General features: G+C 41.4%; 99 protein-coding genes, 9 tRNA genes, 3 rRNA genes and 3 riboswitches (1 of these 114 cut by a window edge). Of the genes, 91 read left to right on the top strand and 20 right to left on the bottom strand.

The window, feature by feature from the left end; all coding sequences use genetic code 11:
* On the top strand, positions 1 to 452 hold the 3' portion of the coding sequence (locus AA0Y26_RS20825; RefSeq protein ID WP_413363918.1) for a MurR/RpiR family transcriptional regulator. It extends 394 nt beyond the left edge of the window; the window shows 452 of its 846 coding nt (coding positions 395-846); its start codon lies beyond the left edge, outside the window; the stop codon is at positions 450 to 452.
* Positions 453 to 501: 49 nt separating this feature from the next.
* Here the strand turns inward: AA0Y26_RS20825 and AA0Y26_RS20820 are convergent, their stop codons facing one another.
* On the bottom strand, positions 502 to 1299 hold the full coding sequence (locus AA0Y26_RS20820; protein WP_413363917.1) for an N-acetyltransferase family protein: 798 nt from the start codon (positions 1297 to 1299) through the stop codon (positions 502 to 504).
* A 290-nt stretch (positions 1300 to 1589) separates the two neighbouring features.
* Between AA0Y26_RS20820 and AA0Y26_RS20815 the strand changes: the two genes are divergently transcribed.
* Positions 1590 to 2516: a manganese-dependent inorganic pyrophosphatase gene (locus AA0Y26_RS20815; RefSeq protein ID WP_413363916.1), complete on the top strand. Its 927-nt coding sequence runs from the start codon at positions 1590 to 1592 to the stop codon at positions 2514 to 2516.
* A gap of 106 nt (positions 2517 to 2622) precedes the next feature.
* On the opposite strand, the gene AA0Y26_RS20810 is transcribed toward AA0Y26_RS20815, so the two are convergent.
* A complete protein-coding gene (locus AA0Y26_RS20810; protein WP_413363915.1) occupies positions 2623 to 3993 on the bottom strand; it encodes an FAD-dependent oxidoreductase in 1371 nt (456 codons plus the stop codon).
* Positions 3994 to 4121: 128 nt separating this feature from the next.
* Here AA0Y26_RS20810 and AA0Y26_RS20805 point away from each other — a divergent pair, with 128 nt between their 5' ends.
* The 3 genes from AA0Y26_RS20805 to AA0Y26_RS20795 all read left to right on the top strand — a co-directional run bounded on the left by AA0Y26_RS20805 (position 4122) and on the right by AA0Y26_RS20795 (position 8239).
* Complete coding sequence (locus AA0Y26_RS20805; protein ID WP_413363913.1) at positions 4122 to 4826, top strand: DsbA family protein; 705 nt, start codon at positions 4122 to 4124, stop codon at positions 4824 to 4826.
* A gap of 117 nt (positions 4827 to 4943) precedes the next feature.
* Complete coding sequence (locus tag AA0Y26_RS20800) at positions 4944 to 5585, top strand: FMN-dependent NADH-azoreductase (protein ID WP_413363912.1); 642 nt, start codon at positions 4944 to 4946, stop codon at positions 5583 to 5585.
* A gap of 284 nt (positions 5586 to 5869) precedes the next feature.
* The gene (locus tag AA0Y26_RS20795; protein WP_413363911.1) at positions 5870 to 8239 is read left to right on the top strand and encodes a bifunctional 2',3'-cyclic-nucleotide 2'-phosphodiesterase/3'-nucleotidase; all 2370 of its coding nucleotides are present in this window, start codon (positions 5870 to 5872) and stop codon (positions 8237 to 8239) included.
* A gap of 233 nt (positions 8240 to 8472) precedes the next feature.
* Here the strand turns inward: AA0Y26_RS20795 and AA0Y26_RS20790 are convergent, their stop codons facing one another.
* A complete protein-coding gene (locus tag AA0Y26_RS20790; protein ID WP_413363910.1) occupies positions 8473 to 8997 on the bottom strand; it encodes a YceI family protein in 525 nt (174 codons plus the stop codon).
* Between the two features lie 223 nt (positions 8998 to 9220).
* Between AA0Y26_RS20790 and AA0Y26_RS20785 the strand changes: the two genes are divergently transcribed.
* The 12 genes from AA0Y26_RS20785 to AA0Y26_RS20730 all read left to right on the top strand — a co-directional run bounded on the left by AA0Y26_RS20785 (position 9221) and on the right by AA0Y26_RS20730 (position 20606).
* Positions 9221 to 9526, top strand: coding sequence for a winged helix-turn-helix transcriptional regulator (locus AA0Y26_RS20785; RefSeq protein ID WP_413363909.1), 306 nt, complete (start codon positions 9221 to 9223; stop codon positions 9524 to 9526).
* 18 nt (positions 9527 to 9544) lie between these two features.
* Positions 9545 to 10465, top strand: a complete 921-nt coding sequence (murB, locus tag AA0Y26_RS20780; protein ID WP_413363908.1) for a UDP-N-acetylmuramate dehydrogenase — start codon at positions 9545 to 9547, stop codon at positions 10463 to 10465.
* 101 nt (positions 10466 to 10566) lie between these two features.
* A complete protein-coding gene (locus AA0Y26_RS20775; RefSeq protein WP_413363907.1) occupies positions 10567 to 11331 on the top strand; it encodes an exodeoxyribonuclease III in 765 nt (254 codons plus the stop codon).
* 75 nt (positions 11332 to 11406) lie between these two features.
* Positions 11407 to 13764 carry a penicillin acylase family protein gene (locus tag AA0Y26_RS20770; RefSeq protein WP_413363906.1) on the top strand — a complete coding sequence of 786 codons (2358 nt, stop codon included), beginning with the start codon at positions 11407 to 11409 and terminating at the stop codon, positions 13762 to 13764.
* 196 nt (positions 13765 to 13960) lie between these two features.
* The gene (locus AA0Y26_RS20765; protein ID WP_413363905.1) at positions 13961 to 14344 is read left to right on the top strand and encodes an ArsR/SmtB family transcription factor; all 384 of its coding nucleotides are present in this window, start codon (positions 13961 to 13963) and stop codon (positions 14342 to 14344) included.
* Positions 14313 to 16436: a heavy metal translocating P-type ATPase gene (locus AA0Y26_RS20760; protein WP_413363904.1), complete on the top strand. Its 2124-nt coding sequence runs from the start codon at positions 14313 to 14315 to the stop codon at positions 16434 to 16436. Before AA0Y26_RS20765 ends, AA0Y26_RS20760 begins: the two co-directional genes overlap by 32 nt.
* Before the next feature lie 218 nt (positions 16437 to 16654).
* A complete protein-coding gene (locus AA0Y26_RS20755) occupies positions 16655 to 16939 on the top strand; it encodes a late competence development ComFB family protein (protein WP_413363903.1) in 285 nt (94 codons plus the stop codon).
* A gap of 100 nt (positions 16940 to 17039) precedes the next feature.
* A complete protein-coding gene (mntR, locus tag AA0Y26_RS20750; protein WP_413363902.1) occupies positions 17040 to 17459 on the top strand; it encodes a transcriptional regulator MntR in 420 nt (139 codons plus the stop codon).
* Positions 17460 to 17479: 20 nt separating this feature from the next.
* Positions 17480 to 18334, top strand: coding sequence for a S1 RNA-binding domain-containing protein (locus AA0Y26_RS20745; protein ID WP_413363901.1), 855 nt, complete (start codon positions 17480 to 17482; stop codon positions 18332 to 18334).
* Positions 18335 to 18426: 92 nt separating this feature from the next.
* Positions 18427 to 19371 carry a DUF1002 domain-containing protein gene (locus tag AA0Y26_RS20740; RefSeq protein ID WP_413363900.1) on the top strand — a complete coding sequence of 315 codons (945 nt, stop codon included), beginning with the start codon at positions 18427 to 18429 and terminating at the stop codon, positions 19369 to 19371.
* A 78-nt stretch (positions 19372 to 19449) separates the two neighbouring features.
* Positions 19450 to 19728 carry a GNAT family N-acetyltransferase gene (locus AA0Y26_RS20735; protein WP_413363899.1) on the top strand — a complete coding sequence of 93 codons (279 nt, stop codon included), beginning with the start codon at positions 19450 to 19452 and terminating at the stop codon, positions 19726 to 19728.
* Positions 19729 to 20141: 413 nt separating this feature from the next.
* Positions 20142 to 20606, top strand: coding sequence for a 3-oxoacyl-ACP reductase (locus AA0Y26_RS20730; RefSeq protein ID WP_413363898.1), 465 nt, complete (start codon positions 20142 to 20144; stop codon positions 20604 to 20606).
* Positions 20607 to 20734: 128 nt separating this feature from the next.
* Here AA0Y26_RS20730 and AA0Y26_RS20725 read toward each other — a convergent pair whose 3' ends face one another.
* Entirely contained in the window at positions 20735 to 22255 is a 1521-nt protein-coding gene (locus tag AA0Y26_RS20725; protein ID WP_413363897.1) for a succinate CoA transferase, read from the bottom strand.
* Between the two features lie 310 nt (positions 22256 to 22565).
* Positions 22566 to 23216 carry a LytTR family DNA-binding domain-containing protein gene (locus tag AA0Y26_RS20720; RefSeq protein ID WP_413363896.1) on the bottom strand — a complete coding sequence of 217 codons (651 nt, stop codon included), beginning with the start codon at positions 23214 to 23216 and terminating at the stop codon, positions 22566 to 22568.
* 516 nt (positions 23217 to 23732) lie between these two features.
* On the opposite strand from AA0Y26_RS20720, the gene AA0Y26_RS20715 reads away from it, so the two are divergent.
* The 4 genes from AA0Y26_RS20715 to AA0Y26_RS20700 all read left to right on the top strand — a co-directional run bounded on the left by AA0Y26_RS20715 (position 23733) and on the right by AA0Y26_RS20700 (position 26880).
* Positions 23733 to 24527: a helix-turn-helix transcriptional regulator gene (locus tag AA0Y26_RS20715; protein WP_413363895.1), complete on the top strand. Its 795-nt coding sequence runs from the start codon at positions 23733 to 23735 to the stop codon at positions 24525 to 24527.
* A gap of 265 nt (positions 24528 to 24792) precedes the next feature.
* Positions 24793 to 25548 (top strand): membrane protein insertase YidC, encoded by a 756-nt coding sequence (yidC, locus tag AA0Y26_RS20710; RefSeq protein ID WP_413363894.1) that lies wholly within the window; start codon positions 24793 to 24795, stop codon positions 25546 to 25548.
* 11 nt (positions 25549 to 25559) lie between these two features.
* A complete protein-coding gene (locus AA0Y26_RS20705; protein ID WP_413363893.1) occupies positions 25560 to 25808 on the top strand; it encodes a hypothetical protein in 249 nt (82 codons plus the stop codon).
* Positions 25809 to 26067: 259 nt separating this feature from the next.
* The gene (locus tag AA0Y26_RS20700) at positions 26068 to 26880 is read left to right on the top strand and encodes a D-alanyl-D-alanine carboxypeptidase family protein (RefSeq protein ID WP_413363892.1); all 813 of its coding nucleotides are present in this window, start codon (positions 26068 to 26070) and stop codon (positions 26878 to 26880) included.
* A gap of 237 nt (positions 26881 to 27117) precedes the next feature.
* Here the strand turns inward: AA0Y26_RS20700 and cls are convergent, their stop codons facing one another.
* Both cls and AA0Y26_RS20690 read right to left on the bottom strand, forming a co-directional pair.
* Positions 27118 to 28575 carry a cardiolipin synthase gene (gene cls, locus AA0Y26_RS20695; RefSeq protein ID WP_413363891.1) on the bottom strand — a complete coding sequence of 486 codons (1458 nt, stop codon included), beginning with the start codon at positions 28573 to 28575 and terminating at the stop codon, positions 27118 to 27120.
* A gap of 132 nt (positions 28576 to 28707) precedes the next feature.
* Positions 28708 to 29526 (bottom strand): YwqG family protein, encoded by an 819-nt coding sequence (locus AA0Y26_RS20690; protein WP_413363890.1) that lies wholly within the window; start codon positions 29524 to 29526, stop codon positions 28708 to 28710.
* A 1194-nt stretch (positions 29527 to 30720) separates the two neighbouring features.
* Here AA0Y26_RS20690 and AA0Y26_RS20685 point away from each other — a divergent pair.
* On the top strand, positions 30721 to 30861 hold the full coding sequence (locus AA0Y26_RS20685) for an Lmo0850 family protein (protein WP_413363889.1): 141 nt from the start codon (positions 30721 to 30723) through the stop codon (positions 30859 to 30861).
* 215 nt (positions 30862 to 31076) lie between these two features.
* Here AA0Y26_RS20685 and AA0Y26_RS20680 read toward each other — a convergent pair whose 3' ends face one another.
* Complete coding sequence (locus tag AA0Y26_RS20680) at positions 31077 to 32261, bottom strand: FtsW/RodA/SpoVE family cell cycle protein (protein WP_413363888.1); 1185 nt, start codon at positions 32259 to 32261, stop codon at positions 31077 to 31079.
* Between the two features lie 196 nt (positions 32262 to 32457).
* On the opposite strand from AA0Y26_RS20680, the gene AA0Y26_RS20675 reads away from it, so the two are divergent.
* The 7 genes from AA0Y26_RS20675 to AA0Y26_RS20645 all read left to right on the top strand — a co-directional run bounded on the left by AA0Y26_RS20675 (position 32458) and on the right by AA0Y26_RS20645 (position 40735).
* A complete protein-coding gene (locus tag AA0Y26_RS20675; protein ID WP_413363887.1) occupies positions 32458 to 33204 on the top strand; it encodes a hypothetical protein in 747 nt (248 codons plus the stop codon).
* A 109-nt stretch (positions 33205 to 33313) separates the two neighbouring features.
* Positions 33314 to 34378: a D-alanine--D-alanine ligase gene (locus AA0Y26_RS20670; protein ID WP_413363886.1), complete on the top strand. Its 1065-nt coding sequence runs from the start codon at positions 33314 to 33316 to the stop codon at positions 34376 to 34378.
* A gap of 7 nt (positions 34379 to 34385) precedes the next feature.
* Positions 34386 to 35750 (top strand): UDP-N-acetylmuramoyl-tripeptide--D-alanyl-D-alanine ligase, encoded by a 1365-nt coding sequence (locus AA0Y26_RS20665; RefSeq protein ID WP_413363885.1) that lies wholly within the window; start codon positions 34386 to 34388, stop codon positions 35748 to 35750.
* A gap of 241 nt (positions 35751 to 35991) precedes the next feature.
* Entirely contained in the window at positions 35992 to 36690 is a 699-nt protein-coding gene (locus AA0Y26_RS20660; protein WP_413363884.1) for an alpha/beta hydrolase, read from the top strand.
* Positions 36691 to 37056: 366 nt separating this feature from the next.
* Entirely contained in the window at positions 37057 to 38574 is a 1518-nt protein-coding gene (locus AA0Y26_RS20655) for a DEAD/DEAH box helicase (protein ID WP_413363883.1), read from the top strand.
* A 210-nt stretch (positions 38575 to 38784) separates the two neighbouring features.
* Positions 38785 to 39264: a PH domain-containing protein gene (locus AA0Y26_RS20650; protein WP_413363882.1), complete on the top strand. Its 480-nt coding sequence runs from the start codon at positions 38785 to 38787 to the stop codon at positions 39262 to 39264.
* Positions 39257 to 40735, top strand: a complete 1479-nt coding sequence (locus AA0Y26_RS20645) for a PH domain-containing protein (RefSeq protein ID WP_413363881.1) — start codon at positions 39257 to 39259, stop codon at positions 40733 to 40735. The genes AA0Y26_RS20650 and AA0Y26_RS20645 overlap by 8 nt, the downstream gene beginning before the upstream one ends.
* 19 nt (positions 40736 to 40754) lie before the next feature.
* On the opposite strand, the gene AA0Y26_RS20640 is transcribed toward AA0Y26_RS20645, so the two are convergent.
* Positions 40755 to 41360, bottom strand: coding sequence for a rhomboid family intramembrane serine protease (locus AA0Y26_RS20640; RefSeq protein ID WP_413363880.1), 606 nt, complete (start codon positions 41358 to 41360; stop codon positions 40755 to 40757).
* Between the two features lie 66 nt (positions 41361 to 41426).
* Between AA0Y26_RS20640 and acpS the strand changes: the two genes are divergently transcribed.
* The 30 genes from acpS (at position 41427) to tsaD (ending at position 62212) form a co-directional block, all read left to right on the top strand.
* Positions 41427 to 41780 (top strand): holo-ACP synthase, encoded by a 354-nt coding sequence (gene acpS / locus AA0Y26_RS20635; protein WP_413363879.1) that lies wholly within the window; start codon positions 41427 to 41429, stop codon positions 41778 to 41780.
* 62 nt (positions 41781 to 41842) lie between these two features.
* Entirely contained in the window at positions 41843 to 42844 is a 1002-nt protein-coding gene (locus AA0Y26_RS20630) for a LolA family protein (protein ID WP_413363878.1), read from the top strand.
* 83 nt (positions 42845 to 42927) lie between these two features.
* Positions 42928 to 44052, top strand: coding sequence for an alanine racemase (gene alr, locus AA0Y26_RS20625; RefSeq protein ID WP_413363877.1), 1125 nt, complete (start codon positions 42928 to 42930; stop codon positions 44050 to 44052).
* 145 nt (positions 44053 to 44197) lie between these two features.
* On the top strand, positions 44198 to 44482 hold the full coding sequence (locus AA0Y26_RS20620) for a hypothetical protein (RefSeq protein WP_036152603.1): 285 nt from the start codon (positions 44198 to 44200) through the stop codon (positions 44480 to 44482).
* A gap of 4 nt (positions 44483 to 44486) precedes the next feature.
* A complete protein-coding gene (locus tag AA0Y26_RS20615; protein ID WP_036152602.1) occupies positions 44487 to 44837 on the top strand; it encodes a type II toxin-antitoxin system PemK/MazF family toxin in 351 nt (116 codons plus the stop codon).
* Between the two features lie 364 nt (positions 44838 to 45201).
* A complete protein-coding gene (locus AA0Y26_RS20610; protein ID WP_413363876.1) occupies positions 45202 to 45600 on the top strand; it encodes an anti-sigma regulatory factor in 399 nt (132 codons plus the stop codon).
* A gap of 16 nt (positions 45601 to 45616) precedes the next feature.
* Positions 45617 to 46612 (top strand): PP2C family protein-serine/threonine phosphatase, encoded by a 996-nt coding sequence (locus tag AA0Y26_RS20605; protein ID WP_413363875.1) that lies wholly within the window; start codon positions 45617 to 45619, stop codon positions 46610 to 46612.
* A gap of 65 nt (positions 46613 to 46677) precedes the next feature.
* Entirely contained in the window at positions 46678 to 47022 is a 345-nt protein-coding gene (locus AA0Y26_RS20600) for an STAS domain-containing protein (RefSeq protein ID WP_413363874.1), read from the top strand.
* A complete protein-coding gene (rsbW, locus tag AA0Y26_RS20595) occupies positions 47009 to 47476 on the top strand; it encodes an anti-sigma B factor RsbW (RefSeq protein WP_413363873.1) in 468 nt (155 codons plus the stop codon). Before AA0Y26_RS20600 ends, rsbW begins: the two co-directional genes overlap by 14 nt.
* Entirely contained in the window at positions 47454 to 48239 is a 786-nt protein-coding gene (sigB, locus tag AA0Y26_RS20590; RefSeq protein WP_413363872.1) for an RNA polymerase sigma factor SigB, read from the top strand. Before rsbW ends, sigB begins: the two co-directional genes overlap by 23 nt.
* Before the next feature lie 204 nt (positions 48240 to 48443).
* Complete coding sequence (locus AA0Y26_RS20585; protein ID WP_413363871.1) at positions 48444 to 50615, top strand: Tex family protein; 2172 nt, start codon at positions 48444 to 48446, stop codon at positions 50613 to 50615.
* A gap of 55 nt (positions 50616 to 50670) precedes the next feature.
* Positions 50671 to 51150 (top strand): SprT family protein, encoded by a 480-nt coding sequence (locus AA0Y26_RS20580; RefSeq protein ID WP_413363870.1) that lies wholly within the window; start codon positions 50671 to 50673, stop codon positions 51148 to 51150.
* A gap of 179 nt (positions 51151 to 51329) precedes the next feature.
* Positions 51330 to 51404 (top strand) — tRNA-Asn (locus tag AA0Y26_RS20575).
* A gap of 1 nt (position 51405) precedes the next feature.
* A tRNA-Glu gene (locus tag AA0Y26_RS20570) sits at positions 51406 to 51480 on the top strand.
* Positions 51481 to 51515: 35 nt separating this feature from the next.
* Positions 51516 to 51591, top strand: a tRNA-Asp gene (locus AA0Y26_RS20565).
* Between the two features lie 5 nt (positions 51592 to 51596).
* Positions 51597 to 51671 (top strand) — tRNA-Gln (locus AA0Y26_RS20560).
* 7 nt (positions 51672 to 51678) lie between these two features.
* Positions 51679 to 51754: transfer RNA gene (locus AA0Y26_RS20555), tRNA-Lys, on the top strand.
* Between the two features lie 63 nt (positions 51755 to 51817).
* Positions 51818 to 51903: transfer RNA gene (locus AA0Y26_RS20550), tRNA-Leu, on the top strand.
* A gap of 28 nt (positions 51904 to 51931) precedes the next feature.
* Positions 51932 to 52008, top strand: a tRNA-Arg gene (locus tag AA0Y26_RS20545).
* A 13-nt stretch (positions 52009 to 52021) separates the two neighbouring features.
* Positions 52022 to 52095 (top strand) — tRNA-Gly (locus tag AA0Y26_RS20540).
* Between the two features lie 114 nt (positions 52096 to 52209).
* A 16S ribosomal RNA gene (locus AA0Y26_RS20535) occupies positions 52210 to 53765 on the top strand.
* A gap of 277 nt (positions 53766 to 54042) precedes the next feature.
* Positions 54043 to 56971: ribosomal RNA gene (locus tag AA0Y26_RS20530) — 23S ribosomal RNA — on the top strand.
* Between the two features lie 131 nt (positions 56972 to 57102).
* Positions 57103 to 57218: ribosomal RNA gene (gene rrf / locus AA0Y26_RS20525) — 5S ribosomal RNA — on the top strand.
* The 16S, 23S and 5S rRNA genes sit together here with 8 tRNA genes alongside, the layout of an rRNA operon.
* A 661-nt stretch (positions 57219 to 57879) precedes the next feature.
* Positions 57880 to 57969: riboswitch (TPP riboswitch) on the top strand.
* 50 nt (positions 57970 to 58019) lie between these two features.
* A complete protein-coding gene (thiW, locus tag AA0Y26_RS20520; protein ID WP_413363869.1) occupies positions 58020 to 58520 on the top strand; it encodes an energy coupling factor transporter S component ThiW in 501 nt (166 codons plus the stop codon).
* Between the two features lie 88 nt (positions 58521 to 58608).
* Positions 58609 to 58684: transfer RNA gene (locus tag AA0Y26_RS20515), tRNA-Asp, on the top strand.
* Between the two features lie 377 nt (positions 58685 to 59061).
* A complete protein-coding gene (locus AA0Y26_RS20510) occupies positions 59062 to 59442 on the top strand; it encodes a hypothetical protein (protein WP_413363868.1) in 381 nt (126 codons plus the stop codon).
* Between the two features lie 164 nt (positions 59443 to 59606).
* Positions 59607 to 60059 (top strand): tRNA (adenosine(37)-N6)-threonylcarbamoyltransferase complex ATPase subunit type 1 TsaE, encoded by a 453-nt coding sequence (gene tsaE / locus AA0Y26_RS20505; protein WP_413363867.1) that lies wholly within the window; start codon positions 59607 to 59609, stop codon positions 60057 to 60059.
* Entirely contained in the window at positions 60056 to 60760 is a 705-nt protein-coding gene (tsaB, locus tag AA0Y26_RS20500; RefSeq protein ID WP_413363866.1) for a tRNA (adenosine(37)-N6)-threonylcarbamoyltransferase complex dimerization subunit type 1 TsaB, read from the top strand. The genes tsaE and tsaB overlap by 4 nt, the downstream gene beginning before the upstream one ends.
* A gap of 14 nt (positions 60761 to 60774) precedes the next feature.
* Positions 60775 to 61203, top strand: a complete 429-nt coding sequence (rimI, locus tag AA0Y26_RS20495) for a ribosomal protein S18-alanine N-acetyltransferase (protein ID WP_413368334.1) — start codon at positions 60775 to 60777, stop codon at positions 61201 to 61203.
* Positions 61196 to 62212 carry a tRNA (adenosine(37)-N6)-threonylcarbamoyltransferase complex transferase subunit TsaD gene (tsaD, locus tag AA0Y26_RS20490; RefSeq protein ID WP_413363865.1) on the top strand — a complete coding sequence of 339 codons (1017 nt, stop codon included), beginning with the start codon at positions 61196 to 61198 and terminating at the stop codon, positions 62210 to 62212. The genes rimI and tsaD overlap by 8 nt, the downstream gene beginning before the upstream one ends.
* A gap of 706 nt (positions 62213 to 62918) precedes the next feature.
* Here tsaD and AA0Y26_RS20485 read toward each other — a convergent pair.
* Positions 62919 to 64862, bottom strand: coding sequence for an ABC-F family ATP-binding cassette domain-containing protein (locus AA0Y26_RS20485; RefSeq protein ID WP_413363864.1), 1944 nt, complete (start codon positions 64860 to 64862; stop codon positions 62919 to 62921).
* 128 nt (positions 64863 to 64990) lie between these two features.
* Between AA0Y26_RS20485 and AA0Y26_RS20480 the strand changes: the two genes are divergently transcribed.
* From AA0Y26_RS20480 to tatC, 3 genes are all read left to right on the top strand, one after another.
* On the top strand, positions 64991 to 65626 hold the full coding sequence (locus tag AA0Y26_RS20480; RefSeq protein WP_413363863.1) for a redox-sensing transcriptional repressor Rex: 636 nt from the start codon (positions 64991 to 64993) through the stop codon (positions 65624 to 65626).
* Between the two features lie 82 nt (positions 65627 to 65708).
* A complete protein-coding gene (locus AA0Y26_RS20475; protein ID WP_413363862.1) occupies positions 65709 to 65924 on the top strand; it encodes a twin-arginine translocase TatA/TatE family subunit in 216 nt (71 codons plus the stop codon).
* A gap of 18 nt (positions 65925 to 65942) precedes the next feature.
* Positions 65943 to 66764 carry a twin-arginine translocase subunit TatC gene (gene tatC, locus AA0Y26_RS20470; protein WP_413363860.1) on the top strand — a complete coding sequence of 274 codons (822 nt, stop codon included), beginning with the start codon at positions 65943 to 65945 and terminating at the stop codon, positions 66762 to 66764.
* Positions 66765 to 66923: 159 nt separating this feature from the next.
* On the opposite strand, the gene AA0Y26_RS20465 is transcribed toward tatC, so the two are convergent.
* From AA0Y26_RS20465 to AA0Y26_RS20455, 3 genes are all read right to left on the bottom strand, one after another.
* Positions 66924 to 68594: an acyl-CoA dehydrogenase family protein gene (locus AA0Y26_RS20465; RefSeq protein ID WP_413363859.1), complete on the bottom strand. Its 1671-nt coding sequence runs from the start codon at positions 68592 to 68594 to the stop codon at positions 66924 to 66926.
* Positions 68578 to 70092, bottom strand: a complete 1515-nt coding sequence (locus tag AA0Y26_RS20460) for a class I adenylate-forming enzyme family protein (protein ID WP_413363858.1) — start codon at positions 70090 to 70092, stop codon at positions 68578 to 68580. The genes AA0Y26_RS20465 and AA0Y26_RS20460 overlap by 17 nt, the downstream gene beginning before the upstream one ends.
* 118 nt (positions 70093 to 70210) lie before the next feature.
* On the bottom strand, positions 70211 to 70957 hold the full coding sequence (locus AA0Y26_RS20455) for a CPBP family intramembrane glutamic endopeptidase (protein WP_413363857.1): 747 nt from the start codon (positions 70955 to 70957) through the stop codon (positions 70211 to 70213).
* 204 nt (positions 70958 to 71161) lie between these two features.
* On the opposite strand from AA0Y26_RS20455, the gene groES reads away from it, so the two are divergent.
* Positions 71162 to 71446, top strand: a complete 285-nt coding sequence (groES, locus tag AA0Y26_RS20450) for a co-chaperone GroES (RefSeq protein WP_413363856.1) — start codon at positions 71162 to 71164, stop codon at positions 71444 to 71446.
* A gap of 107 nt (positions 71447 to 71553) precedes the next feature.
* Positions 71554 to 73188: a chaperonin GroEL gene (gene groL / locus AA0Y26_RS20445; protein WP_413363855.1), complete on the top strand. Its 1635-nt coding sequence runs from the start codon at positions 71554 to 71556 to the stop codon at positions 73186 to 73188.
* A gap of 509 nt (positions 73189 to 73697) precedes the next feature.
* Here groL and AA0Y26_RS20440 read toward each other — a convergent pair.
* On the bottom strand, positions 73698 to 74387 hold the full coding sequence (locus tag AA0Y26_RS20440; RefSeq protein ID WP_413363854.1) for a hypothetical protein: 690 nt from the start codon (positions 74385 to 74387) through the stop codon (positions 73698 to 73700).
* 421 nt (positions 74388 to 74808) lie between these two features.
* On the opposite strand from AA0Y26_RS20440, the gene AA0Y26_RS20435 reads away from it, so the two are divergent.
* The 7 genes from AA0Y26_RS20435 to AA0Y26_RS20405 all read left to right on the top strand — a co-directional run bounded on the left by AA0Y26_RS20435 (position 74809) and on the right by AA0Y26_RS20405 (position 82336).
* Positions 74809 to 75579 (top strand): DUF2935 domain-containing protein, encoded by a 771-nt coding sequence (locus AA0Y26_RS20435; protein ID WP_413368332.1) that lies wholly within the window; start codon positions 74809 to 74811, stop codon positions 75577 to 75579.
* A gap of 179 nt (positions 75580 to 75758) precedes the next feature.
* Positions 75759 to 77099: an AAA family ATPase gene (locus AA0Y26_RS20430; protein ID WP_413363853.1), complete on the top strand. Its 1341-nt coding sequence runs from the start codon at positions 75759 to 75761 to the stop codon at positions 77097 to 77099.
* Entirely contained in the window at positions 77092 to 77814 is a 723-nt protein-coding gene (locus AA0Y26_RS20425) for a hypothetical protein (protein WP_413363851.1), read from the top strand. The genes AA0Y26_RS20430 and AA0Y26_RS20425 overlap by 8 nt, the downstream gene beginning before the upstream one ends.
* 392 nt (positions 77815 to 78206) lie before the next feature.
* Positions 78207 to 78650, top strand: coding sequence for a DUF2243 domain-containing protein (locus AA0Y26_RS20420; protein WP_413363850.1), 444 nt, complete (start codon positions 78207 to 78209; stop codon positions 78648 to 78650).
* Complete coding sequence (locus tag AA0Y26_RS20415; RefSeq protein ID WP_413368330.1) at positions 78650 to 79399, top strand: cytochrome c oxidase assembly protein; 750 nt, start codon at positions 78650 to 78652, stop codon at positions 79397 to 79399. The genes AA0Y26_RS20420 and AA0Y26_RS20415 overlap by 1 nt, the downstream gene beginning before the upstream one ends.
* Positions 79400 to 79569: 170 nt before the next feature.
* Positions 79570 to 80868 (top strand): LysM peptidoglycan-binding domain-containing protein, encoded by a 1299-nt coding sequence (locus AA0Y26_RS20410; protein WP_413363849.1) that lies wholly within the window; start codon positions 79570 to 79572, stop codon positions 80866 to 80868.
* 118 nt (positions 80869 to 80986) lie between these two features.
* Positions 80987 to 82336: an S-layer homology domain-containing protein gene (locus AA0Y26_RS20405; protein WP_413363848.1), complete on the top strand. Its 1350-nt coding sequence runs from the start codon at positions 80987 to 80989 to the stop codon at positions 82334 to 82336.
* Positions 82337 to 82455: 119 nt separating this feature from the next.
* Here AA0Y26_RS20405 and AA0Y26_RS20400 read toward each other — a convergent pair whose 3' ends face one another.
* The gene (locus tag AA0Y26_RS20400) at positions 82456 to 83202 is read right to left on the bottom strand and encodes an alpha/beta hydrolase (RefSeq protein WP_413363847.1); all 747 of its coding nucleotides are present in this window, start codon (positions 83200 to 83202) and stop codon (positions 82456 to 82458) included.
* Between the two features lie 224 nt (positions 83203 to 83426).
* On the opposite strand from AA0Y26_RS20400, the gene AA0Y26_RS20395 reads away from it, so the two are divergent.
* The 11 genes from AA0Y26_RS20395 to AA0Y26_RS20345 all read left to right on the top strand — a co-directional run bounded on the left by AA0Y26_RS20395 (position 83427) and on the right by AA0Y26_RS20345 (position 98709).
* Complete coding sequence (locus tag AA0Y26_RS20395) at positions 83427 to 84314, top strand: LysR family transcriptional regulator (protein ID WP_413363846.1); 888 nt, start codon at positions 83427 to 83429, stop codon at positions 84312 to 84314.
* A complete protein-coding gene (locus tag AA0Y26_RS20390) occupies positions 84314 to 85156 on the top strand; it encodes a tetratricopeptide repeat protein (protein WP_413363845.1) in 843 nt (280 codons plus the stop codon). The genes AA0Y26_RS20395 and AA0Y26_RS20390 overlap by 1 nt, the downstream gene beginning before the upstream one ends.
* 134 nt (positions 85157 to 85290) lie before the next feature.
* The gene (locus AA0Y26_RS20385; protein WP_413363844.1) at positions 85291 to 85791 is read left to right on the top strand and encodes a chemotaxis protein; all 501 of its coding nucleotides are present in this window, start codon (positions 85291 to 85293) and stop codon (positions 85789 to 85791) included.
* A 277-nt stretch (positions 85792 to 86068) separates the two neighbouring features.
* On the top strand, positions 86069 to 87361 hold the full coding sequence (locus AA0Y26_RS20380; protein ID WP_413363843.1) for a protoglobin domain-containing protein: 1293 nt from the start codon (positions 86069 to 86071) through the stop codon (positions 87359 to 87361).
* 398 nt (positions 87362 to 87759) lie between these two features.
* The gene (hemG, locus tag AA0Y26_RS20375) at positions 87760 to 89145 is read left to right on the top strand and encodes a protoporphyrinogen oxidase (protein ID WP_413363842.1); all 1386 of its coding nucleotides are present in this window, start codon (positions 87760 to 87762) and stop codon (positions 89143 to 89145) included.
* Between the two features lie 188 nt (positions 89146 to 89333).
* Positions 89334 to 89433, top strand: a riboswitch (SAM riboswitch).
* Between the two features lie 101 nt (positions 89434 to 89534).
* Positions 89535 to 91376 (top strand): bifunctional homocysteine S-methyltransferase/methylenetetrahydrofolate reductase, encoded by a 1842-nt coding sequence (locus tag AA0Y26_RS20370; RefSeq protein ID WP_413363841.1) that lies wholly within the window; start codon positions 89535 to 89537, stop codon positions 91374 to 91376.
* Complete coding sequence (metH, locus tag AA0Y26_RS20365; RefSeq protein ID WP_413363840.1) at positions 91369 to 94794, top strand: methionine synthase; 3426 nt, start codon at positions 91369 to 91371, stop codon at positions 94792 to 94794. Before AA0Y26_RS20370 ends, metH begins: the two co-directional genes overlap by 8 nt.
* Positions 94795 to 94851: 57 nt before the next feature.
* Positions 94852 to 95337 (top strand): N-acetyltransferase family protein, encoded by a 486-nt coding sequence (locus AA0Y26_RS20360; protein WP_413363839.1) that lies wholly within the window; start codon positions 94852 to 94854, stop codon positions 95335 to 95337.
* Positions 95338 to 95744: 407 nt separating this feature from the next.
* Complete coding sequence (locus tag AA0Y26_RS20355) at positions 95745 to 96788, top strand: fatty acid desaturase (protein ID WP_413363838.1); 1044 nt, start codon at positions 95745 to 95747, stop codon at positions 96786 to 96788.
* 185 nt (positions 96789 to 96973) lie between these two features.
* Positions 96974 to 98107 (top strand): histidine kinase, encoded by a 1134-nt coding sequence (locus AA0Y26_RS20350; RefSeq protein WP_413363837.1) that lies wholly within the window; start codon positions 96974 to 96976, stop codon positions 98105 to 98107.
* Positions 98104 to 98709 (top strand): response regulator, encoded by a 606-nt coding sequence (locus tag AA0Y26_RS20345; RefSeq protein WP_413363836.1) that lies wholly within the window; start codon positions 98104 to 98106, stop codon positions 98707 to 98709. Before AA0Y26_RS20350 ends, AA0Y26_RS20345 begins: the two co-directional genes overlap by 4 nt.
* 96 nt (positions 98710 to 98805) lie before the next feature.
* On the opposite strand, the gene AA0Y26_RS20340 is transcribed toward AA0Y26_RS20345, so the two are convergent.
* The 5 genes from AA0Y26_RS20340 to AA0Y26_RS20320 all read right to left on the bottom strand — a co-directional run bounded on the left by AA0Y26_RS20340 (position 98806) and on the right by AA0Y26_RS20320 (position 103222).
* Complete coding sequence (locus tag AA0Y26_RS20340; RefSeq protein ID WP_413363835.1) at positions 98806 to 99774, bottom strand: proline dehydrogenase family protein; 969 nt, start codon at positions 99772 to 99774, stop codon at positions 98806 to 98808.
* Positions 99775 to 99843: 69 nt separating this feature from the next.
* Positions 99844 to 100602 (bottom strand): ABC transporter permease, encoded by a 759-nt coding sequence (locus AA0Y26_RS20335; RefSeq protein WP_413363834.1) that lies wholly within the window; start codon positions 100600 to 100602, stop codon positions 99844 to 99846.
* Entirely contained in the window at positions 100599 to 101327 is a 729-nt protein-coding gene (locus tag AA0Y26_RS20330) for a phosphate ABC transporter ATP-binding protein (RefSeq protein WP_413368328.1), read from the bottom strand. Before AA0Y26_RS20330 ends, AA0Y26_RS20335 begins: the two co-directional genes overlap by 4 nt.
* Before the next feature lie 230 nt (positions 101328 to 101557).
* A complete protein-coding gene (locus tag AA0Y26_RS20325) occupies positions 101558 to 102865 on the bottom strand; it encodes an ammonium transporter (protein WP_413363833.1) in 1308 nt (435 codons plus the stop codon).
* 15 nt (positions 102866 to 102880) lie between these two features.
* Complete coding sequence (locus AA0Y26_RS20320; RefSeq protein WP_413363832.1) at positions 102881 to 103222, bottom strand: P-II family nitrogen regulator; 342 nt, start codon at positions 103220 to 103222, stop codon at positions 102881 to 102883.
* A gap of 279 nt (positions 103223 to 103501) precedes the next feature.
* On the opposite strand from AA0Y26_RS20320, the gene AA0Y26_RS20315 reads away from it, so the two are divergent.
* From AA0Y26_RS20315 to AA0Y26_RS20275, 9 genes are all read left to right on the top strand, one after another.
* Positions 103502 to 104971, top strand: coding sequence for a nicotinate phosphoribosyltransferase (locus tag AA0Y26_RS20315; protein ID WP_413363831.1), 1470 nt, complete (start codon positions 103502 to 103504; stop codon positions 104969 to 104971).
* 13 nt (positions 104972 to 104984) lie between these two features.
* Complete coding sequence (nadE, locus tag AA0Y26_RS20310) at positions 104985 to 105812, top strand: ammonia-dependent NAD(+) synthetase (protein WP_413363830.1); 828 nt, start codon at positions 104985 to 104987, stop codon at positions 105810 to 105812.
* A 144-nt stretch (positions 105813 to 105956) separates the two neighbouring features.
* Positions 105957 to 106286: a hypothetical protein gene (locus AA0Y26_RS20305; RefSeq protein WP_413363829.1), complete on the top strand. Its 330-nt coding sequence runs from the start codon at positions 105957 to 105959 to the stop codon at positions 106284 to 106286.
* A 260-nt stretch (positions 106287 to 106546) separates the two neighbouring features.
* The gene (locus AA0Y26_RS20300; protein ID WP_413363828.1) at positions 106547 to 107491 is read left to right on the top strand and encodes an AAA family ATPase; all 945 of its coding nucleotides are present in this window, start codon (positions 106547 to 106549) and stop codon (positions 107489 to 107491) included.
* Positions 107488 to 108693, top strand: a complete 1206-nt coding sequence (locus AA0Y26_RS20295) for a DUF58 domain-containing protein (protein ID WP_413363827.1) — start codon at positions 107488 to 107490, stop codon at positions 108691 to 108693. Before AA0Y26_RS20300 ends, AA0Y26_RS20295 begins: the two co-directional genes overlap by 4 nt.
* Complete coding sequence (locus tag AA0Y26_RS20290) at positions 108690 to 110870, top strand: transglutaminase domain-containing protein (protein ID WP_413363826.1); 2181 nt, start codon at positions 108690 to 108692, stop codon at positions 110868 to 110870. The genes AA0Y26_RS20295 and AA0Y26_RS20290 overlap by 4 nt, the downstream gene beginning before the upstream one ends.
* Positions 110871 to 110902: 32 nt before the next feature.
* Positions 110903 to 111004: riboswitch (purine riboswitch) on the top strand.
* A gap of 115 nt (positions 111005 to 111119) precedes the next feature.
* Positions 111120 to 112673 (top strand): glutamine-hydrolyzing GMP synthase, encoded by a 1554-nt coding sequence (gene guaA, locus AA0Y26_RS20285; protein WP_413368326.1) that lies wholly within the window; start codon positions 111120 to 111122, stop codon positions 112671 to 112673.
* 157 nt (positions 112674 to 112830) lie between these two features.
* Positions 112831 to 113769, top strand: a complete 939-nt coding sequence (locus AA0Y26_RS20280) for a tyrosine-type recombinase/integrase (protein WP_413363825.1) — start codon at positions 112831 to 112833, stop codon at positions 113767 to 113769.
* Positions 113770 to 114525: 756 nt separating this feature from the next.
* Positions 114526 to 115050 (top strand): hypothetical protein, encoded by a 525-nt coding sequence (locus AA0Y26_RS20275; RefSeq protein ID WP_413363824.1) that lies wholly within the window; start codon positions 114526 to 114528, stop codon positions 115048 to 115050.
* Positions 115051 to 115343 lie beyond the last annotated feature (293 nt).

The following is a 115343-nucleotide window of genomic DNA, read 5'->3' as shown; positions in this document are numbered from 1 at the left end:
GTGTTTTTATATTAGGTGTTAGAGGGTCCGCTCCTGCAGCCTTGTTCTTTTATAACAGCTTGGCGTCTTATCGAAATGAAGTATATTTAATGAGTTACAAGTCGGAGAAAATGGCAATTGATCTAACGCAGATGAATGAAAAATCCGTCCTTTTTGTAGTAGAAACTGATGATCATCAAGAAGATGTCAGGTCGGTAGTGGAGTTGGCTAAACGGAAAAGCAGCAAGGTGATAGCTATTACAGAAGATGCACCTTGCCTTCTGCAGGAACAGGCGGATTTATTGTTTACAATGGCCAAACAAAGCCAAAGGGCTGTGCCGTGTGAGATGGCTATGTTTTCACTTTTACATGCGATCGTTGAATGTATGGTAATACAGAATAAAGAGTATTACCAGTCAGAAGGAACAAAAAATACAAAAAATATAATCGATTCATTAATGGAAATGGTCTAAAAAATGGAGTTGTCCAATAAGCAAAGCTTATCGGGCAACTCCATTATCTTTATAGGAATTTACTAAAGTATAATTCGTCTTGAACTTCATTTTCACGCTTGAATGAGCCTTTTCGTACCCCTTCACATGCATAGCCATTTTTTTCGAATAAAGTCTTTGCTCTCTCATTGGCTTCTACAATTTGTGCTTCTAAACGTTCAATTTGATGTTCTTTACACCAAGCTTCAGCTTGAGTGAGTAAAGATGTTCCAATACCAATGTTTTGATATTCTTCGATAACGCCAATGCGTAAAGATGCGACATGTTTCGTACGAGAAGAAACATTTCCTTTAATCAGTGCATAGCCGGCAAACTCACCGTTTACAATACAAAGCAAAATATTGCTTGTTTTTGTTTTTCGCCATTCAGCTAAGATTTTTCTTACCTGCTGTACTGTAAGGTTCTGTTCATTGCAATCGAAATATTCAAAATTGCACTCATTAAAGACAGACTCCTGCAAGTTAATGAACGCTCGTGCATCATCACTTTCAATCGGGCGGATGATATATGTATGGCTGTTACTCCCTTGAGCTTCACCATCATTCTCATTATTTGTAAGTCGAGAGAATGTCACTGATCTTCCTAACTTTACATCAATCACATTGTAATTGGCATTAACCCATGATAAATAATGTGAAAGCGGCGGCTTTGTTTTCTTCCACCAGCTTAAATTTAAATAAGCGGCATTTGGCAATTCCTGGCCCATAATATTTTCGATTGCTTCATAAGTAAGCGTCATTTCAGGTTGAGTGGAATTTTGGAAGAATTCAGCTAATGGAATGTATTTCTTCTCCATTTTCTTCGTCATAAGAATCCTCGTTTCTTTGTCTAGTAAGAGTTTAATTACCCTATAATTTTATCATAAAAGGCATTTTTTTAATAATGATAATAGAAAAAATATATAATAACTTTCATAGTCTGCCACTTTAACGTAATAATATACTATAAAATAGCAATTTCATAGTATTCAGATGATAATTTTTATGAAATGAAGCTGAAAGTAAAGGAATATAAAGTTATATTTTTCTTCCCCTATTGAGGTATGTTAAAATAAGTTCGATAAATACAAGTAGATTTCTTAATATAGGAGGAAATAAGATGAGCAACGTATTAGTGTTCGGCCACAAAAACCCAGATACAGATACTATTACATCTGCAATTGTCTATGCATATTTAAAGCAGCAGTTAGGGGTAGATGCAGAGGCAGTGAGACTGGGAGAAGTAAATAACGAAACGAAATTTGCGTTAGAGAAGTTCGGTTTCGAGGCACCGCGTTTTATTTCAAATGCAAAAGAAGAAGCGGGAAGAGTCATTCTGGTTGACCATAATGAATTCCAACAATCTGCTGATGGAATAGAAGAAGTGCAAATTTTGGAGGTAATCGACCATCACCGTATTGCAAACTTCCAAACAGCTGATCCTCTTTACTTCCGTGCAGAGCCTGTTGGATGTACAGCAACAATTTTAAATAAAATTTTTAAAGAAAATAATATTGAAATCCCGGCAAATATTGCAGGGCTTATGCTGTCCGCTATCGTTTCAGATACATTGCTGTTCAAATCACCAACATGTACAGAACAAGATGTACAAGCTGGTAAGGAATTAGCAGCTATTGCTGGCATAGATGCTGCAGAGTATGGATTAGCTATGTTAAAAGCGGGTGCGGACCTTTCTGACAAGTCATTAGAAGACCTGCTTTCCTTAGATGCAAAAGGCTTTGAATTCGGGGAATATAAAGCTGTTGTTGCACAGGTGAACGCAGTTGATATCGAGGATGTTCTAGGCCGTCAGGAAGAACTGACAAACCTGTTGAATAAAAATGCAGCCGATAATGGATTGGATTTATTCTTCTTCGTTGTAACGGACATTTTAAATAACGATTCGACAGCTGTAGCGGTCGGACAAGTAGCAGAAGCAGCAGCAAAAGCGTTTGGTGCTGAAATCGTAAATGGGCGCATCAGCTTGCCAGGTGTTGTATCACGTAAAAAGCAAATCGTCCCTGTGTTAACAGAGTCGCTTAAATAATCCTATCAAAAAAGGATGCCGTTTTAGGCATCCTTTCAGAATAAAGACAAAGTCATTTTTTGACTTTGTCTTTATATTTTTTTAGGTAATTTTATAACATAATGTTTTACGCATCCTTTTTATCTAACTCCAATGGATAAACAGCAGGACCCTCAATTACCTGTCCTTTTGCGTTAAAGCGGGATCCATGGCAAGGGCAATCCCATGTTTTATCCCCTTCATTCCATCTTGTCTTGCATCCTAGGTGGGTACATGTCGGTGCTTCATTTCGGGCAACATGCCCCTTAACGAACTCAGCTCCCATGAAACCAGTATTCTTTAGGCCTTCCTGTAATCCCTCCAGCCCTTGGTGACGAGTCGGTTTATAAATGGCGCTTGCAGGGTGTTCCTGTTTGTCCATATAACTTGCTAAAATTTCTCCGGCTACCAGGGAGTTAGACAGTCCCCACTGATCATAACCAGTTGCAATGTAAATTTTATCGCTGCTATTCACAAAAGGGCCTGCATAAGGGACGTCATCTGGAGTCTGCATATCCTGATTACTCCATAAATATTCAGGTGCTGGAAGATTAAAAATTGTTTGAAGCTCCTGTGTAAATGTATCATAGTAGTTATCTGTCTCAGTTACAGTTCCAGCTGGATGCTCTCCACCTCCGTAAACGAAATAGAGTTTTCCGGCAACCTCGGCTGTTCTAAGAGTACGGGTTGGATCATCTACGCTGATGTACTGCCCCTTAAGCGGTTCAGACGTTGGAGAAGCCGTTAAATAGGAACGTTTGATAGCAAGCTTAGCTGTGTACATTCTAGGAAGAGATGAAATTGGGTAGTGTGTGCAAAGAATCAGCTTTTGGAAATGAACACGAGCATCATTTGCTAGTTGTACATAATCTTCATTTACCGTTGTCACACGTGAATTCGTATGAATTCTAACACCTTCTTTAATCGCAAGGTTAGCTAAATGTGTCACTAATTCAGTCGGATCAACTTGTACTTCATTTTCAATACCAAGTGCCAGCATGACATCAAACGGCAATTCTGTCTCGTTTGTCGCATGGGAAGGAATGCCAATTTCTTGATAAGCGTCATATTCTTTTTGTAAATCCATCTTCCCTTGTTCTGTTGTTGCATATATATAGGATGTAGAACGATTGTAAAGGGAAGGCGGCAAATGCTCTAGAAGCCTTTCAATTGCCTGATGGTTCGCCTCATAATAGATTTTTGCATCTTCTAATGGGAGCTTGGAATACTTGAGTCCATGCTGAACTGTGAGCTTTCCTGTTGAAAAAGAAGTTGCACCAGCGCCAATTGATTCTTTGCCTTCGAGTAAAAGGACGTCATGGCCATTCTTTGCTAAGAGGTAAGCTGTATAAATTCCTGATAGCCCCCCGCCTGCCACACAAATTTCGCATCTGCTATCCTGCGTTAATTCTGTAGTCGAGACTAGCTTTTTTGCTTCCAGCCAAAGTGATTTTTTCATAATTATCCAACCTACTTTTTTTAGTTTTTATCAAGTATTGGGTAAATGTCCATGCAATATTCACTGAGCGTATTAATTGTAGGAGCGAATAACTCCTCGTTACAATAAAGAAAAAGGAGGCGCACTACATGAAAATAGAAGTATGGTCAGATTATGTATGCCCGTTTTGCTATATTGGTAAACGGCAATTAGAAAAAGCAATTAAGGAATCGGGCTATGAAAAACAAATTGAAGTAGAATATAAAAGCTTTTTATTAGATCCGTCTACACCTATAGATGCGGAAGAATCAATCTACGAGGCACTGTCAAAGAAGTATAATTTATCAATCGAAGAAACAAAAAAAATGACAGCCAATGTTGCCGCAAGAGCTGAGGAGGTCGGCCTAGACTATAATTTTGATGAAATGAAGACAGCTAACACAACGGCGGCACATCGATTAGCCAAACTAGCGAATGAACAAGGAAAAGCCCCTGCTTACAATGAGCGTCTTATGAAAGCTTATTTTCTAGAAGGAGAGGCAATTGGTCGTCCAGAAGTATTAAAACGGCTTGCAGAAGAGGTAGGGCTTGATATAAAGAAGGTAGAGAATGTTCTTTCCAGCCATCAATTTGAAGATGCAGTAGAGGCAGATATTTATGAAGCACAACAAATTGGTGTACGTGGCGTACCTTTTTTCGTGTTTAATAATAAATACGGAATCTCAGGAGCCCAACCGCAGTCTTTATTTACACAGACGATTGAACAGGCGGCAGCAGAAGCAGGCTTGAAAAAGTCTATTCAGCTTGTAGGGGATGAGGGGGCAACATGCTCCGACGGTGAGTGTGAAATATAAATTCAGCCTAAAGTATTATAGTAATTTAGTTGAAAAAAGTAAGCTCCTCTATTATTATATAACTATATCTTGAATTCGAGATAAAAACATTCGTAATAATTAAGGAGACTATACTAAATGACAAATGTATTAGTAGTAAAAGCGAACAATCGCCCAGATGGCGTTTCAACAAAAATGTACGAAGCTTTCATGGCGGAAGCTGCTAAAGTGGAAGGTCTAAATGTAACAACATTTGATGTATTCGAAGAAAACCTGCCTTACTTTGGTCAAGAGTTATTCAACGCTTTCGGTAAAGCACAAGCAGGCGAAGAACTATCAGAAATTCAAGCAGCTTCTTTAGCGGCTTTCAACAAATCTCGTGAAGCGTTAACTCCGGCTGATGTAGTAGTATTTGCCTTCCCGCTTTGGAATTTGACAATTCCAGCTGCATTACAATCATTTATCGATTACACATATGGTGCCGGTTATTCATTTAAATATGATGAGAACGGGAACTTAGTAAGTTTAATGACTGACAAAAAATACATCGTATTATCAGCACGTGGCGGCATCTATTCTACACCGGAAACTGCTCCGATGGAAATGTCAGCAACATACATCAACAATGTTATCGGCGGAGTTTATGGCATGACAAAAGTAGACGAAGTAGTAATTGAAGGCCATAACGCTGATCCAGCAAATGCGGAAGCAATTATTGCAGCAGGTTTAGAAAAAGTACAAGCAGCAGCTCAAAAATTGGCTTCAGTAGCAGCAAAATAAAAAAATTGAGACACTCCGGATGGAGTGTCTTTTTATTTTCCATTTTTTGTCGTACGGTTGGACATTAGACGTCTGAATAGAAGAAGGACAACCTATTGAAGGATTATATAGTATGTCATATTAGCGGGTTGTATGGTGAATAAATGTCTATTTTTCCTTCTTTGATATCATTAATGTGTTATAACTTTGTAGTAATATTGTATCTAAATAGGTAAAGAGAATCAGTTATTTTTTAGAAAAATGATTTACAATTATTTCTGACAAAGGATATCAGGAGGTTGAAAATGCGTAAATCTATTATGACAGGAACACTGGCAGCAGCGTTTTTAGCAACAGGATTTGGACAGGTTCATATTGCTGAGGCAGCAGAAAATCCAAAGGCGCCCGTTACAAGAGGAGAATATGTAGTAGAGCTGATTAAGCATCTAGGAGTAGAAGTTGGTGATGGAAAATCGATTACCTTCAAAGATGTTCCTAAAGAATTGGCTCCATATGTAGAAAAGGCAGTAGAGCTAAAATTAATTACAGGAATTAATAAGGATACGTTTGCACCAGACCAACAACTAACAAGGCTTCATGCTTTCGTTATTGCTGGACGCAGCTTGCAAATGGAGAATGCACCGCTATCTACATTAGACAAATTTAAAGATAATAAAAACATCGATACTATGCATAAGCAGGCAATGGCAAATGCAGCAGCAGCGAATATTTTACAAGGCTTTATGGATGGCACAATCCGTTCTACTAAAATTGTGACAGCAGGGCAAATGGCAAATATATTAGACCGCCTGGTGGAAAAACTGCAACCTACACCAGGAACAGAAGATGAAGAGAAAGTAACATTACGTGTATTAGGTACCTCAGATATCCATACAAACTTGGCAAACTATAACTATTATTCGGATAAAGAAGATAATACGATCGGGTTGGCAAATACAGCGGCCCTTATTAAAGAAGCACGGTCCGAGAATGCAAACAGTATTCTTGTTGACAATGGTGACCTGATCCAAGGGACACCGCTTGGGTCCTACTCCGCTCTTAAAAAACCATTACAACAGGGAGAGGTGCATCCGGCTGTAGCAGCCTTAAATATTTTAGGCTACGATGCAGCGACTCTTGGTAACCATGAATTTAACTACGGACTGGACTTCTTAGATGAAGTAATGGATGATGCAGAGTTCGATTGGGTAAACGCAAATGTGCGAAATGCGGCTACCGGAGAAAATTACTTTAAGCCATATACTATTTTAGAGCAGGAAGTCGTAGATGAAGATGGCGATAAGCATGTGATTAATGTAGGAATTACAGGTATTGTTCCACAACAGATTTTAGGCTGGGATGCTATCCATTTGACAGGCAAAGTAACGGTTGATGATCCAATTGAAGCATTAGAATCGACTATCCCTCAAATGGAAGAGGCTGGCGCTGACGTTATTGTTGTGTTATCTCACTCAGGTATTGGGTCTGACACATATGTAAAAGGAACAGAAAATGTAGGTTACCAAATTACGGCCCTAGAAGGTGTGGATGCAGTCATCACAGGACACTCGCATGCGAAATTCCCAGGTGATTATGCAGATTTGACAAACGTTGATTCTGAAAAGGGCACAATCAATGGAACACCGACAATCATGCCAGGTTCTTATGGGTCTTACCTAGGGGTAATTGATTTAGATCTTGAACTAGTAGATGGTGAATGGGTTGTAAACGATGGTACAGGAGAGATTCGTTCAATCGAAGGCGTACAGGCAGATCAAGAGGTGCTTGCAACAGTAAAAGAAGCGCATGAGGGGACAATTGATTATATCCGCCAACCAGTCGGTGAAACAGCAACACCAATCAATAGCTATTTTGGCTTAGTACAAGACACTGCCTCTATTGAAATCATTACTGCAGCTCAAACTGCCTATATCAAGAAGCAAGTAGCAGGTACGGAGGATGAAAACCTGCCGATTCTATCTGCTGGTGCTCCATTCAAGGCAGGCTCACGTGAAAATGCAGCGGATTTTACAAATATTGCTGCCGGTCCATTAGCAATTAAAAATATGGCAGATATTTACCACTTTGACAATACAGTAGCTACTGTGAAGGTAACAGGTGCAGAAGTTATCGAATGGCTAGAGATGGCAGCAGGCGTATTTGCGACAATTGATCCTGCTTCGACTGAAGAGCAAAATATTATCGATGCAGAGGCCCGTTCTTACAATTTTGACGTATTAGATGGCATCACATATGAAATTGATGTGACTTCTCCGTCAAAATATGACCGTCGGGGTGCTGTAGTAGATGAAAAGGCTAACCGTATTAAAAATGTTCAATATAATGGAAAACCAATTGATCTAACGCAGGAATTTTTAGTTGTAGCGAACAACTACCGAGTAGGTGGATCATACGGGGCTACATTTGTGAAGGAAGATAGCTCAAACTTGACGGTCTATGCATATGAAAACCGAGAGGCAATTGTGGACTATATTATTGAAAAGGGTACGATTAACGTAACAGCGGATAACAACTGGAAATTTACAGCGTTCCCTGCTAATACAAACATTATCTTCCGTACTGCGGATGTAGCCAAAAACTATATTCCGGAAGGCAGCAATATCGAATATGTTGGAGAAGATCAAAATGGATTTGGTAAGTTCCGACTAAAATAAACAAAGCTACCCACCTATCGCAGGTGGGTAGTTTTTTTATAATTGAAATAGCATCAATTTTTGAGTTGAAGAAATATATATGCATATGTCCTGCTCTAAAGCTTGCTGCGTCAGGAAGCAGGATATTAGTGGTAAAGGCATTGCCGATCAGCTTTTATTCTTTTATTAACACGGATAAAAAGTGAGTTGCGTATTTGGTACAGGAAAGAGGGTACAAATACACTTTTCTTACATTAATTATGTATATCGATATAAACCGTGATTTGAATATGTTCATCAATAATTGTACCACCCGCTTCGATGAGCGTACTATAGATTAGGCCGAAATCTTTACGGTTAATTACCGTTGAACATGTAAAGCGATGGGTTTCTGATCCCCAATCATTAGGCTCGTTTCCTATGTATAATACATCAAAAAGTACATTTTTTGTGACATTTTTAATCGTTAGATCACCTGTTAGTTGGAGCAGTCCTTCTTCGCCTTGTGTTAGGCTTGTCTTACTGAAATAAATTTTAGGGAATCGATCAGCATCAAAAAAGTCTGCGGATATTAGGTGCTGATCACGTGCTATATCCATTGTTGAAATGCTTGCTACGTCAATTTCAATGTCGATTACACTCCGATGAAGATCTGCTATAGTTGGCGCCTCAATTTTGGCGTTATACGAGGCAAAAGTGCCTTTTACTTTCGAAATCCTCATATGCCGAACGGTAAAGCAGATTTCTGAACGTGCTTTGTCCACAGTAAAAATGGCCATAAAGAATCCTCCTTCATGTCATTATGTAATAAATGATAAATTAAATGGAAAAAACCATCAATATAATAAAAGTATGTATTTATTACAATATAAAGTATTTTTGTATAAAAACGACTTACTTTTTATAACTAAGTGGAAAAAGGGAAATTAGTATAAGAAAGGTGAAGGAAAATTTACTTTCAATTGAAATATCGTTAAAATAAACGAGGTAGAGGTGACCAAAATGAAAGAGACAGCATTATGTCCTCGGCTAGCCAAGGCGATGGAGCTAATCGGCAAAAGGTGGACGGCTTTGATTATTTATCAGTTATTAAGTGGGCCACAACGTTTTAACGCTATTGAGTCTGCTTTGCCAATCAGTGGGCGATTACTTTCGGAACGTTTAAAGGAATTGGAAAAAGAAGGCGTTGTCGAGCGTAAGGTATATTCAGAGGTGCCGGTCCGTGTCGAATATTCTTTAACACAAAAGGGCCGAGCTTTAGAAGGTGCTGTTCGCGAAATTGAAAAGTGGGCACAAAATTGGACGTAAGGAAAGGGAATGGCTTGCATGACAATAGAGAAATGGGTATCGGATTTAGCTCATATTGTAAATCCACAAAGTATTAAGTGTAATGAGTCATTGAAGCAATATACAATGACTAAATTAGGAGGCAATGCGGACATTTTTGTCATGCCCCAAACGGAAGAGGAAGCGCAAAAGGTCGTTCAGTATGCGCATAAGCATCAAGTGCCGTTACTGATGCTTGGTAATGGATCGAATATGGTTGTACGAGACGGAGGTGTCCGTGGGATCGTTCTGCATTTCGCCAAATTGGATCATATTCTCATTGATGGCGAAATAGTTATTGCACAAGCAGGAGCACTTATTAAAGAAGTGTCCAGACAGGTAGCAGCCGAAAGCTTGACAGGCTTTGAGTTTGCTTGCGGTATTCCTGGATCTATTGGTGGAGCAATGGCGATGAATGCCGGCGCTTACGGCGGCGAAATCAAGGATGTTATCATCGATTGCACAGTACTGACACAAGAGGGAGAGCGCCTTGTATTATCGAAGGAAGAACTGGAGTTAGCTTATCGAAAAAGCATTATTACGAAAAATGGTTATTATGTACTGAGCGCAAAATTCCAGTTAGCTAAAGGTGACCAACAAGAAATTGATGCAAAGATTGCGGACTTGACGTACCAGCGTGAATCCAAACAGCCCCTTGAATACCCATCTGCAGGGAGTGTGTTCAAACGCCCGCCTGGTTACTTTGCGGGCAAACTGATCCAAGACAGCGGTCTGCAGGGAAAAGGTGTTGGTGGAGCGGAAGTCTCTACCAAACATGCTGGTTTTATTGTAAATAAGAATAACGCTACAGCGACCGATTATATTGAGACCATTAAAATGGTGCAATATACAGTAAAGGAAAAGTTCAATATTGATTTGGAAATGGAAGTAAAAATCGTAGGCGAGGATGAAACTTTATAAAGTGAAGGTCCGCCACTTGGTGGCGGGCCTTTTTAAAGTGTATGAATAATTGTTCTTTTAAGGGAACAACTGCAACTTTCTTTATAGTAAAAGGAGAAAAAATGAAATTTATTTCGTGGAATGTGAATGGTATTCGTGCTTGTGTGACAAAGGGCTTTCTGGATTACTTTAAAGCGATGGACGCTGACTTCTTTTGTATACAAGAATCAAAATGTCAGGCCGGACAAGTAGAATTGGCTTTGGAAGGGTATCATCAATATTGGAATTACGCTCAAAAGAAGGGGTATTCAGGTACCGCCATTTTTACAAAACATGAGCCGCTAAGTGTTTGGTATGGCGTGGGAGAAGAGGAAACAGAGGCGGAAGGCCGTATTATTACGCTGGAATATAAAGAGTTTTATTTAGTGAATGTCTATACGCCAAACGCCCAGCGAGACCTTGCGCGGCTGCCGTACCGCCTGCAATGGGAAGACCGGCTCGCGCTTTATTTAAAGCAGCTTGATGCAACAAAGCCGGTCATTTATTGTGGAGACTTAAACGTCGCCTATCAAGACATCGACCTTAAAAATGCAAAAGCAAATCTAGGAAACTCAGGGGTCACAATTGAGGAGAGAGGAAGAATGCAAGCGCTGTTGGAAGCTGGCTTCACAGATTCTTTCCGCCACTTCTATCCGGACCGTACCGATATTTATACTTGGTGGAGCTATATGGCAAAGGTACGTGAGCGAAATATTGGCTGGCGTATTGATTATTTTATCGTGTCCAACCGTCTTGTGCCGCAATTGAAAAAGGCCGATATTCATCCTCATGTACTTGGCAGTGATCATTGCCCGATTGAACTTGAAGTAGAAAATTTATGCATGTAAGCAGTAGAATCCTTCGTATATTAGAGGGATTCTACTTTTTTATGGAGAAATTACCTAGTGAGGGGGGATGGTTTCATGAGAAAAAGTAATAAGCTGATACGTGTGGCTATATGGGTATTTGGCGTCATTGCAGGGCTGATCATAATAGCGCTTATTGCATTTAATTTTTACATAGGAAGCTCAAAGCCGATTATTGAAGGAGAACTCACTGTACCGATTTTAGAGAAAGACGTAGAGGTAGTAAGGGACGGAGACGGAGTGCCCCATATTGAGGCGCAGTCAGATGCAGATCTTTATCGTGCACAAGGCTATGTGCAGGCACAGGATCGTCTGTTTCAAATGGATCTGGCAAGAAGGCAGGCAAGTGGGCGGCTAGCAGAGGTGGTAGGAGCAGCTGCTGTTGAAAACGATAAGTTTTTCCGGACGTTTAGCCTGCGGGATGCGGCTGAAAAGTCGTGGGACGGCTATGATGCAGATTCCAAGCAAGTACTGGAATGGTTTGCGGAAGGGGTAAATGCCTTTATTGAGGAGAAGCGGTTGTCTTATGAATTCAAGCTATTAGGGTATGAACCTGAGCCATGGACACCTATTGATTCTTTGACGATTGGAAAATATATGGCCTATGATCTTGGAGGGAACTGGAGTTTACTTGCCTTCCGCCATTGGGCATTAAATAACCTGCCGGAAGCACAAGCAGCGGAGCTGATTGTCGATTATCCAGAAGAGGCTCGCTCTATCATAGAAGCGAATAGAGAAACAGAACTAAAGGTCGCCGATGCATTCCCTATAGAAGCAATTCCCAATGAATTTAATGGCAGTAATAACTGGGTAGTTTCAGGAGGGAAGTCGGAAACAGGTATGCCGCTGCTTGCTGATGATCCGCATCTAGGACTCAGCACACCATCCATTTGGTACCAGATGCATCTGCAATCACCTGAACAGAATGTGAGCGGTGTCATCTTTGCCGGGGTACCAGGGATTATTTTAGGTCACAATGACAATGTTGCATGGGGGGTAACAAATGTTAACCCGCAGGTACAAGATTTATATATAGAAAAGCAAAATCCTGATAATCCACACGAGTTTTTATACGATGGCGAATATTATAAAGCGGATGTACGAGATGAGCCGATTCGTGTGAAAGGTGGAGAGGTTGTAGATTTTGAAGTTGTGGTGACAAAGCATGGGCCTGTCATCTCTGAACTTGTATTTGAGGAAGAACCGGTAGGGGAAGTATTTTCGATGCAATGGACTGCCCTTGAGCCGACCCGGGAGCTGCAGGCAGTATTAGGCTTTAATAAATCACAAAACTGGGAGGACTTTGACCTGGCATTACGTGATTTTATGGCACCTGCCCAGAACTTCGTTTTTGCCGATACAACGGGCACAATTGCTTACCGGGCAAATGGTAACATTCCAATTCGGAAAATAGGGGAAGGAAAGCTGCCGGTACCGGGCGATTCATCAGATTATGGATGGGAAGGATATATTCCGTATGAAGAACTGCCGACAGTCATTAATCCGGAAGAAGGCTATATTGCAACTGCAAATAATGAAATCGTTGGAGAGGAATATCCCTACTATATTACAGATTTTTGGGCGCAGCCGTACCGCTTCGAACGTATCGTCGATCTGCTGGAGTCCAAAGAGAAGCTATCGGTTCAGGATATGAAAGATATTCAAATGGATACCGTCAATTTATATGCGGCTGAGTTCTTACCTCACCTTCTTAAAACAATTAAAGAAATGGATATGGAAGGCAAATATACTGACATCATTGCTTCTTTAGAGTCATGGGATTATAACGAAGTAATTGATGCACCACAGCCGCTTGTCTTTAACTTCTTACTCGAAGAGTTAAAGGAGGCATTGTTCGCTGAGGCAATGCCGGAAGATGTATATATGATGATGCCTGGAAAATATCAAATCATGGATAATATGCTCCGTTCTGCTTACAAAGGAAATGAAGGTGTATGGGTAGAAGAAGCAGGAGGCCTGGAAACGCTTGTATATGGGGCGTTTGAGCAGTCGATAGAAGATCTGAAAGATGCATATGGAGACAACTACGAAAAGTGGGCATGGGGTGATTTCCATCAACTTACATTCAATCACTCAATCTCTTCAGCAAATGACCTAATTGCTTGGTATTTAAACCCTGAGCCACAGCCTGTTGGCGGTTCAAGGACAACAGTTCAGGCAGCAGGAAACCGCATAAATGGTGAAGTTAATCACGGGGCATCATGGCGCTTTGTAGTAGATGTGGGAGACTTATCGAAAGCAGATCATATTGTAGGGCCGGGACAGAGCGGCCATAAAAAATCGGAATGGTACCACGACCAGGTAGATGACTGGGCGGAAGGAATCTATCATACGACAAGAACGGACGGCACCTATGAAAATGCAAATGAGCTTTTATTAAAAGCAAAAAAATAAAAGGTAGCTATGAATGCTTCTTTCGAGTTAATGGGAAGCTGGTCAATCACTAGAGTATATGTAATAAGAACGGGAAGGTTTCATTGGCTAATGCCTTTGAAACCTTCTTTTTTATGTTCAAATAAATGTTTGAATGTTTAGAAAGTATCGCATATACTAATAACAATCAAATCTGCATTTGAATGAGGGGATGAACTTGACTAAAGAAGTGTGTGCAGTAACAGAAATTCATGCGGAAGTAGTAGGACGCGTACAACGGCAGTTGCCTGATTTGTCGAAAGTAGCAGGCTTTCTAAAAGCGCTCGCAGATGAGACAAGGCTGAAAATTACCTATGCATTAACGCTTGAGCCTGCGCTATGTGTATGTGATGTAGCAGAAATTATCGGATCTTCGGTAGCGACTGCTTCCCATCATTTGCGTTATTTAAAAGAACATGGGCTAGCAAAGTCTCATCGCGAAGGTAAGATGATTTATTATTCGCTTGCAGATGAGCATGTATTTCAAATCGTTACAATAGCTTATGAACATTCAAAGGAAGTGGATGAAGATGGCTGTAATAAAGGCGAAACAACAATATAGACTGCAAAATTTATCATGTGCCAATTGTGCGGCAAAATTTGAGAAAAATGTAAAGGGAATTCCGACAGTAGAGGATTGTCAATTGAATTTTGGAGCTGCAAAGCTAACGGTTGTGGGTGAAGTGACGATTGAACAGCTTGAAGCAGCAGGTGCTTTTGATGGAATCAGAGTAACAAAGGCACAAGAACGAGCGAAAAAAGCCATGCCGTTTTATAAACGGAAAGAAAATATATTAGCAGGAGTCTCGCTCTTATTCATTTTTATTGCATTTTCCTTCAGTATTAGCCGGGGAGAAGGGAATCTCGTATCGAATATTCTTTACTTTATTGCCATCATGGCAGGTGGAGTAAGTATTTTTAAAACAGGCCTGCGTAACCTTATACGATTTGAATTTGATATGAAGACACTGATGACTATTGCCATTATAGGGGCTGCGATCATTGGCGAGTGGCAGGAGGCCGCTATTGTCGTATTTTTATTTGCAGTAAGTGAGGCGCTTGAAGCATACTCCATGAACAAGGCGAGGCAGTCTATTGAGCGGCTGATGGAAATTGCTCCCCCGGTAGCAATGATTAAAAGGGGCCACGGCAGCCATTATCATGAAGTAGAAGTACCGACGGAGGAAATTGTAATCGGAGATCTTTTAATTGTGAAACCAGGGCAGAAGATTGCCATGGATGGAGTAGTTATTGGTGGATCTTCAACAGTCAATCAAGCAGCGATTACAGGAGAATCTATTCCGGTAAAAAAAGAGATTGGAAATGAGGTTTTTGCAGGTACCCTTAATGAGGAAGGCGCTTTAGAAGTAGAAGTGACAAAGCTTGCGGCAGATACGACGATTGCAAAAATTATTCACCTTGTAGAGGAAGCGCAGGCGGAAAAGGCGCCGTCCCAAAAGTTTGTTGATCAATTTGCAAAATATTATACACCTCTTATTATGCTAGTGGCGCTGCTTGTTGCTGTTCTTCCGCCGTTTTTCACTGGCGAATGGCAGCATTGGATCTATCAGGGGCTGGCTGTTCTGGTAGTAGGGTGCCCATGTGCCCTTGTTATTTCCACACCAGTAGCGATTGTAACGGCGATAGGAAATGCGGCAAAACAAGGTGTATTGATTAAAGGCGGAGTTTATCTAGAGGAGCTTGCACGTACACAGGCTATTGCCTTTGATAAGACAGGTACTCTCACTAAAGGAAAGCCCGAGGTAACAGATATTAAGGGAGTAAAAAATAGGACTACAGATCAGTTCTTGCGGATGGTTGGTACAGTGGAAAAAAACTCACAGCATCCCTTGGCTGGCGCGATTTTAGAAAAGGTACAAGAATTACAGATTTCATTGGCAGTACCCGCTGATTTCCAATCTGTAACCGGGAAAGGCGCCTACGCTACAGTCGATGGAGTAAAAGTGAAAGTAGGAAGTATTGAGTGGATCCAATCACAAGTTATCCTAGAAGCAGACGTTCAGCGATATGCCGAACAGCTTGCAAGAGAAGGGAAATCGGTTATTGCAGCAGCGACAGAACATGAGTTTCTTGGCATCATAGCAATTGCTGACCAACTGCGTGCTGATAGCAAAAAGGTAATCAATGAATTAACGCAGAGTGATGTGAAAACAATAATGCTGACAGGTGATGCAGAGCTGACAGCAGCAGCTATTGCCAGACAATTAGACTTGACGGAGGTAAGGGCTGCATTACTGCCGGCTGATAAACTTGGAGCAGTGAAGGAATTTCAGCAAGGGTACGGCTCCGTTGCCATGGTAGGAGACGGAGTAAATGATGCACCAGCATTGGCAGCAGCTTCTATCGGTATTGCTATGGGAGGAGCCGGAACAGATGCAGCCCTTGAAACGGCGGATATTGTATTAATGGGAGATAATCTGGAAAAAATACCGGCCATTATCCGTTTGAGCAAAAAAACATTATCTATTATCAAACAAAATATCGCATTTGCACTAGGCTTAAAGGCAATTGCTCTTCTTCTTGTCATACCTGGTTGGCTAACGCTGTGGATTGCTATCTTTGCCGATATGGGAGCAACATTGCTTGTTGTATTAAATTCATTGCGTCTTATGAAAAAGGAGAGTGGAAAATAGTCTGTATAAGTAAATTTATTATTTATTAAAGCAAAGGTCTTTTGAATCTGCTCATGTCACGCCGTACAGTCAGAGAATGGTGTGAAAAACGTACAGAGTTTAAATTGTTCCCTTGAAATTTTTAAAAAAAGGCATTGTGTGGTTGAGTTCTTGTTTTGATAGTTATATGATGAAGTGAACACACTTTAACATAAAGAAAAATGAGGCGAAGGAAATATATGGAGCAACCGTTACTAGTCAATGTTACCGAGGAAATCGTTCGGGGATTGGTAAATTTTTTGCTATATGGTAATGACTATCAGACGTTTTGTCATTGTGAACAATGTATGCTGGATGTGACAGCAATTGCGTTGAACGCGCTCCCTCCTAGATATGTGACATCTCCTCAGTGGCGGGATGTTGTATTTAATGAGATGAACACACCGGAGCATCTAGAGGAAATTAATAAACAAATAATCCATGCGATTCATATAGTAGGGCGCAAACCTAAACATTCTAAATGAGCCGAATTAAGTGCATTCGGCTCGTTTTTGTTTTCAGTTAACTTTTTGCGGGAGATTGTAGTAAACTTATACTAGCATTAGGAAAGTGAGGAGACAGGGTATGCCGACACCTAGTATGGAGGACCACATCGAACAAATTTACTTATTAATTGAGAATAAAGGGTATGCGCGTGTGTCCGACATTGCAGAAGCATTATCTGTTCTACCTTCCTCAGTTACAAAAATGGTCCAAAAATTAGATAAAGACGGATATTTGGTATACGAAAAGTATAGAGGCTTAACACTAACACCTAAAGGGGTAAAATTAGGCAAGCGGCTTGTTCAGCGTCATGAGCTGCTAGAGCAGTTTTTACGCCTCATCGGTGTTGATGAAGACCGGATTTATCAGGATGTCGAGGGAATTGAACATCACTTAAGCTGGAATTCGATCGACCGGATTGCGGATTTAGTTCAATTGATGGAGGAACAACCGGATTTTATGCAAAAACTTGAAAAGATGAAAACACAGCAAAATGTGTAATGAAGGGAACGAACAAATGAATGAATGAATTAAAATCAGGACAAACTGTATCGTTAACTGTATTAGAAGAGCAGGGATCACGCTATATATTAACAAACGGTGATGTTGAGATACCTTTAAACAGCTCTGATGTTACAGAGCCCTTGTCTATTGGTGATCGTGTAGAGGTTTTCTTATTTGCAGACCGCCGGGGCGAGCTGCAGGCAACAACGGTATTACCTGCTGTCCGGCAAGGAGAGTATGGTTGGGCTCGTGTTCTGAAAGTGACACGTGAAGGTGCATATACAGATATCGGTACATCGCGTGAAGTGTTAGTAAAAGCTGAGGATCTTCCTGTTCTTCAGGAGCTTTGGCCGCAGCCAGGGGACCATTTATACATGACATTGCGTGTAGATAGAAACGGGGACTTGTTCGGGCGCCTAGCGACGGAAGAAAAAGTGAATGAGCTATATGAAGGGGCTCTTGAGGATCTGCACAATAAAAACATTACTGCACGTCCATACCGTCTGCTGCCTGTAGGATCATTCTTACTTGGTGTAGACAACCCTTACCGCATTTTCGTTCACGAATCAGAAATGAAGGGTGAGCCAAGGCTGGGACAGGACGTGACAGTACGAATCATCGATGTTAAAGAGGATGGTTCATTAAATGGCTCTCTTTTACCGCGTAAGCATGAGCGTCTTGGAGAAGATGCAGAGAAAATTTTTGCTTACCTCGAAAGTGTAGGCGGAAAAATGCCATTTGGTGATAAATCTTCACCAGAAGAAATCCAGGAAATGTTCGAGATGAGCAAAGGGGCATTCAAGCGGGCGCTTGGTACATTGATGAAAGCCAAGAAAGTCAAACAGCAGGACGGATGGACTGAAATTTTATAAGCAAGAAAAGCAAAAGGCAGATAGGATAAAATGAATCGCAACCTTTTGCTTTTTTTTACGTATGTATTATCTGAAAGGGGAGGTTTCTTATTATGAAACAAAAATATGTATCGCTTATGCTGGCATTCGTACTGGCGGTATTCGCTGTCATACCGATGCAGGCATTGGCGTCAGTCAGTGAAACAAAGGCTGTTAATGAAAAACTTGGTGTACCGATTGTCGTATATGGAGCAAATCTTTCAGAAACAGAGAGGGAAATGGTAAAAACAGCCCTTCGTATAAATGAGGAACCAGAATTTGATGAAATTACGGTCTCAGGGGAAGACCTCATAAAATATATTAAAGATAGTAATGCAAGCTCTCGTATGTATTCTTCTGCAAAAATAACACGCCAGGATGAGGGAAAAGGGCTTGTTATCAGCATTGTGACACCAGAGAATATTACGCAGGTTACGGCTGAAATGTATGCAAGTGCTATGTTGACAGCCGGTATTGAGGATGCGATTGTCGAGGTAGCTGCGCCAAAGCCAGTAACAGGTCATTCAGCACTCGTAGGAATTTATAAGGCATATGAAGCTAAAACAGGTGAAACATTAGATATTGAACGTACGGATGTAGCTAACGAGGAGCTTTCTGTAGCGACAACTATTGCAGACAGCGGTAATGTTTCAGAAGAGAGAGTGGCCGAGCTATTGACTGAAATCAAGAAGGAAATTGCCGAAAAAGCTCCGGCAACAAAAGAAGAGGTTCAGCAAATCGTAGATGATCAGCTTTCTAGATTTGAAATCAATTTAAGCGAGCAGGATCGACAACTATTAGTAGACTTAATGGATCAAATTCGTAATTTGGATATCGATTTTTCAAAGTGGTCTGATCAATTATCTGATTTAAGTCAAACAATCGAGGAGAAGTTCGGAAGTATTAGTGATTTAGTACAGGACGAAGGTTTCTGGCAAAATGTAAAGAACTTCTTTACAAATTTGATTGATACAGTTTCCTCTTGGTTTAGTTCAGAGAATGATACACAAACAGAATAATAGAGTAATGCTCACTAGTATTTATTAGTAGTGGGCATTTTTTCATTATGATATATTTAAAAAAAGGAGGGATAGGTAATGGAATTCACTTTAAATAAGTCGGGTACTCATAACGCCTTCGAGCATGTGAAGGATGGACAACGGTTGGCAGAAATCACATGGGTGGAAACTGGCGGCATCATGACGATGGATCACACGTATGTGTCTCCTGATTTGCGCGGCCAAGGGGTAGCCAAAAAACTGTTGGACCAAGCCGCTAGTTATGCGCGGGAAAACAATCTTAAAATGAATGCAACTTGTTCATATGTTGTAGTAGCGTTAGAAAATAGTGATGAATACAATGATATAAAAGCATAAGTACGATAGACATAAATAAAGGGCAAAGCGTTTTAACGCTTTGCCCTTTATTTGCTGATCTAGAATATTACTGTATAGATGAACATCGTTAAAATACCTGCAGCACCGACGAAGCTAGTAACTTCCTTCCAATCATATGTGATATCTTTACTTTTAAACATGTTCATCTCTCCTTTTCGTTTCGTATCAAGATATTAATATATGCCCTTTCGATTATTCCTTTAAACAGTCTATAGGCAATTACACCGCAAAAACTTGATAAACAATGAATAAAAGGCAGCGGTATATACAAGTTTTGGACCTAAATAAATGCGTTCCAGAGTATTTCATTATTACTTAGGGTCACGAAATAATGTTTAAAAAAAGGGAGTGAGGGTAAATATTCCACATAATAAAGATGTGGAGGGATTGGCATGGCAAAGTTAAAAGGTAAAGGCGTCGTAATTGCAGGATTAGTAGCGGGTGCTGCTTCATATTTAAGCAAAAAAGAGAATCGTGACAAGGCGATGGATTATTTTAATCAGCTAAAAGGAAAGGCAAACCAATTCCAACAGGATAACGGAGGCATCCAAGGGTTGGTAAGTAAAATGACAAATCCAGCAGATGCAACACATACACAAAACGTGCCAAATAAATCTGTAGAAGAAACAATGGCGACAGACCATACGAATAAAAAGGTTTCACCGTCGGAAATGGCTGCGACAGGTAATGACGGGCATGTGGATGAGTCATTAACAGACATTGCGACAACAGCAGCCGAACCAGTAGACCTTGTACTTGAGGGTAACCATATGGTCGATGAAGGAGCGCAAACAACTGTTCATCATTTTAATGAAGAACAGGATCCTAAAGACTCTAAAAATAAGAAGCATCATTAACAACAAAAAAGAAATGGGTATTCCGATGAGGAATGCCTTTTTTGTGTCTTTAGCAGAATAGGTGATAAAAGTATAGTTAAACAAAAGGAAAGCCCAACAAACTTTAGTTTGTTGGGCTTTAAAAAGAATTACGCTTTTGTAGATTCTTTTTTCATTGTTTTGTTGTTAGCAAGATTTACATGCCAAGAAAGAGCTTCCTCTAGGAGGTGAGGAGTTTGTGCATTACCAGTTGCTTCAACAGCACGGTTATAGTAATCCCATAATTGTTCTTTAAAGTCTGGGTGAGCACAGTTTTCGATGATTAGAGGTACACGCTCTTTTGGAGCAAGACCACGTAAGTCAGCGATTCCTTGTTCAGTTACGATTACATCTACATCATGCTCAGTGTGGTCTACGTGAGAAACCATTGGTACGATTGAAGAAATCGCGCCGCCTTTAGCGTATGATTTCGTTACAAAGATACCAAGACGAGCGTTACGAGCGAAGTCACCAGAACCACCGATACCGTTCATCATTTTTGTACCTGAAACGTGTGTAGAGTTTACGTTGCCATAGATGTCCAACTCAAGTGCAGTATTGATAGAAATTAAGCCTAAACGACGGATTACCTCTGGGTGGTTAGAAATCTCTTGTGGACGTAGGCAAATTTTATCAGCATACTTTTCAAGGTTGCCATATACTTTTTTCTGTAACTCTTCAGTAAGTGTAATAGAAGTAGCAGCAGCAAATTTAACTTTACCAGCATCGATCAGGTTGAATACAGCATCCTGAAGTACTTCAGAAGCGACAACCAGGTTCTCGAATTCTGAATCAGCAAAGCCATCAAGTACAGCATTGGCTACAGAACCTACACCAGATTGCAATGGCATTAATTCATTTGTTAGGCGACCAGCTTTGATTTCATCACGGAAGAAATCAAGAAGGATGTTTGCCATGTCCTGTGTTTCCTCATCTGGAGGAACAATTAATGAAGGCGCATCTGGCTCTTCAGAAATAACGATTGCTTGGATTTTAGCTGGATCTACGCGAATACCGATTTCACCAATACGGTCGATTGCATTCGTCATTGGAATAGGCTCACGTGAACCTTGTTCACCAGGAATATAGATATCATGGATACCAACTAATGATTCTGGATGTGAGATGTTCAATTCAATAATGATATTCTCAGCATATTCAGCGAAAATTGGCGAGTTACCAACAGAGTTTGTTGGAATGATTAAGCCATCTTCAGTAATTGCTACTGCTTCAAGAATTAAATGTTTGATCGGTCCGATAATACCTTGACGAACTAGTTCAGCGTTATGTGAAAGGTGAGCGTCTACATAAGTTACATCACCTTTGTTGATTAAACCACGGATTACAGCATCGCCTTGGAAAGGCCCACGCTTATTAATTGCACCAGCAGCAGCTAGGTAGTTATCTACTTCTGGTCCTAAAGAAGCGCCTGTGTAAACATCGATTTTAACTTGCTCGTTTTTTGCACGTTCTGCCAATGCCATTGGAACTACTTTTGCATCTCCAGCACGAGTAAATCCAGACATCCCTACAACTGTGCCATCTTGGATTAATGCAGCAGCCTCTTCTGCAGAAACGATTTTATCTGCTAATTGTTTTAAACCTAAGCGTTTCTCAACTCTTGGATCCATACTGAAATCCTCCCCTAAATTAAGTTTAATAAAGTTAAATTATTTTCGGAAAATTGTGTAAGAATTTTCTGTTTATTTGATAGATTGATTGTTCAACCGTTCAGCATGATAATATCACTAAATTGTCACATTTTCTTTATGTTGTGCATGAAAGTGCTTAAAAAGCGTTTTAAAGAGAAAAAAAATGAATTTTCGATTTCTGAAGGAATTTGAAGCAGAAAAAAGAAGATAGAGGTATGACAGAAATATACAAAAAGCCTTTTGTACACAGTACAAAAGACTTTTTGTGAGAAAAGTAAAATATTATTAATTAGAAACCAAGTGAACGGCGGAAATAACTAGCATAACGCTGTGAAACTGGGATTCGTGTCCCATCTTTCATAATTAATAAGAAAGTGGAGTGTGAATCCGGCTGAATTTCATCAATGTAATCAATATTCACAATGTAAGATCGGTGGCAACGAATAAATGAATCAGGAGCCAAGAATAATTCGAGGTCACTTAAGTTTAGGCGGTGATAACCTTCACGGCTCATTGTCTTGACGAATGTTTTACGAAGCTGCGTTTCTAGATAAATTACTTGATTATGTTTGATTGGATACCAGCAATCATCAATTTTCACAGTAATGTAGTTTGTTAAGAATGGTGATGGCTTTTGAGGGAAAATGGCTGTAATAGCACCTTTTGCTTCGCCTTCATCAATTAAAGGGATACTCATGCCGAAATATGGTACGCCAAATACATCAGGCTCGATATATGTGCTGATCTTTTGACCATATGTTAAGGCTTTATGGGCAGCTGAGCCTTCCTTTACAGGGTCACCCGGTTTGATTTTTAAGTCTACTTTTTTGCTTGGCTGATAGTATAAATATTCATTTGTATCTGAGATGGCAATAGACGTGTTCTCAGGGAAGAATTCTTTAATGACTTCCATAATTTCTTCAATTTGTTTCGGATCCAATTTATAACACCTCTTTTAAGGATTTTAAATCATTTATCTTTTATTTTACTACATATTCATAGAAATTAAATAGATAAGATTTAGGATTAATGGACACAAATTTATTGTTAATTCATTTCAAATAAAAATGTATGAAAATTTCGGTGAAAAGGAATTTACTTATTTATTTCCTTTTTATTCATTAGTTATTCAATATCTGTAACATACTTTTTAGGTATAAACAGTATTCCAGCAGTCTTACTACCTAGTTGTGAGATTTTTGTACTATATAGCTGGTAAAATAAAGTTGAAAAAAAATCGCAAAATATGGTAATATTCACTGTAGTTAGTAAGAGACATCCTAAATGGGAAATTTTAGTTATACAAAGTATTTAACATCTTATAAGCCAAAAATATCGAAATAATAGTAATTAAGTATTTTCGTATCTTATTTTTCGGTATATATTATTAACATGAGAATGTTATATTTTGTAAAAAAATATGCGGCGAGCATTTATAAGAAAGATGGGGTAATCTATGCAACTACATCAACATTCAATATCTGAAACGATTTCAAAAAGATACTTCCAGGAAATCGATAACATTAACCAATATCAAGGGATTGAAGATTTTTTTAATATTGAATCGAAGCTGTTGTTCGAGATTTATCATTTAGAAGCGGCAAAAGCAAAAAAATCTCTACATGAAATCATCGATATTTTATCCATCCGTTTTGGAAAACAGGTAATTAAAGTCGTACGGCATTATTTTATTATTTTATCTTCTATTGTAGCGCGAAAGCTTTTGGATAACCAAGTTCCCTCCAAAAAAGCATTTGCCTTCAATCTAGCCTGTGCAGATATGATTGAGAATAGAATGAAGGATGCAGAGTTTTTACAATTTGCAGATGATCTAATTGATTTCTACGTATACTTCATTGCGGACAGGAAGCAACCTACATTCCGTCATCAAACAGTAAACAAAGTGATTATGTATATAAATGATGAACTGGAAAACGATCTGACAGTTGAGAGCATTGCTGCAAACTTCCATATCAGTACAAGCCATTTATCAAGGATTTTTCGTGAACATGTAGGGATTACGCTAGTAGAATATTTGAATGTTCGCCGGGTAGAAGAATCTCAGTATTACTTACGTCATACTAATAAGAGCATCACTTCCATTTCTGATCAGTTCCATTTTTGTAACCAAAGCTATTTTACACGTATTTTTAAAAAATATACAGGCGTGACACCTAAACATTTCCGTGACGAATTACATCATGAGTTTTATCGTTTTGAAATTGGTGAACCAGAGTACCAAAAAGTATAAATTACAAAGGTCCTGCTTTAACCGGTAGGGCTTTTTAATTGTTACGGAAACCCGGTATTTCTGGTTTTAAATCATTTCCAGGTTACAGCGTCTGTTCTGGAAGATCCAGCCTGCTCCGTACCGCTTCGTAACAACATGCTTGCCAGAAATCTCTATTGATTGTTTATGCTAAGCAAGGGCTTTGGCGTTTTTGTTCTTTTCAAGTTGGCGTAGAGGGCTCCATTCCTGTATACTTCAACTGTAAAAACAATGAGAAGGTGACAAAATGAAACATCTTAAATTAGGTGGAATGTTAATTGGTGTTCTTTTAGTATTAACGGGCTGCCAATCTGTTGAGAATGAGGAAGGTTTCTTCTATAGCCTATTTGTAAGGCCAATGGACTTCCTGCTAGATTTCCTAGGGAATACGGTATTTAACGGAAGCTATGGACTAGCAATCATCGCCATTACAGTAGTGATACGCCTGATTCTAATGCCGTTTATGCTGAAGAATTATCGTAATCAGGCAATTATGAAATCCAAAATGGATCTTGTGAAGCCAAAGATGGAAGAGATTCAGGCTAAGATGAAGGCTGCGGAAAAGAAAGAAGACCAAATGGCTCTTCAGCAAGAGATGCTTAACTTGTATCGTGACCACGGCATTAATCCATTAAATATGGGATGTTTGCCGATTTTAATTCAGATGCCGATTATTATGGGATTATATTTTGCGATTCTTTACTCAGCAGATGTAAAAACACATGAATTTTTATGGTTTAATTTAGGTTCTCCTGATATTATCATGACGATTGTGGCAGGTATTATTTATATGGTACAGGCACAAGTTTCGCTATGGACAGTGCCGGAAACTCAAAAGCAGCAGATGAAGTGGATGATCTACATTTCACCGATTATGATTGTCATCATTTCATTTACTTCGATGGCGGCATTGCCGCTTTACTGGTCAGTCGGTGGATTTATTCTAATCGTTCAGACATATATTGGCCGCAAATTCTTCTCAGATGCACCTGAAGCGAAGTAAGGAGTTTTAAAATGAATGAAAAAATAATTTCCGTAGTACTAGTAACCATCTCAAGCTTGCTTGCCTTATATTTTGTCATTGTGGGAAACTTTGAGCTGGCTGTTCTATTTTTAACGATTATGTTCATCTTCACAAACTTTTTTCGTTATCGGAGCTTCAAGCAAAAGGGAATGGAAAGAGAAGCAAAATGGATGCGGAACACCTCATTCTTTTTTGCGTTGTTAGCTTTGATAGTGCTTTATACTGTTGTAGCAGGTTAATTAGAAGGAACGTTGTAATACACTAAAGACAAGAGTAGCAACCCGCTTTCTCTGCCGGAGAAGGGGAAAGAGTTTATCTCCGCTTATCTTTATTTATAAAGGAATCTCTTATGGTCTTTAAGAGGTTCCTTTTTTAACGGATAAGTGTATGAAAATAGACATGATCCTGAATTTTTTGTGTAGGGATTTAATTTTTCTAAAGGTAAATGGAACGTAAAGGTGTTAGAATAAGAGTATTGTTTAAGAAAGTAGGCGCAATATGAGAAAATCAAGAACGAATCGACAAAAGAGTAATAAGCCGATTGTAATAGGCAGCATAATAGTAGCGATTTTGATACTAATTTCAGTAGGCGTTTATATATATAGAGATACACTTTTTACAGGGGAAGATAAGAAAGAGACGGAGACATCTGCGGGAGTGGAGCAATCAGATAAACCTAAAAGTAATAATGAGTCTTCCGCTGTCCAAACACCTGATGAAAAGAAAGAGGAAAAACCGACCTTTGAAATTGGAGAGGGAGGTTATCCCGTAGATGTAAAGGAAGCTGAGGAACCTACTTATATTGATGGCGTATTAATTGCAAATAAAAAATATCCGCTTCCGAAGGATTTTGATCCAGGAGAAAACCCGGAAGCTAGAGCAGCGCTAGATCAAATGGCGGCTGATGCTAAAAAGGCTGGTTTTGAGCTTGTTGCCTTTAGTGGTTATCGATCCTATGAATATCAAACGCAGCTCTATACAAACTATGCGAATCGGGACGGTAAGGAAGCGGCAGACCGCTACAGTGCGCGCCCAGGTCATTCTGAACACCAAACGGGACTGGCTTTTGATATTGGAGAAAAAGGACAGGAAGATTTATGGCTGACAGAAGAGTTCGGCGAGACACCTGCTGGCAAATGGCTAGTAGAGAATGCACATAATTATGGCTTCATTTTACGTTTTCCTGAAGGGAAGGAAGACGTGACGGGTTTCATGTATGAATCTTGGCATTTCCGTTATTTAGGGGAAGATGTGGCTGAGAAAGTACATCAGACAGGTTTGACGTTAGAAGAATATCTAGGAATAGAATAATGAAAGGCCGCTTTATAAGCTGAACTGCTTATCAAAGCGGCCTTTTTAATGATCATTACTAAAATAGTACCCTGTAAATTATAAAAATAAGAGCTTTGACATTCAGATAACATCAAAGTTCATTGTGTGCTGAAATCCTCTCCGATAGAGAGTAATTTTTTTGTGCTCAGCAGCGTATAAGATTTTATATAAAGCTGTGTGTGGACCTGCTTTTAATGTTTATCTAGCTCTGCACTTTTATAAAATAGGAGATAAAAGGCGAGAAATTGATTCTTTAAATTTTACGAGAGGTGAGCGATTTTGGTAGGTTTCCATTGTTAGCTCCTTACAGTCCAAAATATCTTTCTCAAAAACTTCCGCTAAGTTATGAGAAATATCAAGGTCATAAATAAATGCGTTCACTTCAAAATTTAAACTAAAGCTTCTTACATCGATATTGGCCGTACCAACTGTGGAAACCTCATCATCTACTACAATCATTTTGGCATGTATAAAGCCTTTATCATAATGATAAATTTTAGCCCCTGCTTCCAGTAACTGTCCTACATAAGAGTATGTCGCCCAGTAGACGAAAGGATGGTCCGGCTTGTTAGGAATCATAATTCGTACATCAATACCCGATAAAGCTGCAATTTGAAGGGCATCTAAAAACGTATAATCTGGGATGAAGTATGGAGATTGAATGTAAATGTACTTTTTAGCATTCATGATCATTTTTACGTAAGCATTTTTAATGCCTGCATACGCAGTATCCGGTCCACTTGATACAATCTGTAGAGCCACATCCCCTTTTTGCGGTATGGCAGGGAAATAGCGTTCTGAATAGCTAATTCGATGACGCAGGCTGGCCTGATTCCAATCTAATAGGAAACGGGTTTGTAACGGATGAACAGCACTGCCCTCAATCCGTAAATGTGTATCTCTCCAGTAACCGAACTTTTTCTTTAACCCTAAATATTCATCACCTACATTAAAGCCTCCCGTATAACCGATACGCCCATCAATAACGGCGATTTTCCGATGGTTGCGGAAATTTAAACGAGGGTTGATTAGAGGAAGGATAGAGGGAAAGAAAATTTCCACTTCGCCACCGACTTCTAGCAGCTCTTTAAAGTGCCGCTTTTTCACACCCCTGGAGCCCATTTCATCATATAAAATCCTTACCTTCACACCCTGTTTTGCCTTTTTTATTAGTGCATGTAAAATGCGCTGTCCTAAATTGTCGAGCTTGAAAATATAATACTGAATGTGAATGTGGTCCTTTGCAGTTAGAATATCCTCGATCAATGCTTCAAATTTCTCATTACCATCATCGTATATAGCAATAGCATTATCCTGTGTAAGTACTGCATAGTTAGTCGTTAAATTCATATAGATAAGATCCTGGAAATTTTCAACATGATGGTCACGAAACTCAAGTTTACCCTCTTTAAGTGCATCAATCTGATAACTAATTAGCTTCTCGATACCGATATCTTTTCTGCCTTCCCACCGGAACAAATGCTTTTTCCTAAGTTTACGCCCAAGAAGTAAGTATAAAACGAATCCGGCCACAGGAAGGAAAAACAGGACGAGAATCCACGCCCAGGTAGATGAGGCGTCTTTTCGTTCTAAAAAAATAATTGTCATGGCAAATAAGATATTTAGTGTAATAATTAATAAGGTAAGTGCACTATTATCAAATGAAAATGTCATTTGATCACCTTCTTTCTTCTATCCTCAATCCTTATCTTATCTTATTTCTTGGGTAAATACATGGATTTCTAATAGAGTCAATAAATAAAACCTTTTGGCGCTGCTCATGTCCTACGCAAAAAGGTTAGAGGGTTAGTAGTCTTCTAAGTAAAATAAAATATCCGTAAAATTACAGGTTTCAAGATGCTTATGGCTGATGAAAAATTTGACTACACCGGAATCTCCCCACATGATTCCCTTTGCATCATCAGACACGATTTGCAGAAGGAGGGTATCATACTTTTGCATGGAGGGTCTTTCGGCTCTAGGGTCTTCTGCTATAAAATAGGGGTAGCCGCCAATTTTATGTTCGGCGCTTGAAAAGTGCTGTAAATAAACCTCATTAAAAGGTTGCTGTTCAATATCGGTAAACTGTTCTGCAAGCTCTATAGAAATAAAATGATGCAGCCTATAATCTGTTGCAGAAATGGGCTCTACTTCCTTAGAAAATTCCAGGGATAATTCATGATCAATCGGACATTGAGGTACAATCGAATAATTTTGAAAAGAAGAGTTTTGTAAATAGGAAAAGTCCGTTATTAAATCATCTGTGGTGATGACAGGGAAGTATCGGACTTTAAAAAAGCTTGGAGGTACACAACCATTCGCTCCCAAGGCTTGTTGATAAATGAAGGGCGATATGAAAATTTGCAGTAGCCCGTCTTTAGGAAAAGGAGCAGGAAAGGCCGCTTCTGAAAAATTGATTTGAGCAAGTAGTATCATATATTTGCCTGTATCGTCTCTAGGGTGACTGGCTCCCCTTGGCAAATAAGGATAGCCGCCGAGTTTACTGTTTGTAATATAAGGAGCTTCCCTCTGGGCATGAACTTTCATGTATTCCACAGCAGATTGTTCTAAAATATGCCGAAAGCCTTCAAACTGCGTGGGTAGCGAAAGTGTTTTTTGTATCATAAAAATTCCTCCAACTGATGGTTATTCATTTGAAAAGACTTTAGCAGGGAAGGTAAAGAGGTGTATGCTCCTATACATTCCACCATTTATTGTAAGTAAACATCCTTAAGTTAGGTACAAAACGCCTTGGCAATCAGCGAGGAGACCTAAAAGTGAAAGTAACTTAGGAGGTAAAGGTCTTATCATGAAAGCTTTTAAAATAATATTTATGTTAGTAAAATAGGCATTTCTAAAAAGATATAAATTAAAAAGGCATGCATCATAAACCGCAATGCTTTTAACCCTTACTATACACTGTTTTGCACTATTTTATACATTTATCTAATGATAGAAGAGAGTATTTAGTAAGGTAGCTGCTCAGCCCCATGAACTGTGGCAAACCTTCGATCAGTAGTAGGTTTTGCCGCACAATGTGTACTGATAATAATGGTGTTATGTGAATATAATCACGTCAGGTCTCATCTCTAGTAAGACGTATCGATTCTTTAATTTCCAGGGAAATCCTGATGTTTAGTAAGCCCGAATAAATAGAGATTAAGAGAGTGTGAGTGACTCAAAATATATAGCTTTTGTTTTAAAGGAGAGAGCTGAAATGATAAATCGTTATGTATCTTTTTGGGTTTTTATGATGGCAGAAGAATCATCATGCTAGTTAATCTCCAATCTCTATGTGTCTTGCTTTAAAAAATGAAATAGTAGAAAAAGGCATGCAATCATGAAAAGTAAACAGAAATAAGCAAGTATTTTACAGAACTTGTTTCCCGTTATAATAGCAATGAACAATTCCTTATAAAAAAGGAAAATAGAGTTTGTTTTCTTAAGAATGGCGGATATAAATTTGATTCCTATCCATTTCTCTAGATGTTGTTTAGACAAAAATTTGGTAAGACATATAGCTATATATAGCTTCTTTTAGCGAAAGGCTTTACTTTAGGGCTTTATCAAAATAAAGTTAGCATATAATATTTTAAAAAGTAAATAAAAATATGTTTGGAAATTATTACATAAGGAAAGAAATAGCACACATGGAGAATTTACTTGACTTTTAGAAGTTGTAACATAATTGAAAAACATTTTTGCATATAATAGTGATATGATAGCGTTAACTGTAAAAGTCAGACTTCTAATGAAGAAATGAAACTTTTTACAAATAGGAACGTTAAAAGTATAGCAGGAAAGGTTGAGGTGGATTAAATGACGAAGGAAATCGAATTGAAAGAAATCGTTAAAAACTTATCTACACTAGGCGTGAAAGCAACGGTGACAAAATCGCGACTAGAAATTTTAAAAGTTTTAGCACCACCAACGCAAACTCCCCAAACACAAAATGTGTAAAAGATAAGCTGCCTAAAACATGCGGAGGCAGCTTGTTTTGTTTTTAAAATGAGAAAATGAAAGTTGGGATCCTGCTCCGAGAGTGTATACCTTCAAATGCTCCTTGAAAGGGAGGTTTACATTATATCCTCAAGCATTTTTTGTTTTTAGGAGAGAAAAATGTAAAGATAAACTAGAAAAACCGGCTGGGATTATTTATAATCCCAGCCGGTTTTCTAATCTTCGTCATCATGTGTAGAAAACATGTAAGTGCGATAATGGAACCGCATACTAAATACAAGCCCAATTGCAAGGGCGTTACCCATTAAGGAGCTTCCCCCGTAACTTAAAAAAGGAAGAGGGATACCGGTAATAGGCAGGAGTTGAATCGTCATTCCAATATTTTCGAAAACGTGGAACGTAATCATCGCAATAATTCCAGCACATACATATGTGCTGAAAGGATCTTTTAATAGTAACGTCGTCTTCGTTAAGTGATAGATTAATAAGAAATAGAGACAAATCACCATACTTGCCCCAACAAAGCCCCATTCTTCCCCAATCACAGTAAAGATGAAGTCAGTGTGATTTTCCGCTACATACACTTCGCGACCAAACATACCTTTTCCGAAAATTTCTCCGGAACCAATCGCATTTAATGAAGTGATCAAATGATAGCCCTCATTTGAAGAGTAAGAGTATGGATCAAGCCAGGAATAAATACGCGCGAATTGGTACGGATTAAATCCGAGCTTTTGCAGGAAATCCTGCATGTATAGAGCCATCCATAAAAGGGAGCCCCCTATGAATACTGTTCCCCCTAATATCGGCAGAATGATTTTCCAGGATATTCCTGCCACAATTACGAGAGCAGCAGTAATAGCCAGGAAGACAAGTGCAGAACCAAGGTCAGGCTGCGTCATAATGAAGCCAAGCGGCACAAATAGCGTAACCGCTATTTTTCCTAGCAAAATGAAATCCGTTTTAATTGTTTTTAGCTGATATTTCTCGTGATGCTTGCTAATTAAATAGGCAAGCGCCAAAATATAGAAGGTTTTCATGAATTCCGAGGGCTGGATACTGCCGACGGGTGTTTCAAACCAGCTTTTTGCGCCGTTTACTTCCTTTGTAAGGCCGGTGCTTTCAGGAATAAGAAATAGCATTATTAATAAAAATATACCGAAACCATAGAGAGGCCAGGCCATTTTCTTATACTGGTCAGGTTCAAAATACATAACAAATGCTACAATGACGGCGCCGATAACATACCAGCGGATTTGCAGCGGTACGAAATTAATACCATATTGCCCGGAAGTCTGTGCCGAAGAGATGGCGAGCAGGCTGACGGCGAGAAACGTAAGAAGTATTAGGGCAAGCGTCCAGTCAAAACGCTTAGCGAACTGTCGATTATTATTGTTCATGCATGCCACCTTATTTATAGATCTTTGCGCTGGAATTAGCGTAAACTGTACTAACGACTTAGTTTAACATATTTTTTATGAAAATACCTGTTTCTGATAGAAGCAAAAGATATGACGATATAAAATTTAAATTGTTTCAAAAAACGTTAAAGCGTCATATAATAATCATATTATTTGTTTAGGGAGTGGACGTGGGATGGCAAGGAAAATGAAAAGTGCAGATGACTTTATTCATCATTTATATGTACATATGAACGATGTGGATCAGTTTGTCATCTATAGTGGACTTTCATATAAGCAATTTTTCTCGTCTGTGGAGCCGATGAAAAATTTGCTGCTGCTAAAACACGCCTACGAGGATGGCTCCTTCAATATGCATACGCAGTTTGATTTTATCTCAGCGGAGGATATGATTCCCTTTATTAAGCACCTTCCTGATATGAAGGGAGATTTATGCTGGGTCGATTTTTCTGGCGAAAAAAGTGTAAACCAATTATCACCGATGGAACAAGCTGAACTATTGTACTTTGGCCATAAACGCGAGCCGCTTGCCTCACCGTTTTTTAGCAAGCTTCAAAACCGTTATGCGTTTTATGGTTCGCCTAGCGATAAGATGACGAAAATATATTTTCGTTTCCTCGGAGATAGCGAGTTATTAGTCGCTAACTTATTTAACAAAATGATTTATGAAAAAGAGGGGACTGGCGGCTTCTGGCGTCGAAAGTCAAAGCAATCCATTCCTGCGATTAATCCCATGACTTTGCGAGCGTGCAGGCAATTTGTAAAAGAAGGGGCATTGCTCTCGCTGTTTCGTATGGAAAAATCCTCTCAATATGGTATTGAGATTAGAACACTATCTGACTATAATTATCCGGATGAAGTATGGGTCGACTTAGATGATATAATAAAGCAAAATTATGATGAACTAATACAAATCAGCTAGGGTTGTCTCGAATTTTTCGCGGCAGCCCTTTTTCAAGGAAACAAGGGAATTAGTTTATTGGAAATTTTATTTCGTGATAAACTAAGGATATTTTAAGGAGGTCAACAAAATGAAAAAAAGAATTGGTTTATTATACGGGGGAAAGTCTGCGGAGCATGAAGTATCGCTTTCGACTGCTAAGGCGGTGACGCAAGCTTTAAATTTTGAAGAATATGAAGTGCATCCGATTTTTATTACATTGGATGGCGAATGGCTAATAGGACCTCAATTAACAGCGCCCGTTGAGACGATTGACCAATTACAATTTGATTCTAATAAAGCACCGAATAATATAATAAATTTCATCAATGCACATAGCGAGAAACAATTCGATGTCATTTTCCCGCTTCTGCATGGTACGAACGGTGAAGATGGCACGGTACAAGGATTGCTAGAAGTAATGAACGTACCGTATGTTGGAAACGGCGTGCTGGCATCTTCAGCAGGAATGGATAAGGTAATTATGAAACAGCTGTTTGAAATGGCTGGTCTTGCACAGACACCTTATACTTATTTTATCCGCGGTGAATGGGAAAAGAATCAGGAGGAGATTTTAGAAAGATGTGAAAAGCTCCAGGCTCCATTGTTCATTAAACCCGCAAATCTCGGCTCAAGTGTAGGTATTAGCAAAGCGGTAACTCGAGATGAAATTATTGCTGCCATCAATTTGGCCCTTCAATACGACCGCAAGATTGTCGTGGAGCAGGGAATCGCAGGTCGAGAAATTGAAATGGGTGTGCTTGGGAATGATGAACCGAAGACATCGGTTCCTGGTGAAATTAAACCTGTGACTGAGTTTTATGATTATGATTCTAAATATAAGGATGGCTCTACTGCATTAATTATTCCCGCTGAAATTCCTGATGCGGTGATGGATAAGATGAGTGAGATGGCGAAGGCTGCATTTAAGGTGCTTGACTGTTCAGGTATCGTAAGAGCTGATTTCTTCGTCACAGTGGATAATCAAGTATTAATCAATGAAGTTAATACGATGCCGGGCTTTACGCCATTTAGTATGTATCCACTTTTATGGCAGCATACGGGCGTGAATTACCCGGAACTGATTGACCAATTAATCGAATTGGCTTTAGAGCGTTATGCGGAAAAGCAAAAGCTCCAATACAACAAGGACTGATGACAAGATGAAAAAAACATTAGCACAACTTGCAGCATGGTTGAAAATCCGCGAACAAAATAATGAAGATACAGTCGTGACAGGTATCTCGATTGATACACGTACAATTAAACCCGGAGATCTGTTTGTACCTTTCAGAGGAGAAGCAGTGAATGGACATCGGTTTGTTGAGCAGGCATTCGAGAAGGGCGCTGCGGCTTCGCTGTGGCTAAAGGATGAACCCAATCCTCCTCAAGGCCGCCCGCTTATCTTTGTAAAGGATGCGGAAGCTGCTCTCCAACAGATGGCGATTGCTTATCGAAGCGAACATAAGGCGACTTTTATAGGAATTACAGGATCAAATGGAAAAACTTCTACAAAGGACATTTTAGCAGGCACCCTATCGCCATATTTCAAGGTACAGAAGACAATCGGCAATTTTAATAATCAATTGGGATTGCCAATTACGATTTTGCAGCTTGATGAAGATACGGAAATTTCGGTACTGGAAATGGGAATGAGCGGGTTTGGAGAAATCGAACTATTGACACGTATTGCTCGCCCGCACTTAGCCATTATCACGAATATCGGTGAGGCGCATATGCAGGAACTTGGTTCTCGTGAAGGTATTGCTCAAGCGAAATATGAGATTACAAAAGGCCTTCTAGAAGAGGGATACTTGTTTTATGATGGTGATGAACCGCTCCTTCGTAAGCTGGTAGCAGAAGATCCGTATACCGAAACGATGTCTTTTGGTTTCGGAAAAGAAAATACCCTCGCTGCTTCACAGATTGAAACAACTGAAATAGGGAGCCGTTTTACTGTAAACGGAATTATTGAGGGAACATTCGATATTTCAGTGCTAGGCGAACATCAGGTAAAAAATACACTAAGTGCGATGCTTGTGGGGAAAGCACTAGGCTTAACAGATGACCAAATTCGCACTTCCTTAAAGCAGGTTGCCTTAACGGATATGCGCATGCAGCTTGTATCGGTAGAAGACGGCCCGTTGTTTATTAATGATGCATATAATGCTGCCCCTACTTCAATGCGCGCAGCTATCCAATTTGTTAAATCCACAACGATGAGATCGAAAAAGTGGCTGGTACTTGGCGACATGCTGGAGCTTGGCCCTGATGAAAAGGATTTCCACGAACAAATGGCTGAAGAAATTGATAAGTCTGTAGAGCGGGTTTGTCTCTATGGCCCACGTATGAAATGGTTGTATGAGCGGTTGCAGCCCGTTTTTGACGGGTCACATCTTGTTTATACAGAAACAGACTATGAACCGATTATTGATGCAATTCGCCGTGATGCAAACGAGGAAACACTGATTTTGTTAAAAGGCTCTCGTGGGATGAAACTCGAAACAATTGTAAATGCTTTTAAATAAACCATTTGAGGGGCGTCTGAAAAGTAATTTTGAGACGCCCCTTTTGCGCCTAAAGTTTTGATAGGTTGATGAAGCCGCCTCAAAACACAAGGTGAGTAGATAGTCAGCAGGCATAAAAGAGGTTTTCTGGTAATTTTGTTTCTCTAAGCAATCTTTTTTACAGAAAGCAAGGAACGTAAGAATTGGTTACTAAAAGTGCAAAATGGCCAAGCTATGTTTTGTGATAGGTGAGGTGTAGGAAATGACGGTGGGCATACTGGTTTTACATGGCTTTTCTGGTGGACCATACGAGGTGCAGCCTTTTGTGGATTGTGTGAAGAAACATACAGGCTGGATTGTGGAAACGCCTACTTTTTCGGGACATGGTGATGCGGAATCTCTGGACATGAAAGGTTATAAAGCGGAACACTGGTTAATGGATGCAGAGCTGGCTTACCGGAGTCTTGCGAAAAAGGTGGATGAGGTCATCATCACAGGCTTTTCAATGGGAGGAGTTATTGCTATGTATTTGGCAAAACGCTACCCCGTGAAAAAATTGCTCCTTTTAAGTGCGGCGGCGAAATATGTAAGTCCGCTGCAGCTTGCTAAGGACATTCGTTCGATGGCGGATGACGCATTTCATCGTAAACTTCGTGAAAACGAGCTCTTTCAGCGCTATCAGCATAAATTACGTAATGTACCTCCTTCTGCAACTGTGCAATTCATGAAAATTGTCCGAAAAACGGAACCGTATATCGGACATATTACTTGCCCGGTGTTCATTGCACAAGGGGCGCTTGACGGAATTGTACCAGTGGCTACAGCTCAGTATCTTTATGATCAAATTCCTGCTACTCAAAAACAGTTGTATATTTCAGAGTGCGGGAAGCATCATATATGTTATAGCGAAGATTGTGATGAATGGTTTTTAAAAGCAGTTACATTTTTAACAGAAGAGTAAAAGTCAGATTATTATGATTCGAGCATAATCGTTGCAACGAGTAGAACGGCATGTTAGACTATGAAAAGCAATGGATACATTTTGTGCGAAGACTCTTCATGATTATTGTTGAAGAGTACTTTTTTTTGAATTTAACGGTTTCATTCTATTTTTACTATCCTTATCAGGAACGAAACAATTGAACTATAGAATTGAACCGCTCGGCAAAGACCGGGCTTTCCTTTTCATATAAGAGAGCTCTGCAGCAAGCGGAGAGAATTTTTTAAGTAACGGAAACGTTCCACATAAAGGCTCGATTTTGCCGACATACTTCATCTGAAAATGTAACCATTTGTCAACTTAAAGGAAAAAAGGAGATTGAAGAGTTTGACAAATTTTTCAGAATTAAACATTAGCGAATCTACATTACGTTCAGTAAAACGTATGGGATTTGAAGAAGCAACACCTATCCAAGAAGGTACAATTACATTTGCGATGGAAGGCCGAGATGTACTAGGTCAAGCGCAAACTGGTACTGGTAAAACTGCCGCTTTTGGTATTCCTCTAATTGAAAAAATTGACCCTAAAAACCCAAATATTCAAGCTTTAGTTATTGCGCCGACTCGTGAGCTGGCGATTCAAGTTTCTGAAGAGCTATATAAAATTGGTTATGATAAACGCGTGAAATTATTATCGGTGTATGGAGGCCAGGAAATCGGGCGTCAAATCCGTGCGCTTAAAAATAGACCGCAAATTATCGTAGGTACACCAGGACGTATTATTGACCATATTAACCGTCGTACATTGAAGCTGGAAGGAGTCCAAACATTAGTATTGGACGAAGCAGATGAAATGTTGAACATGGGCTTCATCGATGATATTAACGCGATTTTAGAAAATGTACCATCTGAACGTCAAACATTATTGTTCTCTGCAACAATGCCTCCAGCAATCCGCAAAATTGCAGAGACATTCATGCGCGATCCTGAAATCGTAAAAATTAAAGCAAAAGAATTAACGATGGAAAATATCGAGCAGTTCTTTGTAAAGGCGCAAGAGCGTGAAAAATTTGATGTACTGACTCGCTTATTGGATGTACAAAAACCGGAGCTTGCTATCATCTTTGGACGTACAAAACGTCGTGTTGATGAATTATCACAAGCCTTAACATTACGTGGCTATCTTGCTGAAGGCATCCACGGAGATTTAAGCCAGGCAAAACGTATTTCAGTGCTTCGCCAGTTCAAAGAAAATAAAATCGACATTTTGATTGCAACTGATGTAGCAGCACGTGGTCTTGATATTTCTGGTGTATCACACGTTTATAACTTTGATATTCCTCAAGATCCAGAATCCTACGTTCACCGTATCGGACGTACAGGACGTGCCGGTAAATCAGGTATCGCTGTGACGTTCGTAACGCCACGTGAAATGGGTTATCTGCGCATCGTAGAAGAAACAACGAAAAAACGTATGACACCTCTTCGTCCGCCAAGCACAGAAGAAGCGCTTGCAGGACAGCAAGAAGTATCGATGCAAACTTTAGTGGAGCTTGTGCAAAACAATGATTTAGGAAGCTACCGTGATATGGCTGCTCAGTTGTTAGAAAACAACGAGGCAATCGACTTAGTAGCGGCAGCGCTTAAATCGATGACAAAAGAGCCAGATGCAACGCCTGTAACGATTACAGAAGAACGTCCATTACCAATGCGCCGTGAACGCTCACAAGGCGGAGGCCGTGGCCGTGGTGGAGACCGTGGCCGCAGCGGCGGAGGAGACCGTGGTCGTGGAGGCCGTGATCGCCGTGACCGTGGTGGAGACCGTGGACGTAGTGGCGGAGGAGATCGCCGTCGTAACGAACGTAATGACCGTGACCGCCGCCCTCGCCGTCGTGACGAAAAATAAAATACTGATAGTAAAGCCGTCCTGTAAAGGGCGGCTTTTTATTTTGGGAGGAATAGTAAAATACCGGTATGCCGGTCCTGAGAAAGTATGATCAAAATTATTTTAGGGATCGAAGTTGTATCCACAGGGAAATACTTGTAAGCAGGATCTAAAAAGTGAAACATTTCCCATCTTGACTCGTATACAATAAGATAGAGAAGAGGTGGCGAAATGAGAGAACAACCGAAACATAAAATTCCTCAAAAAGGAATAACAGTATGGCGTATTTATGGGATATTACAAACTTTCTTTTTAGCTGTAGCAGCTGGAGTAACGTCCTTTTTAACTTATTATTTTGAAGGGCCGTTCTATCTTCATCTGGTTGCCTGGGGAGTTGTGGTGATAGCGTTTGTCCTCCTTATATGGATGTTTCCGAATATACGCTACCGGATTTGGCGCTATGAAGTACGGGAGCAGGAAATTGAAATTCAAAGTGGTCTATTTGTCGTAACACGTACGTTAATACCCATGGTCCGTGTGCAGCACGTCGACACAGAACAAGGCCCGATTTTAAAGCGATACGGACTTTCAAACATTTCTATTTCGTCTGCTGCAACGACACATACAATTCCGTTTCTTGAAACAGATGAAGCAGACCGTCTCCGTGCACGCATTTCAGAATTAGCAAGGGTGGCTGAGGAAGATGTCTAAATATAAACTGCATCCTATATCGGCACTGATCAATTTAGTAAAAGCAATAAAGGACATGGCAGTTCCTATTATTATCATCGTTGTAGCGAATGGATTTAATTTTACGGTTGATTTTCGAGATGAAAACTTTTTCAGCCAAATGATACCGTTACTTATATTGCTTGTGGTAGTGGGATTTACATTTGTAGGCGGTATTTTAAAGTGGTGGACGTTCCGTTATTGGTTTGAGGATAGCGAGCTGCGGGTGGAATATGGCCTGTTTGTGAAGAAAAAACGCTATATTCCTTTTGAACGAATTCAAAGCTTGAATTACCGGGAAGGGATTTTTCATCGTATTTTTGGGCTTGTTCAGGTTCAGGTAGAAACAGCTGGAAGTAAGACGGGAAAGCCAGAAGCAGAGTTAACAGCCATTACCCGAATTGCTGCTGATCAAATTGAACAGGAAATGAATCAAGCAAAACTTGGACAGCAGCCGGTAGAGGAACATAAAGTTCAACTGCCAGCTGGGCGTATCATTCATAAAATGTCTCCAAAAGACCTCATTGTTTTAGCAACAACTTCCAGCGGGATTGGGGTTGTGATTTTTGGGGTATTCGCTGCGTTGTCACAGTTTGCTGAATATATCCCATTTGATTGGATTTATGATGAATTCACTCATTTGATTCAATATGGTATAGCACTTGTTGCATCCCTCATTTTCTTTGCTTTATTAGGTGCCTGGATTATTTCTGTCGCTATTACATTGCTAAATTATTATGATTTTACTGTAACGGAGGAAAACGACCGGTTAATCATTACACGGGGACTTTTGGAGAAAAAGCGTATTACAATTCCGCTTAATCGTATACAGGCCATCAAAATAGTAGAGAATCCTCTGCGGCAGCCTTTTGGCTTGGCAACTGTCCAAGTGGAGAGTGCAGGTGGAGGTTTCACATCGGCAGAAGACAAAAAGATTACCTTATTCCCTCTAATTTCAAAGAAGGAGGCAATGGTAAGGCTTTCCGTGCTTTTCCCGCATTTCCAGTTGAATATGGAAGACGTGGACATGATTAAGCCTCCTAAGCGGGCTCGATCTTATTTTTATCGTATCGACTTTTTATGGTTGCTTCCCCTGATTGCGGTACCGACCTATTTCTTTTTCCCGTACGGTTTACTTACCGCTTTACTTGTCTTTCCTATTATCCTGCTTGGTATATGGCAGCATAAAACAGCACGTTTTTTCTTGTTTGATTCCCAATTGACGATCGTTTACCGGCATATTAGCCGCATTACATTTTTGGTGGAAAAGCGGCGTATTCAGGTAGCGGAGCAACGGCAAAGTTATTTCCAAAAACGCAGACAGCTGGCTACCGGGCGTATAGTCGTCATGTCGGGGATGACAGGAGCAGAGGCTAGGGCTTATCATATGGAACAGGCAGACATTGAAAATATGATGGATTGGTTTGAACATAAAAAAACTTCCGCGGAATAAGTCCGCGGAAGTTTTTTGCTTACCGTCCTCTCCAAGTGGCGGTAGGCTTAGGTTTAAAGAAGAATAAGCCGATGACAAACCCCGTAGCGAGTCCACCTATATGACTTGTGACATTCACACCGGTCTGCAAGAACGTCATGATGACACTGATAACGATAATAGGGAGGATAATTTGACGAAGCTGTGGCAAAGAGTTACGGTAACGGACTAGGATTGCTCCGAATGCGCCGAAGATTCCAAAGATAGCACCACTTGCCCCGACACTTGCATAGACGGCATCCTGAGTTGCAAGGGTTGCAAGACCTCCTCCGATGCCCGATAAGAAGTAGATAGCCAAGAAGCGTATCTTTCCGGCAATTTGCTCGAGCTCAGGTCCAAACAAAAACAGTGAGAACATGTTAAATAAAATATGCATCCAACCGCCATGCAGGAACATTGCTGTGATGATGCGCCACCATTCTCCTTGTGCAATCAATCCATTAACGCTTACGCCGAAATAGAAGATTTCTTCCCCTAGATTTGGGATTAATGTCATAATGAAAATGGCAAGGTTAATCGTAATAAGCGCAGCTACAACAGGATAAGCATTGATATACTGTTTAAAATTTTCATTGCGAATAAACATAATTCCACCTCGATTTACCCGTATTATACATTCATTGATCAATAGAATGAAAGGAAGAGGCCCTACATGATTTTAGGAATTGGATTAGACTTAGTTGAATTAGATAGAATTGAAATGGCGTATAACCGTTCACGGAAATTTGCGGAACGCATTTTAACAGATAGAGAGCTTGCCATTTTCGATACCCTTTCTGCATCCCGGCAAATTGAATTTTTGGCAGGGAGATTTGCAGCAAAGGAGGCATATTCGAAGGCGGTAGGTACTGGAATTGGAAAAGGCTGCGAGCTGCACCAGATAGAAGTCTTAAAAGATGAATCTGGAAAGCCGGTTCTCTACTTCGAAAATGAGGCGGTAAATGGCTTTATTAGCATCACTCATACAAGACAAGTAGCGGCTGCACAAGTTGTCCTGATGAAATAGGACATAAATTGCCGAAACGCGCCATACACTTACGGTAAGGAACAAGGAGAAAGGGTGGAGCAGTGCGATTTCGATTATTCGGTCTGCTGGTGATGCTGGGTTTATTGTTAACAGCTTGTGGAAGTGCATCGCAGGAGAAGGTTGTGAAAAAGCTAGATGAGCAGTGGGGTGACGGAAAAGGGTACGAGCTAACAGCTACGATGGAGATGAAAACTGGAGGAGAACCTCGTACATACGATGTGAATGTGTGGCATACAAAGCCTGATTTCTATCGTGTGACTGTGACAGAGCAAAATGATAATGTAACGCAGATGATTGTGCGCAATGAAGAAGGTGTATTTGTAGTGACACCAGCACTCAGAAAAACATATAAATTCCAAAGTGAGTGGCCGAAACAAAATAGCCAAGCATACTTAATTGGAGCATTAGCAGAAGACCTTGTACAGGATAAAAAAGCTGTAATGAAGGAAGAGGACGGGTCTTATGTATTTGAAACGGCGACTCGTAATGCAGATAAAACCGGACTTCCGATGCAGAAAATTGTAGTTGACAAGGATTCAATGCTTCCAAAAACGGTTACAATTATGGATGAAACACAAGAAGAGAAAATCGTCATTAAGTTTAAAGATATCGATTTGTCAGTGGCACATAAAAAAGAGGAATACGCAGTTGAAAAATTCTCGGAAAATGAGGAAAATGAAGTAGCAGCTGCTGATATTGAAGAGAAAGAGTTCCGTACTCAATATCCGACTGTAGAATGGGATAACACAAAATTTGTTGATGAGAAAGCAGTGGAAGAAGCGGGAGCAGAGCGTGTCATTCTGACATATGAAGGAGACAAGGCCTTCACGCTTATGCAGCAGCCTGCCACAACTGGTAATTCAGTGCTGCCTGTATTTGCGCCGGGGGATTTAGCTGATTTAGGCTTTACGATTGGAGCAATTACAGATACATCAATTAGTTGGGAAAAGGATGGAGTTTCATTTTTCCTTGCCTCTACGAAATTGACACGTGAAGAAATGATGGAAGTGGCGTCCTCTATGACTGCCGGAGGTGTGAAATAGAGGAAGGGCCAAGCTTTGTTGGGCGGCTTTACACGTACAACAATCATCGAGTTTATAAATTATAGAAGAGGGTATAACAGACAATGGAACATACACAACAGTACCGTCCGACAAAGGCGATTATTGATTTACAGGCAATTCGCGACAATGTGCACAATTTGCATAGCTACCTGCAGGAAGGTGTGCAGATAATAGCCGTTGTAAAGGCGAATGCATATGGGCATGGGGATGTAGCGGTGGCAAGGGCCGCATTACAGGCTGGAGCAAATATTTTAGCAGTTGCAACACCTGATGAGGCTGTACGAATGCGGCAGCACTTCCCTGATGTCGAACTTTTAGTTTTAGGTGCTGCACCAGTATCATTTGTGCAATACGCAAGCGATCATCAAATTATGTTAACGGTATTTTCACCCGAATGGGTCGAACAGGCAAAATTAGTACAAGGGCTTTCAAAGCCGCTGCTATTACATATAAAGATCGATTCAGGCATGGGAAGAATCGGCGTAACATCCAGAGAGCAGTTGCTTGAGCTATATAAAGAAATTCAAGCGACAGAGAATTTTGTGGTGGATGGCATTTTCACTCACTTTGCCACGGCTGATGAGGAAGATGCGGAGTATTTTGATAATCAAGTTTCTTTATTTAAGGAACTGTTAAATGCACTGCCAAATAAACCAAGGCTTGTTCATGCAGCTAATACAGCTACGGCATTAGCAAAAGATGCCGCACTTCAGTTTGATGCTGTCCGATATGGTATTTCCTTATACGGATTAGCGCCCTCTGGCTATGTAGCCAATCTACTACCATTCCCAATAAGGCAGGCATTTTCTTTACAGACGGAAATTGTTCATGTGAAAAAATTGAAGGCAGGTCAATCGGTCGGCTATGGAGCTACCTTTACAGCAAAGGAAGATTGCTACATTGGAACTTTGCCGATTGGATACGCAGACGGGATGATCCGGAAGCTTGGTGGCCAGACAGTCCTTGTAGCAGGAGAGCGTTGCCCGATTGTCGGTAGAATTTGCATGGATCAATGTATGATTTTATTGCCTCGTGCATATAATATTGGTGAACTAGTAACATTGCTGGGTGCACAAGGAAACGATTTTATTTCGATCGATGAATGGGCGACAAAATGCGACACGATTAATTATGAAGTACCATGCATTATTACTTCTCGCGTTCCAAGAACATACAATAATGAGTAAACATATAGTATTCCCTAAAAGCCATAAGTTAAATACAAGAATTGTCAAAGTTTTTATATTCTTGTCTTTTCATGCCGGGTTATCGGTGTTAAAATAAACTTGTAATTGAGAAGTGCACGTATGGTTTTTGGTGGAGGTGCTTTTTGTGTACGCGAAAAAATTAGAAATGCAGGACGTAATTGTGAAGCAACCAAATGATTTTATTATTCAGTTCAACCAAACGTTTGAACTTAGTTATTTTGGCGAAAATGAGGTCACGTACATGTCGACTGAAAGGTTTTCGAAGCATAAGCAACCAAATCAAATACGGGAAGCTTTAATGAAAGGCTATGTGGAAATGTCGCACATAAATCTGACTATTTGTAGTGAATGCCTACATGCAGAATATGAAGCGGAGCATATGGTGGAGCGTCTCGTTAGCGGGGGATGACAAGTTGATTGTAAAACGTGGGGACGTTTTTTTCGCAGATCTTTCACCTGTGGTCGGTTCTGAGCAAGGTGGTACAAGACCTGTCTTAATTATCCAAAACGATATCGGTAATCGATTTAGCCCGACGGTAATCATCGCTGCAATTACTGCGCAAATTCAAAAAGCAAAATTACCTACTCATGTAGAAATTGATGCAAAGAAGTATGGTTTCGAACGCGATTCGGTAATTTTGCTTGAGCAATTGCGTACTATTGATAAATCACGGTTGACAGACCGGATTACACAGCTGGATGATGCACTGATGGAAAAAGTTGATGTCGCATTAGCGATTAGCTTAGGGCTAGTTAAATTTTAAATACATAAAATGAAAAGCATCGAGACAGAACCTTGTGTCGATGCTTTTCTTTTTTATTCTGCTCTTTTGGGGAGAATAGAATCTTGTTTATATTTGGCATATAGGTTAATTTAAAGGTAAGAAAGGGAAATCATTATCCCGGTAATTTGCTTTTTGAAAGATTGAACAAAAAGAGCAGAGTTTGCTGTGAAGGATAACAAATAAAAAAGAATATAATTTCTTACAAATAAAATAGATAATTTTGAAAAGGAGTTCCTACCAAATCATCTTAGTCATCTAGGGAAGCTATAAAATGGCAGGTAGCGACAAGGTTGTATTAAAATAATTTGTGCGGGGATCTCCCGATGGAATTGGGGGCTCGGAGATGAATGAAAAATCTACAATCGATATTATAACAGAATGGGATATTGTGGCTGCACGGCAAATTGGTCGCAACATAGCGAAGGAAATTGGTTTTGGTACGGTTGATCAAGCCCGGATTACAACAGCAATCAGTGAATTGGCGAGGAATATTTATTTATATGCTCGGGCCGGAGAAATTGTCATTGAGCAAATAGAAGAGGAAGAGAAAAAAGGGATTTCTATTACAGCTACTGATAAAGGACCAGGAATTGATGATGTCCGGAAGGTAATGGAAGATGGTTACTCTACTTCAGGAGGACTCGGCGCAGGCCTGCCAGGGGTGAAACGCCTGATGGACCATATCGAGATTCAATCTTTAATGGGTAAGGGTACCATAGTAAAAGTTGAAAAATGGTTGTGACAGGATGTGATAAAGAGTGAAGGAGCTACAGGCCCAGTACAAAAGGATTTTAGCTGATTATATAGAAAGTCAGACAGAACGTAATTTATATATCGGACAAAACTTTATCCGACAGCTCATTCAAAAAAATGTGACGCCAGAAGAAGTAATTAGCATCCATAAAGCCTCAATGGAGGAGATTTATCCAGACTTACCGGCAGCTGTTTCGCATGGGTATGATTTTCTTATAGAAATCATGGTACACTTTGGGCTTACACTTCGAGAGCACCAAAGCCTTCTTGAACAACAAGAAGAGCTGCGCATTGAAATGAATGTGGCAACGAAAATTCAAAATATGCTTTTGCGAACAACCGTGCCACAAGCTTCCTCCATCGATATTGGAATGGTATCGATCCCTATTCGCAAAATGAACGGGGATTACGTTCATTTTCTTAATGAAGATGAACAGTATGTAAGCGTCGCTGTGACGGATGTGGTCGGTAAAGGAGTACCAGCTGCACTTTGTATGTCCATGGTAAAATATGGACTAGATACACTTGAGTATGCAAATGGGAATCCATCGTATGTTCTCCAAGTCTTAAACCGTATTATTGAAAGAAGTGTGGATGACAGTATGTTCGTCTCCATGTTTTTCGGAAGGTTAGATGTGAAAAATGGAAGCTTTACCTATGGTTCGGCTGGCCATGAACCAGCACTTTATTATAAAGCTTCAGAAAAAAGATTTTATGATTTGGAATCAAAAGGTCTTTTACTAGGTGTTATGCCGGAAGTCAAATATCCGCAGTTCGATATTACACTGAATGAGGGTGATTTTATCGTGATGATGACGGATGGAGTAACAGAATTTAGAAAACAGGCAGATTTAGATACGCGGGAAATCATAGAAAATCTTCTTTTAAAGTTTATTGACTTGAATGCACAGCAAATGTGTGAAATGCTATATAAAGAATTACAGAAGCTTCAAGATTTTGGCCTGGAGGACGACTTTACCGTCGTGATTTTAAAAAAATAATAAAAATGAGGTTTAAAATTTTTTAGCAAGGGAATTGTAATATAGTCTAATTGGAGGTGTCCGGTATGAATGTTAATGTACAATTTCGGGAAGATGGAAATATAATGCGAGGGTTTGTAGAGGGTGAAATTGATACTTTCACAGCTCCAATTTTACGTGAAGAGCTGGACTCAATTCGCATTAATGAAGGTTTGATTATTGAGTTGGATTTATCGAAAGTAAGCTATATGGATAGTACAGGTTTAGGGATTTTTGTTGCTTTTTATAAAAAGGTAGTGAGAGAAAAAGGGGAATTTAAGCTGGTTGGTTTGACAGACCGTCTCGTTCGCCTTTTTGAAATCACAGGTTTAAGTGAATTAATGAACATCGAAACGGATAAAAAGGTGGAAATCAGTAATGAGAGCATTTGATTATGTGGAAATTCGTGTGCCTGCCAAACCGCAATATGTTAGTGTGATTCGGCTTGCTGTTTCTGGCTTAGCAACCCGTTTAGGATTTACGTATGATGAAATTGAAGACTTAAAGATCGCTACAGGGGAAGCTGTCACAAATGTTGTCCACCATGCCTATGATGGCGAAGAGGGCGAAGTGGTAATGGGATGTGCTTTATTTGAAAGTAAAATTGAAATCATGGTAGCGGACTATGGAAATAGCTTTAATTTCGAGGAAATCAAAACAAAGATTGGTCCATATAAAGAAGATGAAAATGTAGCAATGTTACGAGAAGGTGGCTTAGGGCTGTATTTAATGGATACTTTAATGGACGAGGTGAAATTAAATAACGAAGGCGGCGTCACTGTTTTCATGACAAAATATGTCACGAGAGAGCAGGTGGAAGAAAATGTCGAAAGAATCACTACCTAAAAACTCGTCTAAAGAAGAGGTGCTGATGTGGATAGAAAAATATCAGCAATCCCAAGATGAGGACGCGCAAACGAAGTTAGTGCTGCATTATCAGCAATTAGTAGAATCGATTGCGCGTAAATATTCACATGGGAAATCTTATTACGACGATATTGTTCAAGTAGGGATGCTCGGTTTGTTGGGAGCAATTCGACGTTTCGATCCGTCATTCGGTAGAAGTTTTGAGGCTTTTGCTGTACCAACCATTGTTGGGGAAATAAAACGTTTTTTACGGGACAAGACGTGGGATGTCCATGTACCACGCCGTATTAAAGAACTGGGTCCTCGTATTAAAGCGGCGGTGGAAGCGTTAACGACTGAGTTACAACGCTCCCCGTCTATTAGTGAAATTGCCAACTATTTAGAAGTACAGGACGAGGATGTCCTGGAAGCAATGGAGATGGGACGCAGTTATCAAGCATTATCAATGGATCATTCTATCGAATCTGATTCAGACGGAAGCACAGTGACACTGTTTGATGTAGTCGGTAAGGAAGACGAAGGGTTCGAAATGACCAACCGTCGAATGATTGTAGCGGATGCTATGGGTATCTTAAATGACCGTGAAAAGCAAATTATCCAGCTGACTTATTTAGAACAACTTAGTCAAAAAGAAGCTGGCGAACGGCTTGGCATCTCCCAAATGCATGTATCCCGCATCCAACGAAAAGCTATTAAGAAACTACAAGAAGCTATTGCCGCTAGCGGCAGTGTAACGTTATAAATCTAGGAGTCTACTATTTAAAATAGTAGGCTCTTTTATTGTTATGGAAATATTTAAATGTTTTTTTAAAAATCACGCTTCTTTCAATTTATCAAATAAGCTAGACGACTACCTGCAGTGCCTGCTGCAACTGAATAGGTACGAATGCGCTTTTTTTATGTTAATGATAAAATGGAGTCATGTTAAAGGAAAGGTAGTGGAGTGATGGAACAAAAAGAAATACTACGGATGATTGCAACGGAATCAAAAGTAAAGACCCATCAGGCAGAAGCGGTGATCAAGCTCCTGGAAGAAGGCAATACAGTGCCATTTATTGCACGTTATCGAAAAGAGGCGACAGGTTCGCTTGATGAAGTGCAAATCAAGGAAATAGAAGACCGTTACCATTACATACAACAAGTTGAACAACGTAAAGATGAAGTGCTGCGACTAATTGAAGAGCAAGGTAAGTTAACAGAAGAGCTGGCAGCATCCATCAAGGCGGCAACTGTTTTGCAAAGAGTGGAAGATCTATATCGTCCTTACAAGCAGAAACGCCGTACGAAGGCGACCATTGCAAAAGAACGTGGGTTGGAGCCTTTAGCTGACAAATTAATGAAGTTTCCGAAGGGCAGCTTAGTGGAGACAGCATCTTCCTATTTAGATGTAGAAAAGGGAATAGGGACAATTGAAGCTGTGCTGGCTGGGGCGAGAGATATATTAGCTGAACGTTTTGCTGATGATGCAGGAGTTAGAGAACAATTACGACAGCTGGCCCGCCGTAATGGCAAGGTAGTATCAGTTTTGAAGAATGCGGAGAAAGACGAAAAGCAAGTATTCGAAATGTACTATGAATATGAAGAACCGGTAAATCGTATTGTGCCGCACCGTATATTAGCGATGAATCGCGGTGAGAAAGAGGAAGTTCTCCGAGTAGGTATTTCAGTGCCGGTAGAGCGAGCTGTTCAAATAATGGAAAATAAGTGGATTCCTCGAAATTTTACTGGCGAAGCGGTGGAACAAGTAAAAGAGGCAATTAGTGATAGCTATAAAAGATTGATTGAGCCATCGATTGAAAGAGAGATTCGATCGGAACTTAGTGAAAAAGCAGAAGCCCAGGCGATCCATATTTTTTCCGAGAATTTGCGCAACCTCCTGCTGCAGCCGCCAATCCGTGGAAAGATGGTACTCGGGGTTGATCCAGCCTACCGTACAGGATGTAAGCTGGCTGTAGTGGATGAAACAGGAAAAATGCTGGAGGTAATGGCCATTTATCCTCATAAACCACAGCGGGAAACGGATAAGGCTAAGAAAACGGTTCAGACATTGCTGGAAAAATACCCAATTAGTATTATTGCGATTGGAAATGGTACAGCCTCCAGGGAAACAGAACAATTCATTGCTGATACATTAAAAGACACGGACAACAAGGCAGCTTACGTAATTGTAAATGAAGCAGGTGCCTCCGTTTATTCTGCCTCTGAAGTAGCAAGAGCAGAATTTCCTGACTTACAGGTTGAGCAGAGAAGCGCAGTTTCTATTGCAAGGCGTTTACAAGATCCGTTATCTGAGCTGGTGAAAATTGATCCAAAAGCAGTCGGCGTCGGCCAGTACCAACACGACGTTTCTCAAAAACAGCTGGCTGAATCGCTGACTTTTATCGTAGAAACTGCCGTAAACCAAGTAGGGGTAGATGTGAATACAGCTTCCGCTTCGTTACTTCAATACGTTTCGGGCTTATCTAAAGCAGTAGCAGAAAATATCGTGAAAGCACGAGCAGAGGGCGGGAAGTTCGCTTCTCGTGCCCAATTAAAGAAAATCCCACGACTTGGCGCCAAAACATACGAGCAGGCAGTAGGCTTTTTACGGATTCCAGGAGCAAAAAACCCTCTTGATTCAACAGGCATTCACCCTGAAAGCTATAAACTGGCTGAGCAGGTTCTTGAATTAGCTGATTTGAAAAAGAAAGATGTTGGGACACCGAAAGTCGAGGAGGCACTTGCTGCCTTGTCGATTGAAAGCTTAAGCAGCCAGTTAGGAGTCGGGGAAGTAACAGTTCAGGATATTGTTGATACATTGATGAAGCCGGCGCGAGATCCTCGGGATGAATTTCCACAGCCATTATTAAAAACGGATGTTTTGCAAATGGAGGATTTACAACGAGGGATGGAACTTCAAGGCACAGTTAGAAATGTAGTAGACTTTGGTGCATTTGTTGATATTGGAGTAAAACAAGACGGCCTTGTTCATATTTCAAAGTTGGCAAACCGTAGAGTTAAACATCCGCTTGATGTTGTATCGCTTGGAGATATCGTCACAGTATGGGTAGAAGAAGTGGACGCAAAAAAAGGACGTATTTCTCTTACAATGCTACCACCTGCATCGCAAAATGAGTAAAATACTAAGTGTGCGGTTTTAAACCGTACACTTTTTCTATGGGGGGAGAAAGAATATGACAGACGAACAAGTGCAACGTTTAGTAGAAGAGTTATCACTCGTAAAGTTCGGGTGGCCTTTCTTGCATAAGGCCTATTTTAATAAACGATTGAAAACAACGGGCGGACGTTACCTTTTACGTTCTCATAACATTGAACTAAATAGAAAGTTATATGATCATTTTGGAGAAGAGGAATTGCGAGGTATTATATTACATGAACTATGCCATTATCATCTGCATATAAGAGGGTTAGGTTATAAGCATCGTGACTACGATTTCCGCCAGCTTTTGAAGAAAGTTGGTGCTCCAAGATTTTGCTCTACTATAGAAACGGAAAAAAAGAAGCGTAAACAGATAATTCATACGTATATTTGTGAGGAATGTCACCAATCATATAAACGGAAACGAAAGATGGATATAAGTAAATATTGCTGTGGTAAATGTAAGGGTAAACTTACATATAAGAAAAGTGAAGTAATAGAAGAAATACGGTGAAAAGTATTCTATTTCAGAGGGACAACCGTATTCTAGTTCGTTCGAAACGTTGGTATAACAATGTTTCAAATTAGATTTTATGAAAAATATAAAAAAGCGGTAAAAAAGTGTTGACGTTTCTAGATGACCTGTCTATAATAATAAAAGTCGACAGCGTGATGCACGACAGAAAATGACATTCCGAAGTAGCTCAGTGGTAGAGCAACCGGCTGTTAACCGGTTGGTCGTAGGTTCGAGTCCTACCTTCGGAGCCATGGCCCGTTGGTCAAGTGGTTAAGACACCGCCCTTTCACGGCGGTAACACGGGTTCGAATCCCGTACGGGTCACCACTTTTTTATTACAGATTAAGAACAGAAAAAATTATGGTCCCGTGGTGTAGCGGTTAACATGCCTGCCTGTCACGCAGGAGATCGCCGGTTCGATCCCGGTCGGGACCGCCATTCGTTGGGGTATAGCCAAGCGGTAAGGCAACGGATTTTGATTCCGTCATGCCTAGGTTCGAATCCTAGTACCCCAGCCATTTTTTCGAGCCATTAGCTCAGTTGGTAGAGCATCTGACTTTTAATCAGAGGGTCGAAGGTTCGAGTCCTTCATGGCTCACCATTTTGATCTTGACAAATTGATGAAGCTTATGTATAATAAGCAGAGTCGTAGTCAAGATAGAATGCGGTCGTGGCGGAATGGCAGACGCGCTAGGTTGAGGGCCTAGTGGGGGCAACCCCGTGGAAGTTCGAGTCTTCTCGGCCGCACCAAGCAGCTACAGAATGATAATAAATTAATGCGCCCGTAGCTCAATTGGATAGAGCGTCTGACTACGGATCAGAAGGTTATGGGTTCGACTCCTGTCGGGCGCGCCATATAAAATAATATGCGGGTGTAGTTTAATGGTAAAACCTCAGCCTTCCAAGCTGATGTCGTGAGTTCGATTCTCATCACCCGCTCCATGAACTTTGAAAACTGAACAAGCAAGACGTTAACAATAATTTTCTTTCTTAATTGAAAGAGACAACTTGACTAAAACAATAGTCAGCAACATTTTGAGCTTAACTCAAACTACTTTTATGGAGAGTTTGATCCTGGCTCAGGACGAACGCTGGCGGCGTGCCTAATACATGCAAGTCGAGCGGACGTTTTGTTGGTGCTTGCACCGACTTAACGTTAGCGGCGGACGGGTGAGTAACACGTGGGCAACCTGCCCTGTAGTCTGGGATAACTCCGGGAAACCGGGGCTAATACCGGATGATACTTTCTACCTCATGTTAGAAAGTTGAAAGATGGTTTACGCTATCGCTACAGGATGGGCCCGCGGCGCATTAGCTAGTTGGTGAGGTAACGGCTCACCAAGGCAACGATGCGTAGCCGACCTGAGAGGGTGATCGGCCACACTGGGACTGAGACACGGCCCAGACTCCTACGGGAGGCAGCAGTAGGGAATCTTCCACAATGGACGAAAGTCTGATGGAGCAACGCCGCGTGAGTGAAGAAGGATTTCGGTTCGTAAAACTCTGTTGTAAGGGAAGAACAAGTACAGTAGTAACTGGCTGTACCTTGACGGTACCTTATTAGAAAGCCACGGCTAACTACGTGCCAGCAGCCGCGGTAATACGTAGGTGGCAAGCGTTGTCCGGAATTATTGGGCGTAAAGCGCGCGCAGGCGGTCCTTTAAGTCTGATGTGAAAGCCCACGGCTCAACCGTGGAGGGTCATTGGAAACTGGGGGACTTGAGTGCAGAAGAGGAAAGTGGAATTCCAAGTGTAGCGGTGAAATGCGTAGAGATTTGGAGGAACACCAGTGGCGAAGGCGACTTTCTGGTCTGTAACTGACGCTGAGGCGCGAAAGCGTGGGGAGCAAACAGGATTAGATACCCTGGTAGTCCACGCCGTAAACGATGAGTGCTAAGTGTTAGGGGGTTTCCGCCCCTTAGTGCTGCAGCTAACGCATTAAGCACTCCGCCTGGGGAGTACGGTCGCAAGACTGAAACTCAAAGGAATTGACGGGGGCCCGCACAAGCGGTGGAGCATGTGGTTTAATTCGAAGCAACGCGAAGAACCTTACCAGGTCTTGACATCCCATTGACCACTGTAGAGATACAGTTTTCCCTTCGGGGACAACGGTGACAGGTGGTGCATGGTTGTCGTCAGCTCGTGTCGTGAGATGTTGGGTTAAGTCCCGCAACGAGCGCAACCCTTGTTCTTAGTTGCCATCATTTAGTTGGGCACTCTAAGGAGACTGCCGGTGACAAACCGGAGGAAGGTGGGGATGACGTCAAATCATCATGCCCCTTATGACCTGGGCTACACACGTGCTACAATGGACGGTACAAACGGTTGCCAACCCGCGAGGGGGAGCTAATCCGATAAAACCGTTCTCAGTTCGGATTGTAGGCTGCAACTCGCCTACATGAAGCCGGAATCGCTAGTAATCGCGGATCAGCATGCCGCGGTGAATACGTTCCCGGGCCTTGTACACACCGCCCGTCACACCACGAGAGTTTGTAACACCCGAAGTCGGTGAGGTAACCTTTTGGAGCCAGCCGCCGAAGGTGGGATAGATGATTGGGGTGAAGTCGTAACAAGGTAGCCGTATCGGAAGGTGCGGCTGGATCACCTCCTTTCTAAGGATATTTTTCGGAAGTATATCACACGGTGATATACGTTAACGTTCTTGCTGTTCAGTTTTGAAAGTTCATACTTTCAAAACTTGCTCCTGCGGTTACTCGTCGCAAATGTGCGAAGAAGTAGACACAGGTAGCGCACTTGTTCTTTGAAAACTGGATAAAACGACATTGAAAGCAAACACAAATTTCTATCTTTAAATAGATATGAGTCAAACAAGTCAAGCAATTGACGTGTAAACTGAAGTCTAACTCTTCGAGTTAGCGTTAACTTATTGGTTAAGTTAATAAGGGCGCACGGTGGATGCCTTGGCACTAGGAGTCGATGAAGGACGGCACTAACACCGATATGCCTCGGGGAGCTGTAAGTAAGCTTTGATCCGGGGATTTCCGAATGGGGGAACCCACTGCGTTTAATCGCGCAGTACTTTCGCGTGAATTCATAGCGCGTTAGAGACAGACCCAGGGAACTGAAACATCTAAGTACCTGGAGGAAGAGAAAGAAAATTCGATTCCCTGAGTAGCGGCGAGCGAAACGGGAAGAGCCCAAACCAAGAGGCTTGCCTCTTGGGGTTGTAGGACACTCTATACGGAGTTACAAAGGAATGATTTAGGCGAAGCGACTTGGAAAGGTCCGCCAGAGCAGGTAAAAGCCCTGTAGCCAAAAAGTCATTCCCTCCAGAGTGGATCCTGAGTACGGCGGAACACGTGAAATTCCGTCGGAATCCGGGAGGACCATCTCCCAAGGCTAAATACTACCTAGTGACCGATAGTGAACCAGTACCGTGAGGGAAAGGTGAAAAGCACCCCGGGAGGGGAGTGAAAGAGAACCTGAAACCGTGTGCCTACAAGTAGTTAGAGCCCGTTAATGGGTGATAGCGTGCCTTTTGTAGAATGAACCGGCGAGTTACGATTACGTGCGAGGTTAAGTTGAGAAGACGGAGCCGCAGCGAAAGCGAGTCTGAATAGGGCGAAATAGTACGTGGTCGTAGACCCGAAACCAGGTGATCTACCCATGTCCAGGGTGAAGGTGAGGTAACACTTACTGGAGGCCCGAACCCACGCACGTTGAAAAGTGCGGGGATGAGGTGTGGGTAGCGGAGAAATTCCAATCGAACCTGGAGATAGCTGGTTCTCTCCGAAATAGCTTTAGGGCTAGCCTCGTGATTGAGAATACCGGAGGTAGAGCACTGTTTGGACTAGGGGGGCATCTCGCTTTACCGAATTCAGACAAACTCCGAATGCCGGATATTTATACACGGGAGTCAGACTGCGAGTGATAAGATCCGTAGTCAAAAGGGAAACAGCCCAGACCACCAGCTAAGGTCCCAAAGTAATCGTTAAGTGGAAAAGGATGTGGCGTTGCTTAGACAACCAGGATGTTGGCTTAGAAGCAGCCATCATTTAAAGAGTGCGTAATAGCTCACTGGTCGAGTGACGCTGCGCCGAAAATGTATCGGGGCTAAACGATTCACCGAAGCTGTGGATTGACATCTTTGATGTCAGTGGTAGGAGAGCGTTCTAACTGCGTTGAAGTCAGACCGGAAGGACTGGTGGAGCGGTTAGAAGTGAGAATGCCGGTATGAGTAGCGAAAGACGGGTGAGAATCCCGTCCACCGTATGACTAAGGTTTCCTGAGGAAGGCTCGTCCGCTCAGGGTTAGTCGGGACCTAAGCCGAGGCCGATAGGCGTAGGCGATGGACAACAGGTTGATATTCCTGTACTACCTCCCCACCGTTTGAGAAATGGGGGGACGCAGTAGGGTAGGGTAAGCAGAGCGTTGGTTGTCTCTGTTCAAGCAGTAAGGCGTGTGTGTAGGCAAATCCGCACACTGTAACGTTGAGCTGTGATGACGAGTCCGTATGGACGAAGTTCCTGATCTCACACTGCCAAGAAAAGCCTCTATCGAGGTGGGAGGTACCCGTACCGCAAACCGACACAGGTAGTCGAGGAGAGAATCCTAAGGTGTGCGAGAGAACTCTCGTTAAGGAACTCGGCAAAATGACCCCGTAACTTCGGGAGAAGGGGTGCTCTGGTAGGGTGAAAGCCCGAGAGAGCCGCAGTGAATAGGCCCAGGCGACTGTTTAGCAAAAACACAGGTCTCTGCAAAACCGTAAGGTGACGTATAGGGGCTGACGCCTGCCCGGTGCTGGAAGGTTAAGAGGAGCGGTTAGCGCAAGCGAAGCTGTGAATTGAAGCCCCAGTAAACGGCGGCCGTAACTATAACGGTCCTAAGGTAGCGAAATTCCTTGTCGGGTAAGTTCCGACCCGCACGAAAGGCGTAACGATCTGGGCACTGTCTCAACGAGAGACTCGGTGAAATTATAGTACCTGTGAAGATGCAGGTTACCCGCGACAGGACGGAAAGACCCCGTGGAGCTTTACTGTAGTTTGATATTGAATTTTGGTACAACTTGTACAGGATAGGTAGGAGCCAGAGAGCCCGGAGCGCCAGCTTCGGAGGAGGCGTCGGTGGGATACTACCCTGGTTGTATTGAAATTCTAACCCATGCCCCTTATCGGGGCAGGAGACAGTGTCAGACGGACAGTTTGACTGGGGCGGTCGCCTCCTAAAAGGTAACGGAGGCGCCCAAAGGTTCCCTCAGAATGGTTGGAAATCATTCGTAGAGTGTAAAGGCACAAGGGAGCTTGACTGCGAGACCTACAAGTCGAGCAGGGTCGAAAGACGGGCTTAGTGATCCGGTGGTTCCGCATGGAAGGGCCATCGCTCAACGGATAAAAGCTACCCCGGGGATAACAGGCTTATCTCCCCCAAGAGTCCACATCGACGGGGAGGTTTGGCACCTCGATGTCGGCTCATCGCATCCTGGGGCTGTAGTCGGTCCCAAGGGTTGGGCTGTTCGCCCATTAAAGCGGTACGCGAGCTGGGTTCAGAACGTCGTGAGACAGTTCGGTCCCTATCCGTCGTGGGCGTAGGAAATTTGAGAGGAGCTGTCCTTAGTACGAGAGGACCGGGATGGACATACCGCTGGTGTACCAGTTGTTCTGCCAAGGGCATCGCTGGGTAGCTATGTATGGACGGGATAAGTGCTGAAAGCATCTAAGCATGAAGCCCCCCTCAAGATGAGATTTCCCATTACGCAAGTAAGTAAGACCCCTGAAAGACGATCAGGTAGATAGGTTCGAGGTGGAAGTATGGCGACATATGGAGCTGACGAATACTAATCGGTCGAGGACTTAACCAAATTTTGTGTGCTGCACAATGAAACGTTTATCCAGTTTTGAAAGAACAAACTTCTTTCAGTTATATAAAGGAACTTCTGCTACAAGCGCAACATCGTGTTGCAGCACAGAAGTCAGCACATCCATGTGCAAGTCTAGTGATGATGGCAGAGAGGCCACACCCGTTCCCATACCGAACACGGAAGTTAAGCTCTCTAGCGCCGATGGTAGTTGGGGGCTTCCCCCTGTGAGAGTAGGACATCGCTGGGCAACAAGACTCAACCTGTAGAGGTTGAGTTTTTTTATTGCCAAAAAAGCTCCCAACCACCAAACACCGAAGGTGAGATCGGCGCGCAAACCGAAGGATTCATTTTATGTAAGGAAATCAAAGAATACGATACGAATTTCCCAGAGCAGTGGGAGGACCAAGAAGAACAAGGAAACAAGGGAACGAAAGAAGGAACGTACTCGGTACGTGACTGAAAGAGTAAGCGCAGATGACGCCGTCATTCGCCGGTCATCGCGCTGCGAAGGTAGCGTCGATGGTAGTTGGAGGCGCCCCTGTGAGAGTAGGACATCGCTGGGCAACAAGACTCAACCTGTAGAGGTTGAGTTTTTTTATTGCCAAAAAAGCTCCCAACCACCAAACACCGAAGGTGAGATCGGCGCGCAAACCGAAGGATTCATTTTATGTAAGGAAATCAAAGAATACGATACGAATTCACCTGAGCAGTGGGAGGGCGCTCCTGTGAGAGTAGGACATCGCTGGGCAACAAAAAACAATTTTAGACATAAGCAGAGGGGTTTTTGTTCGAAGGAGATAAATTAATAAAACTATAGTTTTCCTCAATAGTAGAATATTATATGAAAACTATAATAAAGAAGAGATGGATAACCGCTACCATTTAAAACTACTATCTATTATAATAAAAAAGACTACTAGGGGCGCCTTAGAGGCTGAGAAGTACCCTTTGAACCTGATCTAGTTAACACTAGCGTAGGAAAGTAGCTTGACGCATCCTTTTGGGGGTCTTGGGGCTATTTTAGTAGTTCACTACAAAACCAAAGGAGATGAGTCCAATAAAAAAACTAAGAAAGTTAACGTATACAGCTATCATAAGTGCTATTGTTGCTGTAAGCAGTACGATTGTCTACATTCCGGTAGGGTTTGCTAAGATTTTTCCTGTCCAGCATCTAGCCAATATTTTGACTGCAGTATTAGTAGGTCCTTATTATGCGGTTGTTCAAGCATTGGTAGCTTCTACAATTCGTAACATTATGGGAACAGGGAGCTTGTTTGCGTTTCCTGGAAGTATGATAGGTGCTTTATTAGCAGGGATTGTTTACTCAAAAACAAAAAATCTAACATTTACTGCACTCGGTGAAGTTATTGGTACAGGGATTTTTGGCGCTATGGCGGCTTATCCTGTTGCCGTGCTTATTTTAGGGCAGGAGGCTACATTATTTGGTCTTGTACCAGCCTTTATAATGAGCTCATTTGCCGGTGCTGCTTTTGCGTTCTTTTTATTAAAGGTACTAGAACGGAATCATGTATTAAAAAAAGTAATATAATTAAGGGTTAAAATATAGTAAAATATCTATAAAAAAATATTGCGTATTGAAAGCAGGCATGTTAAGATAATTTATGTCTTTAACAAATGGTCCCGTGGTGTAGCGGTTAACATGCCTGCCTGTCACGCAGGAGATCGCCGGTTCGATCCCGGTCGGGACCGCCATTTAGGTTTTTGTAAGAAATAATCTTACAAGAGCTTTTTTTATTTACTAATACTATTTAAGGTTAATGCGTACAATAGGAGAGATCTTATTGTACGCTTTTTATTTTCCCGAAAATCATTTGTTATTCAAATCATCATTACTCTAGTAGTTCATAAATAAAAAGGCATAGAGTTACTTATTTATGAAAAGGGAAAAGCAGGAGAAAGTTTGCTTCTTTTTAATAAACATTAACTAATAATAGCTTAAAATAAGCTTTTATTCTCATAAAATTATTATCTTAATGTGTTAAAATGCTAGAATGATAATAAGTTTGTTTCTATTTTAAAATAATAGGGTAAAACTATATTTGAAAAGATAGTAGGTGGGGGTGCCGGTTATGACATACGGACGAATTGCTCCAATGATTATCGTTCTGTTGTCGGCTATCGTTTTGTTTGGGTGCTCTTCTAATAAAATGATCAATATAGAAGATTCAAATACGTATGCATGGCAGAAATATATGAATGAGGATGAATTTAACCAGTTAAAAGAAGGTATGTCTTATATGGAAGTAGTAGAGGTGGCAAGAGGCCCGGGTGAACAGGTAGATGACAATAAATATATATGGCAAGATGAATTGCTGATTACTCAGGCATATGAAATTGAATTTAAAGAGGATAAGTTGATAGGTAAAAAAATTATTCAAAAACGGGGCGAATCAACTCGGGATTTACCCGCCGAGAAGAAATCAGACGATCAAGAAGAAAATACAAAATAACGCCTATATTGTAAAGGACACTTCACTTGTTAAGGAATTTAACAAGTGAAGTGTTTTCTTTTGCACTTTAACAAAAGTCATCTTCTATCCGATGAGGTACTACCCTTTGAACATTTACCATGCTTACAGTAAACTAGTAGTAATGTACTTTGGAGGATTAAAACATGGTATTTGAAAAATATATAACATCAGTTGAAGAAACACAGGCATTAGCCCATCGTTTAGCAGCACTTCTTGAGCCTCAGACTACTATTACACTTGAAGGTGATTTAGGAGCAGGCAAGACAACCTTTACACAGGCATTGGCAAAAGGTCTGGGAATTACGCGTACAGTAAACAGTCCTACTTTTACTATTATGAAGCAATATAATGGACGTCTGCCGTTGAATCACCTTGATGTCTACCGTTTAGCAGACAGTGATGAGGATCTTGGCTGGGATGAAATTTTTTATGGGGATGCAGTAACGGTTGTAGAGTGGGCTCATTTAATTGAAGATGAGCTGCCCAAAGAGCGCTTAAGTGTGGAAATCAGCCGGATTAGTGAAACAGAGCGGAAATTTATATTTAAACCGGTGGGCGAACAATACGTCCAACTGTGTGAGGAGCTACTAAAATGATTTGGTTAGGAATTGATACAGCAAATGCCCCTCTTTCTGTGGCGATTGTAAAAGAGGGACGAGTATTGGCAGAAACAGTCCAAAATATTAAAATTACGCACTCTGTAGGTGCAATGCCTGCCGTAGAGGAGCTATTTGCCAAGGCAAACATAACGCCTTCCCAAATAGATGCAGTAGCCGTGTCAGAAGGACCCGGTTCATATACAGGAGTACGTATTGGTGTAACAATTGCCAAGACACTTGCTTGGACGCTGAAGAAACCTTTAGTAGGAGTATCGAGCCTGCAGGCATTGGCTGCCAATGCCAAACTTTTTAATGGAGTTATCTGTCCATTATTTGATGCAAGACGCCAGCATGTTTATGCGGCTGCCTATCGTGGCGAATTGTTAAATGAAGTAATTCATGATCATCATGATCATATCGATGGGTTGTTAGAAACGCTGCAGGCATTAAATGAAAACGTGTTATTTATCGGTACAGATGTAGAAGTATTCTGGGACCGTATCAAGGAGAGACTTGGAGATAAGGCTATCCGAGCTTCTTATACACTTGATCTGCCGCGTGCTGCAGAACTTATTGCGCTTGCAGAGGATCGGGAGTTGCCGTCTATAGAAGCGGTTCACCATTTTGTACCGCAGTATCGCCGTATTGCAGAGGCGGAAGCAAATTGGATTAAGGAACAGAAGAAGGTGGCCGAGTGATTACGTATCGTAGAATGACAGCAGCCGATGTAGATGCTGTCTATGCAATTGAGTTGGCAACTTTTCCAACACCGTGGACGCTCGATTCCTTTCATTATGAAATGCGTGAGAATCAGTATGCACATTATATAGTGGCAGAAGATGAAACGGAAATCATCGGATTTTGTGGTATGTGGCTTGTAATCGATGCTGCACAAATTACAAATGTAGCCGTTGTAGAGTCGGCACGAGGTAAGGGAATAGGAGAAGCATTGATGAAGGAAGCTATCCGTGTTGCACGTGAAGCCGAGATGGAGGTTATGAGCTTGGAAGTGCGAGTGACGAATGTGGTAGCACAAAACCTTTATCGAAAATTAGGTTTTCAAAATGGGGGCATTCGGAAAGGGTATTATACGGATAACGGGGAAGATGCTCTTGTAATGTGGGTGAATATAAATGAGTAAATATATACTGGCAATTGAAACAAGCTGTGATGAAACAGCAGCAAGCATTATAAAAGATGGTACAGAGATTATTTCAAATGTTGTATCATCACAAATAGATAGTCATAAGCGTTTTGGAGGAGTAGTGCCGGAAATTGCTTCAAGACATCATGTAGAGCAGATGACAATTGTCATTGAAGAATGTTTGACACAAGCAGGAATGGAACCGGCTGATTTAGCTGCAGTAGCTGTTACAGAAGGTCCGGGGCTTGTAGGGGCGCTGCTGATTGGCATTAATGCAGCGAAGGCATTTGCTTTTGCTCATGGACTGCCGCTTGTACCGGTGCATCATATAGCAGGACATATATATGCAAATGCCCTTGTACAGCCGATGGAATTTCCACTGCTGGCGCTTGTTGTCTCAGGTGGCCATACAGAGCTTGTCTATATGAAGGAGCATGGCAGTTTCGAGTTGATTGGAGAAACAAGAGATGATGCAGCAGGAGAGGCCTATGATAAGGTAGCAAGAGTTTTGAATTTGCCATACCCAGGGGGACCGCATATCGACCGGCTGGCGCATGAAGCTGAAGAGGCTGTACCGTTTCCTCGAGTATGGCTAGAGGAAGATTCCTACGATTTTAGTTTTAGTGGACTAAAATCAGCGGTTATCAATTATAAGCATAATATGGATCAGCGTGGCGAGGAAATCATCCCGGCCCATGTGGCTAAAGGCTTTCAGGATAGTGTAGTAGAAGTACTGACGGCAAAAACAGTTCGAGCGGCTCGAGAATATGGGGTTAAGCAAGTAATTGCTGCTGGTGGTGTTTCAGCTAATAAGGGCTTGCGTAATGCATTAGAATCAGCTTTTACAGAGGAAGATATTCCATTTTTCGTGCCTCCGCTGAAGCTTTGTACAGACAATGCGGCTATGATTGGTGCAGCAGGATTCTTTATGTACGAGGCAGGAGTAAGAGGTGATATGAAAATGAATGGGAAACCGGGAATGGAATTGAAGACTTGGATAGAATAAAGAAAGGTGCTGCAAATAATTTGCAGCACTTTTTATTTTTATAAAAAAACAAATATAGTAGAAAAAAATGATTTTTTGTATAGAACTTGCTTAACGAAGTAAATATTTTTTCGTTTTAGAACTTTTCTGAAAAATTATCCACAGTTTTGAACAACTGTTTTCAAAATGTCAACGAGAACATTCGTACTTATACACAAACTGTGGATAACCTGTGCATAAGATGTGATTTATTAATAAAATTTGTGGTTTTCTTGTTGAAATCGTGTGGAAAAACAAAACAGCACATGTGGACAATGTGGAAAAGTCTGTTGATATGTTGATATGACAACATTTTATCTGTGAATAAAAATGTGGAGTTTTTTTGTTTTTATATGATTTATAAAAACGGAAGTAGGAAGGCAAACTAGCAGACAAATAAAAAGTTAATATTACAGAATAATATTAAAGGAATGATTAATATAAACTTATATAGTTATAAAGAGATTTCTGGCAAAATAAAGCCTCACAAAGTAACAATATTAATCCAAAGATGAGTTTATAGTTATGAGTAAACAACAGGCTTTAAAATGTCGATTTCTCTTTTCTGTTCCAGTGAATTTACCATTCGCCTTCTTTCGGATTGATGGATGAATAGTGAGGATCTATGAATAAATAGTAAAAGATTCAAATAGAAAAACCCCCGCACAATTTACGGGGGTAGGTCGATTTATAATGCTTCAAGCTCTTCATTTAGTTCAAGCCAGTCCATTTCCAGCGTCTCATGTGCTTCTTTTGCTGTATCGAGATTAGTTTGAATTTCAAGGGCTTTTTCATGGTTAGAGAAGATTTCCGGATCACACAATGCCTCTTCGTATCCTTTGATTTCTTCATCAAGGGTGCCCATTTTACTTTCTATCTCCTCAATTAAACGTCTAATCTGGCGCTCGCGCTTTTTGGTTTCTTTATCAATAGTAGAAGTTGTTGCCTTAGCAGGGATGATTGTAGCAGTTGTCTTGGCAGCTTCACTTGCAGCCTTCATAGCAGCCAGTTCTTCGAGCTCCTGCTTTTTCTCTACATAATAATCGTAATCTCCCAAGTATTCAAAAGCTCCATTTTTCGAAAGTTCGACTACTTTTGTTGCGATGCGATTGATGAAGTAGCGGTCATGGGAGACAAATAAAAGCGTACCAGGATAGTCAATTAGGGCGTTCTCCAGCACTTCCTTACTGTCCAGATCCAGATGGTTCGTAGGTTCATCCAGAACGAGGAAATTACATTTTTGCATCATTAATTTTGCAAGAGCAAGGCGGGCTTTCTCTCCACCAGATAAGGAGTTGACGGGCTTTGTAACATCATCGCCGCTAAATAGAAAATTACCAAGTACTGTTCGGATGTCCTTTTCATTCATTAACGGCCATTCATCCCACAGTTCTGCAAGGACAGTTTTATTGCTGTTCAGCTTTGCTTGCTCCTGGTCATAGTAGCCAATCTGCACATTTGTACCGTAACGAATATCCCCATTTAGTGTTGCTAAATCTTGTACAACCGTTTTTAGGAGTGTTGATTTTCCAACACCATTTGGCCCTACAAGAGCAATGCGATCTTCTCGAAAGACGCGCATAGAAATGCCGTGGGAAATCTCATTTCCCGTATAGCCGATTGCCAAATCGTCGATAGACAGTACGTCATTGCCACTTTGACGCTCAATCGTAAATCCGAAGCTTGCAGACTTTTCATCACTGTCTGGGGAATCCATCCATTCGGTACGTTCAAGCATCTTTCGTCGGCTCTGCGCCATCTTCGTTGTCGAGGCACGGGCAATATTTTTTTGAATAAATGCCTCAAGCTTTGCCTTCTCATCTTGCTGACGCTCATACATTTTTATATCACGTTCATAGTTTTTTGCTTTTTCATCTAAATAAGCGCTATAGTTGCCAGTATATTTTGTCACTCGAGTACGTGATACTTCATAGACGATGGATACAACTTGATCCAGGAAGTATCGGTCATGCGAAACAATGAGAATTGCGCCATCGTAACTTTTTAAATATCCTTCAAGCCATGACAATGTTTCAATGTCCAAGTGGTTCGTCGGCTCGTCCAGAATGAGTAATTCAGGTTTAGATAATAAGAGTTTGGCAAGTGCCAGACGCGTTCTCTGGCCTCCGGATAATGAGCGGATGGGCTTTTCATAGTCTTCAGGGAAAAATTGCATACCATGAAGTACAGAGCGTGTATCCGCCTCATATTGGTAGCCGCCAGCTTCCTTGAAATCGTGCTGGAGCTGATCGTAATCCGCCATGATGCGGGCATACGCCTCACTATCCTCATGAACGGAAGGATCGGCCATTTTTTGTTCTAGGTTTCTTAATGCCAGCTCCATCTTATGCAGTCTTTCGAAGATGGTCATCATTTCGTCCCAAATGGAAAGTTCTGAATCGATACCGGCGTGTTGCTCCAGGTATCCAACGTTAACATCCTTAGGAATAATGATTTCACCTGAGTCATAAGACATTTGTCCTGCAATGATTTTCAGAAGCGTTGATTTACCGGCACCGTTTCGTCCGACGAGTGCCACCCGATCGCGATGCTGCACCTCGAGCTTTACACCGCTCAGTATCTCGTCAGTGACGAATGATTTATATAATTGATTTACTTGTAAGACAATCATTTTTTACACCTCAGTTCATCCTTTAGTTTACTGGATGAAACTATTGGGCGCAATGATAGGTGCTTTACTTGTTTCTATATGTTTAGTAAGATTAAAACGATTTCCAATTGATTGTAGGGGGAACGTATGTGAACAAAGAATATAAAATTCCTCAGGCAACTACGAAAAGGCTTCCTCTTTATTACCGTTTTCTTCAAAACTTTGCTCAAGAGGGGAAAAAGCGGATCTCATCCCAAGAACTAAGTGATGCAATGAAGATTGATCCAGCGACGATTCGCCGGGACTTTTCATATTTTGGCGCGTTAGGGAAAAAAGGATATGGCTATGATGTCCAGCATTTATTATCTTTTTTCCGTCAAACTTTAGATCAGGATGAGGCGACGAATGTAGCGTTGATCGGGGTGGGGAATTTGGGGAATGCATTTCTTAAATACAACTTCCAAAAGAACCACAATACTCGTATCGTTGTAGCATTCGATTCGAAGGCGCCGTATGAAGGAACAGAAATCAGCAATATTCCTGTATTTCATCCAGATCGGCTAGAAGAGATGTACGAGGAATATAGAGCAGAGCTGGCTATTTTAACCGTTTCAGCCCGTTCAGCACAAACGATGACCGACCGGCTGGCGAAGATGAACGCAAAGGGAATATTAAACTTCACGCCAATCAGACTGACAGTACCTGACTCGATGAAGCTAATGAATATAGATTTATCAGTAGAGTTACAAGCCCTCATTTACTTAATCCGTAATAGCGAAAGCTGACGTAAATTATTCACATTTAATCTAATAGCAAAAATGCAGGTGTTACGGTAAAATGATACATATAATAGAGGAGGTGGCTGTAATGGTTGTGCATTTAAATGCGATTGGACCAGTAAGCCTAGTTATTATCGGTGTAGTAGCGGTATTAATTTTTGGACCGAAGAAACTGCCTGAGCTAGGAAAAGCGATGGGCTCGACACTTCGCGAATTCAAAAACGCTACTAAAGGTTTAGCTGATGACGATGACGATAATAAAAAGAAAGTTATCGATCATAAAGATAACGATTCAATCAAGTAAGTTAAGGATGTCAATTTTATGAATCCAAGAGAACTAACTGTAGTAGAACATATGGAAGAGTTAAGAAGCCGCCTTGTTGTCACGGCGCTATTCTTTGTACTAGCCCTTGTTGGTAGTTTTTTCTTAACGGAGCCTATTATCAAATATATCCAGTTTAGTGATGAAGCAGCGCAATTTACGCTAAATGCATTTGCGCCCGCCGATACGCTTGCTGTCTTTTTAAAAGTAATGTTTAGCTTGGCTTTGGTTTTCACTGTACCGGTATTGCTATACCAGTTATGGTCGTTTATCACACCAGGCTTGCTTGAGTCGGAGCGAAAAGCAACGCTCAAATATATACCGTATGCCTTTTTCTTATTTTTACTAGGCATTTCTTTTTCCTATTTTGTGTTATTTCCGTATGTGATGAGCTTTATGACGAGCTTATCGGCGGATTTGGATATTCAGCAGACGATCGGAATTAATGAATACTTTTCATTTTTATTTACGCTTGTGCTGCCGTTTGGCTTTGTATTTCAGCTGCCGGTTGTGACATTGTTCTTAGCCCGGATTGGTATATTAAATCCGGCACTGATGGTCAAGTTTCGTAAGTATTCCTATTTTGTTCTCTTTGTACTAGCTGCTTTCCTGGCACCGCCTGACTTTGTATCAAACCTGATTGTAGCTGTACCGCTTTTCATTTTGTATGAAGTAAGCATCCTGATTTCGCGTGCCGGATACCGTAAGTATATAGAGGCTGAAGAGCAGCGTATCCGTGAAGAACAAGAGCGTGAGAGGGAACTTCAAGTAGAAGAACTGCTGGCGGAGCAAAAAAGACAAATAGAAGAAATGCAAAGATAACGTGCCGTCAAAAGAAGATGGCACGTTTTAATTTGTGTAACAATCTATAAAATTCTATACGTTCGATAACGGCTAGGCGGTCATGCCAAGTCTTTTTTGCTTTCTCCGCATGTGCAATTCTAACTGTCTGTGGATAGCGGAGATCGTACCGTCTTGTTTTTATGAGAAAATTTCCCCGAAATAGCGGATTGCTTTTGCTTGTTCACCAAGTGAGCGCAGGTTCCACTCCTCTTCTAAAAACACGGCTGCCAATTGTTCTCCCTGCCCCCGGTGTTTTTTTGCATATTCCACTACATTTACGCTTTCATAGAGCGAGACAAGCTGTTTCATAAAGGTCTTTGCTTCAAAGGTTTGCATTGTTTCATCGAGCGCCGCAAATTGCTGCAGTAACTCCCGTGTCTCTTCTAATTTTGCTTCTGCAATTTCTGTTAAACGGCAAGGTATAAGTAAACTCAGGCGTTGTTCCATTCTTTGAATGAACAGATCATGGACACTGAACTTCCGGACGAGGCGAATGAGCTCCAAGGCTAAAATATTGGCCGTGCCTTCCCATACGGTCAGCACTTGAGCATCACGTAACAGGCGAGGGGTTACAAAATCCTCGATATACCCATTTCCTCCGTGCAGTTCAATCGCTTCATGTGAGAAGTGGATTGCTTGTTCTGCCGTTTCCTTTTTGACAAGCGCTATTAAAAGACGAACAAGAATTTGATCCTCTTTCGTTCCATTTCCTGCTGTCACGTTATCATACAGTTCAATTAAATCAAATAATGAAATAAGCTCTGCATGCTGCTTTGCTTTTAGCTTCATTAAACTATGCTGGATGACTGGGTACTGTGTCAGTTGGGCCCCGAATGAGGAGCGGGCAGACGTATAGGTATAGGCCTCTTGCAAGGCGCGCTGCATAATGCCAAGTGAGGCAGCTGCATTACAAATTCGTGATAAATTTAACGCTTCAAGCATATAGTAAATCCCCTTCGATGCATCTCCTACAATGTATGCCTTTGCATGATCGAAGGCAACTTCTCCAGATGGTACGGCTCGGACACCTAATTTATCTTTTAACCTCCGAACCGTAATCCCATTTAATGAACCATCATCCAAATGCCAAGGTACAGCAAATAAGGTGAGCCCTTTTGAACCAGAGGATGCTCCTTCCATGCGGGCAAGGACCATAGCGACACCACACTGACCGGCGTTAGAAGCAAAATACTTTTCACCATATAAATAGTAAGCGCCATCAATGAATCTTGCTTCGACTACATTAGCTCCGACATCCGAGCCCCCTTGTCTTTCAGTTAGAAAGGTTGCTCCTTCGTACAGCTTAACGCCGCCTGTAGAACAGATGTGAGGCATAAACCGTTTCTTTAGAGCTTCGTCTGCATAGTGCTCAAATAAGTAGGCTGTTGCCATCGTTAACGTAACAGGACAGTAAAAGCCCGGCTCGCTTTGGGAAAGAATATATCCTTGAGCAAAGCTATATAGATAGTTTCCCCTATGGCCAAGCTCGGGGATTTCCTTGTGCACATAGCCGACAATTCCCGTATTGTACGTATCTTTCACCGTTTGTTTATAGCCTTCATTGACCCACACGTGACTCGTTTCTTCTCCAAATTTATCATAGCGGATTAGACGCGGTTCACCTTCACGGTCCGTATGCTTCGCACGTTCATCAATAGGTCCCGCACAAAGAGCTCCAAAAATGGCTAATTCGCGATCGGCATAATTGAAAAAGGGGGATGGCAGTTTGTCTTTTAAAATATTTTGCAGGGTTTCGTCCCGTAAATAGAAATTTTCAATGTAGTCTGGTTGTTTAGCTAATACTTTCATTTAACACGTCACCTTTCAGCTGCTGTTTAAGTATTTTTCCTGATGCATTTCGGGGGAGAGAATTCAGTTGTTCAAAAATTCGAGGAACTTTATAACTTGCTAGATTTTTAGATAAGTAGCCCTTCAACTTTTCAATATCAATATTACTGTGCCCGGAAAACACAGCCTTTATTGTTTCTCCCCACTCTGGATGGGGAATGCCAATGACCGCCGCTTCTGCTATTCCATTAAACTGCAGCAGCATCTCTTCGATTTCCTTTGGATAAATCGTAATACCTCCTGAAATAATGACATCCTTTTTGCGGTCGACAATCCATAGGTAGCCTTCCTCATCCATACGGGCGAGATCTCCTGTTCGGAGCCAGCCATCTATAAACGCAGCAGATGTTGCTTTTTCATTTTTATAATAGCCTTGCATATTGCCTTCACCATACAATACAATTTCGCCGACCTCACCATTTAGGACATCTCGGCCTTCCTCATCTACAATGCGCAGCTCAGTTCCTAAGGGAGCGCGGCGTCCAATACTGCCTGCTTTATGCGGATGCTCGTCAGCAAGGAGAAGAGAACCAGAAGGACCAGCCTCTGTCAGACCGTAAACACTAACAAGTCGATCGGTCTTGAATTTCTCTGCTATCATAAGCACCTCATTTTTTGATAAGGGGGCACCTCCGTATACCCACCATTTCATTGATGAAAGGTCTGCTTCTATCAATCGAGGGTTCTGTGCAGTTACTAAGTAAGCGACAGGTGCACCGAAGAAATGGGTCGTTCTTTCATTTATAACTGATTCAATCAGTAAGTCAGGTGTGAAGGTCGGTGTTAATACGCTTGTACAGCCCACAATAAAAGCGGCCATCAAAAATAGATGAAGGGGAGCCGAATGGCTGAGCGGCATCATGAGCAGCATCCTGCTTTCCGGCTTCACTTCCATTTCAACAGCAATCATATTTGCGACAGTTAAGATATTTCGATAGGAGAAGAGAACACCTTTTGGGTCACCTGTTGTACCGGATGTATATAAAATAGTGGATAAATCATCCTCCGACAGATGACAAGGAATGACTGTATCACCAGCCTTCTCCAAAAGCTCTTCCATGCTTAACCAGCTATTTGCTGCAGAACCAGTTTTTATTTTTATTTCGCCTAAGTGTAAAGAGGACACATTTGGAAATAGCATATCATGGGTGATAATGCACCTTGCCTCACTATGGGTCATAACAAATTCGACCTCTCGAAGTGAAAATTTAGCATTGATCGGGACAACAATAGCACCGATACGTTGTACAGCAAAATAGCTGATAACAAAATCCAATACATTAGGTATAAAAAGAACAATCCGGTCGCCTTTTTGCAAGCCCTGGTTCAGTAAAGCATTTGAAAACTTATTAACGAGTAAATCAAGTTCTCCAAATGACGTTCTTTTTCCCAAACTGACAACCGCTTCTGACATTGGATACTTACGAGCGTTACGCGCGAGCAAGTTTGAACTGTTCAATCAGAAACCCCCTTATTCACTTCTTATTTAAAGATAAATACGACGAAAGGGAGATAAAAACCTCTTTAAGCAGCTATTTATATAAAAATAAGACCCTCCGCGGACGGAAGGTCTTATTTTACTTAGGCATATTATCCATAATCTGCTGAAGCTTATCGGCATTTAAGTTGACGATACTTACAAAGCTGTTAAGCAAAACATGGGCAACGATGGATGCCAGTAAACGTTTTGTCTTGTAATAAAGAAAAGCAAAAATCAATCCGCAGATTGTATACAGCAAAATGTGGGTAAAGTCAAAATGGATTGCCGCAAAAACAATGGAACTAATGATAGCAGAGAGCCAGAAGCCCTGTGTTTGGATAAATGATCCAAACACGACCCGGCGGAAGACAAACTCCTCCAAAATAGGGCCAATGATAGCAATCACGAGTACCATTACAGGAGCCATCTTTGCAACCTCTACTAATGTGGCTGTATTTTCCGAGCCGCCCTCGATGCCAATTGCCATCTCGATAGCCGCACCGATGATCTGCCCGACAAATACCATGAAGAAACCAATGATTCCCCAGCCGATTGCCTCGGTTGTAGATGCTTTTTTTCCTTCATAAATATTAAAGAAGTTTTTGTCGCGTTTAACGAGCAGCGCAATAATGATGAGGGAAATAATTCCAAAGATGAATGACCACCATCCTGCCAAAATGGAACCCTTTTCCTCCGGCGGTGCGTCTATTAAGCCGAGTACGAATTCCTGGGCACCCGGCAGCCGAAGCAGCAGGGCGGATAATTGAAAGACAAAAATGTACGTCAGCAATATAAAGAATGCTGTTTTGTATGACTTCTTCTTTTCAGTAATTGTTGATTCCAAAACGAATAACTCCCTTTGTCATTGACTATGATATATAAGCGTTACTTCTATTCTAGAGGAATATGGGAAGAAAACAAAATTTTTTAGCATTCTGACTTGCAAAAAAAAAAGAAATTCATTAATATAGAAAATGTGTTAGCACTCTAAGGTGTTGAGTGCTAATAAAATAAATATATCACATTAATTTGTAGGAGGTTGTTTCACTTGTTAAGACCATTAGGTGATCGTATCATTATCGAAACAGTTGAGGTAGAGGTTACAACAACTTCAGGATTTGTATTACCTGACTCAGCGAAGGAAAAGCCACAAACAGGTAAAGTCGTAGCTGTTGGGACAGGCCGTGTATTAGATAACGGCGTTCGCGTCGAGCTTGATGTACAAGTTGGCGACGAAGTCATCTTCTCTAAATTCGCAGGTACAGAAGTGAAATACGACGGTAAAGACTACTTAGTTCTACGTGAAAGTGACATTTTAGCAGTACTAGCTTAATTCAGAATTTTTATACGTATCACATCGCATGCGTGCCAGGATATCCGGCGTTTCGATGTGCAGCACATTCAATATAAAAAGCTTGATATTTTAGGAGGGTTTTTTAAATGGCAAAAGACATTAAGTTCTCAGAAGAAGCACGTTCATTAATGGCGGCGGGTGTTGATAAATTAGCAAATGCTGTAAAGGTAACACTTGGACCAAAAGGACGCAACGTTGTATTAGAGAAAAAATTCGGTTCTCCATTAATTACAAATGATGGTGTTTCCATCGCAAAAGAAATCGAGCTTGAAAATCCATATGAAAACATGGGTGCAAAATTAGTAGCAGAAGTTGCTTCTAAGACAAATGAAATTGCAGGGGACGGTACAACAACTGCAACAGTATTAGCACAAGCAATGATCCGCGAAGGTTTAAAAAACGTAACAGCAGGTGCAAACCCTGTAGGTATCCGCCGCGGTATCGATAAAGCGGTTGCTGCTGCTTTAACGGAGCTGCAAACAATCTCACGTCCAGTAGAAAACAAAGAAGCAATCGCACAAGTAGCGGCAATCTCTTCATCGGATGAAGAAATTGGCCAATACATTGCAGATGCTATGGAAAAAGTGGGCAACGATGGTGTTATCACAATTGAGGAATCACGTGGTTTCACAACAGAATTAGATGTTGTAGAAGGTATGGAATTCGACCGTGGATACCTTTCTCACTACATGGTATCAGATACTGACAAAATGGAAGCAGTACTAGAGAATCCATTTATTTTAGTAACAGATCAAAAAATCTCAAATATCCAAGAAATTCTGCCATTATTAGAGTCGGTAAAACAAACAAACCGCCCATTACTAATTATTGCTGAAGATGTAGAAGGTGAAGCATTAGCTACATTAGTATTAAACAAATTACGCGGTATCTTCTATGCGGTAGCTGTAAAAGCACCAGGTTTCGGTGACCGTCGTAAAGCAATGCTTGAAGACATCGCTATTTTAACTGGCGGTCAAGTGATTACACAAGAACTTGGTTTAGACTTAAAATTAGCTGACATTACATCACTTGGACGCGCTTCAAAAGTTGTCGTATCAAAAGATAATACAACAATTATCGAGGGTGAAGGCAATACATCTGACATTGAAGCACGTGTTGCGCAAATCCGTACACAGCTTGAAGATACAGCATCTGAATTTGACAAAGAAAAATTACAAGAACGCCTAGCAAAATTAGCTGGCGGTGTAGCAGTAATCAAAGTTGGTGCTGCAACAGAAACAGAACTAAAAGAACGCAAACTACGTATTGAGGACGCTTTAAACTCTACACGTGCAGCGGTAGAAGAAGGTATCGTATCAGGTGGTGGTACTGCCCTTCTAAATGTATACAGCGCAGTAGAACAAGTTCTTGAAACAGTAGAGGGCGACGTTGCGACAGGTGTAAAAATCATCCTTCGCGCATTAGAAGAACCAGTACGTCAAATTGCTGAAAACGCAGGTCTTGAAGGTTCTATCATCGTTGACCGCCTAAAACGCGAAGAAGTTGGTATCGGCTTCAACGCAGCAACAGGCGAATGGGTAAACATGATCGAAGCAGGTGTTGTAGACCCAGCGAAAGTAACTCGTTCAGCATTACAAAACGCAGCTTCTGTAGCAGCATTATTCTTAACAACAGAAGCAGTCGTAGCAGATATTCCAGAACCAGCTGGCTCAGGTATGCCAGACATGGGCGCTATGGGCGGCATGCCAGGAATGATGTAGGCTCACACGATGTGAGTCAGTCAAGCGTTGTCGCAGGACGCGACGGTATCAGCTTGACTTCCACTGAATATGGAGGCGGTGGCAAAGGCATTGCGACACGATGTCGCGGTCTTCGCCTTTGTTCCTCCTGCACGATGTGAGTCAGTCAAGCGTTGTCGCAGGACGAGACGGTATTAGCTTGACTTCCACTGAATATGGACGCGGACCACTCGGGCGCTGTAACAAAACGTTGCAGCGCCCGAGTTTTTTAGTTTCGATATGCTTTTACAGTAGTTAATTCATATAACTGAAAAAGGGCTCTTTAGCGTAGCTGTGCTGGGGGCTGACCAAATCCGGTCCACTTGTTTGATAGTGAGCGTGAATATATAGGAGTTATAAGGAAATATAGCTGGATAGTATATTTGAGGATAAAAAATGAAGGCTTCTAATCCATGGTTAAGGATTAGAAGCCTTTTTGCTTATGTTTTATACTTAAGCTTTTTAGGGGACAGCACAAGCCTTCATTCATTTTAGCAGATGTGTAGACACCTAAATCGATTAAAAAATTGCATGACAATCGCTGACGCAATCATATCCGACATAGCCAGTGCCTCTGCTTCAATTTCGTCGAAAACTTCAACATCTGCTTTGTAATTTTTTTGAATCATTGTCACAGCTTCTTTTTTCGTTAATTCTAAATGTTTATAAAACATTTTTTGCAAAGCTTCTTTTGATAAGTATGGATTAATTTTGCTTAAAAATAAAACAATGTCATCTGCATTTTTATACCATTCTTTTTCTTTGATATCGACTGTGTTTGTATCACTTTTTACAGCTGCTGTTACGAGTTCGGCAGCAATCACTAGATGTTCTTGAATCAGTTTGGCATAATGATCTGCAATTTGGTCGCCGTAAAAAGGACGTAGACAATTTCCTAAATCGAACGCATTTTGTAAGAGACGTTGCTGTACAAATGATAAGTCAGGCAGTTGAAAGACAATACTAATAATGGTCATCCTAGTCCAGTTGACATGCTCCATCCATAGTAATCGATTCATCGCTAGATAATCGGCCTCTGTCTTACTTATACAACGCTGGTCAATAGGGGTTTGTTGTTGGCTCAAAAAATGCCGAAGCGGTGCCGTATATTGTGAGTATGGCTGCTTATAGGAAGCACTAAGTGGAGACGCGAAAAAACCATTTGTGTAATAAGGATACACTTTTAATCATTCCTTTCTATTCTTCTTTTAATAGCTTGATACAAAAATCAGGCTCTTTTACTAGCGTGCTTAGTGATGTCCATGTTTGTGAGAATAATTGAGCCGGATTAATAATTTGATTAACGAATGAGTAAGTAATATTATATGCTAACAATTTGTCAGCGCGATTAAATGAAATAGGATAAGATTTTTTAAAAGCTAGTACGATGAAGGTTTTTTACAACCTTTGACATACTGACTATAGAGATACATCGTTCAAGTTCCAGTGGGTATAGTCAGTCAACCATTCCAGTGAATTTCATACTAGCTGTCGCTATTTGGGAGCCTTTGGACAGACGTTCCTGTGTTTTTTATAAAGAATAAAGCTATTTGAAGCCGCATACATATGGTAAGAAGTATATAACGAGGAGATGTATACAGCCTGTCCGATTACTTGAAGACTGCCGTTTTTGAACATCAATTTTGGCTTCAGGTGTTAGCTGATCATTCCCGCTTCATTCATGATTCGCTATATCCATCGCAAAAAGAGGATATTGCAAAAGCAAACGAGTTCATTCAGCGTTTTGACCAATTACTCAAGCAGGCAAAAATGCTTGATGACAAAACTGCTGTTTCCTTTTCGGAGACGGTAGAGGGAGCAGTAAAGCAATTAAAATCTTTCAAACTTTCCATTATCAGACGTCACCTGACTAGTGAAATGAAGATTCATCTTACTCCCTCCTTCCTCAATCATATGGTAAATGAATTAGAGGAATATGAACGTGTGCTTGTTTATTTAAAGCAAGGCAAAATACCGCCGATTTTTCATGAGCTGCACCATCATCTGCTGTGGTTACTAGATGCTTCTGGGCATGCGGGAGCAATCAATGACCGAATGGATGCAGTTGAAAAGAGACTGAAGGAAAAAAGCGCAACCTTTACGAAACATTTTGATCAGTTTTACATGAAGGCTCTTGAGCTGACCGGTTTTTTACGTACTAACCTTGATAAATTCCCGGCCCTGAAAAGATTTAACCGGGAGGTCAAAGTAGAAATGGGACTGTTCAAAACCTTCTTGAGAGAATTAGAGGAGATGGAGTTGAGCTCTGAAGTTTTAGACATATTTACTGTCTCCATGGCTGACCATATGCTTAGGGAAGAGCAATATTATTTGATAAAGCTGGCCCAGTCAGCTGAAAGAAGCGGTAATTAATCCGTCTCTATTTCCATGGAACTTTACTTTTTAATAATTTGACCACTCTCAGGTTTTTTCCTGTGAAGTGGTTTTTTTGTTTTAGGAACCAAAAAGCGCTCACTTGAAAGAAGAAAATAAACGGACGTTAATTTTCCTGTGAGAAATGGATAGAATAAACGAAAAAAGCAGGTGGTTGTATGGAGACAATCGTAAAGGTTCAGCGGCTAGTGATTGAAAACATGAAAAATGTTGAATATGGGGAAGTCCGCGTTCAGTCGAATTTCGAAACGCTTACTCAGTCAAACGTCGTCGGACTTTATGGACAGAACGGTTCAGGAAAGACGACGGTCGTCGATGCATTCGAGCTGCTGAAAAGGCTTATTTCGAGTGGTGGAGTAACGAGAAAGCTGCCTCGCAATGAAAAGCATTTAATTCGTTCAGAAAATGAGCGGGCGAAGCTGACCTTTGATTTTCTTGTACGTAATACAACAGGAGAGTATCTTTTGCAGTATCAAGTGGAACTGGCACGTGGTGATGAGCGGCTGTATCCAGTTTTCGAACAGCTTTCTTACCGAGAAAATATTCCTGGTAAACGAATGAAGGTATTGGTGAAGAAAGATGAAATGCATCTGCAAATCCGCACCCGTTCTCTAGAAGGCATGGAGGAAAAAATACGCATTTCCATGATGGTAACGAGCCGCTTAGCAGAAAGGGAAAATTCTTCTTTCATTTTTCATAAGGAACTTAATCCTATTTTAAAGGAGCGGCTCGGTGATTTAGAGTGGCAGCTGATTGAAAATATATCAGTCGATTTCAACCGGGATTTGCTTGTCATTAATAATGCGGAAGTCGGGTTAATTCTTACTAAATATATCATGCCATTCAGTGTCTATTTGGACAAGTCACATGGGGTGATTCCTTATGACCTTTCGGGTCCGGCTTTGCTGCCTAAATCACTTTATGAAACATTAGTGGAGCTGATTAAGCAGACAAATGAATTGTTGTCTGCAATTATTCCAGGTCTTACTATCGATATCCAGGAAATTACAGAGCAGACGATGGATGACGGGAAGCTGGGCGTACGCTTTGAATTTTTATCAAATCGAAAAGGAAAAGTGCTGCCGCTTCGTACGGAATCAGAGGGGATTCTCAAAATCATTTCTATTTTGAGTGCCTTGATTGCTGTCTATAATAAACCGAATGCCTGCATTGTGATCGATGAGCTGGATTCTGGAGTCTTTGAATACCTGCTTGGAGAGCTGCTGCGGATTATTGATGAGACGGGACAGGGGCAGTTGTTCTTTACCTCACATAATCTGCGGCTGCTGGAGGTGCTGCCGGTGAGTAATTTATGGTTTACTACATCAAATGAGCAAAATCGGTATATTCAGCTAAAAGGTGTGAAATCATTACACAATATAAGGGACGTCTATCTCCGAGCAATTCAGCTGGGAGGACAGGACGAGGAAATATACAAGGAAACGAAAACATTCCACATTAAGCGAGCTTTCAGGAAGGCAGGGAAGCGACATGAGTAAAAAAGTAGTGCTGGTCATTGTAGAGGGACAAACGGAGGAGCTGGTCTTTTTTGATTTTTTGCAGGAGCGCTTTGAAAATTTGGAGATTCGGATCGATGTCCAGTGCGGAGATGTCGTGAGTAATTGGAACCGGAAGCACGGTACAGTAGAATCAGCCATCGAACATGTCATAGAGAAGTATCTGAATACGTATCGATTGATGCCGAGCGATTTATTGGCAGTCGTCCAATTTACGGATACAGATGGCTGCTTTATAAATGACAAGTTTATCCGGGTGGACAGAATTAAAGCGACACGTACCAGATATGGAAAGAACGGCATCTATGTCACAACAAAATTCAAGAAACTACAGATGATTGAGCGGAATCAAGTAAAGGCGGAAAATATGAAAACCTTGGCACTGGATCGATATGCTGCCTATAAAAAGCGGAAAATTCCTTATCGTCTTTACTACTTCTCTATCAACCTGGACCATGTATTATGGGGGGAACAAAATGCAAAGGGAAATAGCAAGCTGGAAAAAGCGGAAAGCTTTCTAGATCATCTCGAGATGCCGCTCGATCAATTTTTAAGGCAGTTCACCCCCGTAGAAGAAAGCATACCTTGGGAGGAAAACTGGGAAAAGTCCTGGGAGAGCATTACAAAGGAACTAAATTCTCTCCAGCGCAGCACCAATATGCCGTTTGTTCTTGATTTCATTGATTCATTAACATGAACACCCCATGAATATGAAAAGCGCTTGCTTTTAGTAAAAGGAAGCGAGATAGAAGCGACTTTTATAAATTATAAATAAAATGCGTTAATATTTTTTTGAAAAAATTAAGTTTATGGGAATGCGCGATGTTTGAAAACTCGATAGATGAGTATGCGAGGCTCCATTTAGTAAGAAAATACGCTTTGAATCATGAGACAACTAAAAATCTTCATGTTGAAAGCCTTGCTTGTTTTTAATCGGAATGGATTTAGAAGAGTGGACAATTCTGCGTAGGTGAAAAGAGCTTTTAAATGGTTTATAATAATACGCCTCTCGGGTATGAACATGTATAAAATTTTCTATAAACACTTATATTGTAAGAAGAACATGTGCTCGGGGAGGTTGATCAGAAGATGGCGAAAAATAATCATTCACTTAATTTTTGGTCAGGAATTTTATTTGGGCTAGGCATGATTGCATTTATAGATGAGACTGTATTTCATCAACTGTTACACTGGCATCATTTCTACGATAAATCAACGACAGACGTCGGCCTAGTGTCAGACGGTCTTTTTCATGCATTCAGCTGGTTTGCCACAGTGATCGGACTTTTTATGGTTGCACATTTACGCAAGCAGAAATCTTGGAATAGAAAACGATGGATCGGTGCGGTCTTATTCGGTGCAGGTGTATTCCAGCTCTATGATGGGATTATTCAGCATAAGGTATTCAGACTTCACCAAATCCGTTATAATGTCGAAATTTTTTATTATGATCTCGTTTGGAATATAGGGGCTGTTCTATTCATTATTATCGGCTTATTAATCCTAAGAAGAAAGCGGGTGAATTCAGCTTGATGGGAGATTGGGTTAGTACCCTCCTTGTGTTTATACTCATTGCCGCTCCTTATGTGATGGCAGCAGAGATAACGGGAAAATGGCCAGTCAAAAGAATCCTTTATTGGCTGCTTGGTGCTGTCTGTATTACATTTTCAATAACAGGTTCATTGGCACACGAGGCACACCACAATTTCGTTTCCCATATGACTGTCCATCTGCTGCTCGGTATGGCTGCACCCTTGTTCTTTGTACTAGCGAAACCAATAACATTGTTGTTGCGTATAATACCTGTGAAGCCCGCCCGTGGAATGATGAGGCTGTCTAAGACAAATTATGCACATTTTATAAGCCATCCCATCACAGCCTCGCTGTTGAATATTGGTGGGCTGTGGCTCCTTTATACAACTGATCTATATATGGCAATGCATATGTCCATGGCTGTTCATTATGTTGTTCATTTACATATATTCCTTGCCGGATATTTGTTTACTCATGTTTTGCTTTCAGTGGATTTCAACCCTCACAGAGCGTCATGGTCGCTTCGCTCTGTCGTACTTGTGTTGTCAATTGCTGCGCATAATATTCTAGCGAAATGGCTTTATGCCAATCCACCGCATATGGCTACTGCTGAACAGGCAGAAACCGGTGCCCAGTGGATGTATTATGGAGGCGGCGTGATTGAGTTAATCATCATAACCTTCCTATGCTATGAATGGTACATGGCTATGCAAAAAGAAACAAAACGGAATATACAGGCTAGCTTATAATAAGCTGGCATGAAAGCCAAAGTCGATACGGGACTTTGGCTTTTTTGTTAATGAACCAAGTGAATTGCTTACATTACTTGATTTAGCAATAATTCCTCCTGTGATAATGTATAGGCATTTGGTATGTAAAGAGAATATATCGCATATGGTAGTCGCAGAGGGGGAAATTTATGCAAATTCATGTAGTACAACCCGGACAGACAATTTATGGGTTGGCTCAGGCATATCGTACAACCGTCCAAGCGATTATACAGGCGAATGAATTGCAAAACCCAGATCGGCTAGTAGTGGGGCAGGCATTAGTCATGCCGATATACGGAAGATATTATTGGGTGCAGCCAGGAGATAGCTTTTGGAGCATTGCTCAACGCTACGGTGTAGAGATCAACACGCTGGCACGATTTAATGGTTTAAATATAAATGAGCCTTTAATGGTAGGAACCCAGCTTTACATTCCACCACCAGCAAAGACTACGGCCGAAACTTTGGCTTTTTTGGAGCCTCGAGGTGATACAGTGAGCCCGGCATTGTTAGAGCAAGCAACGAAGGCTAGCCCGGTTCTGACGTATTTAAGTCTCTTCAGCCTGGAAGCAAGAAGGGACGGCAGCTTGCGTCTCCCGCCGAGTAATGGGATAACAGAGATAGCTGAGCAGACAGGTGCATCTATTATGCTGGTAATATCCAATCTTGAAGCAGGTGCTTTCAGTGCAGAGCTGGGACGGGATATTTTACAAAGCAGTGCCGTACAGGATCTTCTACTGGAAAATATCATCTCCTATGCAGAGGAATTAGGCGATGTACGTGCTGTTATGTTCGATTTTGAACATCTGCCGGGAGAACAGCGGGTAGCTTATACTCAATTTTTACAACGAGCAGTTGAGCAGATGCATGAAGTAGGTATAAGTGTTAGTGCGGCCTTGGCTCCAAAGACACGAGCAGATCAGCCGGGAGAATGGTTTGTGGCACATGATTATCGTGCAATTGGTCAAATTGTTGATTTCGTCATGATCATGACATATGAATGGGGATATTCAGCCGGCCCACCGATGGCTGTATCGCCTATTAATGAAGTAGAACGGGTACTGAACTATGCAATTACAGAAATACCGGCTGATAAGATTATGATGGGCCAAAATTTATATGGCTATGATTGGACGCTCCCGTTTGTGCCAGGGGGGGAATACGCCCGAGCAATCAGCCCCCAAGCAGCAATTCAGCTAGCTGTCCGTTATCAAACAACTATTCAATATGATACACAGGCGCAGGCACCATTCTTTACCTATCGGGATGAGGAAGGCAGGGAGCATATTGTTTGGTTTGAAGATGCAAGATCGATTCAAGCAAAGTTCGATCTCTTGAAACAGCTTGGTCTCAGAGGTATAGGATATTGGAAGCTGGGATTATCTTTCCCGCAAAATTGGCTTCTCATCGAAGAGAATTTCAATGTTGTAAAATTAGGAGGCAGCTAATCTAGCTGCCTTTCATTTGCGGATGGGCAGTATCTAGAATACTTCTTCTGAATCTTTGCAGGAGATTGATAGAATCTACTATAATTAATACAGTACAACAGTAAAGGAGGAAGAGTGTTTGAAATTACTTAAGTTTTTAGCCGTAATATTTTTGACATTCCAGCTCGTCAGCCCAGCAGCGGCCATGACAGGCAATAATGGGCAGCCGGCCCACTATCTTGCATTAGGGGATTCACTTGCTGCCGGGATGATAGAAACGGGAGGAATCGGGACAGGCTACGCAGATTTCCTTGCTCAAACATTAGGGGAAGCCGGTTTGTTAGCTTCCTACAACAAAGGTTTTGCAGTGCCGGGTTATACAACCGAGCATGTCTTGAATGAATTGAATAAAGATGTAGAAAAGCCATCGTCTGAAACAGGAGAAACTGTTTCTTTAACAGACGAAGTAAAAAAGGCAGATGTTATCACGATTAGTGTCGGAGCAAATGATGTTTTGCAAAACTTAGAGCGTGATGAGTCGGGGAATATTAGCTTGGACCCTGCTGAAGTGCAGCGGGCAATCGTAAAAATGGTCGGAAATTACACGGCTATTTTGAAGCGGATTTCACAGCTTAATCCAACTGCAGACGTATTTGTTATGGGATACTATAATCCTTTCCCACATGTAACGGAGCTTTCTGTACAATTGAATATGCTGGTAGGAGAGCTCGATAAACTGGTGAAAGGGATGGCAGAAGGGAATGGAGCGTACTTTGTAAAAGTGAACGATATCATTGCCTCCGATACGGCGGCATACCTGCCAAACCCTGAGAATATCCACCCAAGTGAAGAAGGCTACAAGGTGATAGCTGAGCAATTTGCGAAGCCGGTCCTTGAATACATTGGGCTAGTACCTCTTCCTGAAGTAAAGGTCGACTTTACGGACATTCCACAGAACAGTGAATCATATGGCTATGCAGTAAAGGCAGCAGAGTATGGACTTATGAACGGATACAAAGATGGCACATTTAAGCCGTATAATCCGTTGACACGCGTCCAAATGACATCGATTTTAACACGTGCGCTGGAACTGAAGGCAGAAAAACCAGTACAATTTACGGATTTACTCGGCTACCCAGTGAAAACGCAGGAGGAAGTTGCCGCAGCGGCTGAAGCAGGAATTGTCAAGGGGATTGGGCAGTTGTTTATGCCGGGTGACCGTATTACTCGTGCGCAAATGGCATTAATGATTCATCGTGCTTATGAAGAAGAGTCAGGAAAGACATATAAGCCGGTGAAAATAGCGCCGTTCATCGATATCAGCACATACAGCAGCGAATATCAGAACGCTATTACATTCCTATACGATAAACAAATTGCTTCTGGAGTAGGTTCAACAGGGAAGTTCAATCCAACTGGGTATTTAACACGTGCCCAGGCTGCAAAGATCATCTCGAACTTTTACGAGCAGGTGATTGCAGGAAATTAAAATAAGCGGCGAGGAGATGGGGAATCTGCCTCGTCGCTTATTTTTAATATATATAGCAGAAGGGGTGTTCTGCTGGGGATAATGTAGTTAGTATAGACGAATAACAAAATGTTTATTCATTATTCTTTCCATTTTAGTCCCTCAAAGAAGCGGTAAACTTCTTCGAACACTAAATCACGCTCTTGACCTAATGTTAGAATATGGCCAGAGTTGATAAATGTCTTCACTGATTTGATACGTGATTTCACAGAGCTGTAAATTAGATCTGCACTTTCACAATAATATTCATCGTCCTGTAGACCTCGTAGGATGTGGACGGGTGCCTGGATATTTTCAAGTTTACTACTAGTATCATTAATCATCCCTTGCAAATAGTCAAGCGATGGCATCCGAACTAAATCTGCTACACGCTCCGGGCGATCTACATTTGGATCATACGTACCGGATAGTTTTTTATAATTAATAGCATAATCAATAATACGGCTTTGTAAGCTTTCCGGGCTTTTCGCGATGGCAGGCGCTGACATTGTTACGATTGCCTTCGTTGGACGTTCAACGCCAAGCTTTAATGAGAAAATACCGCCAAGAGATACACCGGCAACAGCAATTTCTTCATATCCAAGATTGCGTAAGACATCATAGCCTTCAATTACGCTGTTCCACCATTCAATCGGGTTTGTTTGAATTAATGTCTTCGGATCACTGCCATGTCCTTTATAAAGAGGCGCATGCACAGTGTAATTACGATCTGCTAAATATTTTCCTAAACGTTTTACATCATTTGTGTTTCCGGTAAAGCCGTGTAACAGAAGAACAGCGCGTTTGCCAGCTTCAATTGTAAAAGGCTTTGGTGGAATGATTTTCATTTTTTAACAAACTCCTTTTAAATATGTGATAATGTATGTTCATTTGATGTAAGAAAATTTGACAATCAATCGAAAATTTAAAAAAACTAGTTGTAATTCATTTAAAAATTTGTTATGAATTCGTTTCACTATAGCTATTATAGTGCTATAAATACATAAGTACAATTTATTATTTCTATTATTTCGATATCTTTTAGTTATGAATTAAAAGGAGACATTTTCTCATGGAAATTCAGCAATTACAGTACTTTAAAACTGTCGCACATCTACAGCATATGACCCGTGCAGCAGAAAAACTCAGCATCTCGCAGCCTGCACTCAGCAAGTCAATTGGCAATATCGAACAAGAGCTTGGCGTACCGCTTTTTGACAGGCAAGGACGCTCGATCTATTTGAATCGCTATGGCATTTTATTTCTAGAAAGTGTCGATATTATATTAGCTGAATACGACAAAATTATGCAGGAATTTGGGGATATCACCACTCCAGGACATGGAGAGGTAGCGTTCGGCTTTATTCATACACTTGGTATGGAAGTTGTTCCTGAACTCATGGCTACAGTGCCGCAAAAATACCCTCATATGCAGTTTTCCTTAACACAGGCTACATCCCTTAATCTACTAAAGCGCCTGGAAGAAGGGGCAATCGATCTTTGCCTATCGCAGGACATCGAGTCAAAACTCATCGATATCGAGTGGGTGGACCTTTGGAGTGAAGAATTATTTGTTATTGTCCCTTTAAATCATCATCTGGCAAGTAAAGATACTATTGAGCTCCAGGAGATAAAAGATGAGTCGTTTATTTCAATAAAGCGCGGGAATTCTTTACGTCAAATTGTTGATCAATTTTTGAAAGAGGCAGGTGTCACGGCAAAAACTACTTTTTCGGGAGAAGAGATGCATACAATAGCGGGATTCGTTGGAGCAGGTCTTGGCGTATCCCTTATCCCCCATATTAAGGGGCTTGAACATTTTAATGTAAAGAAAATTTCAGTGAGCTCACCTGCATGCCGGCGGAAAATTGGCGTAGCTTGGGCGAAGGGCCGTTATTTATCGCCGGCTGCAAATGAATTTAAACAGTATTTAATTGATTATTTTAGAGGAGAGTCATAATGGACCAACAATCATTATTTGAACTCATAGGGGAAGAGCTGCACAGCACGGCTGTACAGGCCATAGAGGGAAATGCAGAGGCAATGTTCACTATTGCTATGCGATTAAAAGAGAAAGAACGAGAAAGTGAAGCCGTTAGGTGGCTTCAGGAAGCATCGAAGCAGGAATATGCTCCGGCACAATATGAATTGGCGAATTGCTATTACGCAGGTGACGGAACAGATATTGATGAGAAACGTGCATTCGAGCTGTATGAGCAGGCGGCAAAAAAGGGCCATGCAGATGCAGCAAATAACCTTGCTGATATGTATTTAAATGGTGAATCTGTGGAGGTAGATGAAGCAAGAGCGCTAGAATGGTTTATCTACGCAGCAGAAAAGGGGATAGTGGAGGCAATGTTTACATTGGGCATCATGTATGAACAGGGACTAGGAACCACGCCAGATGAAAAACAGGCCTATGTGTATTATGAACAGGCAGCAATTGGCGGCTATGATGATGCACAATATCGTCTAGGAAGTATTTATTTAGAAGGTCTTCTAGGAAAAAAACAAGATAATGAAAGGGCGCTGGAGTGGTTTGAACGCGCAGCAGCGCAATTTCATATAGATGCTATCTATAATCTGGGCTATCTATATGAAAAGGGAATTGCAGTAGCGCAGAACGGACAAAAGGCTATCACCTATTATAAGCAGGCAGCCCTCCTTGGCGATTATCAGGCAAAGATGAATCTCGCAGATTTATTTGAAGCAGGAGAATGTGTGCCGAGAGACGAAGAAGAATCGAGAAAGTGGCTTCTTGCTGCCGATGCCCAGCTTGAAGAGGCAGCGCAGGAATGGTGAACGCTGAGAGAGAATAGCATTTCTTCATTATGTGAATAATAGAGAAGCGATTATAAAGAAGCAGCAGAATGTTTACAACTATCATCAAACAGGCTAATAGTGTTGTAGTAGAAGATGAATAAGGAGGTTTTATCATGCTATTATTTGCGGTACCTACTGTAACAAAAGAAACGGCTTCATATAATGAAGAACACATTCAGACTCTGCGGGGAATTTTAGCAGAACAGCAAGAGGATCTAACAGAGCTAAGTACTATCGTCGGTTATTTGAAAGGGTTTAAAGAAGCGGGCATCGATCGGGCGGAGAAAGGAAAGTATGCCGGTAAGCTTGAGCGGATGGAGGAAAAGCAAAAGATACGATTTGATAAAATGGATGAAATGATTTATGAAAATCGGAGAGAAATAAAAAAAGAAAAAACACATGATCAGACTGTGCTGACATGGGGTAAAGAAGTACGAAAGCTGGAGGCAGGACTGCGGACGTTACGTTTATTTACATGGGATGTCGTAAAAATGCTAGCGCCTGATAGTACGATACTGAATCGTGCCGATGATCGAATCGGTTATTTAGAAAAACGTTCTGCTTCGTTGGAAGTCGAGATGAAAACTATGATAGAAAAGCTTTCAACTTTGTAACGAAATGTACACTCCTTTGAAATGAGAGGAGTGTACAATTTTTTTGAGGAAAACAGTAGGTTGTTTTCTTATTTTGAATAAAAGTGAATCTAAAGTAATATTGATGAGTTGTTTTATAGTGGTATTATCGACTCACTCAGTTATATTTGTTTATGACTACAGAATAATATAAGACTATTTCCTTAATTTTACACACGGGTGTGAATTTGTCTTGAATTAAGGGAGAAACATAGTAATCTAGTGTAAGTATGTAAATTTATTGAAAGTGGTGTATTGTATGTTCTTTAAAAAGACATCACATCTAGAGCGTATCAACCTAGATTCTATGCAGGTGAAAATTCAAATAGATAATCAGCCAAAGATAAAAAAACAGCTGGCTATGCTCATGCTGACAGAGACAGATCTAAAATACCTTCAGGCGTTTCAGCCGTATATAGAAAAGAATATAGATGAAATTGTAGATAGTTTTTATCGATCTTTGCAGATAGAGCCGCATTTACTTAAAATCATTGATAATCATAGTACAATTGAACGCTTGAAAGTTACGTTGAAAGGGCATATTTATGAAATGTTTGGCGGCATCATTGACGCGCCATTCCTTCACAAGCGAGAGCGCATTGCGAAGGTGCATGTGCATATTGGCTTGCCTACCCAATGGTATATCGCGGCATTTCAAAATTTGAATATATCATTCATGCAGTATGTTAAGATGAACATTTCTCATATAGAAGACCAATTCAGCACGTTAGCAGCTATTTCAAAAATTTTAAACTTGGAGCAACAGCTGGTGTTGGAAGCATTTGAAGCTTATGTAGAGGAGACGAGGCGGGCGGATGAGGAGCAGAAGCAGGATATAGGGCGAGCAATTATTGAATCATCGGAAAATCTAGCTTATATTTCTGAACAAACAAATGCTGCTTATCAACAACTCATTGCACAAATGGATGAGCTTACATCTCATGCAAAGCGTGCAGGTGAGATTTCAAATGGCACAGAACAACAGGCACTTGACGGCCAAAGCCAAATGCAAGCACAATCTCTTAATATGGAGAATATTACTTCCTCGGTAACGGAGATTACTCGTGATATTGACCGTTTGACGGAAATGACGAAGCAAATGGAAAGTGTGATGTCGATTGTGACAAATATTGCTACCCAAACGAACTTATTGGCGCTTAACGCTTCTATTGAAGCAGCACGTGCAGGGGATGCAGGAAAAGGCTTTGCGGTAGTAGCCAATGAAGTAAGAAAACTAGCTGAGCAGACGAAATCATCAACTGATACGGTGGGAGAATTGTTGCACGATACAAATGAGCGTACAGTTAAGTTAGAAGCTTCGCTCAATCATATACAGGAAGCTGTGCAATTTGGTGGAGAAGGAATGCTTCAGACAGAGCGGAAATTTTCTCAGATTCTGCGATCAATGCGTGAGACAAAAATGCAGAACGGCTTGATAGGGCAAGAAATTGAACTCTTGGGGCAGGGAATTGATAAATTGTCTGTCTCATTTGAAAAAGTGGCACATTCAGCAGACGAATTAGCATGTATTTCCCATGAACTAAGTAAATAATAGGCAGCCGAGGAGGGGTGTGGATCTCCATCTATCAAGGCTGTTATGAAAAGCATCCTATATTTTGGAAGGATACTTCAGCCTGTTGACAAAGGCTCTCATCCAGCGTTGCTTGCCTCGCTCGTCCGCGCATGAACTTAGGTTCTATTCGCGTCTTCACTTGTCGGCGCGCCTTGTCTGGCAAGCGTTTTCAAGACAGGCTGAGTAAACCGTTATTTTATAAAGTTACCTAAAAAACGTAAAGACAAAGTCAAAAAACGACGTTGTCTTCACTCTGAAGTATCCTATCTTTTGGAAGGATACTTTTTTCTTTAATTTGTAATAGAACATTCACGTATTCATCCTGAAAAAAGTTTATACTAGAGGCAGGTTATTTCGAACATATAGGAGAGGTATATATGAAAACAGTTGTAGTCGTAGGCGGTGGGATTACAGGTCTTTGTACGATGCACTATGTAAAACGCCAAATGCAGGAAAAAGGCATCGAGGCGGAATTGATTTTAATTGAACGCAATGAATATCTGGGCGGTAAGATTCATTCAGCATATGAAGGCGGCTTTATCATGGAGACAGGGGCAGATTCCATTGTCGCACGTCATCCTGGGGTGCTTGAGCTGGTTAAGGAGCTTGATTTTGAATCAGAGCTTGTTTATAACGAGACAGGGATTTCCTATATCCATACAAATAACGAATTGCATGCAATACCAGCAGGGTCTACATTTGGTATTCCGATGAGCATTGATTCGCTGCAGGCTAGTACACTTATTTCAGAAGAAGGAAAGAAGCGGGCCCTGAAAGATTTAGAAATGCCGAATACAGGATTTACGAAAGAAAGCTCGATTGGGGAATTTCTTGAATATTTCCTAGGGGAGGAAATTGTAAGGAAACAGATTGCCCCTGTACTTGCAGGTGTTTATTCCGGAGATCTTTACCAGCTTTCTCTCGCTTCTACTCTACCGTATCTTGTTGATTATAAAAATGAATACGACAGTATTATCAAAGGGTTCGAAGCAAACCGTGAACAATTTGAGAAGGCTGCCAATAAAAAATTCATTTCCTTCCGGAACGGGCTTTCAGCATTGATTGATCAGCTGGAAGCAAATCTGCCGGAAGTGAACTTCATGAAGAATACAGAGATTCACAGTGTGATGAAAGAAGATGGCTGCTATAAAATAGATATTGGGCATGAAACAGTGCTCGCTGATGTCGTTGTGCTCGCTGTACCTAATACAACGGTGCAGAAAGTACTGGCAGATGAACAGCTAAAAGTAAATCTAAAGCGTTTCACTACAGCTTCGGCTATCACGTTGTATCTTGGCTTCGATGTGCCAGACAGCGTATTACCAGCAGATGGTACGGGCTTTATTGTTTCTCACAATAGTGACTTAGTATGTGATGCCTCTACATGGACGAGCCGAAAATGGAAGCATACATCGCATGATGGAAACCTGCTTGTGCGTCTATTCTATAAAAATGTAAATCCCCGCTATGAGGAACTTGCGGCTATGACGGATCAAGAATTGCTGGAAGTAGCGCGAAATGATGTAAAGGTAAGTCTAGGAATTGATGATGAACCGACAGTCGTAAATGTCGCGAAATGGATTGACCAAATGCCACGGTATGACCTTGCACATAATGAAGCATTGTCTGTATTGTTGAAAGACCTGGAGGAGAACTACCCGAACTTGCTGCTTGCTGGCTGTTCCTATTTTGGTGTAGGGATTGGAGCATGTATCCAAAACGGTAAGAAAACAGCAGAGCGCATCCTAGCTGCTTTGCAATAATAGAGAGCTCGGAAGGATAATGAATCCTTCCTTGAGCTTTTTTGAAAAACTCAGTTATGGTAGAAAAATAGCCCTATATCCAGAAAACCAATAAATTGGCCATGAAAACGTTTACTATTGTAAAACGTCTTGACGTCTCTTTCAGATAACGTTATGATTCTTTTAATTGTTGACAAAATTCAATATATTTCTTATCGAGAGAAGCTGAGGGACTGGCCCGATGAAGCTTCAGCAACCAGCTCTAAAGTCAGGTGCTAAATCCAGCCGGCAGATGCCGAAAGATGAGAAGGGACTACGATTCTTAGCCTTCTTGTTAAAAGAGGGCTTTTTCTTTTAGATAGAAATGACTGAAAAGTTTTGCAATTCGGTTAAAGAAAAGAGGGATACAAATGGGCTTGCTTGAAGCTTTAGAAACGCGGGTATTAACAGCTGACGGTGCAATAGGCACGCTGCTTTATTCTTACGGGCTGGATTACTGTCACGAGGAGATGAATGTGACAAAGCCTGAAATAGTGCAAAAAATCCATGAGCAATATATTACTGCAGGAGCAGATATCATTCAAACGAATACATACGGAGCAAATTCGATAAAATTGGCTCGGTACGGCTACGAAGATCGCGTAAAGGAGTTTAACGAAGCAGCTGTTGGATTAGCGAAAACAGCTGCAGGGGATAACGTATTCGTTTTAGGAACGATTGGAGGCATACGGGGAATTCGTAAAAGCGATGCAACGCTTGAAGAGATTACTTCAGCTATTCGCGAACAGGCACGTGTGCTAATTGACGGAGAGGTGGACGGTCTTTTACTAGAAACCTTCTATGATTTTGAGGAAATACAGGCAGTTGTCAAAGCTGTTCGTGCAATGACAAATAAGCCGATTATCGCACAAGTATCTATGCATGAGCCAGGCATTTTACAGGGAGGTATTTCATTCCGTACAGCCCTTCTTGAACTTGAGGCTTTAGGAGCGGATATTGTGGGCAGTAACTGCCGTCTTGGCCCATTTCATACAATTCAGGCGTTTGAAAAAGTGGAGCTTCCGAAGCATGCTTACTTATCGGCCTATCCAAATGCTTCTCTTCTAGATGTAGAAGATGGGCGCGTGGTATACGAATCCGAAGCTGACTATTTTGCACGCGCTGCTGAGGAGCTGGTCAAGCAGGGGGTCCGTCTAATCGGTGGTTGCTGCGGAACGACACCGAAGCATATTGAAGCAGCAAAAAAGCGGTTATCAAAGCTTACACCGCTAAAGGAAAAAGAGACGATGCCGGCAACGACTGAATTCGTCCGTGTGCCGGAGCCGCCTAAATATGAACCGCTGCATCTAAAGGCGAAACGCGAACGCTCGGTGATTGTGGAACTAGACACACCTCGCCACTTAGAGATTGGTGGGTTTGTAAAAGGAGCCAAGGAATTATATGAAAATGGAGCGGATGTCATCATGATGGCAGATAATTCTCTAGCGTCTCCAAGGATTAGTAACATCGCAATGGCATCTATCCTCATACAGGAAGGAGTGCGCTCCCTGCCGCATATCACATGTCGGGATAGAAACTTGATTGGTCTTCAATCACATTTAATGGGGCTGGACGCTTTAGAACTGCATGACATTTTAGTTGTAACCGGGGATCCGACGAAAGTAGGGGATTTCCCAGGAGCAACAAGTGTATACGACGTTTCTTCTATGGAGTTAATGTCGCTCATTAAACAATTGAATGAAGGTATTTCGTTTTCCGGTAAACCGCTTCGCAAACAGGCTAACTTCTCGGTGGCAGGAGCATTTAATCCGAATGTCAGGGTAGTGGACCGTGCTGTCGCACGCTTAGAGAAAAAATTAGAGCATGGCTGCGATTATTTCATCTCTCAGCCTGTTTACTCAAAGGAAAAAATAATCGAAATTTATGAAGCGACAAAGAATTTAGAAGCACCGATCTACATTGGTATTATGCCGCTGACATCATTCAGAAGTGCGGAGTTCTTACATCATGAAGTACCGGGAATCAAGTTATCAGAAGAAGTGCTGGCTCGAATGAAAGCGTGCGGAGAAGACAAGGAGAAGGCAGCCGCAGAAGGTGTCGCGATTGCGAAGGAACTGCTCGATACAGCATGTGAATACTTCAATGGTATTTATCTGATTACACCATTTTTGCGATACGATATGACCTTGCAGCTGATGGATTACGTAAAAGAACTCGATGCACAGTATAAAGGAGTACAGACAAATGCTTAACCATCCCATTTATGAACAACTTGAAAAGCGAATATTAATCATCGACGGTGCAATGGGCACAATGCTGCAAAACGAACAATTGACACCGGAGGACTTTGGTGGGGAAGAGCTCGATGGCTGTAATGAAAATTTAGTACTCACACGCCCTGATGTTATTAAGAAGGTACACCAGGCCTATTTAGAGGCAGGGGCAGACATCATCTGTACAAATACATTTGGCGGAACACCGATTGTATTAAATGAATACGCGCTTGGCCATAAAGCTGAGGAAATCAATGTACGTGCTGTAGAATTGGCGAAAGTAGCAGCTGAGGAGTTTTCAACTCCAGAATGGCCGCGTTTTGTAGCGGGGGCGATGGGGCCCACAACAAAAACGCTTTCTGTAACAGGGGGCATTACATTTGAGGAACTTGAAGAAAACTTCTACCTGCAGGCGCATGCTCTTGTTAAAGCGGGGGCAGATCTTATCCTATTAGAGACGAGCCAGGATATGCTGAATGTAAAAGCTGCGACAGTTGGTATCAAGCGAGCGTTTGATGAGTTAAGTGTAGAGCTTCCTGTCATGATTTCCGGAACAATTGAACCTATGGGTACGACGCTTGCTGGACAGACAATCGAGGCGTTCTACATTTCCATTGAACATATCAATCCGTTGTCAGTAGGCTTGAACTGTGCGACAGGTCCGGAGTTCATGACAGACCATATCCGTTCATTGTCAGAGCTTGCGACAAGCTATGTCAGCTGCTACCCAAATGCAGGGCTTCCGGATGAAGAAGGATGCTACCACGAAACCCCGGATTCACTTTCGAAAAAATTGCGGGGCTTTGCAGAAAAAGGATGGCTGAATATTGTGGGGGGCTGCTGCGGAACAACACCTGCCCATATCGCCGCTATCCGCGAGGCAGTGGAGGACTACATACCTCGTAAACGTCCAGAGCAGACACATGGTCATGCTGTATCAGGTATTGAACCGCTGCAGTATGACGATTCTATGCGTCCGCTCTTTATTGGAGAACGGACAAATGTAATCGGTTCTCGTAAATTTAAGCAGCTGATTATCGACGGTAAGTTTGAAGAGGCTGCTGAAATAGCTCGTGCACAAGTAAAGAACGGTGCCCATGTTGTTGATATTTGCCTAGCAAACCCAGACCGTGATGAAGTAGAGGATATGCGCCAGTTTATGCCTGAAGTGGTGAAGAAGGTAAAGGTGCCTATTGTCATTGACTCGACGGACGAAAAGGTGATGGAGGAAGCACTGAAATTCTGTCAGGGAAAAGCAATTATCAATTCTATTAACCTAGAGGACGGAGAAGAACGGTTCGACGCTGTTATGCCGCTTGTGAAAAAATACGGGGCAGCAGTTGTGGTGGGGACGATCGATGAAACGGGAATGGCCGTATCCCGTGAACGCAAGCTTGAGGTGGCAGAGCGCTCCTATCAACTATTAACGGAAAAATGGGGGCTGGCTCCGGAAGATATTATTTTTGATCCGCTTATGTTCCCGGTAGGTACAGGGGATGAGCAGTATATCGGTGCAGCAGAAGAAACGATTGAAGGCATACGCCTGATTAAGGAGAAACTGCCACGGACATTGACGGTACTTGGTGTAAGTAATATTTCATTCGGTTTGCCGCCGGTTGGCCGTGAAGTACTGAATGCAGTTTATTTATACCACTGTACACAGGCAGGGCTTGATTACGCAATCGTTAATACGGAAAAGCTGGAGCGTTATGCATCTATTCCAGAAGAAGAAATTAAGCTGGCGAATGATCTCATTTTCCGCACGAATGATCAGACACTGGCGGATTTTACAGAATTCTATCGTGATAAAAAGAAGGAAAAAACAGCAGTATCTTTACCTGAAACAGTAGAGGGGCGTTTGGCTTACTACATACTGGAAGGAACGAAGGAAGGCTTGATCGATGATTTAAATCAAGCATTGGAAATGTTTGATGCCCCGCTTGATATTATTAATGGACCGTTAATGGAAGGCATGGCTGAAGTAGGGCGCCTGTTCAATGATAATCAATTAATCGTTGCAGAAGTACTGCAATCCGCAGGTGTCATGAAGGCGGCGGTAGGGCATCTTGAACAGTTCATGGAAAAATCCGAGAACTCAGCGAGCAAGGGCAAAATGGTGCTGGCCACTGTCAAAGGAGACGTGCATGATATCGGGAAAAATCTAGTCGATATTATCCTGTCGAACAATGGCTTTAAGGTAGTGGATTTAGGCATTAAAGTAACACCGGCAGAATTGATTGAGGCCATCAGAAAGGAAAAGCCTGATTTTGTAGGATTGTCCGGTCTGCTTGTTAAATCTGCTCAGCAGATGGTCCTGACTGCCCAAGACTTTAAGGAAGCAGACATTAATGTTCCGATCATGGTAGGAGGAGCCGCTCTTTCACGCCGCTTTACAGAAACAAAAATTGCGCCAAATTATGAGGGTCCTGTCATTTACTCGAAAGATGCGATGGAAGGATTAGAGATGGCAAACCGTCTTGTGAATCCAACAGAGCGCGGGAAGCTTGAAGAGGAATTAAGGGCTTCCATTGAAAAACGATTAGAGGCAGACAGTAAACGTACGCAGCGCCCGGTTGCTGAGATGCCGAAACCGGTCCGCACTGTAGCGGATGCATCTGTCTTTGAACCCAAAGATCTTATACGCCATGTGAAGCGGGACTATGCGGTCTCACATTTATATCCGTATGTGAATATGCGTACATTAATCGGCCACCATTTAGGTTTTAAGGCCAATGTAGAAAAGGCTATTGCCGAGGGTGATGAGCGCGCTGTACAGCTAAAAGAGCTTGTTGATGGCTACTTGAACGATACGACATTAAAGCCGTCGGGTATGTATCAATTCTTCAAGGCGCAGGCTGAGGGAGATGATGTAGTAGTCTATGCGGAAGATGGTGTCACAGAAATCGAGCGTTTCACTTTCCCTCGTCAGGCAAAAACGCCTCATCTATGCCTTGCGGATTTCCTGAAAACAAAGGAATCCGGTGAGATGGATTATATTGCGCTGATGGTTGTAACAGCTGGGCACGGTGTATCTGAGAAGTCACGTATGTTAAAGGAAGAAGGGAAATTTCTCGAAAGTCATGCTCTGCAAGCGACCGCACTAGAGCTTGCTGAAGGATTTGCAGAGCGTATTCATCAGGAAATACGCGACCAATGGGGTTTCCCGGATGATGTTGATTTTACGATGCGCGACCGCTTTGCAGCAAAATACCAAGGACAGCGCTTTAGCTTTGGCTATCCAGCTTGTCCAAACCTCGAAGATCAAGAAAAACTGTTCAAGCTGTTGAAACCAGAGGATATAGATGTTCACTTGACGGAAGGGTTTATGATGGAGCCGGAAGCAAGTGTATCGGCAATTGTTTTTGCCCATCCTGATGCAAGATACTTTAATGTATAATAAGTTCACTGCTCCTGCTTTAGCAGGAGCTTCTTTCAATTAAAAGGAGGAAGAAGAATGATTAGACAAGCAACACGTGAAGATGTAGCTGATATACTGGAAATTTTTAACTATAACATTTGCCATAGTACAGCTATCTATTTATATGAGGAACAAACATTTGAAGAACGTATGGCATGGTTTGATGGAAAGGTAGAGGCAGGAGAGCCGATACTTATCTATGAGGTAGATGGGAAAGTAGGGGGCTATGCTACATATGGAAAATTCCGTCCGCATATTGCATATCAGTATACAATCGAAAACTCTGTCTATGTACATGAAAATTTTCAAAGACGCGGCATCGCAAAGGCGTTGATGCTCCAGTTGATCGAAGAAGCAAAAGCCCGGCATTATAAAACGATGATTGCTTGTATTGATGCCAGCAATGATGGCAGCAAATATATGCATGAAAAGCTTGGTTTTACCTACAAAGGTACGCTTGAGAATGTAGGTTATAAATTTGAAAAATGGCTTGATTTAGACATGTACCAGTTAGAATTATAAATAACAGGTGCAATATATACTTCTTCCTATATCGAGTATATTAGAAAAATATAATAGCCCGGATTGGCTGCCTGAAAATTGCCCGCTCCTTAGTGAATGAAATTCGTATTTCTGCTAAAGGCGAGACAATTGTCACCGCATTTTTACGAGGATAAAGCACCTGAATGTTGAGGGTCACAGCAGGGGATGGAACAGCTTATATAGTCGAAGAATGCCGGATACTATGTCAGCAAGCCGCTTCCTTTCAATAAACGGGTTGATCAATAGGACAGGCTGTCTACCCTCGTCTATTTTGTTGTGTCATATGACAACTGTCATATAAAAAAAATGATGTTTGCTTCTAGTGGTCCTACCACTTTCTTATTATGCTAGTGATAGCGAATTAACAGTAAGAAAGAAGGGATTATATGACAACCATCCTTACAGATGCGGAGAAAACAAAAAAATTAAGAAAAGAGGTGGCACCATTTGCTAAGTCGGAGAGACGTAAAAGCATTATGCAAATGGTGAACACACTTGGACCTTTATTAGTTGCGTGGATTGCAGGTTTTTATTTATTGCAATTCTCTCCTTGGCTGACTGTTGCTTGTAGTGTTGTGGCGGCTGGCTTTGTAGTACGAACATTCATTATTTTCCATGATTGTACACACGGTTCATTTTTCAAAAGTAAAAAAGCGAACGATTACGTGGGGTTTGTAACAGGTGTATTGACTTCCTTCCCGTATGAAAAATGGAAGCGCGAGCACACAATTCATCATGCAACGAGCTCGAACTTGGACAAGCGCGGTATCGGGGATATCGATATGTTAACGGTTGAGGAATACATGGAAAAATCAAAGCTGGGACGTTTCGGTTACCGTCTTTACCGGAATCCGCTTGTAATGTTTGGACTTGGGCCAATCTATATGGTTCTTGTGCTGAACCGTTTCAACCGCAGTGATGCGAAGAAGAAAGAACGAATCAATACTCATCTAACGACGCTGGCTATGGTAATTGTTTTAGGCTCTCTTGTGTGGCTGACAAGCTGGCAGGCAGTTCTTTTAGTTTATGGTGTTACGCTGTTTATTGCAGGAGCACTTGGTATATGGCTGTTCTATATTCAGCACACGTATGAAGATTCCTATTTCGAATACAACGAAGAATGGGATTATGTGAAGGCAGCTGTTGAAGGCAGTTCGTATTATAAGCTGCCGAAGCTTTTGCAGTGGATCACGGGCAATATCGGCTTCCACCACGTGCATCATTTATCGCCGCGTGTACCTAATTACCATTTAGAGGCAGCACACGAAGCTGTTCCGCCATTGCAGCGGGCAACAACGATTACATTAACGACAAGTTTTGAATCCGTCCGCTATAAGCTGTATGATCCACAGCAAAAGAAATTTGTAACGTTCAAGGAAGCAGAAGAAATTATTGCGCAGCGTTCAAAGCATTCTTCTAAAGCTGCGTAATAGCTAAAGTAAATGATTTAATTATAAGAAGTGTAGGCAAAGTTGATGCCGTCAACTTTGTCTGCACTTTTATTTTCTAAAGTAAAAATAGTTTAGTAACTGAAGAGGCTAACATGAGGAAGGGGGGGCTTGGTGTTTTGGCGACCTCCTTTTGCTATAATAGAAGAAAAAGAAATGAGGATATTATGCAAAGCTGGTACAGTATTATTCCTAAAAGTCCATGGCTGAGTATCTACATATGGGTTATTTTTTGCATTATGCCGTTCTTTTTCATTGTGCGCGAGTTTAGTCCGCTTTATGTCGGTGTTGGCCTTGCAATGATTCTGCTCTATTTTTTATGTCATAAATTTTCTTTCCAGGCGAAGACGGGCCTTGTATATATGTGGATCAGCTTTCAAATGGTGTTGAATATTGCGATGACGCTGATGTTCGGCTATATATATTTATCTTTATTTACAGCATTTTTCATTGGAAATATCAGACAGACGGTAGGCTTTTACATTATGTATGGTCTCCATATCGGGTTTACGGTACTTTCTATCGTAGCGGGCTATTTTATTTTCCTGGATATGTTTCTTACACAGACGCCGTTTATTATCATTGCGGTCATTGGTGTTGTGCTGTTGCCATTCACCCTCTTTACGCGAAATAAACGGGAAAACTTAGAAAGCGAATTAGAAACGGCAAAGGACCGGATTTCAGAATTGATTATCCATGAAGAACGCCAGCGAATTGCGCGGGATCTTCATGATACATTGGGGCAAAAGCTCTCGATGATTGGTTTGAAGAGTGATTTAGCTGCCAGACTAATCGAGAAGAATCCGCAGCAGGCTATTAGTGAGATTAAGGATATACGCCAGACAGCGAGCAGTGCTTTAAAAGAGGTACGTGAGCTCGTGGCAGATATGCGGGCAGTTAGAGTAGAAGAAGAGCTATTGCGGGTAGAGCAGATTTTAAAAGCTGCTGAAATAGAGTTTAAGCTGGTAGGAGACTCGAAGGCCATTCGAATGCCTGCCCTTTACGAAAATGTAGTGAGTATGTGTCTAAAGGAAGCAGTAACCAATGTGGTGAAACATAGTCGCGCAACGCTCTGTACGGTAACCATTCTACAAAATGAAAATGAGTTATCTCTTTCTGTTAAAGATAATGGAGTTGGTATGGAAAAGAAATTCTCTTCGACAGGGAGTGGTCTGAAGGGTATGCGGGAGCGCATCGAATTCATTAACGGCACGGTAGAGCTGAAAAAGGGACAAGGTACAGAATTGATTGTGCATATTCCTGTGGCGATTACACATCAAAAAGGAAGTGAAGAAGCATGATTCGAATTGTGATAGCAGAAGACCAGGGGATGCTGCTTGGCGCAATGAAGTCGCTGCTTAGTTTGGAAGAAGATATGGAAGTTGTAGGTCTTGCGAAAAATGGAGAAGAAGCCATTGAGCAAGTACGCAGCCTGAAGCCGGACATCTGCATTATGGACATAGAGATGCCGGTGAAAACGGGATTGGATGCTGCGGAAGCATTAAAGGATGAAGGTTGTAAAGTTATCATTTTGACAACCTTTGCACGTCCTGGGTATTTCGAGCGGGCACGGAAGGCAGGAGTACGGGGCTATTTGCTGAAAGATAGCCCGATTGAGGAGCTTGTTAACTCCATCCGTATTATTATGGAGGGCCGACGCATCTATGCACCAGAGCTGGTGGACTTTGTGTATGAAGATGATAGCGAAAATCCTCTGACGGACCGGGAAAGCCAGGTGCTTGAGCTGGTAGCCGAAGGGAAAACCACAAAAGAAATAGCTGCTGAATTATATTTATCAGCGGGGACAGTCCGTAATTATATCTCTACTATATTAGATAAATTGGGTGTAGGCAACCGGATCGAAGCGATACAGCGCTTTAAGGAAAAAGGTTGGAATAAGTAAAGCGGCAGGGGAATCCTGCCGCTTTTTAGTTATCCTATATTCAATACTCTGTACTGAAAGAAAAAAGCTTAAACTCAAGGGTGGTAGTAATGCTGTTTACTTTTTCTTTGTTATACGGCCAAGAATAAAGGCACCAGCTGCTACTGCTAAAATGGTGTTCGTCTTCTTGTTAAATACTTGTTTTGTGACGAGGTTAATATTTTGCGGACGTTCTGCTAAACGACGCATGTAATAGCCGTACCAATCTTTTCCGAATGGGACATAGGTGCAGAACTTGTATTCCTTTGCCAGTTCCTTCTGAAGATCAGCACGGAATCCGTATAGCATCTGGAATTCAAACTTCTCGTGAGAAATATTGTGATCTGCAGCAAATCGTTTTATATGGCTGATGATATTATGGTCATGTGTGGCGATGGACGTAAACTTTCCATGCAATAAATGATATTCAATGAGCTCTAAAAAGTTAATATCGATATCTAGCTTATCCTGATAGGCTACCTCTTCAGATTCCTGATAAGCACCTTTCACGATACGAAGGCGGTAATCTGTGAATTTTTCGATATCTTTCTTTGAACGCAGAAGATAGGCTTGTATGACAGTACCGACATTATCGAATACTTTATTCAACTCCTCGAGTATATCGAGTGTTGACTGCAGTCGTGAATAGTCTTCCATATCCAGGTTAACAAAAATGCCATAACGGGAGGCGTACTCGACAATTTCCCGTAAGTTGTCATAACAAAAATCGATGTCAATATCCAACCCTACCTGGGAGGGCTTCACTGAAATATGAGCATTCAATTGCTGTGTATGAATTGCTTCGATGACTTCTAAAATATCTTCCTTTGCCTTAGTGGCAATGGCTTCGTCATATACGAATTCTCCAAGGTGATCAATTGTGGCTTCTATGCCCTCAGCATTCAGCTTTTGTACACTTTCAATCATTTCCTCTACATTAGTACCGGCAATAACATTTTGGGCACCAAGCCTCAAGCCGTATTTTTGTGCTGCCGTATTCATTGTTTCATTTTTCGATAAATTAAGTAATATATCACGTAATGCCATCCATAATCCCTCGCTTTCTTTCCATAAATTATAACATAGACGGGATTTTCCCTTCCTTTTTAGGACACATTATTTTCTTAAAACAGCAATACGCTGCATCCGTTCATTAAACAATGTCGGGTAGACGAGAAAACCTAAAATGACGCTTGCTAAGGTAGCACATGTCAGCAAGGCAAAAATAATGAGGATTTGAAACTGAACAGCTTGAATTGGATCAGCCCCACCGATGATTTGACCGCTCATCATGCCGGGAAGCTGGACAAGCCCAATTGTCTTTTGCGATTCAATTGTAGGAATCATACTTGCTTTAATAGCACTCATTAAATGCCGGTGAACAGCCTGCTTTGGAGTACCTCCAAGCGATAGAATCAACTCGATTTCGTTTTCGTTTGCTTCAAGTTCAGCTCGGAAGCGATTCAGGAAAAGGACAGAGAGTACCATTGCATTTCCGATCATCATTCCGCTGATTGGAATAATATACTGAGCGGTTGCCGGGACGATTCCAAGTCCGAGCAATACGCCTTGTGTGACAAGTTCGACCGTAATTAATGTGACGGCGATTTTCGCGGTTATACCTGGTATTCCTATACCCTTCTTTCGTGCATTTAATGTGGCAACGATGATTATAAATAAAACCATAAGCAATATATACACGAAGCTATCTGTTTCAAATATGAAGTGAAGAACATATCCAATGGCTAAAAGCTGTGCAACAGACCGGATAGTTGCAATGGTAATATCTTTTTCAAGACCAAGCTTTAACGACTTTGACAACACAAAAGGGATAAAGATGAAAATCAAAGTGAGAGAGAGTGTACCGTATGTCATCGGGCACCTCCATTCAAGAACTGCTGAACAGCTGGAATATCAGAACCTTCTAGAAGGGATACATCGCCGGATGCAAGGAGCTCGCCATTGTGTAAAATCCATGTAAAATCGCTCAATATTCTTGCTTGCTGCAAGTTATGTGTAATCCAAATAATTGTCACGCCGTATTTGCGGTTGATTTTTAAAATAAGCTCCTCGATTTCTTTTACGGATGTTGGGTCAAGCGCTGAAGTGATTTCATCAAGCAATAAAATATCTGATTTGTTAATAAGTGTCCGAGCGATAGACAGCCTCTGTCTTTGTCCACCTGATAGCTCTGTTGCTTCGCGATGTAAAAAAGAGGCATCGAGCTGGACATTTTCCAAGGCGGAAACGGCCTCTTCTTCTGTAAGGTGCTCCCCTTGCAGAGTACGCGGTAATGCTAAGTTTTCGTACACAGAACTCCGGAGAATGGGGGCGCTCTGTAAAGCGATGCCTACTTTGCGGCGAAGGGTTGTCGGCTCGAATTCCTGTATCGGCTGGTTACCGATGAAGATGTCTCCGCTTGTAGGAACGAGTAATCCATTGCACATTTTGAGCAATGTCGTCTTCCCGGCACCAGAAGGACCCACAAGGGTTGTAATTTTTCCTTTATAAAAGATCCCATTGAGGTTGTGTAAAATCCTACGTTCTTTCGCTGTAAAGCAAAGGTCGCGTAATTCTATTGCAGGTTCAAGATTCACAATGCATTCTCCTTAATCTATTTTCTTCTCCATACTTTTGGAAGCTGTTTATAAAAATTTACACCTTATTATAACGCAAAAAAGCGCAGACAAAGCTTAGGGGAACTTTGCCTGCGCTTGAAAACTCAAGAGGGGTTGAGTTTTCTTCCATTATGTTTGAAAGATTTGGGCTCCTTACTCAATATATCGTTTGGGGGACGATACTTGAAAAGGAACTAGGGTCTTGCTGGGAGCTACACCTGCTTTTCTTGTACGGAATGGGGTTTCGCACCAAGGGTGGTTAACCGCTGTGCAAATGTATCATTCTTCCCGGCAACGCCTTTGAAGACATCCTGCTGATACTCATAGGCATATGCACCATGCTCTATAAGATCCAGCCCTGTTATCTCCTCTTCTTGGGTTACACGTAAAGGGACGAATATTTTGATGATACTGAGGCTGATGCCCACTGTGATGGACGTCCATCCAATAACTGCCAATACACCTATAGCCTGAACGCCCAGCAGTTCTGCACCGCCTCCGTAAAATAGACCACCGCCGCCGGCTATATCAAATAAGCCGACTGCCAATGTACCCCAGATACCGCATAACCCATGAACTGCTACTGCTCCAACTGGGTCATCAATCTTTAGTTTCCATTCAATGAAACGAACACCCTCTACTAAAAGAGGTCCGGCAATAGCACCTATGGCGATTGCTCCTGTCAATGATACATTTGCAGCACCTGCTGTAATACCAACAAGCCCCGCTAAGGCACCGTTTAGCGTCAAGGAACCATCGATATGGCTGTAGCGGAATTTTGTATAGAAAGCTGTTGCAATAACACCAGCTGAAGCAGATAAAAATGTATTGGCAATAACGGAAGGAACCAATTCAGGGTCAGCTGCCAATGTGGAGGCGCCGTTGAATCCGAACCAGCCCAGCCAAAGAATAAATACGCCTAAAGCGCCGAGTGGGATCGAGTGACCGGGGAGAACATTGACACGCCTATCCTCATATTTACCGATGCGCGGCCCGATTATAGCAGCTGCTACCAATGCACCGATTGCACCTGTTAAATGAACGACTGTCGAACCTGCAAAGTCTACGAATCCCATTGCAGTGATCCAGCCGTCACCTTGCCATATCCAGTGACCGACAACGGGATAGATGAATAATGTCATGACAACAACAATCGCCATATAAGCGTTAATATTGGTACGTTCGGCGACGGCACCGGAAATAATTGTGGCACACGTAGCAGCGAACATCGCCTGGAATACGAAGAAGGCGATATCATCCACTCCCTGCATGGCAAATCCAGTTGTTCCAATGAATCCCCCAGCAGTATCACCAAACATGAGGGCGTATCCTGCTAAAAAATAAACGATGCCGCCAATGGAGATAGTCAATACATTTTTCATTAAGATGTTCACAGTGTTTTTAGAGCGAGTGAACCCAGCCTCTACCATAGCGAATCCTGCGTGCATGAAAAAAACTAATATGGCGCCGAGCATAACCCAAACAAGGTTAATTGAAAGTTCTAATGCTTCGTTTGTCATTTAATTTCCTCCTTCTTAATGAATAGCCGCAGTACCAGCTTCTTTTGTCCGGATGCGGATTGCCTGTTCCACCGGAAAGATGAAAATTTTACCGTCACCTACTTGACCTGTTACAGCCTCCTGTAAAATAAGATTAACGATCGGCTGAACTTTTGAATCGTCTACGACCATTTCAAGCTTTAGCTTTGGGGAAAATTCCATCGAATAGGAGTTGCCGCGGAATAGTCCTGTGCGTCCTTCTTGGCGGCCTGCGCCAGCTATTTCAGAGATGCTTAGTCCATCGATGCCTTCTTTTGCTAATCCTTCACGTACTGCTGGAAAAGTTTCCGGACGGATGATTGCTTCGATTTTCTTCATGCTCAACAACTCCTCGTGTTATATTAATTAACATATTAAAAGAACGGTTGTATAAAATCAATAAAATATGTAAGGAAAACTAACATAAAAAATCGATGAGTTTTATCTCGAAGTGATATAAACAGAAAAAATGTATGGGATGTAATAAAATGAATATATAAAAGAGGGGGATATGTGAATAATCCTGACTAATTAAATTAACTGAGCACCTTGCGTGCCTTGTCACCGACTAAATAGTGTATACTATGACTAATTATGTTTCGGAAGAAGGGACTTTTAATGAGAGCAAAATTTGAAGATGATAGCTTGACACTCCACACAGATCTTTACCAAATTAATATGGCAGAGAGTTATTGGGCAGATGGCATCCATAATCGGAAAGCTGTATTTGAACTGTACTTCCGTAAGCTGCCATTTGGAAATGGATATGCAATATTTGCGGGCCTTGAGCGCATGCTGGATTATTTAAGGAACTTCCGCTTCACAGAATCTGATTTAGCCTATTTGCGTGAAGAACTTGGGTATAAGGAAGACTTTTTAGCATATTTAAAGGATGTTCGCTTTACAGGCTCTATGTATTCAATGGCAGAGGGGGAGCTGGTATTTGCTAATGAGCCGATCGTGCGTATTGAAGCACCGCTTGTAGAAGCTCAATTAGTGGAAACAGCGCTGCTGAATATCGTAAATTTCCAAACATTGATTGCTACAAAGGCAAGCCGTATCAAACAAGTGTTAAAAGACGAAGTGGCAATGGAATTCGGTACACGCCGGGCTCAGGAAATGGATGCCGCGCTTTGGGGAGCGCGTGCTGCTGTAATCGGCGGCTTTGAATCCACTTCAAACGTCCGAGCTGGGAAAATGTTTGGTATTCCTGTATCCGGGACACATGCACACGCACTTGTTCAGGCATATAAAAGTGATTATGAGGCATTCCATTCTTATGCAAAACGCCACCATGACTGTGTGTTCTTAGTAGATACGTACAATACGCTGAAGTCAGGTGTTCCTACTGCGATACAGGTAGCAAAAGAACTGGGGGACAAAATTAACTTTATTGGTATTCGTTTGGACAGTGGAGATATCGCTTTCTTATCGAAGGAAGCCCGTAAGATGCTGGATGAGGCCGGTTTCCCGAATGCAAAGATCATTGTTTCCAATGACCTTGATGAGTATACAATTTTAAATTTAAAGGCTCAGGGCGCACGCGTTGATATGTGGGGAATCGGTACAAAGCTTATAACCGCTTATGACCAGCCGGCTTTAGGGGCAGTCTATAAAATGGTGGCTATTGAGAACGAAAATGGGGTAATGGAAGATACAATCAAAATTTCGGCAAATGCCGAAAAAGTGACAACTCCAGGGTTGAAACGTGTGTACCGCATCATTAATAAGACAAATGGCAAATCAGAGGGTGATTATATTGCAATGGCGGATGAAAATCCTCAGGAAGAAGAGCATTTAAAAATGTTCCATCCTGTGCATACATTTGTTTCGAAGTTTGTTACAAACTTTGAGGCAAAAAACCTTCATATAGAAGCAATTAAAGATGGGGAGATTGTCTATGAAAACCCATCATTATTGGAAATGCGCCAGTATGCATTTGAAAATCTGGAATTGCTGTGGGATGAGTATAAACGTGCGATGAACCCGGAAGAGTATCCTGTAGATTTAAGTCAAAAATGTTGGGATAACAAAATGCGTAATATCCAAGAGGCGCGAGAGATGGTAGAAGCACTCGAAAACCGGTAAGGAGGGTTTCGTTATGTCAGATTTACAAAAGCGAATTATTGAAGAACTGCATGTATCGCCTGAGATTAATGTAGAAGAAGAAATCCGTAAGTCCATCGATTTTATGAAGGAATATGCGAAAAAGCATCGCTTTATTAGAGGCTTTGTTTTGGGAATCAGCGGAGGGCAGGACTCTACATTGGCTGGTAAGCTGGCGCAAATGGCGGTCGATGAGCTAAATGAAGAGGCCGGTGAAAAGAAATATGCATTCATGGCTGTACGTCTTCCATACGGTGTACAGGCAGATGAACAGGATTGTCAGGATGCGCTTGATTTCATTCAGCCGGATAAGGTTTATACAGTAAATATTAAAGGAGCAGTAGATGCCAGCAGACATGCGCTGGAGGAAGCGGGCATTGAACTAAGTGATTTCGCGAAAGGGAACGAAAAGGCACGCGAGCGTATGAAGGTGCAATATTCTATAGCAGCCATGCATAACGCTGTTGTCCTTGGCACGGATCATGCTGCTGAAGCTATCACTGGATTTTTTACAAAGTTCGGAGATGGCGGTGCCGATTTGATGCCCCTTTTCCGCTTGAACAAACGACAAGGCAAGCAAATGCTGGCTCATTTGAACTGTCCAAAGCATTTATATTTAAAGGTACCTACAGCAGACTTGGAGGAAGAACGCCCATCTCTGCCTGATGAGGTAGCGCTTGGTTTAACGTATGAACAAATTGATGATTACTTAGAGGGCAAGGAAATCCCTGAAGAAGCGCAAAAAATACTAGAAGGGCATTATCTTCGCTCCGAGCATAAACGGCAGCTGCCGATTACGATATTCGATGATTTCTGGAAATAAGAAAGGATGCGCAGTCCCTTCAACAGCTTGTGAAGGGGCTGTTCCTTCAGCCGTGCTGCGAGTTTGCAGTGCGGTTTTCTTAAAAAATAAGAAAATATAGGTTTTCGTGCTGTAAAAATAGCACAGTCTTTAGGAGGTGTATGAATGAGGACGACACGTGTGGGCGCCGTAGCAGGCAATATATACAGCAAGTCAAAAAGGAACTTGGAAGCTGGTGAGGCATTTACCCTCATGAATGAAGGTCGTTCGCTTGATGACTTCCATAGACAGCAGCAAAAGCAGGGAAAGAAGAAAAAGCCACCCGTGCAAAAGAAAGTACTTGTTAATAAGGGTCAGCATATTTTAATCAAGGGTATCCAATTTGAAGCCGATACGATGGCTGCTTTACGGAATCAATTGTTAAGACAGTCCCAGCAGGTAAATTACATAAGTAAAATGAAGCGGTGTAATGACACATATCGTACATCTATATAGTCACTTGAACAGGCTCATGTTCAAGTGACTTTTCTATGGGCTATAAATGGATATAAAATATAAGGAAGCTGGAGGGATAACTCATAGTGAAGCCTTGAAAAATCCGATTAGCTGAAAAAGGACTTGATAAGGGTATATAGACCTTGTCTTTTTGCCTGTCTTACTATGGAATAAGTTGTATTCACTCGGTCTTTTCGATATGCTTGTATTAATCTAGAAAATTCAAACAATTGTTGTTTAAAAATTCAAGGAGGCTACATATGCAGGAACATATTCAGGCTGTACTAGAAAATATAGAAAAGGTTATGATTGGCAAGCGTGAAGTTGCTGAACTAAGCATTGTCGCCCTACTTACAGGCGGACATGTACTGCTTGAGGACGTACCGGGTGTCGGGAAAACAATGATGGTGCGCTCGCTTGCAAAATCAGTTGGTGCAAATTTCAAACGGATTCAATTTACGCCGGATTTATTGCCGTCTGATGTAGTTGGGGTATCGATTTACAATCCGAAAACTCTGCAATTTGAATTCCGTCCAGGACCAATAGTCGGAAATATCATCTTGGCCGATGAAATTAACCGGACATCCCCTAAAACACAGGCTGCTCTTTTGGAAGCAATGGAAGAGGCATCGATTACAGTTGATGGAGAAACACTTTCCATCCAGAAGCCTTTCTTTGTTATGGCAACGCAAAATCCGATTGAATACGAAGGTACATATCCACTGCCAGAGGCGCAGCTGGATCGCTTTTTATTGAAAATTAGAATGGGCTACCCTTCTGTTCAGCAGGAAATTGAAGTCCTGCGCCGGGCAGAAAATAAGCAGCCGATTGAAGAAATTACATCTGTAATGACGGTGGAAGAGCTGCTATCCTTGCAGCGGGCTGTCCGGGAAGTCTATATAGAAGATAGTGTGAAAGGTTATATTGTTGATATTGCGAGGGCTACCCGTGAGCATTCACGTGTATATCTCGGTGTCAGCCCCCGTGCTTCCGTTGCTCTGATGAAAGCATCGCAGGCCTATGCATTTATGCAGGGAAGAGATTTTGTAAAACCAGATGATGTAAAGTATTTGGCACCGTTTGTATTTGGGCATCGGTTGATTCTAGCTCCTGAGGCACGGTATGAAGGAGTTACGCCTGAGCAGATTATCAGCCAGGTCATCCAGCAGACATTTGTGCCTGTCAAAAGGTTTGCCGATTCATGAATATGCGAAATATGATGAAAGGGATAAGACAAGGGTCCCGTTTTTTAACAGTGATCGGTCTACTTGCGTTAACATTCTGCTTTGCGATGTTCCAGGGCGGTTTTGTAAGCTGGTTCATTTTCTTTACCCTTTTGCCATTCTTGCTGTATTCTCTGCTGCTTGCCATAATTCCGGTTCGCATAAGCAGGGTGGAAAGAGAGGTTTTCCCTTCTAAGCTTCAGCGTGGCGGAAAGGCGAAGGTAACGGTTCGTTTTCATAATAATACCTTGCTGCCAATCGTATTCCTGCTTGTACGTGAAGTAGATATGGATGAGCGTTTCTACAGGATTGCTGGGGGTCGTTCAAGCAATCTCTTTTTTGCTGGATGGCGCCGTTCTTTTGAATGGACATATGAGCTTGAAGATATGCAGCGGGGGGAACATATTTTATCGGCGCTGGAAGTAACGGCGACGGACTTTTTTGGCTGGGTTACTCGAAAGCAAGTCATTAAACAGCCATATACGTTACTTGTCTACCCGCATACAGTCGATATGAACTATACCTCTCTACAAGTACAATACGATCAGGGAGCCTTGGCGGCAAAGTATTCGATTGCTAAAGATACGACGCTTGTCACAGGTGTCCGTGATTATCAGGCTGGCGACCGCTTTTCATGGATTCACTGGAAGTCATTTGCGAAAAATGGAGAACTGCGGACAAAGGAATTTGAGGATCGCCAGTCTCAAAAGCTTTTTGTCTGCATCGACCGAACGACCTCCAGCCAATTTGAGGAGGTAGTAGAGCTAACGGCATCGATGCTGCAGGCAATTGTTGCGAGAAATGGCGACGTTGCCTTTTTATCCGGCGGAGATAGCCGTGTGTTTTATCCAGCTATAAGGACAGAGGCACAGTTAGAGCAAATTATGCAGTATTTGGCAGTTATTAAGGCAGATTCAGGATTGCCGATGGAACAGCTCCTGCGTAATGAAAGAGAACTAAATAGCTCCATATTAATTTTAGTGACAGGTTCATTGACGGATGACCTCAAAGCATTTTTGATGAATGGCTCGAAATATGCGCGGGCTGTCGTGTGTTTTGTCGTTGTGGCAAAGGACCAATATGCAGATTATAAAGGGGCTTCTGTAAGATTTTCGAATAGCAGGGTAATCTATATTACAAAAGAGATGTTCGGTCAGGCATTCACGGAGGTGAATAAGCCGTGAAAAAAGAGTCAACATACTATATAGAAATGACACTTTACTATATTATTTTATTTTTGATTTTACGAGAATGGTTAGTGCCTGTGGTGGAATTGACATCCACAGGTCACCTGGAGCTGCTTTTGCTGTTTATCGCGATTGCATTTCTATTAAATATTTTTGAAGTATCGTTCCTTATTTCATGGGTTATTAAAATTGTCTATATTTCCTGGTTTATTGTCCGTGTTTATACGGACGGAACAGTATTTAGCGGTGCAGGTATCCAATTTTTGGCCACGGATATTCGTACAAATATCGCTCTTTTACTGGCGGGAGATTGGGAAGTTGTAACGGACCCATTCCGTTCACTCCTCTTTTTCGTCCTTATTTGGATGCTGATTTATTTAATCCATCATTGGTTAACTGTTAGAAAGACGATTTTTTATTTCTTTGTGCTGACAGTATTCTTTATTTCTACATTGGATACATTTACGACGTACGACGGAAAAGCGGCCATTGTAAAGGTTGTATTACTTGGGCTGGTGATGACAGCGCTGCTCTATATGAAGCGTCTGATTACACAAACAGGAACGACATTTGCCTTTTCTAAATATATTCGCTATATCCTGCCAATGACAATAACGATTGTAGTGGTCGGATTCATTGCTGTACTGCTGCCCAAAGCAGCGCCGCAGTGGCCGGATCCGGTTCCATATATTAAAAATCTATCTGGAAAAGGCGGACAAAATTCCATGTCCCAGGTGGGAATAGGGGAAGATGATAGCCGCCTGGGCGGATCTTTCGAAGCTGACGATACGGTTGTCTTTACGATTCATTCTCCGGACAAGCAGTATTGGCGTATTGAAACGAAGGATTTTTATACATCAAAAGGATGGGAATCGATAACTGATGGTATAAACGATGAATATGAAGTACTGCAGGAAGAGGCGTTTACTTCTATTTGGCCTAACATGAATGAGGAGGCGAAGTCGGCGCATGTCTACCCTGAAATAGATAGAGCCTATGTTCTGCAGCCGTATGGCATCATGTCGGTACTGTTTGACGAACCTGATGTCCGTCTATACCAGGAGAGGGGAACTGAGCGCTTCAATACGAAAGCTCCGGATGGCAGCAACCGTCCCCTTACTCAATACGAAGTCGTCTACAGTGCACCGGAATACAGCTATACACAGCTGAAGACACCGGTCACAAATTCGGAACTTATGTATATCGATCAGCGCTATCTGCAGCTGCCTGAAGAACTGCCGGATCGTGTCCGAACATTAGCGGCCGACACAGTAGAAGGGCGTAAAACGGATTATGATAGAGCAAAGGCAATTGAACAATACTTCAAGCGGAGCGGATTTACTTATGAGACTGATGATGTAGCGGTTCCTGCAGAGGATCAAGACTATGTCGATCAGTTCCTATTCGAAACGAAGCGTGGCTATTGTGACAATTTTTCTACATCGATGGTTGTAATGCTCCGCTCAGTCGGTATCCCAGCGCGATGGGTGAAGGGATATGCCAACGGAACAGAGGTCGATAAAACAGACGAAGGGCTCCGCGTATTTGAAGTGGAGAACAATGATGCCCACTCGTGGGTGGAAGCTTATATAGACGGGATAGGCTGGATGCCGTTTGAACCGACAATCGGCTTTGTTAACCAGTCGGATATTAATTTCGATATGGAACTGAACGAAGCGGCCCCTGAAGAGCTTCTGCGAGAGCAGGATCAGGAACGCCAACAGATAGAACAAGAAGTGAAGGAACAGGAAGAAAGCGAGAAGCAGGCAGCACAGCAGAAGCGTTCTTCGAGTGAAGGAAGTGGAACGACTTGGATTGTTCTTATAATCTCAGCACTGCTTATTGTGTTGGCAATTGTTGGTATAAAAACAAGACGCAAGTGGATGCCGAAAGTATATATTCAAGCGCAGCGCCGTAAACCTTCCAGTCCTTCCACGATCCAGTCATCATACAAAGTGCTGATGAGACAGCTGGGCTTCCTTGGCTTAAAACGCAAGCCTGACGAGACCTTGCATGCCTTTGCAGCGCGTGTGGATGGTCACTTCGGAACGAACGATATGTCGAAGGTAACAGCAGTGTATGAAAAGACCATTTATAGTAAAGAAAAGGGTAACATTCAATTCGAGGAAATTAAAGAAAGTTGGGAATATTTAATCAATCGCACTACCGGTTGATTTTACGTATATTAAAGAGTAAAATTTAGAAAAATCAATAATAGGTGTGCCTTCATATAAGTCCGATAATATGGTTCGGATGTCTCTACTAAGTTACCTTAAATAACTTATCTATGACGGTAGGCTGGCGTATATCCTTATGGGTGTACCCTGCCTATCCGTACATATATGTAGATGAACGCGTAGAATTCTTTTCTTCGCGTTTTTTTCTAAATATAGGGCGCCTTTATCATACTAGAAGAGGTGGAAATAGTGTCAACTCCTTTATTAAAAGAGCAAGAAAAAGTGGTCGTTCTTGATTTCGGAAGCCAGTTTAACCAGCTGATTACTCGTCGTATCCGTGAATTCGGTGTGTTTTCTGAACTTCATCCACATACAGTGACAGCAGAAGAAATCAAAGAAATGAACGCAGTGGGGATCATTTTCTCAGGCGGACCGAACTCTGTGTACGATGAGAATGCTTTTGGTGTAGATCCAGCAATCTTTGATCTTGGCCTGCCGATTTTAGGTATTTGCTACGGTATGCAGCTGATGGCATTCAAAAACGGCGGTAAAGTAGAAAGCGCTGCTACACGTGAATACGGAAGAGCCGAACTTACAGTAACGACAGAAAACAAATTATTCGGCGACCTGCCAGCCAGCCAGGTTGTATGGATGAGCCACGGTGACCATGTAACAGAAGTACCAGAAGGCTTCGAAATCATCGCGACAAGTGCATCTTGTGAAATTGCAGCAATGGCAAACCTAGAGCGCAAATTCTATGCCGTACAATTCCACCCGGAAGTACGTCATTCTGTATACGGCAATGACTTACTGAAAAATTTCGTATTCGACGTATGTAATGCGAAGGGCGACTGGTCAATGGCGAACTTCATCGAGATTGAAATGGCAAAAATCCGTGAGCTAGTAGGCGACAAGCAGGTGCTATGTGCATTATCAGGCGGCGTAGACTCTTCGGTAGTAGCTGTGTTAATCCATAAAGCAATCGGCGACCAGCTGACTTGTATGTTCGTGGACCACAACCTGAACCGTAAAGGTGAAGTAGAGCAAGTCATGAAGACGTTCACTGAAGACTTCGACATGAAGGTCATCAAAATTGATGCCCGTGAACGCTTCATGAACAAACTAAAAGGCGTTTCAGACCCTGAACAAAAACGTAAAATCATCGGTAACGAATTTATCTATGTGTTTGATGAAGAATCAAACAAGCTGAAAGACATGGACTTCCTTGCGCAAGGAACGCTTTACACAGATATCATTGAATCAGGTACGGCAACAGCGCAAACAATTAAATCTCACCACAATGTTGGTGGTCTTCCAGAAGACATGAAGTTTAAATTGATCGAGCCGTTAAATACATTATTCAAAGACGAAGTACGTGCGTTAGGTTTAGAGCTTGGACTTCCAGAAGAAATCGTTTGGCGCCAGCCATTCCCAGGCCCGGGTCTTGGTATCCGTGTACTAGGTGAAGTAACAGAGGACAAGCTTGATATCGTTCGCGAGGCAGACTACATCCTTCGCGAGGAAATCAAAAAAGCCGGCCTTGACCGAGACATCTGGCAATACTTCTGTGTACTGCCGGACATCCGTTCAGTAGGCGTTATGGGCGACGGCCGTACGTACGACTACGCAATCGGTATCCGTGCTGTAACATCAATTGACGGCATGACTTCCGACTGGGCACGTATCCCTTGGGATGTACTAGAAAAAATCTCTGTACGCATCGTTAACGAAGTAAAACACGTTAACCGCGTGCTGTATGATGTGACGAGTAAGCCACCTGCAACGATTGAGTGGGAATAGGTTGTTGTAAAGAGTTTTTCTAAAGTGTGCTGAACCTTGGTATATCAAGGGTTGATGAGGTTTTATGAAAAATGATTTATAACACCAGCAACTATTGACTATATAAAATTACTCTCTTTTATTTGCGTTATTTATGCGAATAGAAGGGAGTTTTTTTATGGTGAAAATTATTGAAATGATAGACGATTTTAAGCTCAATCAAGAGATTTTAGGAAGGAAACCTAAGTATGTTGAGTTATGTATGTATCGCTTGAACAGATGGAAAGAATTTATGATTCAAACCGCGCACATTGAAGAAATAGAAGAAGTAAAAGCCATTCATATTAAACATTATATTAAAAGTCGTCAAGAAGCTGGTGTAGAATCCAATAGAACCATTAACAATAATTTAGCGACAATTAAAGTGTTTTTTCAGTATCTTGTAGATGAAGAATTCATTGATGAAAATGATAATCCAATGAAACGTATTAAAAACTTGAAGGAAGAAAAAACGGTTATTGTAACTTTTAATGATGATGAGGTTGCCCACATTATTAATGATGTAAAAGAAGAAACTTATTCTAATGTGAGGGATAAATTAATTTTAATATTCCTCTTTGATACAGGGATACGGGTATCTGAGCTTTGTAGCATAAAGGTTAGTGATATAGCGAGCCGATATATTTTAATTCATGGTAAAGGCTCTAAACAGCGATTGGTATATATCAGTAAGTTAATGCGTAGGTATATGCGGAAGTATGAACAAATGAAGCAAGAGCGGTTTAAGCATAAAGAGCAGACAGAGATAGAGGATTATTATTTTCTAGAACAATATGCGAAAGGTATGCATCGTTCCCGTATTAACAAAATTCTTAAAGAGCATTGTGAAAATGTTGGGGTGAGAAAGGAGATCCGTTGTTCGCCACATGATTGTCGACATTATTTTGCACAGAAACAGTTACGAAATGGGATTGATATTTATAGTTTAAGCAGATTAATGGGACACTTTGATACCCAGATAACAGCTAAGTATCTGAGAGGATTAGAACAGGAAGATATATTGAACATTGGACGTATGCATAGCCCGTTAAATGAAATAAAGCTTATTAAGAAATGATTTATTTAAGGCTACTGAGTAAGATTGTATAATCTCTAAAACATCAATGCACAGGACATTAGAAGAGTCTACGCAAAGGCTCTACAGGATAAGGGAGTGGGTGAGCATAGCTCTTACCATTAAGACTTTATCTTATAAAAGAATATAATTCATGTGATAAGGTGAATAACGGGTTCGCACGATAAAAACCCCTCAATTAACATGATTTTAAAGAGAAAAATGGCTTTCATACGCTATTATATTTAATGCAGAGTGTGGGAGTGGAAGTGCTTATTATTCCCTACAAAAATAATTTAGGGTAAATGGTGGAATGTACCCCGCTTGTAATTTTCTCAAAAAAGATAATGGTTATCATTATTATATGACAGGTATATCAAGATCTGCTGTTTAGGGCGAAGCAAAAAACAAAGATAATAAGACACACGCACATACTTTTGCAAGTGAGTGATTGTATGTGCTTTTTTATTGCTATAAATCCAATATTGAAAGAGTAGAATCTTTTGTGGGAAGAATCTTAAAATGTCCTACTATATCATTGGAGAAGCTATATAACGCAATAAGTAAAGAGTATTTTCTGTTAGGAAAGGAAATATAATTACGTTATAAATATAGGTCTTTTTATTCATTTTAACTAAAATCTTTTGACAAAAGATTTATAGTAGTATATAATTAAATATTTTTTTATTTGTATGATATAATTAATTTAGAAGGGTAGTTATCTAAACCCTTCTAATATTACAAGAGGTGGAAAATAAAATGGCAAGAAGAAAGCATTTTTTAGAAGGGCAAAAATTTAATTACTTTACTGTTTTAGAGTTGAGTGAAAAAAAGGGGAGGGGAGGAAAGAAGATGTGGAGATGTGAGTGCGTTTGTGGAAATATCAGATTTATTCTTACGCCAGATTTGATAGACCAAAGTAAATACAAATCGTGCGGCTGTATGAAAAATCAACTGCTTAAAGAAGCGAACACGACTCATGGGATGACAGGGACAAGAATTCATGATATTTGGTGTGCCATGAGAGCAAGGTGTAATAATAAAAATCATTCAGCGTGGGAACATTATGGTGGTCGAGGAATAAGAATTTGTGATGACTGGGTTTCTTTTGAAGCTTTTTATGAGTGGGCGATGGCTAATGGATATTCCGATGAATTGACTATTGATAGAATTGATTCGGATGGAAATTATGAACCATCTAATTGTCGATGGATTCCACAAGCAGAAAATTCTAAACTTGCGAGTGTTAAACGTCATACAAATGAAAAAGCAAAAAAGAAGTAAATGACATTTAGTAAAAAAACCTAAACACAAGATATTAAAACAAGAGAAAAATACATATATACCAACATCCACAATATAAAATCCTCATTTTATCTATTCTACATAACAGAATATATATTCAAACATAATGGATACGGAAAACATACGTTTAAAACAGTGTTTACATATTAAGAATCAGTTGGATATTGAAATATAAATCAAGCATATTTCTAAGTAAAGAGCTTATAGAAATGATTAGTTGTAATAGAATGGGGTTTGGGGTGAAACCCCAAGTGAGCCAAAGGCGATTGCTC

It is taken from the genome of Lysinibacillus canaveralius, assembly GCF_047301505.1.
Taxonomy (GTDB): Bacteria; Bacillota; Bacilli; order Bacillales_A; family Planococcaceae; genus Lysinibacillus_B.
The sequence above is the reverse complement of the archived record's forward strand: the minus strand, read 5'-3'. Positions and strand labels throughout refer to the sequence as shown.

Bases quoted from the DNA above. Each gene is read 5' to 3' on its own strand.
- AA0Y26_RS20370 (WP_413363841.1), top strand. From the start codon at position 89,535: ATGGGCTTGCTTGAAGCTTTAGAAACGCGGGTATTAACAGCTGACGGT.
- AA0Y26_RS20390 (WP_413363845.1), top strand. From the start codon at position 84,314: ATGGACCAACAATCATTATTTGAACTCATAGGGGAAGAGCTGCACAGC.
- AA0Y26_RS20705 (WP_413363893.1), top strand. From the start codon at position 25,560: ATGAATGAAAAAATAATTTCCGTAGTACTAGTAACCATCTCAAGCTTG.
- AA0Y26_RS20745 (WP_413363901.1), top strand. From the start codon at position 17,480: ATGAATGAATTAAAATCAGGACAAACTGTATCGTTAACTGTATTAGAA.
- tsaE (WP_413363867.1), top strand. From the start codon at position 59,607: ATGGTATTTGAAAAATATATAACATCAGTTGAAGAAACACAGGCATTA.
- AA0Y26_RS20740 (WP_413363900.1), top strand. From the start codon at position 18,427: ATGAAACAAAAATATGTATCGCTTATGCTGGCATTCGTACTGGCGGTA.
- AA0Y26_RS20415 (WP_413368330.1), top strand. From the start codon at position 78,650: ATGGGAGATTGGGTTAGTACCCTCCTTGTGTTTATACTCATTGCCGCT.
- AA0Y26_RS20585 (WP_413363871.1), top strand. From the start codon at position 48,444: ATGGAACAAAAAGAAATACTACGGATGATTGCAACGGAATCAAAAGTA.
- AA0Y26_RS20680 (WP_413363888.1), bottom strand. From the start codon at position 32,261: ATGAACAATAATAATCGACAGTTCGCTAAGCGTTTTGACTGGACGCTT.
- AA0Y26_RS20400 (WP_413363847.1), bottom strand. From the start codon at position 83,202: ATGAAAATCATTCCACCAAAGCCTTTTACAATTGAAGCTGGCAAACGC.
- AA0Y26_RS20700 (WP_413363892.1), top strand. From the start codon at position 26,068: ATGAGAAAATCAAGAACGAATCGACAAAAGAGTAATAAGCCGATTGTA.
- cls (WP_413363891.1), bottom strand. From the start codon at position 28,575: ATGACATTTTCATTTGATAATAGTGCACTTACCTTATTAATTATTACA.
- AA0Y26_RS20790 (WP_413363910.1), bottom strand. From the start codon at position 8,997: ATGGCCATTTTTACTGTGGACAAAGCACGTTCAGAAATCTGCTTTACC.
- AA0Y26_RS20385 (WP_413363844.1), top strand. From the start codon at position 85,291: ATGCTATTATTTGCGGTACCTACTGTAACAAAAGAAACGGCTTCATAT.
- murB (WP_413363908.1), top strand. From the start codon at position 9,545: ATGACAATAGAGAAATGGGTATCGGATTTAGCTCATATTGTAAATCCA.
- AA0Y26_RS20685 (WP_413363889.1), top strand. From the start codon at position 30,721: ATGACGAAGGAAATCGAATTGAAAGAAATCGTTAAAAACTTATCTACA.
- AA0Y26_RS20610 (WP_413363876.1), top strand. From the start codon at position 45,202: ATGAATGAAAAATCTACAATCGATATTATAACAGAATGGGATATTGTG.
- AA0Y26_RS20760 (WP_413363904.1), top strand. From the start codon at position 14,313: ATGGCTGTAATAAAGGCGAAACAACAATATAGACTGCAAAATTTATCA.
- AA0Y26_RS20430 (WP_413363853.1), top strand. From the start codon at position 75,759: ATGGAGACAATCGTAAAGGTTCAGCGGCTAGTGATTGAAAACATGAAA.
- AA0Y26_RS20640 (WP_413363880.1), bottom strand. From the start codon at position 41,360: ATGTTTATTCGCAATGAAAATTTTAAACAGTATATCAATGCTTATCCT.
- AA0Y26_RS20600 (WP_413363874.1), top strand. From the start codon at position 46,678: ATGAATGTTAATGTACAATTTCGGGAAGATGGAAATATAATGCGAGGG.
- AA0Y26_RS20305 (WP_413363829.1), top strand. From the start codon at position 105,957: ATGAGGACGACACGTGTGGGCGCCGTAGCAGGCAATATATACAGCAAG.
- AA0Y26_RS20820 (WP_413363917.1), bottom strand. From the start codon at position 1,299: ATGACGAAGAAAATGGAGAAGAAATACATTCCATTAGCTGAATTCTTC.
- thiW (WP_413363869.1), top strand. From the start codon at position 58,020: ATGAGTCCAATAAAAAAACTAAGAAAGTTAACGTATACAGCTATCATA.
- AA0Y26_RS20775 (WP_413363907.1), top strand. From the start codon at position 10,567: ATGAAATTTATTTCGTGGAATGTGAATGGTATTCGTGCTTGTGTGACA.
- AA0Y26_RS20725 (WP_413363897.1), bottom strand. From the start codon at position 22,255: ATGGATCCAAGAGTTGAGAAACGCTTAGGTTTAAAACAATTAGCAGAT.
- AA0Y26_RS20730 (WP_413363898.1), top strand. From the start codon at position 20,142: ATGGCAAAGTTAAAAGGTAAAGGCGTCGTAATTGCAGGATTAGTAGCG.
- AA0Y26_RS20465 (WP_413363859.1), bottom strand. From the start codon at position 68,594: ATGAAAGTATTAGCTAAACAACCAGACTACATTGAAAATTTCTATTTA.
- AA0Y26_RS20580 (WP_413363870.1), top strand. From the start codon at position 50,671: ATGACAGACGAACAAGTGCAACGTTTAGTAGAAGAGTTATCACTCGTA.
- AA0Y26_RS20275 (WP_413363824.1), top strand. From the start codon at position 114,526: ATGGCAAGAAGAAAGCATTTTTTAGAAGGGCAAAAATTTAATTACTTT.
- AA0Y26_RS20350 (WP_413363837.1), top strand. From the start codon at position 96,974: ATGCAAAGCTGGTACAGTATTATTCCTAAAAGTCCATGGCTGAGTATC.
- metH (WP_413363840.1), top strand. From the start codon at position 91,369: ATGCTTAACCATCCCATTTATGAACAACTTGAAAAGCGAATATTAATC.
- rsbW (WP_413363873.1), top strand. From the start codon at position 47,009: ATGAGAGCATTTGATTATGTGGAAATTCGTGTGCCTGCCAAACCGCAA.
- AA0Y26_RS20300 (WP_413363828.1), top strand. From the start codon at position 106,547: ATGCAGGAACATATTCAGGCTGTACTAGAAAATATAGAAAAGGTTATG.
- tsaB (WP_413363866.1), top strand. From the start codon at position 60,056: ATGATTTGGTTAGGAATTGATACAGCAAATGCCCCTCTTTCTGTGGCG.
- nadE (WP_413363830.1), top strand. From the start codon at position 104,985: ATGTCAGATTTACAAAAGCGAATTATTGAAGAACTGCATGTATCGCCT.
- AA0Y26_RS20805 (WP_413363913.1), top strand. From the start codon at position 4,122: ATGAAAATAGAAGTATGGTCAGATTATGTATGCCCGTTTTGCTATATT.
- AA0Y26_RS20380 (WP_413363843.1), top strand. From the start codon at position 86,069: ATGTTCTTTAAAAAGACATCACATCTAGAGCGTATCAACCTAGATTCT.
- AA0Y26_RS20360 (WP_413363839.1), top strand. From the start codon at position 94,852: ATGATTAGACAAGCAACACGTGAAGATGTAGCTGATATACTGGAAATT.
- AA0Y26_RS20425 (WP_413363851.1), top strand. From the start codon at position 77,092: ATGAGTAAAAAAGTAGTGCTGGTCATTGTAGAGGGACAAACGGAGGAG.
- AA0Y26_RS20735 (WP_413363899.1), top strand. From the start codon at position 19,450: ATGGAATTCACTTTAAATAAGTCGGGTACTCATAACGCCTTCGAGCAT.
- AA0Y26_RS20770 (WP_413363906.1), top strand. From the start codon at position 11,407: ATGAGAAAAAGTAATAAGCTGATACGTGTGGCTATATGGGTATTTGGC.
- AA0Y26_RS20355 (WP_413363838.1), top strand. From the start codon at position 95,745: ATGACAACCATCCTTACAGATGCGGAGAAAACAAAAAAATTAAGAAAA.
- AA0Y26_RS20645 (WP_413363881.1), top strand. From the start codon at position 39,257: ATGTCTAAATATAAACTGCATCCTATATCGGCACTGATCAATTTAGTA.
- AA0Y26_RS20475 (WP_413363862.1), top strand. From the start codon at position 65,709: ATGGTTGTGCATTTAAATGCGATTGGACCAGTAAGCCTAGTTATTATC.
- tsaD (WP_413363865.1), top strand. From the start codon at position 61,196: ATGAGTAAATATATACTGGCAATTGAAACAAGCTGTGATGAAACAGCA.
- mntR (WP_413363902.1), top strand. From the start codon at position 17,040: ATGCCGACACCTAGTATGGAGGACCACATCGAACAAATTTACTTATTA.
- AA0Y26_RS20340 (WP_413363835.1), bottom strand. From the start codon at position 99,774: ATGGCATTACGTGATATATTACTTAATTTATCGAAAAATGAAACAATG.
- sigB (WP_413363872.1), top strand. From the start codon at position 47,454: ATGTCGAAAGAATCACTACCTAAAAACTCGTCTAAAGAAGAGGTGCTG.
- AA0Y26_RS20715 (WP_413363895.1), top strand. From the start codon at position 23,733: ATGCAACTACATCAACATTCAATATCTGAAACGATTTCAAAAAGATAC.
- hemG (WP_413363842.1), top strand. From the start codon at position 87,760: ATGAAAACAGTTGTAGTCGTAGGCGGTGGGATTACAGGTCTTTGTACG.
- AA0Y26_RS20785 (WP_413363909.1), top strand. From the start codon at position 9,221: ATGAAAGAGACAGCATTATGTCCTCGGCTAGCCAAGGCGATGGAGCTA.
- AA0Y26_RS20510 (WP_413363868.1), top strand. From the start codon at position 59,062: ATGACATACGGACGAATTGCTCCAATGATTATCGTTCTGTTGTCGGCT.
- AA0Y26_RS20345 (WP_413363836.1), top strand. From the start codon at position 98,104: ATGATTCGAATTGTGATAGCAGAAGACCAGGGGATGCTGCTTGGCGCA.
- AA0Y26_RS20660 (WP_413363884.1), top strand. From the start codon at position 35,992: ATGACGGTGGGCATACTGGTTTTACATGGCTTTTCTGGTGGACCATAC.
- AA0Y26_RS20755 (WP_413363903.1), top strand. From the start codon at position 16,655: ATGGAGCAACCGTTACTAGTCAATGTTACCGAGGAAATCGTTCGGGGA.
- AA0Y26_RS20395 (WP_413363846.1), top strand. From the start codon at position 83,427: ATGGAAATTCAGCAATTACAGTACTTTAAAACTGTCGCACATCTACAG.
- groL (WP_413363855.1), top strand. From the start codon at position 71,554: ATGGCAAAAGACATTAAGTTCTCAGAAGAAGCACGTTCATTAATGGCG.
- AA0Y26_RS20335 (WP_413363834.1), bottom strand. From the start codon at position 100,602: ATGACATACGGTACACTCTCTCTCACTTTGATTTTCATCTTTATCCCT.
- AA0Y26_RS20280 (WP_413363825.1), top strand. From the start codon at position 112,831: ATGGTGAAAATTATTGAAATGATAGACGATTTTAAGCTCAATCAAGAG.
- AA0Y26_RS20670 (WP_413363886.1), top strand. From the start codon at position 33,314: ATGAAAAAAAGAATTGGTTTATTATACGGGGGAAAGTCTGCGGAGCAT.
- alr (WP_413363877.1), top strand. From the start codon at position 42,928: ATGGAACATACACAACAGTACCGTCCGACAAAGGCGATTATTGATTTA.
- AA0Y26_RS20295 (WP_413363827.1), top strand. From the start codon at position 107,488: ATGAATATGCGAAATATGATGAAAGGGATAAGACAAGGGTCCCGTTTT.
- AA0Y26_RS20815 (WP_413363916.1), top strand. From the start codon at position 1,590: ATGAGCAACGTATTAGTGTTCGGCCACAAAAACCCAGATACAGATACT.
- AA0Y26_RS20315 (WP_413363831.1), top strand. From the start codon at position 103,502: ATGAGAGCAAAATTTGAAGATGATAGCTTGACACTCCACACAGATCTT.
- AA0Y26_RS20650 (WP_413363882.1), top strand. From the start codon at position 38,785: ATGAGAGAACAACCGAAACATAAAATTCCTCAAAAAGGAATAACAGTA.
- tatC (WP_413363860.1), top strand. From the start codon at position 65,943: ATGAATCCAAGAGAACTAACTGTAGTAGAACATATGGAAGAGTTAAGA.
- yidC (WP_413363894.1), top strand. From the start codon at position 24,793: ATGAAACATCTTAAATTAGGTGGAATGTTAATTGGTGTTCTTTTAGTA.
- AA0Y26_RS20810 (WP_413363915.1), bottom strand. From the start codon at position 3,993: ATGAAAAAATCACTTTGGCTGGAAGCAAAAAAGCTAGTCTCGACTACA.
- rimI (WP_413368334.1), top strand. From the start codon at position 60,775: ATGACAGCAGCCGATGTAGATGCTGTCTATGCAATTGAGTTGGCAACT.
- AA0Y26_RS20320 (WP_413363832.1), bottom strand. From the start codon at position 103,222: ATGAAGAAAATCGAAGCAATCATCCGTCCGGAAACTTTTCCAGCAGTA.
- AA0Y26_RS20325 (WP_413363833.1), bottom strand. From the start codon at position 102,865: ATGACAAACGAAGCATTAGAACTTTCAATTAACCTTGTTTGGGTTATG.
- AA0Y26_RS20410 (WP_413363849.1), top strand. From the start codon at position 79,570: ATGCAAATTCATGTAGTACAACCCGGACAGACAATTTATGGGTTGGCT.
- AA0Y26_RS20690 (WP_413363890.1), bottom strand. From the start codon at position 29,526: ATGATACAAAAAACACTTTCGCTACCCACGCAGTTTGAAGGCTTTCGG.
- AA0Y26_RS20675 (WP_413363887.1), top strand. From the start codon at position 32,458: ATGGCAAGGAAAATGAAAAGTGCAGATGACTTTATTCATCATTTATAT.
- AA0Y26_RS20795 (WP_413363911.1), top strand. From the start codon at position 5,870: ATGCGTAAATCTATTATGACAGGAACACTGGCAGCAGCGTTTTTAGCA.
- AA0Y26_RS20665 (WP_413363885.1), top strand. From the start codon at position 34,386: ATGAAAAAAACATTAGCACAACTTGCAGCATGGTTGAAAATCCGCGAA.
- acpS (WP_413363879.1), top strand. From the start codon at position 41,427: ATGATTTTAGGAATTGGATTAGACTTAGTTGAATTAGATAGAATTGAA.
- AA0Y26_RS20420 (WP_413363850.1), top strand. From the start codon at position 78,207: ATGGCGAAAAATAATCATTCACTTAATTTTTGGTCAGGAATTTTATTT.
- AA0Y26_RS20485 (WP_413363864.1), bottom strand. From the start codon at position 64,862: ATGATTGTCTTACAAGTAAATCAATTATATAAATCATTCGTCACTGAC.
- AA0Y26_RS20800 (WP_413363912.1), top strand. From the start codon at position 4,944: ATGACAAATGTATTAGTAGTAAAAGCGAACAATCGCCCAGATGGCGTT.